This window comes from Lactiplantibacillus daoliensis (genome assembly GCF_005405005.1).
GTDB classification, from domain to species: Bacteria; Bacillota; Bacilli; order Lactobacillales; family Lactobacillaceae; genus Lactiplantibacillus; species Lactiplantibacillus daoliensis.
In genome coordinates this window covers 1-115,343 of record NZ_BJDH01000006.1, presented here as the reverse complement: position 1 = coordinate 115,343, position 115,343 = coordinate 1, and the positions used below count along the sequence as shown (strand labels likewise).

Annotated in this window: 104 protein-coding genes, 4 pseudogenes and 1 other annotated feature (1 of these 109 running past the window's edge); of the genes and pseudogenes, 32 read left to right on the top strand and 76 right to left on the bottom strand. The window is 43.1% G+C overall.

Annotated elements, in window-relative coordinates; genetic code table 11:
- On the top strand, nucleotides 1-139 hold the final stretch of the coding sequence (locus FFM64_RS09060) for a LysR family transcriptional regulator (protein ID WP_137607693.1). The gene continues 734 nt to the left of window position 1, outside the view; only the last 139 of its 873 coding nucleotides appear in the window; its start codon lies off the left edge, out of view; the stop codon is at nucleotides 137-139.
- Nucleotides 140-198: 59 nt separating this feature from the next.
- On the opposite strand, the gene FFM64_RS09055 is transcribed toward FFM64_RS09060, so the two are convergent.
- The 4 genes from FFM64_RS09055 to FFM64_RS09040 form a co-directional block, all read right to left on the bottom strand.
- Complete coding sequence (locus FFM64_RS09055) at nucleotides 199-1,659, bottom strand: NCS2 family permease (RefSeq protein ID WP_137607692.1); 1,461 nt, start codon at nucleotides 1,657-1,659, stop codon at nucleotides 199-201.
- A 687-nt stretch (nucleotides 1,660-2,346) separates the two neighbouring features.
- Complete coding sequence (locus FFM64_RS09050) at nucleotides 2,347-4,278, bottom strand: copper-translocating P-type ATPase (protein WP_137607691.1); 1,932 nt, start codon at nucleotides 4,276-4,278, stop codon at nucleotides 2,347-2,349.
- Nucleotides 4,278-4,550, bottom strand: coding sequence for a cupredoxin domain-containing protein (locus FFM64_RS09045; RefSeq protein ID WP_137607690.1), 273 nt, complete (start codon nucleotides 4,548-4,550; stop codon nucleotides 4,278-4,280). Before FFM64_RS09045 ends, FFM64_RS09050 begins: the two co-directional genes overlap by 1 nt.
- 13 nt (nucleotides 4,551-4,563) lie before the next feature.
- Nucleotides 4,564-4,935, bottom strand: a complete 372-nt coding sequence (locus FFM64_RS09040) for a cupredoxin domain-containing protein (protein ID WP_137607689.1) — start codon at nucleotides 4,933-4,935, stop codon at nucleotides 4,564-4,566.
- A gap of 737 nt (nucleotides 4,936-5,672) precedes the next feature.
- Here FFM64_RS09040 and FFM64_RS09035 point away from each other — a divergent pair.
- Nucleotides 5,673-6,713, top strand: coding sequence for a zinc-binding dehydrogenase (locus FFM64_RS09035; RefSeq protein WP_137607688.1), 1,041 nt, complete (start codon nucleotides 5,673-5,675; stop codon nucleotides 6,711-6,713).
- 111 nt (nucleotides 6,714-6,824) lie between these two features.
- A complete protein-coding gene (locus FFM64_RS09030; protein WP_137607687.1) occupies nucleotides 6,825-7,130 on the top strand; it encodes a hypothetical protein in 306 nt (101 codons plus the stop codon).
- A 50-nt stretch (nucleotides 7,131-7,180) separates the two neighbouring features.
- On the opposite strand, the gene FFM64_RS09025 is transcribed toward FFM64_RS09030, so the two are convergent.
- From FFM64_RS09025 to nagE, 3 genes and pseudogenes are all read right to left on the bottom strand, one after another.
- On the bottom strand, nucleotides 7,181-7,753 hold the full coding sequence (locus FFM64_RS09025; protein WP_137607686.1) for an NADPH-dependent F420 reductase: 573 nt from the start codon (nucleotides 7,751-7,753) through the stop codon (nucleotides 7,181-7,183).
- A 161-nt stretch (nucleotides 7,754-7,914) separates the two neighbouring features.
- Entirely contained in the window at nucleotides 7,915-10,905 is a 2,991-nt protein-coding gene (locus FFM64_RS09020) for a LamG domain-containing protein (protein WP_137607685.1), read from the bottom strand.
- A gap of 342 nt (nucleotides 10,906-11,247) precedes the next feature.
- Nucleotides 11,248-13,233 (bottom strand): annotated as a pseudogene (nagE, locus tag FFM64_RS09015) (N-acetylglucosamine-specific PTS transporter subunit IIBC).
- A gap of 1,017 nt (nucleotides 13,234-14,250) precedes the next feature.
- Between nagE and FFM64_RS09010 the strand changes: the two are divergent.
- Nucleotides 14,251-17,040 carry a MucBP domain-containing protein gene (locus tag FFM64_RS09010; protein ID WP_171000362.1) on the top strand — a complete coding sequence of 930 codons (2,790 nt, stop codon included), beginning with the start codon at nucleotides 14,251-14,253 and terminating at the stop codon, nucleotides 17,038-17,040.
- Nucleotides 17,041-17,140: 100 nt separating this feature from the next.
- Here FFM64_RS09010 and FFM64_RS09005 read toward each other — a convergent pair whose 3' ends face one another.
- The 3 genes from FFM64_RS09005 to FFM64_RS08995 all read right to left on the bottom strand — a co-directional run bounded on the left by FFM64_RS09005 (nucleotide 17,141) and on the right by FFM64_RS08995 (nucleotide 21,292).
- Nucleotides 17,141-17,536, bottom strand: a complete 396-nt coding sequence (locus FFM64_RS09005; RefSeq protein WP_137607683.1) for an iron-sulfur cluster biosynthesis family protein — start codon at nucleotides 17,534-17,536, stop codon at nucleotides 17,141-17,143.
- A gap of 112 nt (nucleotides 17,537-17,648) precedes the next feature.
- Nucleotides 17,649-18,800 carry an MFS transporter gene (locus FFM64_RS09000; protein WP_137607682.1) on the bottom strand — a complete coding sequence of 384 codons (1,152 nt, stop codon included), beginning with the start codon at nucleotides 18,798-18,800 and terminating at the stop codon, nucleotides 17,649-17,651.
- 134 nt (nucleotides 18,801-18,934) lie between these two features.
- The gene (locus FFM64_RS08995; RefSeq protein WP_137607681.1) at nucleotides 18,935-21,292 is read right to left on the bottom strand and encodes an FAD-binding protein; all 2,358 of its coding nucleotides are present in this window, start codon (nucleotides 21,290-21,292) and stop codon (nucleotides 18,935-18,937) included.
- A gap of 539 nt (nucleotides 21,293-21,831) precedes the next feature.
- On the opposite strand from FFM64_RS08995, the gene FFM64_RS08990 reads away from it, so the two are divergent.
- Nucleotides 21,832-23,247 carry a DASS family sodium-coupled anion symporter gene (locus FFM64_RS08990; protein ID WP_137607680.1) on the top strand — a complete coding sequence of 472 codons (1,416 nt, stop codon included), beginning with the start codon at nucleotides 21,832-21,834 and terminating at the stop codon, nucleotides 23,245-23,247.
- A gap of 76 nt (nucleotides 23,248-23,323) precedes the next feature.
- The gene (locus tag FFM64_RS08985; protein WP_137607679.1) at nucleotides 23,324-24,211 is read left to right on the top strand and encodes a LysR family transcriptional regulator; all 888 of its coding nucleotides are present in this window, start codon (nucleotides 23,324-23,326) and stop codon (nucleotides 24,209-24,211) included.
- A gap of 75 nt (nucleotides 24,212-24,286) precedes the next feature.
- Here the strand turns inward: FFM64_RS08985 and FFM64_RS08980 are convergent, their stop codons facing one another.
- The 4 genes from FFM64_RS08980 to FFM64_RS08965 all read right to left on the bottom strand — a co-directional run bounded on the left by FFM64_RS08980 (nucleotide 24,287) and on the right by FFM64_RS08965 (nucleotide 28,626).
- Nucleotides 24,287-24,646 carry a hypothetical protein gene (locus FFM64_RS08980; RefSeq protein ID WP_137607678.1) on the bottom strand — a complete coding sequence of 120 codons (360 nt, stop codon included), beginning with the start codon at nucleotides 24,644-24,646 and terminating at the stop codon, nucleotides 24,287-24,289.
- A gap of 161 nt (nucleotides 24,647-24,807) precedes the next feature.
- Nucleotides 24,808-25,143, bottom strand: coding sequence for a hypothetical protein (locus tag FFM64_RS08975; RefSeq protein WP_137607677.1), 336 nt, complete (start codon nucleotides 25,141-25,143; stop codon nucleotides 24,808-24,810).
- Between the two features lie 141 nt (nucleotides 25,144-25,284).
- Entirely contained in the window at nucleotides 25,285-27,687 is a 2,403-nt protein-coding gene (ppsA, locus tag FFM64_RS08970) for a phosphoenolpyruvate synthase (RefSeq protein ID WP_137607676.1), read from the bottom strand.
- Nucleotides 27,688-28,137: 450 nt separating this feature from the next.
- Entirely contained in the window at nucleotides 28,138-28,626 is a 489-nt protein-coding gene (locus tag FFM64_RS08965) for a hypothetical protein (protein WP_137607675.1), read from the bottom strand.
- A gap of 769 nt (nucleotides 28,627-29,395) precedes the next feature.
- On the opposite strand from FFM64_RS08965, the gene FFM64_RS08960 reads away from it, so the two are divergent.
- Nucleotides 29,396-32,089, top strand: coding sequence for a MucBP domain-containing protein (locus FFM64_RS08960; RefSeq protein ID WP_171000360.1), 2,694 nt, complete (start codon nucleotides 29,396-29,398; stop codon nucleotides 32,087-32,089).
- A gap of 217 nt (nucleotides 32,090-32,306) precedes the next feature.
- Here FFM64_RS08960 and FFM64_RS08955 read toward each other — a convergent pair whose 3' ends face one another.
- A complete protein-coding gene (locus FFM64_RS08955) occupies nucleotides 32,307-33,080 on the bottom strand; it encodes an ABC transporter permease (RefSeq protein ID WP_137607673.1) in 774 nt (257 codons plus the stop codon).
- A gap of 16 nt (nucleotides 33,081-33,096) precedes the next feature.
- Nucleotides 33,097-34,032: an ATP-binding cassette domain-containing protein gene (locus FFM64_RS08950; RefSeq protein ID WP_137607672.1), complete on the bottom strand. Its 936-nt coding sequence runs from the start codon at nucleotides 34,030-34,032 to the stop codon at nucleotides 33,097-33,099.
- 152 nt (nucleotides 34,033-34,184) lie between these two features.
- Between FFM64_RS08950 and FFM64_RS08945 the strand changes: the two genes are divergently transcribed.
- The gene (locus FFM64_RS08945) at nucleotides 34,185-34,703 is read left to right on the top strand and encodes a MarR family winged helix-turn-helix transcriptional regulator (protein ID WP_137607671.1); all 519 of its coding nucleotides are present in this window, start codon (nucleotides 34,185-34,187) and stop codon (nucleotides 34,701-34,703) included.
- A gap of 331 nt (nucleotides 34,704-35,034) precedes the next feature.
- Here FFM64_RS08945 and FFM64_RS08940 read toward each other — a convergent pair whose 3' ends face one another.
- Nucleotides 35,035-35,553: a hypothetical protein gene (locus FFM64_RS08940; protein WP_137607670.1), complete on the bottom strand. Its 519-nt coding sequence runs from the start codon at nucleotides 35,551-35,553 to the stop codon at nucleotides 35,035-35,037.
- A 208-nt stretch (nucleotides 35,554-35,761) separates the two neighbouring features.
- Nucleotides 35,762-36,415: an FMN-dependent NADH-azoreductase gene (locus FFM64_RS08935; RefSeq protein ID WP_137607669.1), complete on the bottom strand. Its 654-nt coding sequence runs from the start codon at nucleotides 36,413-36,415 to the stop codon at nucleotides 35,762-35,764.
- A 101-nt stretch (nucleotides 36,416-36,516) separates the two neighbouring features.
- Between FFM64_RS08935 and FFM64_RS08930 the strand changes: the two genes are divergently transcribed.
- On the top strand, nucleotides 36,517-37,446 hold the full coding sequence (locus FFM64_RS08930) for a helix-turn-helix transcriptional regulator (RefSeq protein ID WP_137607668.1): 930 nt from the start codon (nucleotides 36,517-36,519) through the stop codon (nucleotides 37,444-37,446).
- A 390-nt stretch (nucleotides 37,447-37,836) separates the two neighbouring features.
- Here the strand turns inward: FFM64_RS08930 and FFM64_RS08925 are convergent, their stop codons facing one another.
- The 12 genes and pseudogenes from FFM64_RS08925 to FFM64_RS08870 all read right to left on the bottom strand — a co-directional run bounded on the left by FFM64_RS08925 (nucleotide 37,837) and on the right by FFM64_RS08870 (nucleotide 48,056).
- Nucleotides 37,837-38,085, bottom strand: a complete 249-nt coding sequence (locus FFM64_RS08925; RefSeq protein WP_137607667.1) for a hypothetical protein — start codon at nucleotides 38,083-38,085, stop codon at nucleotides 37,837-37,839.
- Nucleotides 38,086-38,363: 278 nt separating this feature from the next.
- A pseudogene (locus tag FFM64_RS08920) lies at nucleotides 38,364-38,576 on the bottom strand (2,3-bisphosphoglycerate-dependent phosphoglycerate mutase); the annotation flags it as partial.
- Nucleotides 38,577-38,752: 176 nt separating this feature from the next.
- Nucleotides 38,753-40,447: an ATP-dependent nuclease gene (locus tag FFM64_RS08915; RefSeq protein ID WP_137607666.1), complete on the bottom strand. Its 1,695-nt coding sequence runs from the start codon at nucleotides 40,445-40,447 to the stop codon at nucleotides 38,753-38,755.
- Between the two features lie 95 nt (nucleotides 40,448-40,542).
- On the bottom strand, nucleotides 40,543-40,881 hold the full coding sequence (locus FFM64_RS12385) for a tyrosine-type recombinase/integrase (protein ID WP_223876939.1): 339 nt from the start codon (nucleotides 40,879-40,881) through the stop codon (nucleotides 40,543-40,545).
- Between the two features lie 724 nt (nucleotides 40,882-41,605).
- On the bottom strand, nucleotides 41,606-41,851 hold the full coding sequence (locus tag FFM64_RS08905; protein ID WP_137607665.1) for a hypothetical protein: 246 nt from the start codon (nucleotides 41,849-41,851) through the stop codon (nucleotides 41,606-41,608).
- Nucleotides 41,852-41,928: 77 nt separating this feature from the next.
- Nucleotides 41,929-42,669, bottom strand: coding sequence for a hypothetical protein (locus FFM64_RS08900; protein WP_137607664.1), 741 nt, complete (start codon nucleotides 42,667-42,669; stop codon nucleotides 41,929-41,931).
- A gap of 129 nt (nucleotides 42,670-42,798) precedes the next feature.
- Nucleotides 42,799-43,044, bottom strand: coding sequence for a hypothetical protein (locus FFM64_RS08895; protein WP_137607663.1), 246 nt, complete (start codon nucleotides 43,042-43,044; stop codon nucleotides 42,799-42,801).
- 132 nt (nucleotides 43,045-43,176) lie between these two features.
- The gene (locus FFM64_RS08890; protein ID WP_137607662.1) at nucleotides 43,177-43,392 is read right to left on the bottom strand and encodes a hypothetical protein; all 216 of its coding nucleotides are present in this window, start codon (nucleotides 43,390-43,392) and stop codon (nucleotides 43,177-43,179) included.
- A 192-nt stretch (nucleotides 43,393-43,584) separates the two neighbouring features.
- The gene (locus FFM64_RS08885) at nucleotides 43,585-44,277 is read right to left on the bottom strand and encodes a 2,3-diphosphoglycerate-dependent phosphoglycerate mutase (RefSeq protein ID WP_137607661.1); all 693 of its coding nucleotides are present in this window, start codon (nucleotides 44,275-44,277) and stop codon (nucleotides 43,585-43,587) included.
- Between the two features lie 72 nt (nucleotides 44,278-44,349).
- Entirely contained in the window at nucleotides 44,350-45,426 is a 1,077-nt protein-coding gene (locus FFM64_RS08880) for an AI-2E family transporter (RefSeq protein WP_137607660.1), read from the bottom strand.
- Nucleotides 45,427-45,559: 133 nt separating this feature from the next.
- Nucleotides 45,560-46,714, bottom strand: a complete 1,155-nt coding sequence (locus FFM64_RS08875; RefSeq protein WP_137607659.1) for an ROK family protein — start codon at nucleotides 46,712-46,714, stop codon at nucleotides 45,560-45,562.
- A gap of 397 nt (nucleotides 46,715-47,111) precedes the next feature.
- Entirely contained in the window at nucleotides 47,112-48,056 is a 945-nt protein-coding gene (locus tag FFM64_RS08870; protein WP_137607658.1) for a cell surface protein, read from the bottom strand.
- A gap of 134 nt (nucleotides 48,057-48,190) precedes the next feature.
- Here FFM64_RS08870 and FFM64_RS08865 point away from each other — a divergent pair, with 134 nt between their 5' ends.
- Nucleotides 48,191-49,384, top strand: a complete 1,194-nt coding sequence (locus FFM64_RS08865) for an SAM-dependent methyltransferase (RefSeq protein WP_137607657.1) — start codon at nucleotides 48,191-48,193, stop codon at nucleotides 49,382-49,384.
- A gap of 621 nt (nucleotides 49,385-50,005) precedes the next feature.
- On the opposite strand, the gene FFM64_RS08860 is transcribed toward FFM64_RS08865, so the two are convergent.
- The gene (locus tag FFM64_RS08860) at nucleotides 50,006-51,091 is read right to left on the bottom strand and encodes a serine/threonine protein kinase (RefSeq protein WP_223876938.1); all 1,086 of its coding nucleotides are present in this window, start codon (nucleotides 51,089-51,091) and stop codon (nucleotides 50,006-50,008) included.
- A 43-nt stretch (nucleotides 51,092-51,134) separates the two neighbouring features.
- Here FFM64_RS08860 and FFM64_RS08855 point away from each other — a divergent pair, with 43 nt between their 5' ends.
- A complete protein-coding gene (locus FFM64_RS08855; protein WP_137607656.1) occupies nucleotides 51,135-51,509 on the top strand; it encodes a DUF4064 domain-containing protein in 375 nt (124 codons plus the stop codon).
- An 82-nt stretch (nucleotides 51,510-51,591) separates the two neighbouring features.
- A complete protein-coding gene (locus FFM64_RS08850) occupies nucleotides 51,592-52,023 on the top strand; it encodes a hypothetical protein (RefSeq protein ID WP_137607655.1) in 432 nt (143 codons plus the stop codon).
- Nucleotides 52,024-52,064: 41 nt separating this feature from the next.
- Here FFM64_RS08850 and FFM64_RS08845 read toward each other — a convergent pair whose 3' ends face one another.
- The 18 genes from FFM64_RS08845 to FFM64_RS08760 form a co-directional block, all read right to left on the bottom strand.
- On the bottom strand, nucleotides 52,065-52,781 hold the full coding sequence (locus tag FFM64_RS08845) for a sulfite exporter TauE/SafE family protein (RefSeq protein ID WP_137607654.1): 717 nt from the start codon (nucleotides 52,779-52,781) through the stop codon (nucleotides 52,065-52,067).
- A gap of 108 nt (nucleotides 52,782-52,889) precedes the next feature.
- Nucleotides 52,890-53,240, bottom strand: coding sequence for an AzlD domain-containing protein (locus FFM64_RS08840; protein ID WP_137607653.1), 351 nt, complete (start codon nucleotides 53,238-53,240; stop codon nucleotides 52,890-52,892).
- A gap of 20 nt (nucleotides 53,241-53,260) precedes the next feature.
- Nucleotides 53,261-54,073: an AzlC family ABC transporter permease gene (locus FFM64_RS08835; protein WP_137607652.1), complete on the bottom strand. Its 813-nt coding sequence runs from the start codon at nucleotides 54,071-54,073 to the stop codon at nucleotides 53,261-53,263.
- A 123-nt stretch (nucleotides 54,074-54,196) separates the two neighbouring features.
- Nucleotides 54,197-54,694, bottom strand: coding sequence for a GNAT family N-acetyltransferase (locus FFM64_RS08830; protein WP_137607651.1), 498 nt, complete (start codon nucleotides 54,692-54,694; stop codon nucleotides 54,197-54,199).
- A 513-nt stretch (nucleotides 54,695-55,207) separates the two neighbouring features.
- Nucleotides 55,208-56,542 (bottom strand): D-alanyl-D-alanine carboxypeptidase family protein, encoded by a 1,335-nt coding sequence (locus tag FFM64_RS08825; RefSeq protein ID WP_137607650.1) that lies wholly within the window; start codon nucleotides 56,540-56,542, stop codon nucleotides 55,208-55,210.
- A gap of 70 nt (nucleotides 56,543-56,612) precedes the next feature.
- The gene (locus FFM64_RS08820; protein ID WP_137607649.1) at nucleotides 56,613-57,773 is read right to left on the bottom strand and encodes a sensor histidine kinase; all 1,161 of its coding nucleotides are present in this window, start codon (nucleotides 57,771-57,773) and stop codon (nucleotides 56,613-56,615) included.
- A 15-nt stretch (nucleotides 57,774-57,788) separates the two neighbouring features.
- Nucleotides 57,789-58,478 carry a response regulator transcription factor CroR gene (croR, locus tag FFM64_RS08815; RefSeq protein ID WP_137607648.1) on the bottom strand — a complete coding sequence of 230 codons (690 nt, stop codon included), beginning with the start codon at nucleotides 58,476-58,478 and terminating at the stop codon, nucleotides 57,789-57,791.
- Nucleotides 58,479-58,661: 183 nt separating this feature from the next.
- A complete protein-coding gene (gene guaB / locus FFM64_RS08810; RefSeq protein WP_137607647.1) occupies nucleotides 58,662-59,813 on the bottom strand; it encodes an IMP dehydrogenase in 1,152 nt (383 codons plus the stop codon).
- A 249-nt stretch (nucleotides 59,814-60,062) separates the two neighbouring features.
- Nucleotides 60,063-60,782, bottom strand: a complete 720-nt coding sequence (locus tag FFM64_RS08805) for a DUF1129 domain-containing protein (protein ID WP_223876937.1) — start codon at nucleotides 60,780-60,782, stop codon at nucleotides 60,063-60,065.
- 22 nt (nucleotides 60,783-60,804) lie between these two features.
- On the bottom strand, nucleotides 60,805-61,905 hold the full coding sequence (gene ychF / locus FFM64_RS08800; protein ID WP_137607645.1) for a redox-regulated ATPase YchF: 1,101 nt from the start codon (nucleotides 61,903-61,905) through the stop codon (nucleotides 60,805-60,807).
- A gap of 30 nt (nucleotides 61,906-61,935) precedes the next feature.
- On the bottom strand, nucleotides 61,936-62,127 hold the full coding sequence (locus tag FFM64_RS08795; RefSeq protein WP_137607644.1) for a DUF951 domain-containing protein: 192 nt from the start codon (nucleotides 62,125-62,127) through the stop codon (nucleotides 61,936-61,938).
- Between the two features lie 20 nt (nucleotides 62,128-62,147).
- Entirely contained in the window at nucleotides 62,148-63,035 is an 888-nt protein-coding gene (locus FFM64_RS08790) for a ParB/RepB/Spo0J family partition protein (RefSeq protein WP_137607643.1), read from the bottom strand.
- On the bottom strand, nucleotides 63,025-63,792 hold the full coding sequence (locus tag FFM64_RS08785) for a ParA family protein (RefSeq protein ID WP_137607642.1): 768 nt from the start codon (nucleotides 63,790-63,792) through the stop codon (nucleotides 63,025-63,027). Before FFM64_RS08785 ends, FFM64_RS08790 begins: the two co-directional genes overlap by 11 nt.
- A 2-nt stretch (nucleotides 63,793-63,794) precedes the next feature.
- On the bottom strand, nucleotides 63,795-64,649 hold the full coding sequence (noc, locus tag FFM64_RS08780; protein WP_137607641.1) for a nucleoid occlusion protein: 855 nt from the start codon (nucleotides 64,647-64,649) through the stop codon (nucleotides 63,795-63,797).
- A gap of 17 nt (nucleotides 64,650-64,666) precedes the next feature.
- Complete coding sequence (gene rsmG, locus FFM64_RS08775) at nucleotides 64,667-65,401, bottom strand: 16S rRNA (guanine(527)-N(7))-methyltransferase RsmG (RefSeq protein ID WP_137607640.1); 735 nt, start codon at nucleotides 65,399-65,401, stop codon at nucleotides 64,667-64,669.
- A 481-nt stretch (nucleotides 65,402-65,882) separates the two neighbouring features.
- Nucleotides 65,883-66,176 carry a HigA family addiction module antitoxin gene (locus FFM64_RS08770; protein ID WP_137607639.1) on the bottom strand — a complete coding sequence of 98 codons (294 nt, stop codon included), beginning with the start codon at nucleotides 66,174-66,176 and terminating at the stop codon, nucleotides 65,883-65,885.
- Nucleotides 66,177-66,196: 20 nt separating this feature from the next.
- Entirely contained in the window at nucleotides 66,197-66,484 is a 288-nt protein-coding gene (locus tag FFM64_RS08765) for a type II toxin-antitoxin system RelE/ParE family toxin (protein ID WP_137607781.1), read from the bottom strand.
- A gap of 209 nt (nucleotides 66,485-66,693) precedes the next feature.
- On the bottom strand, nucleotides 66,694-67,977 hold the full coding sequence (locus tag FFM64_RS08760) for a NupC/NupG family nucleoside CNT transporter (RefSeq protein WP_137607638.1): 1,284 nt from the start codon (nucleotides 67,975-67,977) through the stop codon (nucleotides 66,694-66,696).
- Between the two features lie 533 nt (nucleotides 67,978-68,510).
- Between FFM64_RS08760 and FFM64_RS08755 the strand changes: the two genes are divergently transcribed.
- On the top strand, nucleotides 68,511-69,359 hold the full coding sequence (locus tag FFM64_RS08755) for an alpha/beta hydrolase (protein ID WP_137607637.1): 849 nt from the start codon (nucleotides 68,511-68,513) through the stop codon (nucleotides 69,357-69,359).
- 44 nt (nucleotides 69,360-69,403) lie between these two features.
- On the opposite strand, the gene FFM64_RS08750 is transcribed toward FFM64_RS08755, so the two are convergent.
- A complete protein-coding gene (locus tag FFM64_RS08750; protein WP_137607636.1) occupies nucleotides 69,404-70,300 on the bottom strand; it encodes a LysR family transcriptional regulator in 897 nt (298 codons plus the stop codon).
- Nucleotides 70,301-70,439: 139 nt separating this feature from the next.
- On the opposite strand from FFM64_RS08750, the gene FFM64_RS08745 reads away from it, so the two are divergent.
- The 5 genes from FFM64_RS08745 (at nucleotide 70,440) to FFM64_RS08725 (ending at nucleotide 75,590) form a co-directional block, all read left to right on the top strand.
- Nucleotides 70,440-71,672 carry an aminotransferase-like domain-containing protein gene (locus FFM64_RS08745; RefSeq protein ID WP_137607635.1) on the top strand — a complete coding sequence of 411 codons (1,233 nt, stop codon included), beginning with the start codon at nucleotides 70,440-70,442 and terminating at the stop codon, nucleotides 71,670-71,672.
- A gap of 297 nt (nucleotides 71,673-71,969) precedes the next feature.
- Nucleotides 71,970-72,205, top strand: a binding site (T-box leader).
- Between the two features lie 60 nt (nucleotides 72,206-72,265).
- Entirely contained in the window at nucleotides 72,266-73,084 is an 819-nt protein-coding gene (locus FFM64_RS08740; protein ID WP_137607634.1) for a transporter substrate-binding domain-containing protein, read from the top strand.
- A gap of 136 nt (nucleotides 73,085-73,220) precedes the next feature.
- On the top strand, nucleotides 73,221-74,033 hold the full coding sequence (locus FFM64_RS08735; protein WP_137607633.1) for a transporter substrate-binding domain-containing protein: 813 nt from the start codon (nucleotides 73,221-73,223) through the stop codon (nucleotides 74,031-74,033).
- 76 nt (nucleotides 74,034-74,109) lie between these two features.
- Complete coding sequence (locus FFM64_RS08730) at nucleotides 74,110-74,817, top strand: amino acid ABC transporter permease (protein ID WP_137607632.1); 708 nt, start codon at nucleotides 74,110-74,112, stop codon at nucleotides 74,815-74,817.
- 11 nt (nucleotides 74,818-74,828) lie between these two features.
- Nucleotides 74,829-75,590, top strand: a complete 762-nt coding sequence (locus FFM64_RS08725; protein WP_137607631.1) for an amino acid ABC transporter ATP-binding protein — start codon at nucleotides 74,829-74,831, stop codon at nucleotides 75,588-75,590.
- An 82-nt stretch (nucleotides 75,591-75,672) separates the two neighbouring features.
- Here FFM64_RS08725 and FFM64_RS08720 read toward each other — a convergent pair whose 3' ends face one another.
- The 5 genes from FFM64_RS08720 to FFM64_RS08700 all read right to left on the bottom strand — a co-directional run bounded on the left by FFM64_RS08720 (nucleotide 75,673) and on the right by FFM64_RS08700 (nucleotide 79,420).
- Nucleotides 75,673-76,602, bottom strand: a complete 930-nt coding sequence (locus FFM64_RS08720; RefSeq protein WP_137607630.1) for a DUF4097 family beta strand repeat-containing protein — start codon at nucleotides 76,600-76,602, stop codon at nucleotides 75,673-75,675.
- Nucleotides 76,586-77,224, bottom strand: coding sequence for a DUF1700 domain-containing protein (locus FFM64_RS08715; protein ID WP_137607629.1), 639 nt, complete (start codon nucleotides 77,222-77,224; stop codon nucleotides 76,586-76,588). The genes FFM64_RS08720 and FFM64_RS08715 overlap by 17 nt, the downstream gene beginning before the upstream one ends.
- Nucleotides 77,221-77,538 carry a PadR family transcriptional regulator gene (locus tag FFM64_RS08710; protein ID WP_137607628.1) on the bottom strand — a complete coding sequence of 106 codons (318 nt, stop codon included), beginning with the start codon at nucleotides 77,536-77,538 and terminating at the stop codon, nucleotides 77,221-77,223. Before FFM64_RS08710 ends, FFM64_RS08715 begins: the two co-directional genes overlap by 4 nt.
- Before the next feature lie 202 nt (nucleotides 77,539-77,740).
- On the bottom strand, nucleotides 77,741-78,514 hold the full coding sequence (locus tag FFM64_RS08705; RefSeq protein ID WP_137607627.1) for an ABC transporter permease: 774 nt from the start codon (nucleotides 78,512-78,514) through the stop codon (nucleotides 77,741-77,743).
- 3 nt (nucleotides 78,515-78,517) lie between these two features.
- Nucleotides 78,518-79,420 (bottom strand): ABC transporter ATP-binding protein, encoded by a 903-nt coding sequence (locus tag FFM64_RS08700; RefSeq protein WP_137607626.1) that lies wholly within the window; start codon nucleotides 79,418-79,420, stop codon nucleotides 78,518-78,520.
- Between the two features lie 142 nt (nucleotides 79,421-79,562).
- On the opposite strand from FFM64_RS08700, the gene FFM64_RS08695 reads away from it, so the two are divergent.
- Complete coding sequence (locus tag FFM64_RS08695) at nucleotides 79,563-80,150, top strand: helix-turn-helix domain-containing protein (protein WP_137607625.1); 588 nt, start codon at nucleotides 79,563-79,565, stop codon at nucleotides 80,148-80,150.
- Here FFM64_RS08695 and FFM64_RS08690 read toward each other — a convergent pair.
- The 4 genes and pseudogenes from FFM64_RS08690 to FFM64_RS08675 all read right to left on the bottom strand — a co-directional run.
- Nucleotides 80,137-80,469 (bottom strand): annotated as a pseudogene (locus tag FFM64_RS08690) (transposase); the annotation flags it as partial. The gene FFM64_RS08695 and the pseudogene FFM64_RS08690 sit on opposite strands and share 14 nt — an antisense overlap.
- A gap of 525 nt (nucleotides 80,470-80,994) precedes the next feature.
- Nucleotides 80,995-82,047: a YdcF family protein gene (locus FFM64_RS08685; protein ID WP_379858989.1), complete on the bottom strand. Its 1,053-nt coding sequence runs from the start codon at nucleotides 82,045-82,047 to the stop codon at nucleotides 80,995-80,997.
- Nucleotides 82,048-82,132: 85 nt separating this feature from the next.
- Nucleotides 82,133-82,888 carry an ABC transporter permease gene (locus FFM64_RS08680; RefSeq protein WP_137607622.1) on the bottom strand — a complete coding sequence of 252 codons (756 nt, stop codon included), beginning with the start codon at nucleotides 82,886-82,888 and terminating at the stop codon, nucleotides 82,133-82,135.
- On the bottom strand, nucleotides 82,885-83,535 hold the full coding sequence (locus tag FFM64_RS08675) for an ABC transporter ATP-binding protein (RefSeq protein WP_137607621.1): 651 nt from the start codon (nucleotides 83,533-83,535) through the stop codon (nucleotides 82,885-82,887). The genes FFM64_RS08680 and FFM64_RS08675 overlap by 4 nt, the downstream gene beginning before the upstream one ends.
- 759 nt (nucleotides 83,536-84,294) lie before the next feature.
- On the opposite strand from FFM64_RS08675, the gene rlmD reads away from it, so the two are divergent.
- Together rlmD and FFM64_RS08665 are read left to right on the top strand one after the other, a co-directional pair.
- Nucleotides 84,295-85,740 carry a 23S rRNA (uracil(1939)-C(5))-methyltransferase RlmD gene (gene rlmD / locus FFM64_RS08670; protein ID WP_137607620.1) on the top strand — a complete coding sequence of 482 codons (1,446 nt, stop codon included), beginning with the start codon at nucleotides 84,295-84,297 and terminating at the stop codon, nucleotides 85,738-85,740.
- Between the two features lie 21 nt (nucleotides 85,741-85,761).
- Nucleotides 85,762-86,202: a hypothetical protein gene (locus FFM64_RS08665; RefSeq protein WP_137607619.1), complete on the top strand. Its 441-nt coding sequence runs from the start codon at nucleotides 85,762-85,764 to the stop codon at nucleotides 86,200-86,202.
- Nucleotides 86,203-86,259: 57 nt separating this feature from the next.
- On the opposite strand, the gene FFM64_RS08660 is transcribed toward FFM64_RS08665, so the two are convergent.
- The 8 genes and pseudogenes from FFM64_RS08660 to FFM64_RS08630 all read right to left on the bottom strand — a co-directional run bounded on the left by FFM64_RS08660 (nucleotide 86,260) and on the right by FFM64_RS08630 (nucleotide 92,474).
- Nucleotides 86,260-86,706, bottom strand: a complete 447-nt coding sequence (locus tag FFM64_RS08660; protein WP_137607618.1) for a MerR family transcriptional regulator — start codon at nucleotides 86,704-86,706, stop codon at nucleotides 86,260-86,262.
- Nucleotides 86,707-86,799: 93 nt separating this feature from the next.
- The gene (locus tag FFM64_RS08655; protein ID WP_137607617.1) at nucleotides 86,800-87,666 is read right to left on the bottom strand and encodes an SDR family oxidoreductase; all 867 of its coding nucleotides are present in this window, start codon (nucleotides 87,664-87,666) and stop codon (nucleotides 86,800-86,802) included.
- A gap of 261 nt (nucleotides 87,667-87,927) precedes the next feature.
- A complete protein-coding gene (locus FFM64_RS08650; protein WP_137607616.1) occupies nucleotides 87,928-89,928 on the bottom strand; it encodes a PTS sugar transporter subunit IIABC in 2,001 nt (666 codons plus the stop codon).
- 14 nt (nucleotides 89,929-89,942) lie between these two features.
- On the bottom strand, nucleotides 89,943-90,098 hold the full coding sequence (locus FFM64_RS12340) for a hypothetical protein (RefSeq protein WP_171000356.1): 156 nt from the start codon (nucleotides 90,096-90,098) through the stop codon (nucleotides 89,943-89,945).
- A gap of 182 nt (nucleotides 90,099-90,280) precedes the next feature.
- Nucleotides 90,281-90,688: pseudogene (locus FFM64_RS08645) on the bottom strand (alpha-amylase family glycosyl hydrolase); the annotation flags it as partial.
- Between the two features lie 169 nt (nucleotides 90,689-90,857).
- On the bottom strand, nucleotides 90,858-91,508 hold the full coding sequence (locus tag FFM64_RS08640) for an endonuclease III domain-containing protein (protein WP_137607614.1): 651 nt from the start codon (nucleotides 91,506-91,508) through the stop codon (nucleotides 90,858-90,860).
- Nucleotides 91,509-91,620: 112 nt separating this feature from the next.
- Nucleotides 91,621-91,878 (bottom strand): hypothetical protein, encoded by a 258-nt coding sequence (locus FFM64_RS08635; protein WP_137607613.1) that lies wholly within the window; start codon nucleotides 91,876-91,878, stop codon nucleotides 91,621-91,623.
- Between the two features lie 35 nt (nucleotides 91,879-91,913).
- Entirely contained in the window at nucleotides 91,914-92,474 is a 561-nt protein-coding gene (locus FFM64_RS08630) for an NADPH-dependent FMN reductase (protein WP_137607612.1), read from the bottom strand.
- A gap of 808 nt (nucleotides 92,475-93,282) precedes the next feature.
- Between FFM64_RS08630 and FFM64_RS08625 the strand changes: the two genes are divergently transcribed.
- The gene (locus tag FFM64_RS08625; RefSeq protein WP_137607611.1) at nucleotides 93,283-94,536 is read left to right on the top strand and encodes a hypothetical protein; all 1,254 of its coding nucleotides are present in this window, start codon (nucleotides 93,283-93,285) and stop codon (nucleotides 94,534-94,536) included.
- Between the two features lie 205 nt (nucleotides 94,537-94,741).
- A complete protein-coding gene (locus FFM64_RS08620; RefSeq protein ID WP_137607610.1) occupies nucleotides 94,742-95,224 on the top strand; it encodes a Fur family transcriptional regulator in 483 nt (160 codons plus the stop codon).
- Between the two features lie 48 nt (nucleotides 95,225-95,272).
- On the opposite strand, the gene FFM64_RS08615 is transcribed toward FFM64_RS08620, so the two are convergent.
- Together FFM64_RS08615 and FFM64_RS08610 are read right to left on the bottom strand one after the other, a co-directional pair.
- Nucleotides 95,273-95,506 carry a PLD nuclease N-terminal domain-containing protein gene (locus tag FFM64_RS08615; RefSeq protein ID WP_137607609.1) on the bottom strand — a complete coding sequence of 78 codons (234 nt, stop codon included), beginning with the start codon at nucleotides 95,504-95,506 and terminating at the stop codon, nucleotides 95,273-95,275.
- 63 nt (nucleotides 95,507-95,569) lie between these two features.
- On the bottom strand, nucleotides 95,570-96,415 hold the full coding sequence (locus FFM64_RS08610) for a metallophosphoesterase family protein (RefSeq protein ID WP_137607608.1): 846 nt from the start codon (nucleotides 96,413-96,415) through the stop codon (nucleotides 95,570-95,572).
- Nucleotides 96,416-96,586: 171 nt separating this feature from the next.
- Between FFM64_RS08610 and FFM64_RS08605 the strand changes: the two genes are divergently transcribed.
- Entirely contained in the window at nucleotides 96,587-97,138 is a 552-nt protein-coding gene (locus FFM64_RS08605) for a GNAT family N-acetyltransferase (RefSeq protein WP_137607607.1), read from the top strand.
- 480 nt (nucleotides 97,139-97,618) lie between these two features.
- Here FFM64_RS08605 and FFM64_RS08600 read toward each other — a convergent pair whose 3' ends face one another.
- From FFM64_RS08600 to FFM64_RS08590, 3 genes are all read right to left on the bottom strand, one after another.
- On the bottom strand, nucleotides 97,619-98,038 hold the full coding sequence (locus FFM64_RS08600; protein ID WP_137607606.1) for a CidA/LrgA family protein: 420 nt from the start codon (nucleotides 98,036-98,038) through the stop codon (nucleotides 97,619-97,621).
- A 9-nt stretch (nucleotides 98,039-98,047) separates the two neighbouring features.
- Nucleotides 98,048-98,776: an LrgB family protein gene (locus FFM64_RS08595; protein ID WP_137607605.1), complete on the bottom strand. Its 729-nt coding sequence runs from the start codon at nucleotides 98,774-98,776 to the stop codon at nucleotides 98,048-98,050.
- 180 nt (nucleotides 98,777-98,956) lie between these two features.
- The gene (locus FFM64_RS08590) at nucleotides 98,957-99,796 is read right to left on the bottom strand and encodes a DegV family protein (RefSeq protein ID WP_137607604.1); all 840 of its coding nucleotides are present in this window, start codon (nucleotides 99,794-99,796) and stop codon (nucleotides 98,957-98,959) included.
- Between the two features lie 1,345 nt (nucleotides 99,797-101,141).
- On the opposite strand from FFM64_RS08590, the gene FFM64_RS08585 reads away from it, so the two are divergent.
- Nucleotides 101,142-102,080 carry an alpha/beta hydrolase gene (locus FFM64_RS08585; RefSeq protein ID WP_137607603.1) on the top strand — a complete coding sequence of 313 codons (939 nt, stop codon included), beginning with the start codon at nucleotides 101,142-101,144 and terminating at the stop codon, nucleotides 102,078-102,080.
- A 57-nt stretch (nucleotides 102,081-102,137) separates the two neighbouring features.
- On the opposite strand, the gene FFM64_RS08580 is transcribed toward FFM64_RS08585, so the two are convergent.
- The 3 genes from FFM64_RS08580 to purB all read right to left on the bottom strand — a co-directional run bounded on the left by FFM64_RS08580 (nucleotide 102,138) and on the right by purB (nucleotide 105,145).
- Nucleotides 102,138-103,250 carry a glycerate kinase gene (locus FFM64_RS08580; protein WP_137607602.1) on the bottom strand — a complete coding sequence of 371 codons (1,113 nt, stop codon included), beginning with the start codon at nucleotides 103,248-103,250 and terminating at the stop codon, nucleotides 102,138-102,140.
- A 13-nt stretch (nucleotides 103,251-103,263) separates the two neighbouring features.
- Nucleotides 103,264-103,626, bottom strand: coding sequence for a hypothetical protein (locus FFM64_RS08575; RefSeq protein ID WP_137607601.1), 363 nt, complete (start codon nucleotides 103,624-103,626; stop codon nucleotides 103,264-103,266).
- A 220-nt stretch (nucleotides 103,627-103,846) separates the two neighbouring features.
- Nucleotides 103,847-105,145, bottom strand: a complete 1,299-nt coding sequence (gene purB, locus FFM64_RS08570; RefSeq protein WP_137607600.1) for an adenylosuccinate lyase — start codon at nucleotides 105,143-105,145, stop codon at nucleotides 103,847-103,849.
- Nucleotides 105,146-105,461: 316 nt separating this feature from the next.
- Between purB and FFM64_RS08565 the strand changes: the two genes are divergently transcribed.
- The 4 genes from FFM64_RS08565 (at nucleotide 105,462) to FFM64_RS08550 (ending at nucleotide 109,483) form a co-directional block, all read left to right on the top strand.
- Complete coding sequence (locus FFM64_RS08565; protein ID WP_137607599.1) at nucleotides 105,462-106,751, top strand: adenylosuccinate synthase; 1,290 nt, start codon at nucleotides 105,462-105,464, stop codon at nucleotides 106,749-106,751.
- 19 nt (nucleotides 106,752-106,770) lie between these two features.
- The gene (locus FFM64_RS08560; RefSeq protein WP_137607598.1) at nucleotides 106,771-107,742 is read left to right on the top strand and encodes a GMP reductase; all 972 of its coding nucleotides are present in this window, start codon (nucleotides 106,771-106,773) and stop codon (nucleotides 107,740-107,742) included.
- Nucleotides 107,743-107,844: 102 nt separating this feature from the next.
- Nucleotides 107,845-108,633 carry a tyrosine-protein phosphatase gene (locus FFM64_RS08555; RefSeq protein WP_137607597.1) on the top strand — a complete coding sequence of 263 codons (789 nt, stop codon included), beginning with the start codon at nucleotides 107,845-107,847 and terminating at the stop codon, nucleotides 108,631-108,633.
- 142 nt (nucleotides 108,634-108,775) lie between these two features.
- The gene (locus FFM64_RS08550; protein ID WP_223876936.1) at nucleotides 108,776-109,483 is read left to right on the top strand and encodes an SDR family oxidoreductase; all 708 of its coding nucleotides are present in this window, start codon (nucleotides 108,776-108,778) and stop codon (nucleotides 109,481-109,483) included.
- A 91-nt stretch (nucleotides 109,484-109,574) separates the two neighbouring features.
- On the opposite strand, the gene cls is transcribed toward FFM64_RS08550, so the two are convergent.
- A complete protein-coding gene (gene cls / locus FFM64_RS08545) occupies nucleotides 109,575-111,020 on the bottom strand; it encodes a cardiolipin synthase (RefSeq protein ID WP_171000354.1) in 1,446 nt (481 codons plus the stop codon).
- A 128-nt stretch (nucleotides 111,021-111,148) separates the two neighbouring features.
- Here cls and FFM64_RS12335 point away from each other — a divergent pair, with 128 nt between their 5' ends.
- The 3 genes from FFM64_RS12335 (at nucleotide 111,149) to FFM64_RS08535 (ending at nucleotide 115,273) form a co-directional block, all read left to right on the top strand.
- Nucleotides 111,149-111,301: a hypothetical protein gene (locus FFM64_RS12335; protein WP_171000352.1), complete on the top strand. Its 153-nt coding sequence runs from the start codon at nucleotides 111,149-111,151 to the stop codon at nucleotides 111,299-111,301.
- A gap of 320 nt (nucleotides 111,302-111,621) precedes the next feature.
- Nucleotides 111,622-113,055, top strand: coding sequence for a branched-chain amino acid transporter BcaP (locus FFM64_RS08540; protein ID WP_137607594.1), 1,434 nt, complete (start codon nucleotides 111,622-111,624; stop codon nucleotides 113,053-113,055).
- A gap of 184 nt (nucleotides 113,056-113,239) precedes the next feature.
- Nucleotides 113,240-115,273 (top strand): KUP/HAK/KT family potassium transporter, encoded by a 2,034-nt coding sequence (locus tag FFM64_RS08535; protein WP_137607593.1) that lies wholly within the window; start codon nucleotides 113,240-113,242, stop codon nucleotides 115,271-115,273.
- Nucleotides 115,274-115,343: the final 70 nt, after the last annotated feature.

Genomic DNA, 115,343 nt, shown 5'->3' with positions numbered 1-115,343 from the left:
AACTGACAACAACCGAGTTACGCTTCCCATCACCGACCCAAGTGCCACCATGACCATCTATGCGACCTACTTGACCAGTGAACAAGCGCAAGTTTCCCCACTCATTACCAAACTGATTGAAACCTTTCCAACCGCTTAAGTACTCAAAAAAAACAGGACCGGCGTATCGAAATGATACGCTGGTCCTGTTTTTTGGACTTATCTAACTAATGCTAAGACTAAGAAGTTAATGACGAACAAAGCGGAAACACCCCAAATGAGTGGGTGAACAGTCTTGGCTTTGCCATTGACGGTTCGAATAATGCAGTAGAAGATGAACCCAGCCGCAATCCCATAGGTGATGTTGAACGCGAATGCCATGATAAAGGCCGTCATAAATGCTGGAATGGCTTCATTCAAGTCAGACCATGGAATCTTGCTGAAGGAACTCATCATCATGATCCCGACTAAGATTAATGATGGCGCAATGGCTGCTGTCGGAATAATGGCTAACAGTGGCGATGCTAAGGAACTAAGTAAGAATAAAATTGCCACAACGACACTAGTTAAACCAGTTCGGCCACCAGCACCAATTCCGGCTGAACTCTCGACGTAAGTAGTGATGTTCGAGGTACCGAAGATGGAACCTACGCCGGTCGCAATTGAATCTGCAAATAGCGCCTTATCTAATTTTGACTTAAAACCTGGTGCCTGTTCGAGCGCCATTTCTTTTTCGCCTGAGAAAATCCCCGTTTGACGCCCAGTCCCAATGAAAGTTCCGAGCGAGTCGAACGTATCTGACAAACTAAATGACAAGATCGTCATCAACACCAAGATCAGTCGATTCTGTGATGCAAACAAAGATCCCATCCCTTTTGATGAAAAGGCCGCTAAGAAAGTTGTGCCTAATTGATGGAAAGAAGCGCCGATTGAATACTCACTTGCGACGTGTAAATTTGTCACGCCCATTGGAATCCCAATGACAGTCGTTGCTAAGATCCCAATCAGCAAGGCGCCGGGAACCTTTCTCACCTTAAGGATGACTGTTAAGATCAACCCAATTAAGGCTAATACCAGTGCCGGGGAATTGAACATTTGTAAGGCTGGCGTCACACTCCCGTTTGAAACAACCGTGCTAACGCCATGTTGAAATGTCGTTTGTGCCGCGTTATAAACTTTACTGTTGATTGACGTAATACTAGTGGCATCCGTCGTAAAATTAAGAAAGTTCGCATTTTTCAAACCAGCGTAGGCGATGAAGGCCCCAATCCCACCACTGATTGCGAGTTGTAAATTAATCGGAATGGCAGAAATTAGCATTTTCCGGATCTTGGTCGCAGTAATCACAATGTTGATAATGCCACAGAAGAACACTAAGGCTAATCCCTCTTGCCACGAAAAGCCTAAGCTCATGACTACGGTATAAGTGAAGAATGCGTTCAAACCCATCCCAGGAGCGAGGGCATAGGGCACATTAGCAAATAATCCCATGACTAATGTCCCTGCTACCGACGCAATAATTGTGGCTAAGAATACGGCCTGTTGCGGCATCCCCGTCTGACCTAGTATCTGTGGATTAACGAATAAAATGTACGACATGGCGAAGAAAGTCGTCACCCCCGCGCCAATTTCAGTGCCGACCGTAGTACCTGATTCCTTGAGCTTGAAAAACTTATCCAAAATCAATTCCTCCTTAGAATACGAACAATATAGTTCCTGAACACGCAAATGTTAACTATTTCATGAATACTATAACAGAACATTCGATGAAATAACAGGCGTTTTTATAAAATTCGTGAACTTTATTTCATCAATCAATATAATAATTCGGCATTTAAGGAAACTTCTTTAGTAATTATTGCCAACAAACTAATTCATTCGGAATTTAGTGATTTTTATCAAAGCATAACAAAAAGCCGTCTGCAAACCGGTCAATTGGTTTGGGGACGGCTTTTGACTTTCTCATCTACAGATTGGAAGACTCAAAAACATTAGAACTGCAGCAGTACCAGTAACCGTCACGTCTAAAGTAGACTTGCCAAAACTCAGCGTTCCATCAGTCAATAATGAATTTATCCAAAAAGAACTACTGACTTAGCTGGAGGTTGTTGCTGATAGCATCGGACGTACGGGTGGTGTAAGACCGGCGCTTTTTGCCGGTCTTACACCACGGACGGTTCGAGAGATTTGCGATTTAGGCGGAGCTTCCGGGCGAGGGTCAAGACGTTCCTGAGGCTTGACCTGGTTCCTCGGCCGCATGTTATCGGCAACAACCGGAAGCGGCAATTATCGACTAGTCTTCACCGCCTAATGATTGACATGGTGGTGAAGACAGGCAATTTTCACTTGCAGCCTCTATATCATTTACTAAACTTCGACTGCTCTAACCTTCGAGCTAATCTTAGCTTTATTCAACAACATTGAACTCGTGACAACTGACAGTGAACTGAAGGCCATTGCAAATCCAGCTAATTCTGGACTCAGAGTAAAGCCAATGGCGAAGAAGACACCAGCAGCGACCGGAATCCCGAGGACGTTGTAAATAAAGGCCCAGAACAAGTTGAGCTTAATCCGATTAAACGTCTTCCGACTCAATGCCAATGCTTTATCGACATCACGTAAGTCATTTTTGACTAACACAATCCCGCCGGCATCAATCGCAATATCTGTCCCAGAACCCATGGCAATCCCGACATCCGCAATGGTCAGAGCTGGGGCATCATTAATCCCATCGCCAACAAAAGCAACCTTACCATTTTTTTGAAAGGCTTGAACTTGTTCGGCCTTATCACCAGGTAAAACATCCGCGATAACTTCATCAATCCCGACTTGAGCCGCCACCGCTTGCGCAACCCGCTGGTTATCACCAGTCAACATGACTGTCTTCAACCCCCGGGCTTTCAAATTAGCAATCGCTTCGCTGGACGTTGCTTTCGGCACATCTTGAACCGCAATCATCCCGATAATCCGATCATCTAAGCCGACAAAGACCACCGTCTTAGCTTCATTTTGCAATTTAATTTCTTGTTGTACCAAGACATTATCAAACTTAAAATCAGTCAATAACTTATTGTTACCAACGAATCCTGTTTTACCATCAATAATCGCCGAAACACCTTTACCTTCAATAGCCTGAAAATTATCCACAGCCTTCGCCGTAATCTGGGCGGTTTTCGCACGGGTAAGAATCGCCGCTGCTAACGGATGTTCCGAAGATACCTCCAAACTCGCCGCAATTTGAAGAACTTGGGCTTCATCGCCAACAATATCAGTGACTTGTGGCTTGCCAACGGTGATTGTCCCCGTCTTATCGAAGACGACAGTTTTCACATCATTAACAGCTTCCAAAACTTCACCATTCTTGATCAAAATACCCATTTTGGCGCCACGACCTGTGCCGACCATTAAAGCGGTTGGTGTCGCTAGACCGAGTGCACAAGGACAAGCAATCACGACCACGGAAACGGCAAAAATCAACGCCCGGGCCACGCTCGCATCCAAGAAAATGTACCAAGTTAAGAACGTTAAAATAGCCAAAATTAAGACGACTGGCACAAAGATGTCCGAAACTTTATCAGTTAATTTTTGAATTGGCGCATGACTATTCTGGGCTTTCTTCACCAAGTCCACAATTTGTGACAACATGGTCTGATCGCCAACTTTATTCACTTTTAACAAGAATGTCCCCGTGCCATTCATGGTTGCCCCGATGACATTATCATCGACCTGCTTTGAAACCGGCATGCTTTCACCGGTAACCATTGATTCATCAACACTGGAACTGCCTTTGACAATGACACCATCAACGGGTACTTTTCCACCCGGCTTTACCCGAATCACATCGTTTAAAACCACCTCAGACAGTGGTAATTTGACGAACTGACCAGCACGCAAAACTTCCGCATCCTTAGCTTGCAGATTTGCTAACTTTTCAACGGCATCGGACGCATTATTGCGCATCCGCTCTTCGAAAACCTGCCCTAACAAGACAAATGCCGTGACAAACGCCGCACTTTCAAAGAAAACTGGTTGATGAGTCGTCATAGCATAAATACTATACAGATAGGCCGTCATCGTTCCGATCGCCACTAAAGTGTCCATATTGGAATGATGCTTCTTAAATGACGCCCACGCACTTTGGGCAAATGGTCCCGCCGAAGCCAGCATGATAATGGTCGTCAGTGCCAGCTGTGTCCAGTTACCACCAGGCAAAATCCAACCGAATGGCATCAAAATCATGTTCGCTAACATTGGCAATGACAACACTAATGAAAGCCAAAACCGCTTAGTCACACTCATCAGGAAATCACCACTCTTCCTGAAAACATGTCCATGCCACAACTAAACTCAAAGTCTCCCACCTGATCCGTAGGGACCGTAACTGTCTGTGGTTGATTCAAGGGCAGTGCTGTTTCAAAAGCTAACTCATTCGAATGAACGATATCTAAACAGCCTTGATCACTGGTCCGGACGAAAGTCACTTCAGCTGGAACCCCCTGTTTCAAATTAACGACCGCTGGTTGATAACTACCAGCAACAGTGACCGTAACACTCTGTTTATTTTCAATCATGATGTTTCCTCCGCTATTTAATGATTACTTTGCCATGGAACATATCCATTCCACAGGCCCAGTCATATTCGCCAGGCTTACTAGTATCAATTTCAATCGCTTCTAATTGATTTTTAGGTAATTCTTGATTAATGCCAAAATCGCTAAATACCACCCGATCTAAGCAAGTTGACGCATCTTTACGCGTAAAATTCAAAACGGCTGGCACGCCTTGCTTTAGAACGACCTGTTCAGGAGAATACCCGCCACTAACTGTAATATCAACGGATTGACGTTCAGCGGTCACCGCTGCTTCCGTACTTGTCACGTCATGTTTACCGAAAAACCACCAAAGAATAAAAGCAATAATGATTAGGCCAATTAGTAAAACAATTAATTTTGTCATCTGCTACTCCTCCATGTCTTAACCTTGTTGTGAACGATTACAATTGTAAACCACAAAAGCTATCTTACCGTCATCGTTTACGTTTGTCAACGGTAAGATTCAGCGCCTTACAACAGCCATACCTCGTCTGTATTGCTAAGCATTCAAAATAAGCACTGGTCATGCCTGACGATTATTTCTATAATTAAGCTAAACAACTAAAGGTTGAAAGTTAAAAGTTGTCGGTCTGCACCACTATGTCAATAATTAGGCGGTGAAAATTAGTTGGTTACTCCCGCTTCCGGCTGTTACTGATAACATACGGACGAGGGACCGGTTCAAGCCTTAGGAACGTCTTGACCCTCGCCCGGAAGCTTTGCCAAAACCGCAAATCTCCCGGACCGTCCGTGGTGTAAGGCCGGCAAGAAACGCCGGTCAAACACCGCTTGCACGTCCGATGCTATCAGCAACAACCTCCAGCTAAGTCTGTAAATCAGTTAATTACGCTTAGCGGAGTCAGTCAAAATCGGTGTGCAGTGTCGGCAAGATTAGTCGGCGTTCTTGGCTGACTAATCTTGCCGGGCAATTCAAAGACGGTTTTATCGGCTTGGAATTGAGGGGCTAGACCGTCCTTTGGCTAGCGCCGTCCCCCACCGCACACCGATTTTGACTGACGGAGTGATTACTAATACTACTATATTTGTGCTGCTTTTGATTCTTTCAACCTTAAGCTAAACAATAATAAAGGAGTCTCCATTATGAAAAGTGCTGTTTTTATGAAAGCCGGTCAAGTGACCGTTGAAGATATTGCTAAGCCAACCATCCAGGCTCCCGATGACGTCATTATTAACGTTGTTCGGACCTGTGTCTGTGGCTCAGATCTCTGGGCCTATCGTGGCTTAGAAGACAAAGCTGCGCATTCCGAAAATTCCGGCCACGAAGCCATTGGTATTGTCGAAAGTGTTGGGTCAGACATCACGACCGTCCAACCCGGCGACTTCGTGATTGCGCCATTTACACATGGTTGTGGTCACTGTGCCGCTTGTCTCGCTGGCTTTGATGGTGATTGCCAAAACCACAGTGATAACTTTAGTGATGGTGTTCAAGCCGAAACCATCCGTTTTCAACATGGTGACTGGGCCTTAGTTAAAATTCCTGGGCAACCCGCTGACTACAGTGATGCTATGCTAAATTCCTTGCTCAGTTTGGCCGATGTGATGGCAACCGGCTACCACGCCGCCCGGGTCGCCAATGTCAAAACTGGTGATACCGTTGTCGTGGTTGGTGACGGTGCAGTTGGTCTATGCGGGGTAATTGCTGCCAAAATGCGTGGTGCGAAACGGATTATTGCCATGAGTCGGCACGCCGACCGGCAACAATTGGCGCTCGAATTTGGTGCAACGGACATCGTCGCTGAACGTGGTGACGATGCTATTGCCAAGGTCATGACTCTGACCAACAACGCCGGTGCTGATGCCGTACTGGAATGTGTTGGGACTGAGTTATCTAACGAAACGGCCATGAAAGCAGCTCGTCCTGGTGCGATCGTTGGTCGAGTTGGATTACCACATGAACCTAAGATGGATATGGCCGCTTCCTTCTATCGCAATACAATTATTGCCGGTGGTCCTGCTTCAGTGACAACTTATGACAAACAAGTCTTGTTGAAAGCTGTTTTAGATGGCGACATTCATCCGGGTAAAGTCTTCACTAAGCGTTTCAAACTTGATGATATTGACGCGGCTTACCAAGCAATGACAAATCGTGAAGCGATTAAAGCACTAATCACAATTGACTGAACAACCTAAAACGTCATCAATAACAAATGCCTCGCATTTTGCTATTGGTGACGTTTTCACATTAGACTATGCTATACTTTAAAAAAGACTATACAAGGAGCCCTGCCCATCATGGCTAAACAAATTTTAGATGACAACACCAAGTACTACCGTCGACATTCTACGGCAGACTATATTTTTGTCATTGCATTTTTACTGTCAATTTTCATCATGCAAAAACTGTATGCACCGATTTTAGTCATTCTCGTTTATGTTCTCTATGCAGAATTCGCTGGTCAGGTTCTCGTATCCCCTGTTGATAATCGGATTGAAAAGGTCTGGGTGACTAAGGCCACTTGGAAAGCCTATAAAAAACGTCACCACATCTCGGCCTGGACCGAATATAACGCTGCAATGATTAACAACAAAAAATTTTAGATCAGAAGAAAACAGCCACCCAACTTGGATGACTGTTTTTTAAATCGGATTTACTTTTCGACAGCGAAGCCGCCATCCCAGCCAATCGTTTCCTTGGCTGCTAAAGTCATTTGCAAGAAACCGAAACGTTCTAATTCACGTGCACGTTTTAAGGCACCAGCATCAATATAAGCGACGCCACTATCCTTCAAAGCAGTAGCTAAAGTTTCTTTAGCTTCATCCGAATCACTCGCAGCCATCACCGTGGTCTGTTGCCCACCAACTTTACGACTCATAAGCGTTGCCGCAAAAGTCGTATTGAAAGCTTTGACAACCTTTGAATCTGGTAATAACTGCTTAATTTGTTCTGCAGCTGAGGTCCCTGCTGGAACCACTAAGTCGTCCCAAGAATCAAAGTTCAACGGATTGGTAATATCAATCACAATTTTACCAACTAATGCAGTTGGATTAGCTTTTGCGATACTAATTGCAGCTGAATATGGTACAGCTAAAACGACAATGTCGCCCAAATTCTTAATTGGATCGCCATTATCCAAGTAGCTGACCTCATTGCCGCCTTGCTTGAACACATCGCCGATTGCTTGACCCATGTTACCTTTACCAAAAATCGTAATTGCTGCCATAAAATATCAGCCTCCTGATTAGTTAAGTTTATTTGTTCACGCTTTCAAGTTACGATACTTCGGAAGGTCTGTCAATTTATTAGTTCACAACATTAAAAGCTGACCAGCACAATCAATCTGCTGGTCAGCTTTTACTTAATCATTTTAATTGCTAAAAAGGGCTAACGTTGGCGGCGCCACCAAATAAAGACACCACCACTAATCGCTAATAATACCCCACCAATCACGGATAATACGGTTTGAACCTGTTCACCAGTTTGCGGTAACCAGCTAGCAAATTTATTACTCATTGAACTAGCTGTCTTTTTGCTTTCTGAACTTGGTGTAACATTCGATCCTGACTTATCATCTGAACCCAACTTGCCATCTGTTCCCGGTTTACCGTCCGTACCTGACTTATCATCTGTTCCTGGCTTGCCTTCTGTACCTGGTTTACCGTCTGTTCCTGGCTTGCCTTCCATACCTGGTTTGCCTTCTGTTCCTGGTTTTGTTGTATCAGTCTGCCCTGGCTTTACTGCCACCAGATCTTTATCAGCCTCTAGCTTGGTATCATTATCAAGATCGACCAACACTTCTTCACCCTTAGACGTTCCCAACATTGATTGTTGAAGTGTGACTAATTTAGACGTTTTAACCTTGGCAGGTGTTAACTTAATGAGTGCTAAATCAGTAGTCGGTTGCTTATCAAAGCTCAGGACTAACTTCAACATACCTTCTGCCACCGTTTGTTGCACAATTTTAGTACCGGTTGGCACGTCAATCTTATCAATCGAACGACCAGCTAAATCCAGATGCATCTCAATGGCACGCGTCGTATGATTCTTTTGTGGATTGGTCAGCTTTATAGCCACTCGTTGATCAGAATGCGTTAGCTTAAGTCCTTCAACTTCGCGATGCTTCTTTTTCAAATCGGTTTGGGCTAGAAAAGCTGTCTTGTCAAAAACTTGACCTAACATATAATTGGGCTTGGGCACTTTTAGCGCATCTAAAACTAACGCACTAATATCAGCGTTACTACCACCTTGTAAGCGACGCCCACTATCGATGGTTTCGCCACCCATTGCTAAGAAAATATTTTCATTTGGTTCAGTTCTATCTTGACCGTGCCCTTGACCATGACCACCATGATCCGCATTCGCAATTACTAAAGTATCGTGGGCATGACCAGTAGCTTCCAATTTATCCATGACCTTTTTAAATAAATCATCATATTTAGCATACTGCTGCCAGTAATTATCATTGTACCAACCATGACCATGACCTTGACCATCCATATAATCGCTTTGCATGTATACTAATGACGTATTGGTAAATTCAGGCTTACCAATATAATCTGCAACATCGTCGAAGGATTTCAGCTTTGCGGACGGTTGTGTCATGACTGGGGCATCCGGTTCCGTAATCCCATTCAAGATTTGCTTCCATTCCGCAAAAGCAGCAGTGCCTTGGTGTGGATTGTGCTGTTGTAAAACTTTAAAAACTGACGCAAATTCGGGCTTAGTTTTGCTAAAGTCAGCAAAATAATGGTGCTCGGCACTTCCGTTCGTGACACGATATTCCTGTGGTAACGTTTCCCATGGTCGACCATGTAGCATCGAAGTATAATTTTGAGCCGAAACTGCCGGGTTAACAGAATGGGCCGTCGTACTCATCGCAAATTTTTTATTAAATAAGTCCAATGTGTACGTATTCTTCCGTTTGGCTAAAATAGCTGGATCTGTCGTCCATTGTGCCAATTCCCGGTTATCATGTGCATAGTACATTCCCTTCGGATCCCAAGGATTTCCACCACCATCAGTCGTCAAAACAACGACATGCTTGTAGGGCTTAATTTCAGATTTTGACGCAATTAACCCTTTCTCATCACCTGGTGCTAAAGCCAAGTCTCCGATTCCAATCACACCATCGCCATTATAGTCTTGCGCATCGCGCGCATGAATCGTGACAGCTTGTGAAGCAAAATCTGGCGTCTTACCATCAGCCTTTAACGTTCTTAGATATAACCAAGCCTTACCACTAGCCTTGGCCTTTAAATTAATATGAGCCAAACGAGTCTGATCGTAACGTTCGAATTGGGATGGGCTCAATTTGGCAGTCGTTGTAATTTTAATTTGACCAGGTGCAACCACTTCAACCTTAGTCACATCATTCCCACCCAATGTTTGATTAGCACTAACAAAATCAAACTTGCTAGCATCGTAGCGCATTTCGGTCGTAAAGGCGTCGGATCCGCCAAGTTGAGCTTCGCGCACGTGTACATTTAAACCGTAAGTGTGACCGATAGCAACATCATTGGCACCAAATAGACCTGGCTGACCAACTTGCTTTTTGGCAACAGATTCATGCTTACCCCGCTGAATAACCTGGTTCAAGCCACTAACTTCAGCATCTGTGAGAGCACGATCATATAATCGGGCCACTTGCACAGTACCCGTCAATGGGTATTGAAGTCGATTATTCTTACCACTATCCCCACCGATGACAAAATTAGCTGTTCCAGTGCCTTGCGGACCATTGAGTGTTCCTGGTGCGTCAACTGATGAGACTAATTTGCCGTCTAAATAGAGTTTAGCAGTATGTCCCTGTTGGTCATATACTCCAACAGCGTGGACCCACTTACCTGGACGTAACTTGGACTTCGGCTCTTTGTATCCTTTCCCAACGTGAGCATAAAAGATAACCTGACCATTGTGAACACCAAGGCCTAAGCCACCGCTTTCTTGATTAGAAAAAATTTCATGTTCACCAGCCTGAGCACCGTCATCCTTGAAATAGGCTTCAATTGTCGTTCCACTAGCAAGCTGGGCAAACCGATCATTGGTATATGGCAATAAATAGCCGGACTGACCATCAAATTTAGCGACTTTACCAGTTACCTCTGGATCAGTCGTTAACTGTGGCTGCCCAACAGCCGTTACAGCTGCTTTAGGATTTTTAGTGTCTTGCAAAATACCTTTTGAAAAATCAACATCAACTATCGTATTTTTTGACAAATCCAACGCTGGAATTGGTTGTGTTAGGGTTGTCATCGTCATATTATTAGGCGCCGTCGTCGTTGGCAGCTGTGGCGTTACCGCGGCAATTACCGGGGTAATAGTTGAGGCAAGAATTACTGAACAAGTCAGGGTCGTTATTAGGACTCGAGGCTTCATATAAAGTTATCACTCCACTTAAATTTATAGGCAATACTAAAAACATAAATTCAATCTTAATGAATAAATGTAAATATCTACCTCAGTGATTCGTAAAGACTTTGTATGCTTTTCATATAGTTATGTGATTGTTTTCAATCAATTACACTACTTGGTCAAAGTTTAGCTTTCCATTCTAAGCCAATTCAATTGGTGTGAAAGGTACAGGAACCTCATTCAAAATTGTATAAAATTCCAAAAATTTGAATTAGATTTCAAGAAGCCTAACAGTTAATCATTAGGTTTCATTTATAAAAAAAAGCCGAGCAACCGGATTGACCAGTTACTCAGCTTTCATAAACGCTATTTAGTTGTGGCAGTTAAAATTTTAGAGTTCGTGTCCACTTCATTCGACATGATCTTAAACTTCAATAACCCAACTGTGCCCATATTCGTAATAATCACAATCATTGGCGTCTGTTTGCCAGCAGCCTTGATCGCATCCAGGTCAACCTTGGCAACTACCTCACCATGTTTGACCGTTTGACCATCACTCACTTGGACATCGAAAGGTGCCCCTTTCAGTTCAACTGTGTCGATCCCCATATGCAACAACACTTCTAAACCAGATTCCGTCTTGAATCCAATCGCATGCTTAGTTGGGAAGACTGTCGTCACCGTTCCATCAACTGGTGCGGTAATGATGCCCGTCATTGGTTCAATGGCAAAGCCATCGCCCAACATCTTTTTGGCAAAGGTTTCATCTGGTACTTGTTCAATATCCAAATAGGTCCCATCCGCCACACTGTAGAAATCAGCGGTCAAACCAGACTTCGTGTTATCTACTGGGACAGCTTCTACGGAAGCCGCACTTTCAGTGGTCGTTGTTGTCATCGGTGCATTAGTTGCTTTCAATTGCGATAACGCATCTGCCACAAATTGAACTTCCGTCCCGACGATGATTTGCAAATTGTGTTTATCTAACTTATTGATGCCAGGGACACCCGTCCGCTTGATGGCAGCTTCATCAATCTGATCAGTATCTTTAAGTTGCAAACGTAGACGCGTCGTACAATTGTCGACAACTTCTAAGTTTTCAGAACCACCCAAGGCAGCATAGATTTTCTTCGCTTGAATCGTGTATTTATCATCCGTACTATCTGCAGACACATCAATTGCTTCTGCTTCATCCGCAGCCGTCAACGGTTCGCGACCAGGAGTCATTAAATGAAACTTCTTAATCGCAAAATCGAATCCGAAGTAGTAAATCGCCGCCATTACTAGACCTTGTAGTACTAACATTAACGGGTGGTTCGCAATTGGATTTTTCAAACTCAACACGAAGTCAACCAGGCCAGCACTGAAAGCAAAGCCGGCAGTCCAATGCATGAAGGCCGCAAAAGCTAATGAAAGCCCGGTAAAGATTGCGTGCAACACGTATAATGGCCAAGCCACAAACATGAACGAGAATTCCAAGGGTTCCGTAACTCCGGTAAAGAATGAGGCAAACGCCCCAGCCAACATTAGAGAAGCCGTTTCAACTTTACGTTCTGGTAAGGCATTGCGATAGATCGCATAGGCGCCAGCTGGTAACCCAAACATCATGACTGGGAAGAAACCAGCTTGATACATCCCGGTAACCCCTTTGACCCCTTTAGAAGCCAAAAACTTACCAATATCATTGATACCAGCAACATCAAACCAAAACACCGAATTTAAAGCTTGATGCAAGCCAGTTGGAATCAATAACCGGTTGAAGAAGCCGTATAATCCAGCCCCCACAGCGCCTAACCCTAAAATGAATTTACTAAAGGCAACCAAAACATTATAAACTGGCGGCCAAACTAATAGTAATACGACACTCACAACCAGCATCACTAGTGCCGCCAAAATTGGCACTAAGCGTTTCCCACTAAAGAATGATAGCGCCATTGGCAACTTAGTTTCATGGAAACGGTTATAAAGTGCCGCCGCAATTAACCCAGATAAAATCCCAATAAAAACATTCCCGATTTGGGCAAAGGAAGGATCAACCGCCGTCACTTTGAGATTTCACAAAGTGGCCACTGATTCTGGTTTCAAAACGTTGGTTGGCATTTCAAAGGCGACTAAACCAGCCAAAGCTGCCGCTCCGTCCTTATCCTTCGACATCCCCAATGCTAAACCGACTGCGAATAACAGTGGTAATTGTCCTAAAACAGCATTCCCACCAGCCTGTAAGAAATGAGCGACAACATCTGGACTGTACGACGCCCACCAATTACCAATCCCGACGAGCAACGCCGCAGCTGGTAAAACCGCAACGGGTAATTGTAATGACCGACCCATGCGTTGTAAATAAGCTTTCATGTGTTTTCCCCCTAGAAATAAATAAGTGCGATAATCTTAATTCAGAGCTAAGCTTACAGGAAAGAAAGCGCTTTTTCAATTGTCTTTCATTGGTCTAGACGGATTTTAAAACGAGGCTTATTCATAATCGCCTAGTGGTCTGGTCTCAATCGAACCGGTTTCAGTGATTGCTATGTAAGTATGAATGTAAGCGCTAAAATAATTGGTTCGTACTTTGAAGTAGGTGTAAAAATAAATAAAAAAATATTGGTTGTAAAATAACCTAGTCTCTAAAAAATGAAGCGACTAAAAATCAATCAGCATCAGATGTTAACTATCGCAAAACATATAGTAGCTACGCTTGGTGCTAGTTGAAATTGCCACCTGCCGGTTGGTTCCTAAAACGCTGGAACGCCGTGGGCCATTTTGAAGCCAAAAAGCGGTCTTCAAAACTGACCTTGGTCTAAGTCCGAGTAGACCACTCGCACTAAGGCCAACGACACGGCTGAGCATTTTAGGAACCAACCTTTCGGCTCAATTTATGGTCGACAATAGATAAGCGTTAATTTTCGTTAAATAACGCCGGGCGGGCCAGAATTGGCTCAGTGGTGTCGTTTATCTTGGTCGGTGATTTTCCGACTTAGATAAAGCCCGGCTTGGAAGACCGCACTTTGGCTTCCAAACGCGGCCACTACGTTCCAGCCGATTCTGGACCAACCAGAGTGGCAATTTAAGTCAACTAGCACCAAGTGTATAGTAGCTCAATAACATTAAATCAATTTATATGTTCATCAGAATTAACGAAATATATAAACAAATAGGCTGCATAAACATTGACATAGCGGCATTCATTTCAAAATTAGTTCACACCCCTGATACAGTACCGGTATACAGGGGTTTGGAACCATATTATAATAAAATTGAATAATGATAATTAAATATACTTACTAATTGTAAAGGAGTAAAATCATGTCTATTAAACCGTTGTTCAAGCACTCATGGCACCTCATTAGCCTAGTTCTGTTAGGATTCGGACTTATGACGACAAGCCAGTGCTTTCCAGTAAGTGCTGACACTTTGGATAACCAGCCGTTGACCAATACGTCTTTAACGACCTCGCCAACTGCACCATTAACATCGAATCTCAGTTTGATGGCTTTGGCCGAAGCACCAGCAGCTACTGCTGATCCTATTACAGGTAAATTTGGATCAAGTGAGTGGTCCTTACAAGATGGCACCCTAACCATTGGTCCTGGTGACTTTGCAAGCCATAGCGCCGAAACCTCTCCTTGGGCTGCCTACAGTGACCAAATCACCAAGATTGAAATTACTGGCCCAGTCACCTTTAACACATACGCCGCCGGACTATTCGCGGGGTTATCAAACCTCACTCAAATTGATGGTCTTGAAAAGGTCGATACCAGCCAAACAATTTCTATGGATGATCTCTTCTCAACGGATTCACAGCTAACAGATTTGACTGGAATCGAGGGCTGGCAAACCAGTAACCTCAGAACTCTTAACCGCACATTTTTTGCAACCGCTTTAATTGGTAAACTTGACTTGAGTGGCTGGGATGTCAGTTCGTTAACGAGCGCCTCGATGGCTTTTTCGCGCACAGGTGCCCTTGATGAGAACGGCAACCGCTTGTTCAACTTATTGGACTTATCTGGCTGGAACTTCAAAGCTGCCAAAGTTAATTTAGCAACTTTTGGCTATCAACTCCAGGCTAACGCAATCAATACAACTGGCTGGGAAAACACGAGCCATATTACCAGCATGGAAAGCATGTTCACTTTTTCCAGAATACAAAAAATCGACATGTCATCGTTTGACATGCGCCAATTAGGTAATTCATATGGTGGCACCCGGCAAATGTTCACTTACGCTAGTGTCCTAAAAGAACTAAAACTTGGCCCCTATTCTACTCTTGCTGGCACTGGCCTGCCGTCAATCACTGAAACCAACAAATACACCGGCTATTGGCAAAATATTGGCACAGGAACTGTCAGTCAGCCTAATGGCGACCAAGTACTCACAACCAGCCAATTGGTGGATGCTTATGATGGCACTAAAACCCAAGCAACCGACACTTTCGTTTGGCAACCCAAAGCTTCACAACCGGTAACCGTCAAATATGTCGATGCCGATACTGGCAAGGATATCAAGGACGCAACAACTATTACTGGTTCCATTGATGATCCCTTTACCATCACGCCACCAGCCATCGATAATTATTCTTACCAGGGAACCCAAGATGATACACCATTAACTGGCACGATTAGCGGAACTGCTCAAACGATCACCTTACGATACCAGTCACAGCCCACTGAGGGTAGCATCACCGTTAATTATTTAGATGCTGATAGGCAAAGTATCGCGGCACCACAAACTATGACCGGTAAGCTCGGTAGTGCTTATACCATCGAGCCAAAATCAATTGATGGCTACAGCTATCAATCCGGTGACTTAACCGGTACTTATACCACCACGAACCGCGCCGTTAATCTCATTTATCAAAAAGACGCCGCTAAAGGGACAGTAACGGTCAATTATGTCGATAACAACGGCAAAAAAACCGCCGACGCCACCACGCTAACTGGGCCGGTTGACAATTCCTATACCATTGAAAAGAAAGCCATTTCTGGCTATACTTTCAAGACTGGTGACTTAACCGGGACCTATACCACAACACCCAAAACTGTCACCCTCACTTATGAGGCAGCGACAACTCAAGGTACCGTCACAATCAACTACTTGGATGATCAAGGCAAAGCCTTAGCGCCTGCCAAAACACTCACTGGCGACGTGGCAACGCCATATACGATTAGCCAAATCAATATCGATGGCTATACGTTCCAACATGCTGATGGTGCCTTATCAGGCAGTTTCACGAAAGAACCCCAGACGGTTAATTTAACCTACAAAGCGACTACCGACAAACAAGGACAAGTTATCGTTAAATATCAGACAGCTGACGGTAAAACGCTCGCCCCAGATTCCCAATTATCCGGGACAATTGAAACACCTTATACCATTACACCACCAACCTTCACGAATTATCAATATCAGAAGGCCAATGGTGACTTAACCGGCAAATTTGGAGCGACTACACCAACAGTGACCTTAACGTACACTAAGCAGACAGCCAATCAGGGTCAGGTGATCGTTAATTATTTGGACTTATCCGGGCAGTCAATCGCTGCCAGCACAACATTAACTGGTGATCTGAATACTGCATACACGACAACTGCTAAAACAATTGCCGGCTACACTCATGTCAAAACGACCGGCCAGCCAACTGGTACCTTCGGCGCACAAGCTCAAACCGTTAGTTACTACTATCAAAAACAGTCGACCAGTCAAGATCAACGGCAGTTAACCGGGCAAGACTACACGATGACCGTCAACGGTGCAACTCCAACCGCCAGCGATTTCAAAGCCAGCGCCAAAGATAAAGACGGCCACGCAATTGACGTTAAAGTTGACCTTAGCCAAGCTAACCTCAAGCAAGTCGGCAGTTATCAAGTCACTTTGAGTACTAGCGATGGTCAAACCTTAATTGTGAAACTGCATGTCATTGCGGGCAATTCTGGCAGTAGCGAAACCGGTGATACCATTAATCCTGGTAAAACACCTCAACCCGCTAAGACCGTCGCATCTAGTTCACAACAACCAACAACACAGCCTCAACCGACTGTCAGCACAAGCCAACAACGTGCCGCTAAGAAATTACCGGCAACTGGTGAAAAAGCAAGTCAACTCGGATTAATTATGGGTCTACTTGGCCTAATTACCATTAGTTATCTCGCCCGTAAACGTTTCTAATTTTAGTCATAAAACAAGAAAAATAGCCGATTTCTGAAATCACATTTGACTTCAGAGGTCGACTATCTTTTTGATTACTAGTATAAAAAATACGTACCGATTAACATGACTCGCTATGAGCAATCACACCTTGCTTAAAGGCGGCAAGAACCGTTGCGCCATCGGCAATTTGAACTGCGCGATCCAAAATATGCGCATCATCTTTAATTGAAATACGACCTTGATCATAATCCAAAGCCACGCCAGTATTCAAAAACATTAAATCATAATTGGACGTCCATAACTGGATTCCCTGCGCATTATTGAGTCTAATTGAATAATCTGCATCCGGTTGATCCAGAACAATGATCGTGAATTTCGTACCAATCGAGCAAGCACCACCCTGTAAAGAGTACTTGCCACCACCGTCATCCGTTATTAAAACTAAATTTTTATCCGTCAACTGTTTACGTGCCAATAGTGCAACAAAAGCATCACTTAATTTAATAGTGGTCATTTTTCATTTCTCCTTCATCAAACAACTACCCGATTTAAGAATAACGCGTACTGACGCTAAAATCGATCATCCTGCCTACAGTGTGTCTCAACAATCATTGAACCAACTAATTTTACGCCAAGTCACGTCGGTTTAACCAATAAACTAGCACAACCGCTGGCAACGTGATCATCATCACTGGGTAGAACCATGTCCATGGTAAAAGTGTGCTAATCAAACCGCCAAACATTGGTCCGAGTGTCATGCCTAGGTCAATCCCAATATAAAAAGTACTGTTCGCTAGCCCACGATCACTGTCAGGAACTAAGGTCAGCGCCTTTGCTTGGCAAATCGAGTACATCAATCCATAGCCAGCAGCCAGCCCCAGTGCCGCAATAATTAACATTAGCCAATTGTTCAAATCAATGAGTGCCAATACCCCAACGAGATTACAGCCTAGGCAAATCCAGAAAAATTTACTGAATGGTACTCGATCAAATAAATCACGTAATCCCAATCTCAAGCCAAGTAAAATGATGGCATAGACGGGAAAGAATGCTCCAGCCGAGACTGAAAAATGCCGCTGAGCAATGTAGCTCACAATATAGGTTTGGGTCGCAAAATAAGGCAACGAAAACAGCATTAAAATTATGGCCACCGGAATCACTTTCGGTTGCACGATTCGAAACCGTTTGACCGCCTGAGTGGCCTTAACGGAGCGCGGAATTCCGCGATTACCCACAAACTGAATCAGGATCAACATGAGTAGACTACACCCCGCCGAGGTCCAAAAGACCAGCTGATAACTGAAATGGGCGTATAAATAAACCGCTAATGCTGGCCCAACCGCCATCCCCATGGCGTTAGCCAGGCCATAGATTCCCATCCCCGAACCGATACGATCCGCCGGCAACAGACTGGCCATCCAGGTTGCCATGCAAACCGAACAGAGCGTGTAACCAATCCCAGTAATAATCCGGCAAATAATAATTAACTGAATATTCGTCGTTAGACTATAACCCACGCTAGCAATTACAAACAGGCTGCCACCCACAAGCGTTAAATGATATTTGGAAACTCGATCCGTTAAATTACCCGCCACTGGTCGTAATAGTAATGACGTTAAATTAGTCGCTCCGGCAACGACACCAGCCAATAAACTGTTGGCCCCGACCGAAGTAGCGAAACCGGCAATAACCGGATTGATCAACATGGGATTCATTAAAAAGAAAAAACTAGCTGCCAAGACTAACTTGACATCTTTTGTATATAAACGCGTTTTCATTAACAATTGCACTTTCTAAAACTCAATTTACACTAACTACTTCGTACTGACTTAATTTCATTGTAGCCCAAACGTCAAAAAGTGTCCCGGACAACCTTGCCCAGCACACTTATGACGTTATTTATTTCAAACTGTTAGGCATGAACCTGTTTCAATGCATCTTGAACCGCTTCTTTAATTGCACGACTGGAAGCAGAAGCCCCAGAAATCGCATCAACATCAGCCGAGTTCGCCGCTACAATCGCTTTTGGCAACTGTTCAACGGCTACCAAGCCAACATCTTCACTTTCGTGGTGTTGCATTACCTCAACCTTTTCAATCTGTTTTTGACGATATGTGACCCGCACGGTAATTTTACCGCCAAGCCCACTATTTGAACTACCTAAATACTGGTCAGTGCCAAGTGTAACTTGTGCGGCCTTTTCCGCATCAGCAATATCATTGACACCGTTCGCATCAGAAGCATTAACCTCGTCTGCATCGGCTTTGACGGCTGCCGCATTTTCACCGGCCAACTTACCAAAGACTAAGCACTCAGTCAGATTACCACCGCCTTGGTAACAATTTGAGACAATCCCACCGAGTTCACCAGCCCCATAGAGATGCGGGATTGGTTGATTTTCGGTATTCAAGATTTGGGCATTTTCATTGCGTTGTGGTCCACCTTGCGTATTCAAAACATCATTCGCAACCGCAATCGCATAGTATGGGCCATTATCAAAACAACGCATGCTTTCGGGATGGCGTCCAAAGGCATAATCTTGACCTAATTTTTTGAATTGATTAAAACGGGAAACAGTCATTTTCAGGTTTTCAGCCGGGACCGACATTCGTACCGCTAAATCCGTAAGGGACGTTGCGGAAATCAGTTTTTTCATAAACTCTGGATAAGGTAGCCGACCATTTTCATTGAGTTCTCGTTTGAAATCATTATATTGTGTCTGGTCAAAGACCAAATATGGGTGTTGATTCTTCATTGGAATCAGCCATGACCCATGTGTTTGAATATGACCATGCCGGTGTGGTGAATCTTCTGGGAAATAACGAGTCCCATCATCGGCAGTTACCAAAATACTTCCTTGCTTCAATAATGGCCAATTGAGTTGACGACCACGTTTGTTGGGACCTTCCTTAAAAGTTAAACCCGGCAAAACGCCATGAGACTCGTAATTGGCCATGTGCCACATTTTTGCGCCAACGGCTTGCGCCATTTTGACCCCATCACCACGGTTATATAACGTTCCAAGTGGCGTTAAATGTTCACTGTGCAAGTATGTTTGCACAAGTTCAGGGTTATTCTCAAAACCGCCCGTCGCCAAAACGACCCCATTGTTGGCATGAATATTTAAGACTTGATCATGACGTTTGATTTGCACCCCACGAACAACGCCAGTACCGGGTTCTTGAATCAATTTTTGTGCCCGTGAGTCGAGCCAAATATCGATTTTATCTGTGCGTTCCATGACTTTTTGCCGTAAAACTTTCCATAATCCAGCATCCATATCGCGCTTATGAACTAACGCAAAATCAACCGTTTCGCTTCCTTTGAATTCAGGATATTCAGCCATAGTCTTTTTGACCGCAACCGCATCACCAGGTTTAATATCACGCTTCCAACTAACTGCCTTAATCCCAAGATACTTTTTAAAATAAGTTGGGATTTGACTCATCCCGCGTAAATATGCCTGCAAAGTCTTTTCAGGCGTTGTAAATGGTGCACCTAAAGCATGATAATAGTCCGTTAATTGATCTAAGTCGTTGCCCATAACGACATGTTGTGCAGAATAACGAGTATTACCACCTTCACGGCCATAAGGTGCGGCTTCGACGACTAACACATGCGCACCTTGATCAGCCGCAAAACGAGCTGCTGAAGCGCCTGCACCACCAAAGCCGAGCACGATAACATCATAACTTCCTTGCCAGTTAACTTTCAACGTGGCAGCGCCGTTTTGCATTTTCACTAACTGTGTGAAATGGGCAAAACAACTTTCCAAGAAACTCACTGTGCGTTGATCGACCAAATTGCCATCAGCATCAAAGGCCTTGGGCGCAAAACTCAACATAAATTCATTACCAGGTAACACATCGGCATCAACGCCTGGCGCATTTAAAATTAAGCGTAATTCATCTTGTGCGCGAGAAGTTCCTTGAATTCCCAATGATGTCCCGACAATCATTAATGGTTTACCAGTTAGTGGATGAATCGTGCAAGATAACCATTCAATCACACTTTTAAGTGCAGCTGGAACTGCATGATCATATTCAGGCACCCCAATAATGACGCCATCCGCAGCTTCAATCTGTGCTGCTAACGTTTGAACAGTTGTTGGCAACACATCATCCGCCTGTGGTTCTTTGAACAGTGGCACTTGATCAATTTCAGCCACCGTTATCGTGACATTTGAGCTAAAGTGCTGTTGTATGTAATGTAGTAATTCACGATTATAAGATTTCTCAGCATTTGTACCAACGATTGCGACTAACTTCATAGTTAACAGTCCTTTTATTTTTAAACGTAAAATTCAAAAAGTAGCGTGTGGTTGTTCACAAAGTCAATATAACCACTATTCAGAAAAAAACAATGTGAAATTTTAGCTATCCTGTCAAAAAGATTGTCATGACGGTCAAAATTCATCTTTTTTTAAAGTGCAATTGTCAATACTAAGTGCATAAAGCGCTTACTCAAGCGAAATAATAGTTTGATAATCATCAATAATATTTATAATTATCATAGTGATTATCCCTTAACTATGTGGCGTCCTCTCATCAAGCCAAATGCCTAGTATGCTAGATTTAGACATATTTAACAGTATTTTCAACTGATTTCGTCCTAATTATCCGCTCTATTTTTTAGATTAGTCATTGACAGAAACAAAATAAAAGTTATGATACAACGTGAAAGTTCAAAAAGCCGTGTGCATATGTCCATTCATGTGAATTTATTATCAAGCTTGATGGCGACGGTTGCGCCATCTGTAGGTATTCCATTTCTTCACTATTTGAATCGTCACACAGAGGGGTCCACATTATGCTTAATAAAATTAATTGGAAAGCTTTCATCCTGCCATTGATTCTCGGAATTGTCATTTGGCTATTGACACCATTCAAGCCAGCCGAAATCAGTCCGACTGCTTGGCACTTATTCGCCATCTTCATCGCAACCATCATTGCTTGTGTCACAAAACCACTCCCAATGATGGGCACAACTTTGATTGGGATCACCATTGCAACATTAACTGGAATTTTTTCTATGGATGAAGTCGCCGCCGGTTTTGGGAATTCTACTGCGTGGCTAATTGCCATGTGCATGTTCATGGCCGCTGGTTTCATCAAGTCCGGACTAGGCAAACGGATTGCCTACGTATTCGTTAAACTCTTCGGAAAGCACACTTTAGGATTAGCCTATGCCTTGTCAGCGGTCGACACCGTACTGGCTATTGGTATTCCTAGTAACAATGCCCGTGCAAACGGCATTATGTATCCCATCATTGATAACCTATCTCACGAGATGGGGTCCGATCCTAAAGACGGGACTCAACGCAAACTCGGCTCATTTTTAGTTTTTAATGAATACGAGATTGATAACGTGACTTCCGGCTTGTTTTTAACTGGATTAGCTGGCAACATGATTGCCCTAGGATTTGCTAAGACCCAAGGAATCACCATTTCTTGGCTTCAATGGTTTGCGGCTGCAAGTGTCCCCGGCTTGCTTTCGCTACTAATTATTCCATTTGTGCTATACAAAGTTTATCCACCAGAAATCAAATCAACGCCCAATGCGCATGCATGGGCAGATGCACGTCTTCAAGAAATTGGCAAAATGACTATGAGTGAAAAGATCATGGGTTCGACTTTTATCCTTGCCATTTTCTTATGGCTTGCTGGTGCCCACTTCGGCATCGACGCAACGGAAGTCAGTTTCATTGCCGTTGCAATTCTCTTAATCACCGGGGTCATTACGACTAAAGATATGCTGAATGAAAGCTTTGCCTGGAATATTTTAACTTGGTTATCCATTATCATGTTAATGTCCAAAAAATTGATGGTACTAGGATTTTTCCCATGGTTCTCCAAAGTCTTGGGTCATGCGCTACATGGGATGCCTTGGATTTTTGTCATCATTATCCTCTTTCTTGCTTATTTCTATCTACATTACATGTTCCCAAGTATCGCTACTCAGATTTCCGCTTTATACGCAGGTTTCTTATCGGTTGCCATTGGAACAGGCGTGCCACCAACGTTGGCTGCTTTATTGCTGGCATTTTGTGGCTCAATCTACCTGTCAACCACCCCCTATTCCGCCGGCACGGCAGCCTTCTTCTCCAGCACCGGTTATGTGACCAATAAAGAATGGTGGCAATTAAGTGCTTTAATTGGAGTTATCTTCAATATCATCTGGCTTGGCGGTGGTCTCTTATGGACCAAAGTCATTGGAATTTGGTAGTTATAATTAACGAAATAAAAACCGCTTCTAAACTAATTTAGGCTATACTTAACTTAGTTTAGAGGAGGTTTTTTTGATGAATGAGCGTGATTTAAAATACTTTTGTCATCTTGTTGAAAGCGGCAATTACACGGCAACTGCCAAACATTTTAAGGTAACCCAACCAGCAATTTCCGCGGCTTTAAAACGATTAGAAAAGAAATACGCTACCCAACTTATGACCCATCAAGATCACCGTTCACGTCTAATCACAACCGCAGCTGGTCAGGTTTTATATATCAAGGCTCGCAAACTCATTCAAGAATTCGCCCAAGTCGACCTAGAAGTCAAACATGCAGAAGACCAAAAGGTACGCTTGGGATTTTCACATGTGGCTGGTGGGCTGTGGCTTCCAAGAGTCATCGAAACTTTTGCCCACCATAACCTGTTGCAGGCAGTGACAACCGAAGTGTCCATCTCCGAACAATTACTCACAAAATTGCGTCATCACAAGCTTGATGCAGCAATTTTTTCTTCACTGCAGCCACTACAATCTGACGATTTACAAGTCTTTCCACTCGAAATACACCCACTGTGTGTTCTTGCAAACACACAACATCCCCTCAGTCACTTAGACCTGATACAAGCCACTGATTTACAGGGAGTGTCAGTAATTGCCCGTGAACCACATTCACTACCAAACTCCGCCTTGGAACGTTACTGTCTACAAAGCAACGTTAGATCAAAAATCATTTACGAGGCTCCCAGCAGCCAGCTCGTGGAAAAACTAGTTGCACGTAATCTCGGCATCGGTTTTGTCATTGACGGTTCCGTTTCAATTAGTTCCAATGTGGTTAAAATACCACTTCAACCCAGTCAAGCCATCAATTGCTATATGCAAATGGCAGTCCGTAAATCCTTTATCCCAAACGAACAGCAACTACAGTGTATTGAGCTTCTTAAAAAAGTTAAAGGCCAAGATTAGATTCAAATTCTATTATCTTGACTTATTTTTATGATCAGAACAGACAACCCAATCTATAATTACAAGCATGCTAAGCTAAACATTGCTTGATATTATATATATTCTCGGAAATGTACTCACAAACGGATCGACATCTGCATAATAGATTGAGTATGGACCGTGAAGTGCTATTTCGTTGTTACCAATTGTCATTTTATTTAGCGAGTCAAACTGATTTAGTCTTTTCGGATGATGAAAACCGCTCTTTACATACTCATTAATCAGGCGCACATCAACGACTACTTTAACAATAGTTGGTATATCATCACTTAGCGAATATATTTTGACAGCAGTTTCATTTGTATAAACTTCAATGTAACCATTGGGATCCAGTATGAATTCGAAGCCCATTTTAAAATTATTATCAGTATTCCTCACAATATTTTTCTGTAACATAATCTCCCCCAAAACATATTTGTTAAAGCTTCTATGAGGCAAGTTAGCAGTTCTCAAACAACCGAAATTAATTACTCAGCTGCTCCAGCAAACCAACTTAACGAAAAAAGCCGCCGAAGTGTTAAAAATCACTTTCCAACGACAATCTTAATGGTGCCTAACTACTTTTCAACAATTTCAAGTAAGGCTTTTAAGTCCGCTTGCTTATTCAAAACCGTGACCAATTGTTGGCCAGTTTTCTCATAAGTCATTGAATCAAAAACTTTCACTGCCAACTTGGGACCATTAGCCGCTGACATTTGAAGCGCTTCTAATTTCGCAAAAACCGTCACCGTCGGGTTAACATCGAAGATTGCCGCCACATCCGGTAGCATTTCGCCTAAAGGTAGTTCATTTTGATAATTACCACTCTTAAAATAAGCACGCAGGCAGAACATGAGAATTGCGCGTTCATACATTGATAGTGTTGATAACTGCTTTTTTAAGTCCGAATCCATTTTTAACACCCATCCTAATTTTTGACTTCCTAATCATCATAGCACATTACAGAACACGCACAGTCTTCCAAAATCACCAAAAAATCGCAACCACCAGTTGGCAGATGCGATTCAAATTATGATTTATCTAATTTTTAAAGCTTATTCCCAATCATAGTCCGTTGGATCTTGTAGCCCACGTCCCGTAGCTTTGTCCAACATAATCCGTTGTTCAAAGTGAGCCACGTTGCGCTTCGTTTCCTTGACCATATCTGGGTTAACGGAAACGTAGTCAATGCCACTCTGAATCAAGAAGTTTGTGAAGTCAGGGAATTCAGACGGTGCTTGCCCACAAATTGAAACCGTCTTACCATCCTTATGCGCCGTCTTAATCAAGTGGCGAATCGCACGTTTAACCGCGAGATTCCGTTCGTCAAAGAGACTAGCAACCGTGTCATTATTCCGATCACAGCCCAAGAGCAACATCGTTAAGTCGTTCGAGCCAATCGAGTAACCATCAATGAACTGATTGAATTTGTCCGCTAAAATAATGTTTGATGGAATTTCAGCCATCATATAAACCTTGAAGTCCGCATTCCGAACCAGGCCTTCACCCTTCATGATATCAGTCACTTTTTGGGCTTCATCAACGGTCCGGACAAATGGAATCATGACGTTCAGATTCTTCAAACCAAATTCATTCCGAACTTTCTTGACGGCTGCTAATTCAAGTTTGAAGGCATTGATGTACTTCGGATCGTAATACCGTGAAGCACCCCGCCAGCCTAACAAATCAGCTGGTTCGTGCGGTTCAAACTTTTCGCCACCTTTGAGTTTCCGGTATTCACTCGACTTGAAGTCGGAGAGCCGTAACACAACTGGCCGTGGTGACATGGCCCGAGCAACCTTAGAGATGCCGTCCGCCAACATGTCGACCACCTTTTCTGGGTGACCTTCTTCAATCAAGTAGAGCGGATGCTCATGGATATAAGTGGTCCAGAGGAATTCCTCACGCATGAGCCCAATCCCGTCAGCTGGTAATGATGAATACTTTTCAGCTAAGTCTGGGTCGCCCAAATTCATCATGACACCAGTTGCAGTTGGTGCAAAGGTTTCAGCCGCAACGACTTGTCCACCAGCTGGCGTTGCTGGAGCGGCTTTTTTGAGCATACTTTCGATTTTACCTTGATAAACAACCCCATTTTTAGCATCAACCGTGACGATATCGCCGGTCTTTAAGACACTAGTTGCCGCAACATGCTTGCTTTCTGTCCCAACGATACATGGAATTTCCATTTCCCGTGAAACAATCGCCGCGTGACAGGTCATTCCACCATTATTCGTGACAATCGCAGCCGCTTTCTTCATTGCAGGAACCCAGTCAGGCGAGGTCATCAAGGTAACCAAGATTTCGCCTTGCTTGAACTTGTCGATATCTTTTGGACTATCGATAACATGCACAACCCCTGTTGCTAAACCGGGACTCGCTGGCAAGCCACGTACAACAACTTTTGCATCCGCTTCTGCAACCACGTTATCATCTCCAGTATCACTAGCTTTGCCTTTATTGCGTTGTGACCAAACGGTTTCTGGACGAGCTTGAACAATCCAAAGCCGATCAGTATTCACATCTAAAGCGTACTCCATATCCATGTAACAACCGTAGTGCTTTTCAATTTCCTTCGCATACCCAGCTAACTCAATGACCTGACTGTCCGTCAAAACTTGTTTATCTTGTAGTTCAGCGGGGACTGGTTGTTCTTTCGTCCCACCATTGGCTACCCGCATCAACTCAACTGGTTGTTTAACCACATTTCTTTCAACAATTTTAAGTGAAGCTTTGTCCACAACAAAGTGGTTAGGCGTCACTTTACCTAAAACGATGTATTCGCCTAAGCCACGAATCCCATCGATCACAATTTTAGAATCATCACCATTAGCAACATTAACAGAGAACATAATCCCTGAAGCCTTTGAGAAGACCATCATTTGAACGGCAGCTGACAAGGCAACTTTTTCATATGGGAACTGTTGCTTATGACGATAATAAGTCGCCCGATCTGTAAACAGTGACGAATAACATTGTTGAACTCGATTAACTACGTCAGCAGCACCTTTAATGTTTAAATAAGATTCCTGTTGACCAGCAAACGAGGCATTCGGTAAATCTTCGGCCGTTGCGGAGGAACGGATGGCGACAAAGGGATCGGATTGACCCATTTTATCGGCCAAATCAACGTAAGCTTTTTGAATATCGTTTGCTAAATCGGTTGGCATTGTGGCACCAACGATTAAGTTACGGATTTGTTCACAAGTTTTATGCAATTCGTCCGAATCTTCGTAGTCCACAATACCATTAAGTAACGCGTTAACTTTATCGTTTAACCCCGTCTTATCCATAAAATAACGATAAGCCCGGGCAGTGGTGGCGAAACCGTATGGTACCGGCACATCCATTGAAGAGGTCATTTCTCCCAACGAAGAAGACTTCCCACCAACTAAGCTAACATCCTCACGATGTAATTCATTAAACCATAAAACATTTGCTGTATCGCGACTACTCATGATATTACCTCCTTGAAACTCTCAACATCAAAATCAGCCAAACAAACCAAGCAATGGATCACTTTTGTTTACGCTTTTATTGTAGTTCAATCTTGCACAAAGTTCAAAGGCGTTTTTGAATTAAATCTTTACAAAATTAGTAAAATGTCTATATTTTCAGTACGTTAGCTAACTTTAAAATCGAATTTCGCTAAAAATAATATAGTTCACAAATGAACAATATCCTTATTGTTCTACCGAGTAACGATCACTACCTTCAGTAACAAAAAGAGAGTGGGACAAAAATCGGTCTGCTACCGAGCATAGCCTAGGAAGTCGAATGATTGGCATTTTCAATCGTTTGACTTTCGTAGCTCTGTTGCATTCGTGATCTTCTGTTCCACGTTTCGACTATAAATATTAGGAATGACAAAAATGAGCCTGGGGTATTGTCCCAGACTCTTGAATTTCTTATGAATTTAATTTGCTAGTTTGCTTCAACTGCTTATACGTTTCACGTGCTTGCTTAGTATCCTGTTTCATGGTTGGATAAGCTTTTTTGAGATCATGCGCACTAATGAAGAAGAAAATAATCGTGATGATTTCAATTGGAACAACAATTAGTCCAATCAGCGCAAAATAGCTATCCCCATTGCCGCCAGCCGACATATCGCTGAATAATACTGGCATTAGCACCAATGCAATGACATTTGCAATATACATTAGAATTGGCGCCACGTACTTCCGTTTTGACGCGAGTTTTAATTTGCTAGCGCCTACATGTGCAAAAATCGTTAAAACCAGTATCACCACGCCGATACTATTATTACTGTAACCAAAATAAGTCACAATCATAGTTCCAATAAAAAGAATAGGGATCGCTAGATAGTAACTATAAACCTGATAAGCCCTACTCTCAGCCTTCAACGTTTGTCGTGCAGTCTTCAAATCGGTTTTCATAGTCGTTCTCCTGAAAGAATTTTTTGTTAATTTTATAATATCATAACTAAAAACACTTTTGTAATGACATTAGCGTACTACGGTCACCTTTACAAAATACAGGTAAAAAAAGACATCAGACTACTCTTTATCAGACTTAATGATGCTGGCGTGGCACAAGTGCGCGCCTAGCATTACAACTATCGAAAACCCCGTTCTTAACTTTCCAACCAGTATATCAGGTTTTACTAATCAAATTAGTAATACCCAAGTGCTTTGTATTAAATATTTTGGAATTTCAATATCATTAAAACAAACATTTTAGGATGATTCCTTGCCAGTTTATACGCTTACCCAAAACAGGTTTATCATCACTTTTGACACTCTAATAATTAACTACCTAATCACAGATAAAAAATGGAACTTCAGGTACTCTGAAATTTTTTTGTTGACTCCGTCACTTAAGTCGTTCAATTGGACCCAAAATTCTGATCTAAGTAGTTTGCGACTGTTACTCTTTTGATTATTTTAAATTTTCAAACATAAATTTAAACATATTAACTATTAAATGGTGAATACGTCAAACGTTTATGATAATATAAAAAGTGAATGGAGTTCACTATTAATCGGTTCATCTTTAAACAAGTGATAAAGTCGACCCGGTTAATTTTATGCCGACCTAATTAAGTTAATCGCCAGTCAACAATATACGTGAATCCTAATTTAATCAAGTAACCCATTCTAATCATGTATTTGAGCAATCGTTTATTAATCCATGGGGGAAATAATTATGTCTACTCAAAAAGAGCATTTTCACATGTATAAGAAAGGTAAGTTGTGGCTTGTTGCCGGAATCACCACTTCAGTTCTGGCATTCGGCGCTTGGCACGATCAATTAGCCCAGGCCGCAACGACAACGTCAACTGATGAAAATCAGCCACAAACTAGCACCGTCACTGTCTCCACAACTGAAAAGGCCGTGACGCTTCGTCAGGAAGCCGCTCCCAATAAAGTAGTGACACCTGAGAGTCCCGCTGAACCCACAATCAACACACCGAAAACTGACACAAACACTATCACAGTCAGTGGTTCTAACAATCAGGGCTCACAATCAGCTTCAAAAAACGAGACAACTGTGCCAACTGGCAACGCTGTCGACAAGAAGGCTGTCACAACACCAAAACCCACTGAAGTGCCAACCACTGATACCACTAATGCAACAACTACCGCCGCAACTCCACAGCCAGTCAACGATACCCCGACAGCACCACAAAATACGGTCATCCGTCCGGCGGCGGTTCAATCTCGAGCAACCGTTCGAGTTGACGAGAATATTAATGACTGGATGCCCAATCAGACCTTACAGCAAATGGTATTAAGTAACTTAAACCGAAGTGACGCTGGTAAAACTTGGGCGAGTGTCAATGACATTACCAAGCAGGACTTATTATTCCTCAAGAAATTAGATGCTTCTGGTTTTTCTACTTATATTGATGGCAAAACCTCATTTTCACTAACTGGACTGGAATATGCGACTAATATCACCGATTTAAATTTATTGAACGATCTCAATACACCAAATGTACACTGGCAAGCTGATATTACCGACATCACGCCGTTGGCAGCATTAACAAACTTAACCAGACTACAATTAATTGGCCAACGGGTCTCAGATATTACGCCACTCGCTAACTTAAAACAGCTAGTTGATTTGAACTTAGCCAATAACCAAATTTCTGATTTTTCTTCTTTAAACGCGGCACAGTATACTAAATATTTCTACTACAGTGGCCAACTCATCTACCAAGATGTCGTTCGAGTGCCAACAACTGGTCAGTACAGCTTAACGAACCCAGTCAAGCCGCCAAAAGGTGTCACACTTAACTTACAGACTACTGGCAGTTTAAGCCGCATTGTCTTTGACGTTCCAGGCAACGATAAAAATCCAACTGCCCGACTTTATTACAGTGGTGCGTCCAATACGTTAACTGGCGATCAAATCAATTATCAAGTTACTTACAATCAAATTATGCCTGGCCCAACTGTTAGTCCATATCCTAACATGTTTTCAGTGATCCAAAATCCGTATACCTATTACTTAGTTTCCGCGCTTAAAGACAGCGCCGGTAATGAAATTGCGGATATTTTCACGCCCTACATTATTGTCAATTATGCTAAAGATGTGACCGTCAAGTATGTTGATACTGATAACAAACCTTTAGCTGAAGACACGATTCTATCTGGTCTTGAGGGTGACGCTTATCAAGCACCAGTCAAATCTATCGCTGGGTATCATTTACGAAACACCCCAGAAAACGCAACTGGAACCTTTTCGGATACAGCACAAACCGTCACTTTTGTTTATGATATGACAACTTCAACCGTCACGGTGCATTATCAAGATAAGGCTGGCAATACGATTCAAGCGGATACACAAACCACGGCACAAGTTGGTACGGACTATCAATTTGAGGCGCCAACCTTGCTTGGTTATAAGTACAGTTCAACAACTGGTAACGCTACTGGAACGTACACTGAAGATCCAATTGAGATCACCTTTATTTATGACGAAGTGAACTCAACCGTCACCACACATTATCAAGATACGACGGGTAAAACAATTCAGGCAGACACGCAAACAACTGGTCGAGTCGGCACGAACTATCAAACCAAAGCACCAACAATCTTGGGTTATAACTATCATTCAACGACCAGTAATGCCACCGGGACCTATACCGAGGACCCTATTGACGTAACCTTTATTTACGATATTGCTACAGCCAATGTCACAGTTCAATATCAAGATGAAAACGGCCAAACATTACAGCCCAACGATGTTCATACTGGTCAAGTCGGCACAGACTACACGCTAACTGCGCCGAAAATTGCGGGTCACACTTATCAATCCACAGTCGGTTCAGCTAGTGGTCAATATGCTGAAAACAATGCCACAGTCATCTTCATCTATCGTAAAGATGCTGTGACCCCACCAGTAACGCCAGCAACTACGGGACGAGTCATCGTCACTCACGTTGATGAAGACGGGATTCAAATCGCCCCTGCAACTGTTCTCACAGGACAAGTCGGGACCGCCTATCGCACACAAGCCTTGAACGACTCCGACACTTATCGGCTGAAAAAGGCACCGACTAATGCCAGTGGGACTTTTGATAAAGATGACGTCCAAGTCATTTATGTTTACGAGACCATCACTACGGACGATGACAAGATTAACCCTGGACAGCCTGATCCAGAAACACCAACTAAACCAACGACGACAGTTCCAGGAACCGATAACCAGTCCCAAGGTGACCTGATTCATTTAACGGCACCGCAACCGGTCGAAAAATTAGTCCCAGTTTCAACTTCAAAGAGCGCAACTTTACCAAAGACCAATGAACGCCGTGGTAGCTCACTACTTGGATTTGCCCTATTCGGCAGTCTAATCGCTTGGGCCGGCGCAATTCATCGGCGAAAGAACTAATCATCATTCGGAACAAACTAAAAGAAACAGCCATCGAAAAAATGATGGCTGTTTCTTTTAGTTTAAATTCAACTTTGCGTACGTTGTTTTAAATACACTTGCTTCATAAAGTAAAACTAAGTCAGAAAACTGTACTGCTTAGGCTCGTCATTTAAGCTTCTATGAGACCGATGCACTTTTTTAGCTCGACCGTCTGTCACTCTAACCAACACTCACGCTAATTACGGTCGTACGCCCAAACCGTAAGTGGCGCAAAGATTGCTACAATCAAAATATCAAAACCTAAAACCAACAAGGCTTCGTGAGTCCAACTCCCCGTTGCCAAGATTTGACGAATCGCGGTAATCACATAAGTCACGGGATTCAAGTGGGCAATGACCTGTAACGGTTTCGTCAGTGACTTTAACGGTACAAAAGCATTCGACATGAACGACAAAACAAGCATTGTAATCAATGAAAAGCTCTGAACGGCGCCGGCACTCTTAGCTAATAACCCCACTAACGCAAACAGCCATGACAAGGCCCATCCCGTTAAAATGGCTAACAACCCGATGACAATGATCCAACCAAAGCCAACCGTCGGACGCCAACCCATGAGATAACCCGTCGTCAACGACGTGATTGTCGCGATGATCAAGCGTAAAATATCGCCAAAGAGCTGGCCAGCAAGTGGGGCAATGTGCGCCATCGGTAAAGATTTGAACCGGTCGAAAACCCCTGAATCAAGATCCTCTCTAATTTGTGACCCGGAACCAGAGGACGCTGACAACATCGTTTGAATCAAAATTCCGGGAACAATCGTCGGTAGATACGCGTGTACCCCGCCAGCAATCGCGCCGCCAAATAAGTAGCCAAACATTAGCATAAACATCACCGGTTGCACAATCACGTCCATAAATTGATCAGGATTGTGCACGGTTTTCAATAAGTTGCGATAAGCCATCGTTGCGGTATTCATTAAAACATTACCTCTGTGTGTTTGTACTTCCATCTTGCAGACCCCTTTCTTAATTCTTGCCGACAGTCAACGCCATAAAGACATCATCTAGCGACGGTTCTTGCACCGATAGTTGACTGATTGTAATCTTAGCTTGAGTTAGTGCCGTCAAAATTGGCGTCAGTTGCGCGAGCTGTTTCAAACTAACGCGCAATTGCTGACCAGTTTGCTGAACGGCCCCAGACACTTGCGCGGCCAATAGTTTCACTGCGGCAGCCACTTCTGTCTGCTCATTGACCGTAAAGGCTAACTTTGTCCCACCAACTTGTTGCTTTAATTCCGCTGGTGTCCCCATTTTCACTACTTTACCGTGATCGATGACGGCGAGTCGATCTGCTAAGGCATCCGCCTCGTCAAGATATTGCGTGGTCAGCACAACCGTTGACCCTTGCTGGACTAACTGGCGAATCGTGGTCCACATCTGCGTGCGCGTCCGTGGATCTAGGCCAGTCGTTGGTTCATCTAGGAAAATAAGTGCTGGCCGAGTAATCAAGCTAACGGCTAAGTCCAGCCGACGCCGCATTCCACCTGAGAAATTCTTCAACGCTTTATCCGCCGAATGTTCTAATGAAAATTCTGTCAGTAATTCGGTTGTTCGTTGCTTAGCGGCCTGACGTGAAAGCCCATTTAAACGGGCGAAAATCATCAAATTCTGCCGCGCCGAAAGTCCTTCATCTACGGAAGCATATTGGCCCGTCAACCCGAACATCGACCGCGCCAATCGTCCTTCTTTGACCGTATCGTGACCGAAGATTTTAACTTGGCCCGCATCGGCCTTCAGTAACGTCGTTATCATCCGTAGCGTCGTCGTTTTACCCGCACCGTTGGGACCCAAGAGACCGAAAACTTCACCCGGTTGTACCTCAAACGAAATATCATCAACGACCGTCTTATTGCCAAATTTTTTAGTTAAATGACTCACTTCAATTGCTTTCACTGTTGTCATAGCAATGCCCTCTTGCGCTTTATTTTTAATCAGGTCCCCCTGAACAAAATATATCATAAGGCCCCCTGATTAATTTGTCAACAACTTCGGCAAAATTCTGGATGCCATTTCAAAACATTGTCAGGTATAATGGCTGTATGGAGGCGATTCTGATGCCTAATTTAGTTAAACAAAAAAACGCGGCTGGTAAATTGATCGAATTCAATATGGTCAAGCACACCGCCGATGAAATCTATCACCGCACGCACGCGGACAAGGGTGAACACCAATCACTATTTCAAGGCCAAGGTAAAATTCTGTTGGCGCTCTCCCAAACCGACGGGCTCTCACAAAAAGATCTCGCGACTAGCTTGAACCTAACGGCGCAGTCCACCGCCGAATTTGTGAATAAACTGGTCAAAAAGCATTTAGTGACTAAAGAAAAGTCGACAACTGATCGCCGCAAGACAATCATTCGCCTGACCGACGCCGGCCGAAAAAGTGCCGGCAAAGAATCGGCAAAAGTCCCAGCCTACTTAAAAGGCTTGAGCGACACCGAGCTAGACCAGTTAGCCACTATTTTGACAAAAATGAATGACAGCCTATATGACGAAATCAGTACCGCCAATCCAACCTGGTACAGCAATTTTCGTAACAGCATTACAGACCGGTTGCGCGACTGGTTTCTTTGAAACGATTGTCGCCAAAAACACGGTTCATCCTGATAAGGGACGGACCGTGTTTTTTAGCATCTATGTAGTACGATGTATTTATTTTATTTTGAAAGACATTCCAATTCATTGATTCAGCTCTACAATACTAGCTCACACTGAATAAGTCTTGTTACCTCGCAAAAAAGCTCTCGAATTTTACAATCCGAGAGCTAATCACCTCACAACGCAATTGTCAGGATTTTCGAACATACCCGACCATGGGTAACGTCTACCTGTTAATAATAACATGGTTGGTCCTCGTTTGAAAGCTGAATCTCGTTACTGCCACACTAATAATGACAAAGTCCGGTTACCGCGAACGTCGAGAGGCCTGAGTGTACCCAGCCGCTTGGGCTGCCGCCTCATTTTCAAAAGGAACCGCATTATGTGGCCGGAAGCCACGGTAATTTTGTGCAGGGGTATAGTATCGCTTAGTCCGCCGGCTTCCCCAAACCCGCTGATCACCAGCAGTCGACGCCCCTGACCGACTCGGGATTTGAATGGGTGCGGGCTGCGACTGACTAGATGCCATGCTAGCTGACTCCTGCGTGCTTGATGCGGTCGCACTAGAAGCAGCACTTGCTGAACTAGCACTCGAACTACTAGCCTGACTCTTAGCTGACTGACTACTCTCACTGCTGGATTCTCGCTTGGATGATTCTGTTTCTGCTTTACTAGATGCTGATGATGAACTAGTAGCAGACTCTGCCACGGAACTGCTCGTTGCATAGTCAGCGCTTGACGACTTGTTTTCAATACTACATCCCACTAAAACAGTCCCCATTGTGACTAACAATAATCCCAAACTAATCAACTTTACGCTTTTCAAATCAGATCTCCCCCAATAATTATCTTTTCATGATTTTTACCACGATAATTATTAGTTACGCATTTTATCCGGATTTCATTTTTAATCTCAAAAATTTTTCTGATAAGACTGACTTTTCTTTCATACTTTTACTATCGAGTAAAACTTCCGACTCCACATAAATCTTATGCCACACTATAAATGTCAGCACCGTCCAGAATAAAACCAATTAAAGCTGTTGATAAAATTCAAGAAACGCCGCCGTCAACTCAGCATGCCCAGCTTTAACCGCCTGGCTAATATCGACGCCTTGTGTCTGGGTACCTTGAATCCGAACCATGTAAAAGGCATCAAAGCCCATAATTTCAGTAAACATTTTATCCAAATACAGCCGTGAAAATTCCATCGGCGTGTAGCGGTCATTCCGAGTATAAATAGCGCCGCTAGCCTGTAACAACATTACTTTGTAATTGTCCGTCATTAAACCAATTGAGCCAGCTTCCGTGTACCGAAATGTTTCGCGTGCGACTAAAATATTATCCATATAATCCTTTAACTTCGACGTCACGTTAAAGTTATGCAGCGGCGTTGCAATGACAATACGGTGATGTGCTTTAAACTGGGCCAGTAACCGCTGATTAACCTCATAAATATGTTGTTCTGCAGCACTCAAGCTAACATGCACTGTTTGCTTTTCCCACACACCCAGCAATTCTGCAGTCGTGACTTGCGGAATTTCAGTATCGTATAGGTTCAAAACGTCGACGGTCTCGTTCGGAAAAGCGGTCCGAAACTGGGCCAAAAAGTCTTGTGCCATTTGAACAGAATAGTGGGCGGCGTTACGAAAATCAGGGTGCGCATTAATCAATAAAGTTTTCATCATTAGTTAGTCCTCATTTCTTTTATCTTTCAACAAGGTCTATACTAAGCGTCAAAGGTGCCAATCATCGTCACCATTGAAAACTTTTTGTGGAGGAATTTCAAATGGACCGTTCTGAACGTTTAAACCAAGAGTTAATTTTCTTGAGCTACAAAAATGAGTTCCACGTCAACGACTTAATGACCGCTTTTAACATTTCAAAACGTACTGCCCTGCGTGATATTCAATCCTTAGAACAGTTAGGACTTACCTTTTACGTTGAACCCGGCCGTTACGGCGGCTATAAGCTGACCAAACGCCAACTGTGGGTTCCCGTATTATTAAATATTCAAGAAATCAACGCCCTCTTTTTTGCCATCAAAGCGCTAAGTCTACTATCAGCGATCCCCTTCGAAAAATCCTACACCACGATTTATCAAAAGCTCATGGCCACCTTACCTCTGGCTGAGCAACAAAAAGTGACCCGATTGCAAGAAGTCGTCAATTACTATACAATTCCTAATCTCGATGGGCCCAAACTTTTGCGGCCACTGTTAAACGCCATTTTGAATGAAACGGTAGTCGCGCTACAGCTGAAAGCCACCAAAACGCCACAACGATTTCAGCTATTCGATCTGCTTTTCCGTAACGGTGTCTGGTTCGTCAGTGGCGTGAATCTCACGACGCAACACTGGGAAATCATTCGTTGCGATACGGTGACTGCGCTCACCGATACTGAGCAACCGGCCCAGCTTAGTTATGAGGATCTTAAACAACGCCAAATAGCCTATGACCAACAACATCATAATATTGCATATCGGTGCAAGCTCACCCCGCGTGGTCGTGAAATCGTGCAGCGTAACCACTATACGAACATGCAGCTTGAATGCATTGATGGTCAGGACTATTTGTTCGGTGGCTACAACCAAGATGAGTACGACTATATGATTCAATATTTATTGTCCCTCGGAACCAATGTCCAAATTTTAGCGCCTAAAGCTTTGCAAACCGGGTATTTAGCGGCAATTGATACGATCAGGGGCATGTACCACTGAAAAGGTGCAACCCATAATTACATTTGGCTCAGTAAGCATCCCATTTAGGACTACAATACGAATCGCTAATCCTAGCTTGAGGGAACTTTCTGCTTCATTTAATTAATGTTGCGCTTCAATTGTAAATTCGTCGTACTAAAAAAGAAATGGTGTTACCCATCCCTTCCAAATTAATCTGTTTACTTAGCAACTTCATGATTTTCATTCAGCATATATTAGAATTCAATCGTCTTTACTGGTTTCTCGGCTTATTCAAGCTTATCTCGACAGTCATAGATTCTACACTTTATAAAGTCATTGCAAAGTATACCAGCTTTCAAATTAATATTGATAGTCTTCATATGCATCAAAAAAAGAGATAGCAACAGCCATCCCTTCAACTCGTTCTATTTACTTAGCAACTTCATGATTTTCATCCAACATATACTGGAATTCAATCGTCCCAGCTAACAAGTCTGCTTTAAACAAGCCTTGTGTTCCGTTATTCTCATCTGACATCACGACGAAGTAACTAGCCCCTTCGTCAACGACATGTTGGAAACTGACGTATTCGCCCTTAAAACCGTTCTTGCGAAACAAGCCAATAATCCGGATCATTTCGCGTTGTGTAACTTCGTTTGCATTTGTTGCTTCACTCATGTATTCAAATACCCCTATCAATTCTTGTCTTCTTATTCAATCGCTTACGCTTCGCATTCCCGCGGATGCTACGGGGGCTCACGGGTACCTATTTCAGTCAACTCCATGCGTCCCTAAATCTTAATTGCTAGTGCCCATTTAGCGTCCACTAGCGTCCGAATTTGTCATTAATTGCCAAACTTATCCTAAGTTATCTCAACTTAGCCGAATTTTGGGCCATAAAAAAGCGCCCCCCACTAAGCGGGCGCTTCTTATAAAATCAGTAAATAATCGGCTGATTATTTGCCTAACTTCTCTTTGCCTAAGACGTTCAATTTTTCATCGAAGTCATAAACAACTGGTTCACCAGTAGCCATTTCCAAGTTCATGATATCATCATCAGAGATGTTTTCAATGTACTTGCTTAAGGCACGTAATGAGTTACCATGGGCTGCGATGATGACGTTCTTACCATCAAGCAACTTAGGAGCAATTTGGTCTTCCCAGAAAGGAGAGCCTTAATATACCTCTAACCATTGCTACTACAGCATATCCAAGCATTAGTCAGAAATTAGTAGTGTCCATTATTAGTCAAGCTCATCATACAAAACCTTAAGTTAACGGGATTTATAACATAAATATTAGAATTTGGTTTTTTAATTTTTATTCAGGAAACAGCAAATATCCACTAAATTTTATTCCAAATAGTAATAGTATCCAATAATTTTTGCATTTGTCGACGCAAATCTAAAACATCTAAATCCGCATCACTAAATAGTGACACAATCTTACGCGAGTTTCCGACTTTATTACTTGTATATTGTTTTCCTTGAAAGGCAGACTGCCGTTGTTTATATTTTTCATCTAGATATTCGTTAATCTTAGCGTATTGTTCTAACTCTAAATTTGAATTATTTTTCCCAAAATATTGTGAAAGAACACGTGGTGACAAATAGTTTTCAATTTCTTTACCCATTGTAATCCAAACAAATTTGCCAGCATCTTCGAATTCCCTTTTCACCCTATTCTTGGTTACATTTATTCTTTTACCTTTACTCGTTCTATCACTATCCATAATAATAGCAGAGTTATGATTAGCCAATAATAACGAAATCAGCTCATTTTTAGGAGTTCCTGACAGGTGTGCAAGGAGCCTTCCACCATAAAACATTATTTGATAATGCTTATTTTCAATAATTTTTCCACCAGATAACAACTTTAGCCATGCATTCAAATAAACTCGATCTGAAGGGCCCTCAACCCAAATAATGCCATTTGATTGTAGCAAGTCACTACCGTGAACACCTAGATCCTGCAAAATATCATCGTTTTGTCTAAAACTAACTGCAGGTGTTGCTACAACTCCCCCGTTAGCCTTATGAACATGTATAATTTGTGCTTTATCATCTGAGATACACATATCGATAGGAATATTAGAATGTGAAGTTAAGAATAGATATACATTATTGTCTTTGATCCATTTAAAAATAAATCTAAACAAACTTCGCTGTATGGCAGGATGTAAATTATTTTCTAACTCCTCAAAAACATACACCGATCCCTTTTTGACCAAAAATAGCTTTACTAATACCAATAAGATTGTTCGTAATCCACTACCAGAATCAGATAATGCTATTTGTCCCTTATCCTTCTCAGTCAAGAACGTTTCCCAATGCGGATTATCTTCTTCATCTATTTCCTGAGAAACGATATCTGAGAAAAAATCTTCACCCTGCATTATCGTATTTAAAGCATTTAGCAAATCTTTTTGAACACGATTACTATCTAACTTAGACTTATTTAAATAGGCTCTTATTACATTAGTCGCGCCACTTCCATCTGACAATACACTCATTTCATTTTGTGCAACTTCAGGAATCATGTTCCTATCAGCAGACAACCTTACGATAGTCTGATTCACTTCATCCATAACAGAACCACTAATTAGATAGGTCCATTCATCAATCCCTTGCTCTGGAGTTTTAAAATCATTCAAATTATCCCGTGACTCGCTCACCTGCACATTTTTTACAGACACACCGCGTGACTGATTAAAAATCAACTCTCCTCTTACCATATATCCTACAAATTGTTTACCATACCTCCAGTGATTACCATATATATCACCACCACCAGTTCTACTGCTAAAAAATTTTTCAATTCTCTTTTTACTTGCAGTACATGTTATCCGCACAACATCAGCTTGTTTTCCCCATTTATTGAATAAATCTCTAGTCGATAGACTTGTAATCATTTGTAATAAGCTAGATTTACCAATGTTATTTTTCCCAATTATTAAATTAATCGGATAAATTTCTTCAAATCCACTCATCGATTCCTTTGAAAAATTTTTATAGCCATTAAAGGTCAATGATTCAATCATTCAAATGCCCCCTGATCACTGTTATATACAGTAATCATACAATATTAACAAAAAAAAGATAGGTCACTGGCCAATAATGGCCTATCTTTCAATAATTACTCTGCTATCACCTTTGCAACTTTACCAGCTTCCACCTCTACCTGTTCGGGCAACAGCCCAATATAGTATTTCTGCGTCATCAAAACACTAGCATGCCCAAGATACTTTGAAACATAACTCAACGAGATATCCTTGCTTCCGACCATCAAGCTTGCTAACATATGCCTAAGCGTATGCATACTGAACTTTGGTTCCACTCCTAACTTTTTTTGAACTTGATGATATGCTGTATTGATTGAACTAGAACGGGGCAATCGGCCTTCTTTATTCCACAATAGAAAATGGTCCGGGTTGCTTACACCATTTCTAAATAGAGCTTGCCGATGATACCTCACCCACTAATCTAATATGCTAACTACTCGAGGAGGTAGCGTCTTATGAAGAAAATCGATGTCATCATACTTAAGTGCTAAACATTCACCGACACGCAGTCCAGATTGCGATATTATCAGTAATGCCAACCGATCTACATCCGTCAATTTATAATGATAGCTTAGCAAAAAGTTCCTAATCTTCTTGAAATCAGCAATCGCCATAAATTTCTTATCATCTGATTTAGTCCTCATAGGGTCTGAAAATATTTGTAATGTTTCAACTGCTGGATTATGTGCCTATGAGGCTGAACATTTTAGAGGAAAAGATCAATTTATGCTAGATATCTTTTATCAACAACCATCGATCTGGTCAACATAATTGGGGAATATTTTTTGAAAGCCTAAAACATTTTATGCGCGTGTTTAAATAACATACTGGAACTGTGCTGAGCAAATATCGAAAATATACTCTCTAGTGCAAGGCTGAGCTTGGTACAAATACACTACGTTGAATCTTAAGCGAGATTCTGGAAAAATTTTAAATTGGCGATTGACTTCCAGCTTGAGCTACCAGCGTTATTTGGCAATCACCAATATTCGGAGTCGCAATGCTAACTTCAACCTCAATTTAAGTATAGTAAAAGAGGCATCAAAATTGTAACGACAATCTTGATACCTCTGACTTTAGGTTGTTTGACAGAGAACCAGAAGAGGTGACGTTAACCACCTTTTCAACTAGTTCTATTTACTTAGCAACTTCATGATTTTCATCCAACATATATTGGAATTCAATCGTCCCAGCTAACAAGTCGGCTTTAAATAAGCCTTGAGTTCCATTGTTTTCATCTGACATCACAACGAAGTAACTAGCCCCTTCGTCAACGACGTGCTGGAAACCCACGTATTCGCCTTTAAACCCATTCTTACGGAACAACCCAATGATCCGGATCATTTCGCGTTGTGTGACTTCATTTGCTACTGTTTCACTCATGTACTCAAATACCCCTATACATCTGAATCCTATTACAAAAAAATTTAATCATTCTGCATTTTACCAATAATATACTCTTAAATTAAAAGTAGTAGAACTATCGTTGGCACCCATGCCAATACATGAGTCCATATGTTACTTTTTTTGAAAAAATAATAAGTATTAAGAATTGAAATATTATAAAAAAGCTTAAGATACCAAAACAGTGATATTACATAAGCAATTAAAATAAATGTTGGAACATTCTCGCTACTCAACCTCATGCTTAACCATGCAATACCAAATGGGACCAGAGTCCACAAAATAGCGGCAACTATTCTTAGTGGAATAAGTATAGAAATTTCATGCTCTTGCTTTTGAATCCACGGCTTTCTAAAAAACCAATAATTGATTAGTAAAACAAAAGAGAAAATCGATACACATCTTATAAACAATATTAATGACTTCCGTGCAATATATTCTTTGTGCATTAGATCAAGGCCAGTTATTGTAAATTTTCCGGACTGATAAAAGAGCGGCATAAATGTAACTATCAGGAACACTATAAAAATAACAATAAAAAAATAGCCATGTTGTTCTTTATTTCTCCGCCATTCTTTATCATTAGATTCACTACTACCCGTTGAAATGATAGTTTGTGCAATACTCATATTACCGGTGTTATTGTTTCCATTAACATTATTAGTATTGAAGTTGTTACTTCTTATTTCATTTTGAATTACTCTATCATTTTTCCTTGCATGTGTAACTTGAAGAAAACCAATAATAGCTGTTAATAATTCTAATATCCCTGAAAAATGAGTCATTATAAAATTCATACTATCCCCCCAAAACCAAATATAGATAATACCATATCTTCAACTACAAATATTACTTTAGAATTATCCCGAAAAATCAGGGTTTCCTTCCTAACTACATTACTGTTTTTTTAAACTGTTCAATTCCATTTACTTAGCTACTGCGTGATTCTCATCCAACATATATTGGAATTCAATCGTCCCAGCTAACAAATCAGCTTTAAATAAGCCCTGCGTCCCATTATTTTCATCAGACATGACAACGAAGTAACTAGCCCCTTCATCAACAACATGTTGGAAACTCACGTATTCACCTTTAAAACCATTCTTACGGAACAGCCCAATAATCCGGATCATTTCGCGTTGTGTGACTTCGTTTGCTGCTGTTTCACTCATGTATTCAAATACCCCTTATCAATTCTCTTTGTCTTAATCTTATGCCAACTCTCGTAGGAGATGTGGGAGGTCCCGGAGAGTCATTTTCAACTCATGCTCGAGTATCTCTAAATCTTAATGGCTAGTGCCCATTTAGCGTCCACTAGCTGCTTTCAACTCCGCTAACTTATCTTCAATCAACTGATTAGCAATCCCAAAAGCTTTCAATCGACGTTTAGCCAGTGTCAATTGAGACTTATACCGTGATGGATCATCCTTAGCTTCAAAAGTCTTCACAACTTCACGAATCTTATGCAAGGTTGAATCAATTTGCCGTTTGGCTTCTAATAATTCTGCTTCATCATACATGTAAAGTCCTCCTTGATTTTCAGAAAGTTAACAAACTAAATTGAAAGTAGTAGTGTCCATTTAGCGTCCGTTTGTTGTCACAAATTGCCAAACTCACCCTAAGTTATCGCAACTTAGCCGAATTTAGAGCCATAAAAAAGCGCCCCCCACAAGTGCGGGCGCTTCTTCTAAAATCAGTAAATAATTAGCTAATTATTTGCCTAACTTTTCTTTGCCTAAGACATTCAACTTTTCGTCGAAATCATAGACAACTGGTTCACCAGTAGCCATTTCAAGATTCATAATATCATCGTCAGAAATCTGTTCGATGTATTTTGAAAGGGCACGTAATGAGTTACCATGGGCTGCGATGATGACGTTCTTACCATCGAGCAACTTTGGAGCAATTTGGTCTTCCCAGAAAGGCATAACCCGTTCCAAAGTAACCTTCAAGTTTTCGCCACCAGGGACGATGTTAGGGTCTAAGTCAGCATAACGACGATCGTTAACAGCTGAACCTTCATCATCAGCACTCAATAATGGAGGTAAAACGTCATATGAACGACGCCAGATATGAACTTGGTCGTCACCGTATTTTTCAGCGGTTTCCTTCTTGTTCAAACCTTGTAATGCGCCATAATGACGTTCGTTTAAGCGCCAAGTCTTGGTTTCAGGAATCCAAAGTTGGTCAGATTCTTCCAAAACGTAGTGCAATGTCTTGATGGCACGAGTCAAAACTGAAGTAAAGGCATAATCAAACTTCAAGCCAGCTTCGGCAACTTTCTTACCAGCAGCTTTAGCTTCTTCAACACCCTTTTCACTTAAATCAACGTCAACCCAACCCGTAAATTGGTTTGACAGGTTCCATTCACTTTGACCGTGACGAATCAATACTAATTTTGCCATAGCAGTTAATGACCTCTTTCATTTATTATTTACTTCACTTATTTTACACTGAAACGCCGAAAAATCAAAATATTATCCGGGGTTATTTCCCGAATCATGGTCAGAATTTAAACTTTTTTTCAAATGAATTTTCGGTTTCAGCCCGTGAACCGGTTTCACGCCGATAATATCCAAAATAAAGTTAAAAATTGGGACACCGACGATCAAGCCCCAGACGCCAAATAGACGTTCACTGACCAGTAAGACAACAAAAGTGTAAAAGACTGGCAGTTCCGTCCGACTTGCCATAAATTTTGGATTTAACACGTACGCTTCCAGCGTGTGCACGATAGCAATCATGATCACCATGTAGACAACATAGCGAAAACCACCGACTGAGTACGCAATCAAACAGAGCGGGATCAGCGAAATGATAACGCCAGCCACCGGGATCAAGCTTAACAGGAAGATCATCAAGCCCAAACTGATCAGCTGTGGCATGTGCAAAAAGGCCATAAAAATAACTGTAATGACCGTATTCACAATCGCAATCAGAAATTGGGCTTCCAACACGACCCCAAAGCTATTGACGAACTTCTTAGCAAAGAAGTACACGTCTTGGAAAAACCAGCCAAAGGTACTGGTTAAAAAACGCTTGGAAAACCGACGCATCTGCTGATCCTCAACCGTAAAGAAGAAACTCAAGATAAACGACAAGAAGAACGTCAGCCCCATATTTCCGATATTCGTAATATATTTAAAAACAACCGAAATACCAGTTTTAGCTTGCTTTAAAATCTCAGATTCTTGGAAATAATTCGTGACCCACGACAAGAATTCATTCGTGTCGTGCGATGGATCCTGATAGAATCGGTAAACCGATTCAAACGTTGAAAGAGTTTGTTTGATTAATTGAGGCAGATAAGTCGTCACCGCAAAATACAATCCCAAAACGACTAATGCATAAACGGTGATCACAATCAGCATACTTGGAATCTTTACCCAGCGCTGAATGAATCGAACCAACCGTGTCACCAAAAACGTGAAAATAAACGTTAACAAAATAATACTCAACATGCTGGACGCTAAATAGAGCCCCAGACAAATTAACACTAACACGCAAGCCCGCCGTAGCCGCACGTTGTGGACAAACCGTGACCATAATTCCAAGTAACATCCACTCCTCTACTTACCCTTACCTCTATTCTAACTGAAAAGGATTCAATAAACATGAAAAGTCCGTCATTATTACGCAAAAAACGTGTAAAGCTATCGCTAGCCTTACACGTTTTTTCTGAAACAATTATGAAAAATGCATCTTTAAGCTTTCAAGTCCAAGTGCCTGATGAATGATTTCGGAAGCCCCACCAAGTAAGGCGGCCGATTGAACATTCTTCGTTGCAATAATTGGGACTTGACGGGTTGGTGACGACATCTTCGCGGTAGTATCGCGTAGATCCGTCAACAATTGTGGCAAGATTTCCAAAACGCTAGTATTCAAAACAACCACATCTGGTGCAAAGGCCGTGGAAACATTGGAAACGACCTTCGACAGGTAGTAAACAAAATCATCAAATACTTTGGTCACTTCTGGATCATGATTAATATAATCATGTTTAACCGCGGTTAAATCCAACCGATCCACGTGTTTAATCGCTTTCAATTTTGCCCATAAGGACTTTTCGGAAGCATATTCATTAGCAGATTCCATGTGATTTTCAACCGTACGATCTTCGAGTAACGCCGTGCCCACTTCACCAGCTTCACCTTCATGACCAGAATATAACCGTGAATCCGCAACAATTCCGGCATGGATCTCATCCCGAACAACGACCGATACAACATTATTAAAGATTTCATTGTCATGAAAATCTCGTTCAAATACGGCCGTTAAGTTTGCTTTCTTTTCAAGCATAACTGGGATACGCAGTTTGTCGCGTAAATATTTCGCCAAATCAAAATGTGCTAAACATTTGATTGGTGTCTTTAAAATCTTGTTTTCGTAAATAATGCCGTCTAGTGCAATTGCGACCCCCATCAAGCCATGGACGGTACCATAATCATCAACATTTCGTAGCTGATCTTCAATCAAATCAATGACATCCGTTAACGTCATATCGGTTGTCTTGAAACTTTGGAAATGTAGAATCTTACCATTGAGCCGTGAATACATTAACTTCACCGCGTCTACGGATAAATCGATACTGGCAACAAAGCCATAGTTGACATTGAGTTCCGCCATCACTGGTTTACGACCACCATTTTTAGTGCTGACGCCGCAACCAATTTCCTTGATGAATTGTGCCCGGAGTAACTGGTTGTAAATATCAGAAACCGTCACCTTGTTTAGACTTAAGTTACGGGAAATTTGACTACGACTGATCGGTCCTTCATTGATAACTTGCTGCAGGACTTGCTTCTCGTTCGTACTACGCATGACATGTTTATTAATAATCATACTAAATTTCGGTGTGCACACCACCTGACCGAACAACCTTAATTGACCAAACTTGACAAACAATCTTGTCTATTGGTGCTGCCATGTATTCGGTCAATCGGTATCACACCTTAACCCCCTAATCTTGTTAATATTCTAAAGCATCAAACAGAAATAGTACACAAAATAGTCATTTTTATACCTATTTTGACATTAAAGTTGTAAAAAAATGCCCCAAAGTGATATAAATCTGACTGCCCCCACGGTTCAACTAACAAATAAGCATAGAAATTAATCTGTCCTTACTCCTATATTTATAACAGTTTTTATAAAAAAATCACCGATTCACACTTAATTTCAAGTGTTTTCTCGGTGATTGTAAAGTATGCTTCCATACCGATATTAAAATCTTAATAAATTATGGTTGTGACAGTCCTTGGCGCACTGCCTCGACTGGCGAAATGTGCGCCGCGGCGGCCTGCTGCATGATCGCCTGAATCTGTGCATCCGTGAAGTGATTACCATCTAGGCCAGCAGCATTTAATTCATCCCGTGTTGCCTGGATACCTGCAGCATCTACCGTCGTACTCGAGCTGGTTGTGGCCGATGAGCTCTCTGTCGTCACCGCACTACTTTGTGCAGAACTGGTTGTCGCTGATGATGATTGACTCGTCGATGAACTTTGTGCTTGTTTAGCAGGTTGCGATTCAGCAGATTTTGCCGGTTGCTCACTCGTCTTATTAGCATTCGACGTGACCGTCTGCGTTTCATTATTAGTGATTGGGGTTGAACCGGTCAATGACTTCAATGCGGCATTGTTTTCGTGGCGTAATCCCTTTGCTTTGCGATAGATATCCTGATAATAGTCTTTGGTAAACTGCTTATTTTGGAAAAGTACCATTAAGACACCATTTGAATCTGTAAATTCATTCGCCTGATTCAAATCCAGTGCCTTCTGATACAGCTTGTTGTCTTGTTTACGTTGGCTGATGATCGTATCCAATAGCGCCAGCGCCGTCTGGGAACGTGCCACCAAAACACTAGAACCTTTTTTCAGCGTTTTAACAGTTGTAAATTCTGTCTGGGCAGCTTCAAATCGACGTTCGGTGATGGCTTGCTGACCAGCAACAAAGGTTTGGGTCTGTGACAAGTAACGTTGTGCCACAGTATCATTGATGATTGTGCGTGATGCCCGGGTAAAAGCCGCCTCAGCGTCTGAATACCGCTTCGCTTTGATTGCTTGCTTCCCACTCTGCATGTCGGCCGCATAACCTTGCTCTTGTAATTGATGATGTGAATATGTATAGCCGCCGACAACCAACGCAATCACAATCGTCACAACTGCCCAAAGCCATTTCTTCATGATGACACCCCCATTCGTTGATGTCCTATTATACCATTTTAGCAAATCCATCGCGGTGCATTGTGCTTACAAAACTGTTTTCATAGGCGTATAATAACAGTTGTATTTTTTATCGAGAAAGGATCCTTATTCTAATGCTAGAAAAGACTTTTTATCACACCTTTTTAAGCCGCTCTTTCAATATTCCAGTTAAGGTTAATTACTGGGACGGTAGCAGCGAAACTTATGGTGGTGACGGTACCCCAGAAGTAACTGTGACTTTTAAAAAGGCGATTCCAGTTCGCGAAATCACTAAAAATGCCTCAATTGCGTTAGGCGAGGCTTACATGGACGGTGTCATCGAAATCGATGGCAGTATTCAAAAGCTCATTGAATCAGCTTACGAATCAGCAAATAGCTTTTTCAATGATTCTAAGCTCAAAAAATTCATGCCTAAACAATCTCACTCTGAAAAGAAGAGTCAAGAAGACATCCAGAGCCATTATGATGTCGGTAATGACTTTTATGAAATGTGGCTAGATTCCACGTTGACGTATTCATGTGCTTATTTCCAGAATGAAGACGACAGCCTGGAAACTGCCCAAATCAACAAAGTTCATCACATCATTCAAAAACTCAATCCACAACCTGGCAAAACTTTGCTCGACATTGGTTGTGGCTGGGGAACGTTAATGTTAACGGCCGCTAAGGAATACAACTTAAAAGTCGTTGGAATTACGTTATCTAAAGAACAATACAACCTCGTTGCTAAACGCATCGAAGACGAAGGTTTGAGTGATGTCGCTGAAGTCCGGTTGGAAGATTACCGTGAATTAGGCAACGAACAATATGATTACATTACCAGTGTTGGGATGTTTGAACACGTCGGTAAAGATAACTTGGAAATGTACTTTAAAGACGTTAAAAAGCATCTTAAAGACGATGGTGTGGCCTTATTGCACGGGATTACCCGTCAACAAGGTGGCGCAACTAACGGCTGGTTAGACAAATACATCTTCCCAGGTGGCTATGTTCCTGGTATGACCGAAAACCTACAACACATCGTGGACTGTGGCTTACAAGTCGATGACGTGGAAACGTTACGTCGTCATTACCAACGGACCACTGAACTATGGGACGAAAATTTCAATGCCAAACGCGCTGAAATCGAAGCCAAGATGGGTACCCGCTTCACGCGGATGTGGGATCTTTATCTCCAAGCCTGTGCCGCTTCCTTCCAATCAGGGAACATTGACGTCATGCAATATCTCGTTTCTAAAGGACCTTCTTCACAGAACCTCCCAATGACTCGCGAATACATGTACGAAGACAATACCGTTAACGCATAGCTTAAATTTAAAATAGCGCTGAAATCAGGATTAATCTGGTTTCAGCGCTATTTTTATAAATTACTAACGGTTGAAAGTTAAAAATTGCCGGTCTTCTCGAGGGCATCAACAATTGGGTCATGAAAACTAGTCGATTACTGCCGCTTCCGGTTGTTGCCGATAATATGCGGACGAGGGACCGGTTCAAGCCATAGAAACGTCTTGAACCTCGCCCGGAAACTTTGCCAAAACCGCAAATCTCCCGGACCATCCGATGCTATCAGCAACAACCTCCAGCTAATCAGTAGTTTTGAGAGGATAAATCAGTTATTTATGTTTAGTGGAGTCAGTCAAAATCGGTGTGCAGTGTCGGCGAGATTAGTCAGTCAAGAACGCCGACTAATCTCGCAGGGCAATTCAAAGACGTGTTTTATCGGCTTTGAATTGAGGCGGCAGACCGCACCTTGGCTGGCGCCGTCCCCCACAGCACACCGGTTTTGACTGACGGAGCGCTAGGTAAATCGTTTCTGGTACTGCGACATTTGTGATGCTTTTGAGTCTTTCAACTTTTAGATAAATTATGCAACTTGCATAAGCCTTTTGCACAGCTTCCGGCTATGCTAGGAGTTGTGTTCAGGTGAGTTATGACATGTACTGACCAATCCAACTGATCAACAATAGGACTATGATGGCCTCGGCAGCGCGCAGCCACCATCGATAATGGAACCTACCGAGTTGGTTAACGCGGTCATAAATCCAACGATTGACAAGATGCAAGACTACTGGCAAGCCAATCATAATAAAAATAGCACTCAGCGTAACGATTTGATCTAGTGGCTGTGAATCAGTAAAACTCGCCAGCACAATGATGAGCCAAAACACGGCATACGACCACCATAGTATTTTCCTGACCCGTGGCCACATACGCAACAGCCACTGTTTACCTGGTACTAGCGTGGGCTTTGACCGTTGTTGCGGTGTAATGGCTGTCAGAAAAGCTGTTGCAGTTTGATAACGTTGTTGCGGATCAATCGCCGTCGCTCGTTCAATGATTGGACGCCAATACTCGTCCGTCGTTAACTGCGTCATGGTAGCTTGCCGGGTCGTTGGAACCTTACCAGTCAGCAAACAGTTCAACACAATTCCAAGTGAATAAATATCACTACGACCATCCGTTTGGGCAAAGCCATAATTTTCTGGTGCCGCAAAACCACTCGTCCCAAGGAGTCGGGTATCACTGCTCTTATTACGTTGATATTCACGGGCGGCACTAATATCAATCAGGTAATAATGTCGGTGACTCACCATAATGTTACTTAGCTTGATATCCCGATGCACAACACCTAACTGTGCTAGCTGGCGCAAACTTTGGCCGATATCTAAAGCCACTTGTTTTACTTCAGCTGAGTTAAACGTCCCTTGGCAAGCTAATTCATCTGCCAAAGAATGACCATTGATCAACGTTTCGATACTCAGTCGGCAATCTGGGGCTTGTAAAACAGCTTGAACACGTGGCATTAGAGGGATTGGTTGTGCTTTTAACTTTTCAGCAATTGGTAGTTCGGCCGCTGTGATTAGCTTAGCAACAAACACGACTTGTTGCTGCTGGACTAACAGTGGAAACTCGCGTCCCGTAATTAATGGCCCTAATGGGGTGTAATCATGAGCTGCTAGCAGTTGCATCGCTTGAACAATCGGTAACATCTCGCCAGCTCCTTTCTTAATCATTTTCAATACTTATAGTCACACTTAAAAATTTGGAGGAATTACCATGTCAAAAGAAACTCTCGTTAATGAAACTAATCAAAAATCAGTCCCAGTAAATCGCTCTCGCACAGCCGAGTTAGTCCTCGGAATTGTCGGCGGTATCTTTGGAATGATTGCTGGAATTATCGCCATTGCCATTGGTGGCCTCGGCAGTGCTTTTGGCGCCAGCGGCAGTGGCAGTATCGGTGGCTTGGGCGGTGCTTGTATTGCTGTTTCAGCACTTGCAATTGTTTTGACTGCTTTAATCAATAAGAATCACAAATTAATGGGTTGGCTCATTATTGCTTGCGGCGTGTTAAATATTGTGTTTGTCAGTTACTTTGGTATTTTGAGTGGACTCTTAATTATCATTGCTGGTGGTTTAGCCTTAAGAAAGTAAGTGTCTAACCGACATTTAACCATTTAATGAAGCTAATTCTGGTACACTTGAATCATTAATGAACATTTGAGGTAATCCAGTTATGGAACAAAAAACATCAGAATTGCTCAACGAAATCATGCACGCTAAAGGGGCCGACCAATTTATGACAAATGTCGAAGCCAACTTTGCGCATTTCGAGCCTGCCGAATATTTAGCCGAATTATTGCACATTAAGGGAAAAACTAAAAGTGTGGTGATCCGCCAGGCTAACCTCACACCGACAACCGGCTATCAATATTTTGATGGTAAACGCCGTCCGAGTCGGTCACGCATGCTGGCACTCGGATTTGGGTTTAAATTATCTTTAGATGAGACCAATACGATGCTAAAACGCACAGGTTATGCGCCACTCTATGCAAAAGACGAGTGGGATGCCTTAATCATTTTTGCCCTCGTACAACATTTCGAACTCAATCAAACCGATGAACTCTTATTTCAATACGGTTTAGGCACGATTACTGCCGCAAACTAGACACATCGACAACCCTTAACTGGGCTGTCGATGCTTTTTTGTTAAAAGATCAAATAATAACAACCACTCAGCCCGATAAAAGCGTAAATCGCGCGTCGAACCATGCGCATATTCATATGTGGTAAAATGCGACTCGCTAAAACAGTTCCTGAAATCGCCCCAACCATCCCGATTAACACAATCGGAATCTCAGCAGGTCTCAAAATACCATTAGCGACTCGAATACTCGTAATCGTGATCACATCCATCAAGAAAAACGTCTGCAAATTAGCAATATAATCTTCAGTTTCTTTGGCTAAAGAAAGAAAATACAGTGCCATCAGTGGGCCACCGATACCAAACAGGCCATTAAAAAAGCCTGAGATAATCATAAATGCCCCCGCAATATAGAATGGATAAGGTTGCGTTCCGGCTTGTTTCGAAAGCGTGAAATAAACCGCCAGCCCAACCAACAGTCCCCCCAAAAGTGTTCGTAATAGTTGAACGTCCAACACCTTACTCAAATGCACCGACCAGGTAGCGACACTGGCATACATCACAAATGGCACAATAATCCGTTTAAGCTGAATATGTTGACGATAGCGGATGACCATCGTAATCACGCTGGCCGCCATAATTAAGCCGGCCACCCCAGCGCTTTGATTGATTGGCAACAGTTGTGGTAAGAAAATCATCATAATAATTGCAGCGCCAAACCCTGTTAGTCCTTGAACCAAGCCGGCTAAAAAGCCAGGAATAAGCACTAATAGCCAAGTCATCTTAAACCTCCTTTTAGGACGCTCAATTCCGTCCATTGTGTTGTGTGAACCTCGTTCCGTTCTAAAAAAAAGAACCAGCCTATGCTAGTCCCATCGTTAAAGTCATTTTCAAATATGCAGTACTAATACAAATATCATCACCGACACTAAGCCAATCACCACGGATAAAGTCATTGACCGGGTTCTAAAGGCAATGAAGCCGACAATAATAGCCGAAATAATCATCCCTAGATTCCCCGACGTCATGATTTGATATTTGCTATCGATAAAGACACTCTTCACAACTAGCGCCGTAAATAACGACACGGGTACGAACCGCATCCATTCGTTAAACCATTCTGGAATTTTACGTTTCGTGAAGAATAATAATGGAAAAAAACGTGGAATAAACGCCACGATGGCACAAAAGATGACCAACCAAAAGTGGTCCAAACTACTCATTGAACTGACTGATTGCATAATTAAAACCCCTCTGTGCCTTACTTGTCAGAGTCTTCTTCCATGGCCGATTGACCAGTGGGATCGTGGACTTTATATAACAAATGACTTTCTGGCTTATGTGTGATTAAGTGGCGTTCAATAAAGTAGCCGGTCAGCGATGCTAACAGCGTCGCGACAACTAATCCTAACGTACTCTTCATCAAAACTAAGAAGAAGATCGTTAGTACCCCAGATAACGCACAAACTAAAATAGTTAAGCGACTCTTTGTTTGCATAATTGCCATATAAATGAATAAAGCAGTCAATGCAAAATCAACGACGCTTAAATTAATGGTTAACGCACTCCCAATCAGACTGCCGACAATATTGCTGACGGTCCAAAAGAGCAGTGAATAGTGTTCAACCAATATCGCTTGACTCGGTTTCCAATGTTTATCCGTCGCAAATTTTAAGTAGTTCACGGCATAATTTTCATCATTCATTGAGAACGCGAAAAAGAAGATAAACGGTAACTTTTGTCCCTTCAAATAACGAGACAAACTAGAGCCTAGCAGTGCGTAACGTAATTCCAAGAAAAACATCATCAAAATAATTGTTGTCATTGGTGCATTGATGGTCAACATCGATGCAATTAAAAATTGGGCACCACCGGAAAAGACCAATACTGAAATTAACGCCGTCAGTAAATGGTTGAACCCGGCCGCATGCAATAAAACCCCACAAGCGAGACCAATGGGAATATAGCTCAGCCCAAGTGGCATTACGGTCCGTAATACCATTAACCAATTTGGCTCGTTCTTTTTCACCAAGAATGCCTCCAGTACCTTACCAGTAAAGAATTCTAGCAACATTGTCTGATGTCTATTTGATTAGACATTCGGGTCTAATTTTAACATGTTTCACTCGGCAATCCTACCTCTAACGTTAGATTGTTCGGCTATTCACGAAAAGCAAACGGTTACATTAACTATTTTCTAATCAAAATGCTTGCCCATAATCACCAAGTCATTCGGACGCTGATCCAATTCAGCCACCGCAGGTAAAAATCCCCATTGCTCATAACCAAATTTTTTAAACAATTTAATACTAGGTAAATTACTTGAAAAAATATAGGCCAATAAGACCTTAAGCCCCGTCAATGTTACTTGAGCGGGTACCATTTCCAAGACTTGGCTACCAATACCTTGCCCCTGAACGCTGCGATCAAGATAAATCGAAATTTCAGCCGTTTTCGCATAAGCTGCCCGGCCATAAAACGCCGAAAAACTTAGCCAACCAACCATCAAATCATCCTTGATAATTACCCACAATGGATAGTGATCGGCTGAATGTGTTAAAAACCACTCCCGCCGCTGATCAACGGTCACTGGTTTCAAATCAGCGGTGACCTGATGCCCTGGTATCACCTGGTTATAAATATCCACAATTAGTGGTAAATCTGACATAGTTGCAATGCGTAAGGTTATCCCCATGGCATTCAATCCTCCATTCGTACTCACCTATTTTATAAAGCCCTTTCTTTATTATACAGTTATTCACAAAATGCTGACATTTCTTTTGTATGTCAGTTTTTCTAACAAGCAATTATTTCAATTGATCCAACTGTTAAACCGGGCACGTTGCCTTGTAATCAAGAACGTCGGCTAATCTTACATACACGCACACCGATTCTGACTGACTCCGCTAAGCATAAATAACGGATTTATCCAAAAAAGAACGACTGACTTAGCTGGCGGTTGTTGCTGATAGCATCGGACGTGCAGGTGGTGTAAGGTCGGTCCGGGAGATTTGCGGTTCTTGCAAAGCTTTCAGGCGAGGTTCAAAACGTTTCTAAAGCTTGAACCGGTCCCACGACCGTATGTTATCAGTAACAACCGGAAGTGGCAGTAACCAACTAGTCTTCACCTCCTGATTATTGACGTAGTGGCGCAATTCATGGCATAAAAAAACACCTAGAACCAAAGTCCCAGGTGTTGAACTATCATTTAGTTAAACCAGCTGCGAATACCACGCCACATACGGACGAAGATGTTGGCCTTTTCGATCGATTGTTTTGGTGTAACATTAACCGTCATCGACTTGCTCTTGGTTCCGTTAACAACGCTGATAGCTTTCTTATTCAAAGCTAAATTAGCGGTCCCAACGGTCTTTCCATTTTTAACAGGTGCTTGCAACTTGCCGGCAGTTGTCGCTGTCTTGTTCAAGCTAACCGTACCTTTGAGTTGTGAGGCATCCGTTCCAGTTGGCAAGTAAACCTTAGTATCATTACTGTTTGTCACTAAAGTTGAAGTTAAAGCCTTCCCATCCTGAACGTCAACGGCTTTCAAACCATTAATGGCTTTGTTTTTCGCCAACGTCGTCGTGGTGTAATTATGGAAGACATATGACATGATTTGGGCCGTTTGCGTGAAACGTTCCGTCCCACTGTCATTGGCGGAACCAGCATGCATCACAACAGTGATAATCCGGTTGCCATTACTGAGCTTGACTGTCCCGGTAAAGGCATTCCCGGCCTTAGTTGATGTCCCAGTCTTCAACCCATCGACAGGCAAGGCATCATAATGCTTGACCAATCCTTTTAACATAAAGTTCCGGTTGTCCATCTTAGTCTCTGAGCTGGTCCCTTTTCCGAACCAAGCATGGGCAATACTAGATGTCTTCAAAACTTCCGGATAATCAGCCAATAACTTTTGGGCAACGGTTGCGACGTCTTGCGCGGACATTTCATTTTCAGCATCCGAAGCAACGCCACTGTAACCAATCGCACTACCAACTTCTTTATTCGTCAACCCGGAAGCGTTGATAATTGTCGCATCCGTAATTCCAAAGGACTTAGCCGTTTTACGCATCATAGCCACAAACTTGTGTGGTGTCCCAGCGACAGCGTCACCTAACGCTGTAATAGCGGCATTGGCCGAATAAATTTCAGTCGCATTATACAATTCTCGAACAGAATAAGTCTTAGTTGCCAATAATGGCACATTAGCGTATTCCGTATTTTGACTCATCTTAGCAACATCTTTGCTAACACTGATTTTTTGGTTCCAAGACAATTTTCCTTGCTTAATTGCCTGTAACACTAAGTACGTACTCAACATCTTAGTCATTGACGCAATCGCCATTGGCTGAGTACTATTCTTATCATATAAAATCTGGCCAGTGCCAGCGTCAACCGCAATCGCAGCCTTAGCTGAAATTGATGGTGTCGTGGCTGCTTGAGCGGTAATGCCAGCCCCCGCAATCCCCAAACCAGCTGTCGTAAACGTCACCGCAGCGACGAGGCTGATCATGATTTTCTTTAACTTTCCCGCAACTCTCATTTCTCAATTATCCCTTTCCTGAATGCCGAATCTAAGTCTAAGTTTAATTAATTCTATGCCCTGACACAAGCTAATTTGAAACTTTTTGAGCAGTTTTCGTTAACGGATGATCATGCTCAACTGGCAAGTGAATCACAAAGCTAGTCAGCGCATCATCACTTTGCGCATAAATGTAGCCACCGTGATGTTGCACGATACTCTGCGCAATCGCTAAACCTAAGCCTGAGCCCCCCGTCGCCTTAGAACGAGACTCTTCCACGCGATAGAAACGTTCAAACAGCATCCCTAAGGAGTCTGCCGGAATACGTTGGCCATCGTTCGTCACATGAATGATGACTTCAGGGCCTTGCTGCTCCGCTTGTAAAATCACTTTATGCGCACCCGTTCCATATTTGAACGCGTTCGTAATCAAGTTATTAAACACCCGACCCAACTTCTCGGCGTCGGCCTCTAGATAAATTGGTTTACTGCCGCTTTCAACTTCGATGGTTAATTGCTTTTTATTAGCTTCCAGTTCAAAACTTGCGGCTAATTGCTCTAACATCGCAGTCAAATTAAGTCGACTAATATTCAATGGCGTCTCGGTCTGCCGCACCTTCGTATATTCAAATAGATCCTCCACCAACGACTTCATTTGTGTTGATTTTAGATAAGCAATATGCGCATATTTGACCAAATCTGCTTCCGACTGATATTGCTGATTTTCAATCAAGCCGAGATAGCCAATAATCGACGTCAGTGGCGTCCGAATATCATGACTGACATTGGTAATCAGGGCATCCTTAGAACGCTCAATTTCACGTTCCTCGTCCATAGAATGGATTGCCGAATCGACTAACGCGTTGACACTTTCAACAACCCGTTGCGTGTCACCTGTCAAATTAAAATTAATACGATGGTCAAAATGACCAGCCGCAATATAATGTAACTCACTAATAATATGTCGTAATTGCATCTGCTTATATCGACGAATCAATCGCCAATATAAAACGAAGCCATCGGCCACAATCATCAGCGCAATGAACAGATTTTCATAACTCCACAACTGATAATTTGTCGGGCCAATTTTAATCGACCGCTTGATTTGAAAAATCCCACTTTGCAATCCGGGATTATGCGCAATCGCGCTATTGATCAAAACAACTACCGACAAGTTTAAAAGGAGTAGTAGAATAACCGTCACTACTCCTTCAAAAAACAATTCACTTTTTTCGCGTCCTGTTAATTTCAAAAGCTAACCTCGCTACTAGCGTGATTCAATCTTATAGCCGACGCCCCACACCGTTTGGATGACCTTTTCGCCATCAGTGGCTTCTTCAATCTTATCCCGTAAATGGCTGACATGGACCATGACCGTTTTGGCAGAAACGATACTTTCCTGTTGCCAAACCCGTTCAAAAATATCATCCGCTGAGAAAACCCGATTGGGATGACTTGCCAATAAGTACAAAATGCCAAATTCCAAAGCCGTCAATTGAATATCTTTCCCCGTTAACGTTTTAACTTCGTGAGAATCTTTGTTGATAGTCAAGGGACCGATATCCAAGACGTCTGGCTCAGTCGTCGTCACATTGTTCTCGGAACGCCGCAATAAAGATTTAACTCGCGCCATAATTTCCAATGGATTAAAGGGTTTCGTCACATAGTCATCGGCCCCAGTAATCAAGCCTTGAATCTTATCCATATCACCAGTCTTCGCCGATAACACTAAGATTGGTAATTGAGAATCCTTACGAACTTCCTTAATCACTTCGATCCCGTCCATTTCAGGCATCATGATATCTAGGATCATCAAAGCAATATCTGGGTTGGTATTTAATTTAGTTAAGGCCTCTTTACCATTATAAGCACTAATTGGCTCGTAGCCTTCATTTTTGATGTAAATTTCTAATAATTGTGCAATTTCTTTGTCGTCATCGACTACCAAAATTTTCATATTAAATTTCTCCTTAAGTAATTCTGATTACATTCTACCAAACCAGACTGATTTGAGGGTGATTGCTGGTCTTTTTTAGAGAAAACGCAAAGAATTCACTTTTCAAACACTGCGAGCACAAAAAAGGCCACGAAACGCATTCGTTTCGTGACCTCTTTTTTGTCATCATAACGGCTAACTTAATTACCCGTTAACAGAATAATTAGGCGCATTCTTTGTAATTTGAATTTCATGTGGATGTGATTCTTTCAAACCAGCACCAGAAATTTCAACGAATTGGGCATTTTCAATCAGGGCATCAATGTCTTTAGCACCAACATAACCCATCCCTGAGCGTAAGCCACCAAGCATTTGGAAGATAATGTCATCGACACTCCCCTTGAATGGGACCCGGCCTTCAACACCTTCTGGCACTAACTTGTTAGCTTCATTAACGCCACCTTGGAAGTAACGATCAGATGACCCATGAGCTTGTGACATCGCGCCAACTGAACCCATTCCACGGTAGAACTTGTATTGACGACCATCATCAAAGACTGTTTCGCCAGGAGCTTCAGTCGTCCCAGCTAACATACTTCCAAGCATGACCGCATTACCACCGGCAGCTAAAGCTTTAACGATATCACCAGAATACTTAATCCCACCATCGGCAATAATGGCCTTGCCATATTCACGAGCCACTTCGGCAGAATCATAAACTGCCGTCAATTGTGGCACTCCAACACCGGCAACAATCCGAGTGGTGCAAATTGAACCAGGGCCAATGCCGACTTTAACTACGTCAACACCGGCATCAAATAATGCACGAGTCCCTGCAGCGGTCGCAACATTCCCAGCAATCAAGGTCTGCTTAGGGAAATGTTCGCGAATTTCTTTAACTTTCCGCAAAACACCAGCGGAATGACCATGAGCCGTATCAATGACGATGGCATCTGCACCAGCGGCAAATAATGCTTCGGCCCGGTCAAAGGTATCACTTGTCACACCCACAGCAGCGACCGCTAACAAATGATTGTTGGCGTCGACAGCTGCATGTGGATGGTCAGCGTCTTTTTCAACAGCTTTGACCTTGCTGATTTCTTCAGCTTGGGCTTCGATGCTAAGGTTCTTATGAATAACTGCTAACCCACCTTGGTTCGCCATTGCGATCCCCATGGCAGATTCGGAAACAGTGTCCATTCCGGCACTAATAATCGGAATGTTCAACTTCAAATTATCGGCGAGTTGTACACCTAGATCAACTTCATTCGGTAATACATGACTTTCAGCTGGAATTAATAGGACATCGTCAAACGTGTAACCTTTTTTTCCAAACTTTGATTCCCAATTAGACATAGAACGTTAGCTCCTTATGATTTTATTTTATCTGTAAAGGTAACAAAACATTGTGATAAATGCAAGGGTTCAGTCAGATTTTCAGCGACTTTTCATTAAACTAACTGTCGTAAAGGCAAAAACCATTGTAAACATTCTGAAATGAGTAACGGTGATTACTAAATCGGGTGCAACCGAAAGCGAGCAATGATCACTTTTTAACTTTGAAAAAAGAAACCTAAGCCCTAGCCTAGATTTCTTAGTTTCTGTCTAAAATATACTTGATGTAATCTTAAAGCGTCGCTTAAGCCACATCCGTGCAAAGAAGACAATTGCCGCAATGACTAAATAAACGATTGATGGCAAGGCTGGATTTAATGAAGCTGGTAGCATGGCTGCCGTTGTAAAGATCAACATCCAGACCATAATTGCCAAGATTGACCACAAGATTTTACGCCACATTGGCACTTGAGGCTTACTTTTATCTGGCGCCAAAAATTCAAACAACTTCGCAACCCCAAGGCCCCCGATCACGGAAGTCAATAAAATGGCCGTGATCCCGTTGGCACCTTGTGAGCCTTGTGAACTCTTGGAAATTAAGCCCATGATCCCATACATTAAGCAGAAGATCATGAATAACATCAACCCGTTATCTAATGACGTGACCCAGTAGTTAGCTTTCGCTTGTTCACGTGGTGTCTTTTTAGGACCAGCAATGATTGCTTGGGTCCGTTCTTGGACAGTCCCATACAATTGACGCGCAGTTGTTCCTTTGTGTTGTTCCGCTAACAACGTCGCTGTCATTTCATCGAGAGCTGCTTTTTTCTTTTCACCAGATAATTCAGTCGCATTAAGTGACTTACGCATTTGGCGCATATATTCATCATTTCGTTTTGTTAATTCGGAATCATCCCGTAAAGGCTGTTCCGCTGCTTGAATCTGCTTAGCACCCGCCTGCGCATTTCTCGGTTTGTTTGAAGATTCACTCATGAGCAGTTCCCCCTTTTCTTAATTAGACGTTGAACCGGAATTCAACGATGTCGCCATCTTGCATGACGTAGTCTTTACCTTCAAGCCGCAACTTACCATTTTCCTTAACTTTAGCTTCACTGCCGGCTTCATCCAACGCATCATAGGACATTACTTCGGCCCGAATAAACCCGCGTTCAAAGTCAGAATGAATAATTCCGGCTGCTTGAGGTGCCTTTGTACCACTCTTGAACGTCCAGGCACGAGTTTCCTTGCCACCAGCCGTGAAGAAGGTTTCAAGGCCTAAGAGCTTGTAAGAAGCCCGAATTAACTTATTCAAGCCGGGTTCTTCAACCCCTTCGGCGGCCAAAAAGTCAGCTTTGTCCGCATCATCAAGTTCGGCAATTTCTTCTTCCGTTTCAGCTGCAACCCCAATAGCTTGTGCGCCTTCTTTTTTAGCGTAGTCAGCAACAACTTGATAATACTTCGAATTTTCAGGATCAGCCATATCATCTTCGGCAATATTAGCCACATACAAAACTGGTTTAGAAGTTAGTAAGAAGAGACCCCGAACAATCGCTTGGTCATCCTCGTTGAATTCTAAGGAACGAACGGGCTTACCTGCTTCCAAAGCTGGCTTAATCTTTTCCAAGACTGCCAATTCAGCTTTAGCTTCTTTGTCGCTACCTTTTGCCGCCCGTTGAACCTTTGCCAACCGCTTGTCAACGGCTTCCAAATCGGCCAAGCTCAGTTCCAGGTTAATTGTTTCAATATCATCTTGTGGATCGACTTTACCAGTCACATGGGTGATATTATCATCATCAAATGCACGCACAACATGAACAATGGCGTCCACCTGGCGAATATTTTCCAAGAATTTGTTACCTAAACCTTCACCCTTGCTGGCACCCTTAACGATTCCGGCAATATCAGTAAATTCAAATGTTGTGGGAACAACTTTTTTAGCGGGAATTAAGGCCTGAATTCGGTCTAAACGCTTGTCTGGGACTTCGACCATTCCGACGTTTGGATCAATCGTCGCAAATGGATAGTTCGCCATTTCAGCGCCTGCCTTTGTAATTGCGTTAAACAATGTGGATTTACCAACGTTTGGTAACCCAACGATACCTGCTGTAAGTGCCATATCGGTTATTCACTCTTCCTTTTAAAATAATTAAGCTTGATCGGCTTTCTTTTCAAGAATCTTCTTCATCTTTTTATCAAATTCGCGACGCGGCAGCATAACAATATGGTTACAGCCGGTACACTTGATTTTGATATCCGCACCCATCCGGGTAATTTCCCAACGGTTCACCCCACAGGGATGCGCTTTCTTCATTTCGACAATATCACCTAAATCATACATGCGCAACGCTCCTTCTTAAATTAGTCTAAATTAATGTTCAAAATTTCTAGGATACGGCTAAGATCATCATTCGATAAATATGGAATTTCAATCTTACCTTCATCTTTTTTACTCGTCTTAGCTGAAATCGAGACCTTCGTGCCGAATTTCTCTTGAAGTTGTTCTTCACTGGCCCGAATATACGGTGATTTTTTGACTGCTTTTTTGGCTGGCTTTTTCGCATCACCATTAACTCGCGCGACGATTTGTTCTAACTGACGTACAGTTAAGTTATCCTTAATCGCACGTTTCGCTAATGGTGCCAACTTAGTCTTATCTTTCAATGATAGTAATGTCCGGGCTTGCCCCATTGAGAGTTGCCCTTTTTGAATCATGGTTTTGACAACGGTTGGTAAGCCCAATAACCGTAAATAGTTCGCAATATATGGTCGACTCTTGCCAAGCCGCTTAGAAACTTCAGCTTGCGTTAACTTTAATTTTTTCATCAAAGAATCGTAAGCCTCGGCCTCTTCCAATGCCGTTAAGTCTTCGCGTTGTAGGTTTTCCAACACAGCGACTTCCATCATCTGCTCTTCAGTCACTTCACGTACTATTGCTGGAATCGTCGCTTGCTTAGCTAATTTTGAAGCCCGAAAGCGCCGTTCACCGGCAATGATTTCATACTTTTTAACTTCTGCATCCGGTTGACGGACGATGATTGGCTGAAAAACACCTGATTTTTCAATGGAACTTGCTAACTCTTTTAACGCATTCTGGTCAAACTTACGCCGTGGTTGATAAGGATTAGCGTGAATATCAGTTAACGCTAACTCAACCACAGCTTCTTCACTAGCTGGTTCATCTACATCGGCAAATAAAGCCCCAATGCCACGCCCCAACGCTTTATTTTGATCTTTTTTACTTGCCATGAGCAGCTAACACTTCCTTTGCTAATGCTAAGTAGACTTGGGCACCCTTAGAACGGGCGTCATAATCGATAATTGACAGGCCGTGACTAGGCGCTTCGGATAGTCGGACATTTCGAGGAATAATCGTCGTATATACTGCTTCTTTGAAATACTTCCGCACTTCTTCATTGACTTGTTGGCCCAAATTCGTCCGAGCATCATACATCGTCAACAAGACGCCTTCAATTTTCAATTCTTTGTTAAAGTGTTTTTGAACTAACTTGATCGTATTTAATAATTGGCTTAACCCTTCCAACGCATAATATTCACTCTGCACTGGAATCAGAATCGAATCACAGGCTGTGAACGCGTTGATGGTTAAAAGTCCTAACGAAGGCGGACAATCAATTAAAATAAAATCGTAGTCATCGCGGACGTCATCGATGGCATCCCGTAAACGGGTTTCCCGTGCCATCATCGGGGTTAATTCAATCTCAGCCCCAGAGAGTTGAATCGTGGCTGGCACGATATCTAACCCCTTGTGACTGGTTGGAATAATCGTTTCTTTAATCGGGGTATCATTGATTAAAACATCATAAATTTCATTTTCAATCGCTGATTTTTGAATCCCCAACCCGCTCGTGGCGTTACCTTGAGCGTCCGTATCAATTAATAGTACTTTTTGACCTTGAGCGACGAGACTGGCACCTAAATTAATACTAGTCGTCGTCTTGCCAACGCCACCTTTTTGGTTAGCGAGTGCAATTACGGATCCCATAATTATTGACCACTCCTTGGTTGATTTTTTGGAATTTCAATGGTGATACGATAGCCGTCTGCCGTTTCTTCCTCGTGGGTTTTAACCGGCATGCCAGCATCCGTCACCATTTTAATCGATTGTTTAATCGTATTGACCGCGATGCGACTATCACCAGATAGACCACGCGGCCGTTTTTTCTTCGGCTTCGGTGGCAGGTTCAATTGTTGCACCAGCCGTTCCGTCTCTTTGACCGTTAATTGTTGCTCAAGAATCTTCGCTAAGAGCGGTGCTTGTTGGTCAGTCGGCACATTCAATAAAGCCCGTCCATGGCGCTCGCTAATTTGTCTTTGTAACAGAGCCTGTTGAACAGGCTGAGCTAGCTTCAACAAGCGCAACTTATTGGCCACAAATGATTGGCTCTTGCCAAGTTCTTTCGCCAGCGCAGCTTGGGTCAATGAATTAAGTTTCATCAACTCTTGATAAGCCGTGGCTTCTTCGATAACCGTCAAATCTTGCCGTTGCAAATTTTCAATCAAAGCCATTGAAGCCGTTTCGCCATCATCCATCTTCTGGATAATTGCTAGTGCATCCGCCCAGTGGAGCGACGTAATCGCACGAAAACGGCGTTCACCGGCAATAATTTCATATTTTTTAGGCTCATATTCGCGTAACACAATTGGTTGTAGCAACCCGTGTTCCGCAATCGTTGCTGCCAATTCAGCAATTCCAGCTTCATCGAAGACCTGCCGCGGTTGAAAACGGTTCGGAATAATTGCGGTCACTGGAATGCGCACAATTTGTTGATTGTGGTTTACGACCGGGGTCTCTTTATTTTTATCTTTATCACGATTAGAACCAAACAAAGAAAATGCCATCTAATTACCTCCCAACCCTATTCCGGTGCCGTTAATGGCTGTTTAGCCGGTGTACCCGGCTTCCGAGGATAACGTTTTGGTGTCGGTCGTTTTTTATCGATTACAATGATATGACGAGGGTCACCCGTTTCAGGCAACGTAAAGGCCTCATCCGTCACCAATTGACCACCGAGTTGCTTAACGGCATAGTCGCCTTCGGCAGTTTCAGTCCGTGCATTTGACGCTTTCAGAGCCACCATCTGCCCACCAAGCTTAACTAGTGGCAAACAGAATTCACTCAATACGGAAAGTCGGGCCACCGCACGGGCGGTAACTAAATCATAGCTCTCACGATGAGGCGACTTCTTACCAGCGAAGGTTTCTGCCCGGTCATGAAATGTCTGTACACCGGTTAGTTCCAGTGCCGAAATTAATTGTTGTAAGAAATTAATCCGTTTGTTAAGTGAATCCACAATCGTCACCTGTAGCTGTGGGAACGCAATCTTAAGTGGGATTGATGGGAACCCGGCACCAGCGCCCACATCACAAAGTGTTAACGGCTGGTCTCGCAATGCCGCCACATAAAAAGCCGGGGTCAATGAATCATAGAAATGCTTCAAATACACTTCCGGCTCGTCAGTAATCGTTGTTAAATTAAATTGACGATTCGTCTCAACCAGCAACTGGTAATACGTTGCGAATTGGGCCATCTGATGATCATCTAACACGATGTCATGGCTCGCCAAAGCTTGTTTAAATTCGGTTGGATTCATGAATAAAGCTCCTTAATTAAGGTCGCATTTGCCTTACAGTTGTGAAACAACTTGAATGTTTCACGTCACCTCATAACTTTAACTTAAATTCTTGTTAAAATCAATGCTCCAGCTTGGATTATTACCCTATTGGAAACCTTGTTAATAAGCTGTTTTGTCTCGTTTAGCCGTAATCGGATTTTCAGCAAATTGGTAATGAATTTTCAACGAATTTGCGTTGACATCGTCATAAAAGCTATCAGTACTTTAAACATCGTCCTTAACTGCCATTGAATCATGTTAGCCACTTTTGCAAACCATGATGTCTTTTTGCTTTTCACCACTAGCAATCACTCAATCGACTGCCTTTGCTTTGACATCAATGATTGAAATCTGCTGAATTGTTAACTAAATAATCTGCCTGTATAAAGTGAAAAAAAAAGTAACCCTTCCAGAAAGAATTACTTTGCATTCAGATCAAATCGCTCACCTATCATACAAGTTATATGACCTGATAGCGCTGAATTTGGCCGTACTCCTTCCCCTTGCTTTCTTCCGCATTACGAAACTCAATGTCGAGTTGTAGATTTAGAAAATACCGGTCAGATACACCCAAGAAACGTCCCAACCTCACAGATGTATCCACCGTAATCTGACGGCGATCATGCAAAATATCTTGAATTCTAGAAGTTGGAACATTGATACTCTTGGCCAAGGCATATGCTGAAAGATTCAAAGGATCCATAAACTCTTTTTTTAAAATTTCACTAATCCTTGGTGCTGGGATTTTGGACATGTTTTTCACTCCTTAATTTATCAATGATGATAGTCTACAATTTCAACTGCAAAAAATTCATTTCGATTTTGAACAAAAAAACAGATTCTATATTGTGTGTTGATCCTAATGCTATATTGCCCTTGGCGATTGCCCAACAGCTGCTCTAAATGATTTCCAGGTGGTGCCCTCAAATCACTGATATCAAACGCATTATCTAACATAATCAGTTTACGTAAAGCTATTTTTTGAATAGTTTGTGGCAATTTTTTAGAAAATTGTTGATTGAATATCTTTTCCGTTTCACTATCAACGAAGGTTTTTATCATTATTTTCCCTTTCATTATGACTGGCACTCGTGTACATGTCAATCAGTATAATGATTTTAAATATTCTGAGTAGTTAACTTCTATCATTGATGGCGCTTCACAGAAGACTTAATCAATTAGCAGCAACTGGACAAAAATAAGATACGAAAAAACGACCCTCAGCCGTTACAGCCGAAAGATCGTTTCAAAATTTATGATTTAAGTCATGTTTACCAAACAAATAAGCCGACGACCCCAGCTGATAAGAGGGAAACTAAAATCCCAGATAACAGCATATAGCCGACATTCCGTGAAATAACATCGTTCTTTTCACGGTTAACAATCCCTTTGAACGCCCCAATGATCATACCGACCGTTGAGAAGTTGGCGAAGGAAGTTAAGAAGACCGTCAACACGGCTTTAAAGTGAGGCGCAAAGTCATTTACTTTGCTAGTCACTTCACCCATGACAACAAATTCGTTAGTGACTAACTTGGTCCCCATGTATGAGGCCATTTGGAAGGCATCGTGTGGGTTGAAACCAAGCAACCAAGCAAATGGGAACATGATAATCCCAAAGATATTTTCAAGTGATAAGTTAGAATTGATCAAGCCTAAGAGCTTATCAATCAATTTAGCTAAGGCCACAAAGGCAATGACGTTGGCAGCAATGATCAAGATCAACTTACCAGCACCTAAGATTGAATCGCCCAAGAATGAGAAGAATGGTTCGCGAGCTGGTTTAGCAGCTTTAACTTGTGCATCTGCTAAATCTTCTGAGCCACTAGTTTCAGTCGTTTCAGTGGTTTCTTCAACCGCTGCACTACTGCCAACTTTGGCAATCGTATCTTCTTCTGGTGAAACTTCAACGGGGTTCAAGATAGCCGCGATGATCGCCGCGTTTAAGACGTTCATCGGTACCGCCGTCAAAATAAATTGACCAGGCATCATCTGAATATAAGCCCCTAGAATGGAAGCCGTGACACAACTCATCGACATCATCGCGATGGTCAAGTTACGCCGGGCATTCATTTGTTTTAATTGTAATTGTGAAACGGCTAGCGCTTCGGTATTACCTAAAAACATCATTTCAACAACGAAGAATGATTCGAACTTTGGTTGACCGGTAATATAAGCTAAGCCCCGGCCGACCCATTTGATAATCCATGGTAAAACGCCGATATATGTCAAAATATCAAATAATGGCACAATCAATAAAATTGGTAATAATGAACTCGTAACGAAGTCCATTTGTTTAACATTGACCCAGCTGGCTAAAGCGAAGGCAATCCCATCATATGAGACATCAACGAGCCAAGTGAATCCATCGGCAGCAGCCTTAACTGCGTCGACACCGACTTGTGAACCTGTCAAGAACCATGCTAACAAGATTTCTAAGACCAGCATGATACCAACTGAACGCCAATGAATGGCGTGCTTTTGCTTGGAGAATAAGTAGGCGATTGCGATGAACACCACAATCCCAATAATATTAACCACCAAGTTAAAGACCATGTGAATAATCCCTCTTCCCTATAAATGTTGACAATCCAATAAGTGACCAAAAAAAGTTCCTTTATTAATTTACCATTTTCATAACATTTATGATAGGCATTTTTTAAGGAATTCTTAAGTCAATTAATGACTATTTAACGATAAAAAGACGACTTAACGGATTAAAGTTAAGTCGCCAGAAAAACTCAAGCATGAAGTTCTAAAACTTCTGCCCCTGCCAAGGAACCTTATTATACCCTGTTTGGATTCTGAGCGAACTAATTATTTGACCCACCTTGCCAATCAGCGTAAGCTACAAACAATAAATCGAAAGGGGGTGATGCTTTTTGAGTACCAATCGAAATCTTAAAGCATCAGTCTCTGCACTAAAGGGTGCACTGAACTGATTGCATTTAAGGAGACCCAGCCAAATCATTGGCTGGGTCTTTTGCTATCTTAAATCTACTTATCAACGGATAGATGAAAGCCAGTTGCAACTCACAACCATTTAAGCTAAGTTTAGTAACGAACTAATAAGGATGGCGGAAAATTCGATGAAGACAACAACTAAACAAGTTCTCGTAGCCGCGGCTTGGCTACTCACATTATTTGGCGTAATTGGCGGGACACTGCTGTGGCAACGACAGGTTCGTCAACCAAAGCACCCGGTTGCCGCCATCACCGTTGGCTCAACTACCCGGACACCAACCGTCATTTTGTTAGATGCCAAGACCACAGTCGAGCAACGTCATCAATTCGCTGCTGGAATCCAACGCAATAATGGCAATCAATCAATTATTAGTGCTCACATCAGCACCACTGGGCAGGTCAAATTCAGTGGAACCTTTAAAACTTATGACACCCGCCCTTGCCTACAATTACAACTACCGACTAAAACCGCCAGTATTTCGCAACAAGCAAGCTGGCTTAAAATTGCACTAAAACGTGCCCAACAACAATTAAAATTCCGCCAGTTTAATTTAGTCACTTATGGGTCCGGCGGTTTAGTGGCAACAACTTACCTGCAACAAACTAGCAAGGTGCCAGTGCCAACCCACTTAGTCGTGATCGCAACACCCTTTAACGGCACCAGCCTCAAACAAAATTCCAATCAACCGACAGCGGTTAATCCCAATAATCAAACAACTGGTTTGAAAGAACTAATTGCCAAACAAGCCGCCATCAGTCCTAAAATCCGGGTTTTACTCATTGCTGGAAAAACAAAAGGCGACATCAACGGTGACGGCGTCATTCCAGTACAAAGTGCTTTAGCCGGACAGGCAATTTACCGGCCAATCGTCAAGCACTACGAACAGCACATTATCCACAGCTGGTATGCTAGTCATACTAGCTTATATAGTAGCTGGAAATTAGCTAATTATATTCAAGAATTCATCAACTAAACGTAAACGCTCTGAGCAATCCGTAAATTGGTCAGAGCGTTTTATTATTTCCAGAGCATCTGCTCCGCGTATTCATCAGTCAAAAACTGCTTGATGGCACGTATCATCATGACTGTCGACGGCGCAGTGGCCTGAGTTTTATTCGCCACCAACGCAATTTCACGGTTATAGGGTTCTGCAAAGGGATACGTATTAACGTCCCCAGTTAACTTCTTCAAAGCCAGTTGTGGTAAAATTCCCATCCCTAAACCAGACTCAACCATTGAAATAATCGATTGGTCATCAATTGAGAATCGTAAGAAGTTATTCGTGACATGGTAATGATCCAGCGCCAACTTTGTATCACGATCATAGTCACTCTGTTGGAGAATAAAGTTCTGGTCGGCCACATCATCCGTCGTCATGTATTTCCCATTTTCCGGCACAAAGCCAGCCGGCGTCACACAATAAATCGGATCATTGACGAGCGCATGAACTAACAAATTATCATTGACTGGCATGGACGTGAAACCAATATCGATTGTCCCAATCTTGGCCCATTTCGTAATTTCATTGAAATCCCCCTGCACGACCGAGATTTCAATATCTGGATAAGCGTGATTAAAACGTCGAATAATCCGTGGCAGCCAGTTGATACAGACGCTACTAAAGCCGCCAATCCGCACCGAGCCAGAATGTAAGCCTTGAATATTGTCCGCAACTTGTCGTAAGTTACTCTCAGTATTCAAGATTTCTTGCACGTATGGCAACACTTGCCGCCCATCACTGGTAAGTTCAACACCCGAACGGTTCCGGATGAACAACGGAAAACCAAGTTCTTTTTCCAACTGATTAACCGAATGGCTGACGGCACTCGGAGTCACATTCAGAGTCGCAGCCGCTTGGTAAAAGGTTTTCTGGGCCACCACCGTGGCAAAAACTTCATAGGAAAAATTAGCCATCGTTTATTTTGCTCCTTAGATGAATGAATTTCATTTATAATTGAAAAAGTTGAGCTTTACTAAATCTCTCACCCATTTTATCATACTAACAATCAATAAAATAATAATGAATTAGAAAAATTTAAGTGGGGGAATCATCATGAAAAATCTATTTGCGAACCGCGTATTAAACAACGAGTCTTCTGATCTTGACGATATTTTCAAAAATAGTGCCAACCCAGCCAACATCTCTTTTGCTGGTGGCTTTCCAGATGCAACTTTATTCCCAGAAAACGACTTAAAACAAGCTTATCAAACCGCCATTGACACGACTGGTCCAGCCATTTTTCAATATCAGTCCACGCAAGGCTTACCAGCGCTACGTCAAAAGTTGGCACAACGGATGGCCAGTCACGCCAGCGTGATGACCACCGCTGACAATGTGATGTTAACGCAAGGCGGCCAACAAGCCATCGACTTAGTGGCAAAACTACTATTGAATCGGGGGGATTCAATGGTCGTTGAAGGCCCAACTTATATGGGCGCGTTAGCTGCATTTGACACATACGAGCCAACTTATTACGAAGTACCCGTTGATAATCATGGCATGAATATTCATCAACTTCGGCAAACGCTACAAGCTCATCCTGAAATCAAATTAATCTACACTATTCCTGATTTTCATAACCCTACTGGAACCACGCTGTCAGCTAAACGTCGGCAAGCAATGGTCGCATTAGCCAACCAATATGACGTCATGATTTTGGAAGACAGCCCTTACCGTGATCTCCGTTATAGCGGTAAGTCCGTTCCTGCAATCAAACACTATGATACTGAAGGTCGCGTAATCTTTATTTCAAGTTTTTCAAAGATTTTGTCGCCCGCTTTGCGGACCGGTTGGATTGTCGCCGATGACGAAGTAATGCATGCCTTAATTAACTTAAAATCGGCAATTGACGTGCAATCGCCCAACATTACCTTAGCCGCCATCAATGCTTATCTAGAGACCCATGACATTGATGACCATGTTGCGACCATCAACCAAGCTTATCGGATCAAACGCGATGCGATGTTGAAAGCTCTCGACCGCTATATGCCAACTAACGTGCAGTATACTCGCCCAGCTGGTGGTTTCTTCATCTGGGTCACTTTACCAACTGATATCGATGCTACAAAGCTTTTAAACGACGTGGTCTTACCACAAGCACACGTGGCATACGTCCCGGCAGCTTGTCAATTTGCCAGTCGCCAGGTTGAAAATGCCTTCCGCTTAAACTTCACCAGTTTGACACCTGAAACCATTACAACTGGTATCAAGCGTTTAGGCGAGCTACTACAAAAGAGTACCGCCGTTGTGCCAGCGCCTAATTTAATCCCAGCTAACCAATTCTAAATTGCAGACGAGAGTGGGACAAAAGGCGGTTTGCTACCGAGCATAGCCTAGAAAGTCGAATGATTGGCATTTTCAATCGTTTGACTTTCGTAGCTAAGCGGAGGTCGCAGCCTTTTGTTCCACGTTTCGGCTATAAATATTAGGAATAACAAAATGAGCCTGGGGTTTTGACCAGACTCTTTTGTTCCCACGTCAATAAAATTAATTGAAAATGATAAAAATAACAATATAATTAGTGAATTATGATAAATTGATTTGACAATCACATTTTACCGCGCTAAACTAGCTCTAAATAAACGAAACGTCCGGATGAGATGAGTAAGTTACGTTTTCTGCTAAGAGAGTTGCCAGTACGGGTGCAAGGCAATCTGAAAACAAAACTGAAGATGGTCTCTAAATGGTTACGGCGAACATCAGGCAAACCGTAAACGCTCAGTACCCGTTACCGTACTCGAGTTAACTTAACTCATGGAGCTGGATTATGTGAATAATTCAGAAACAAAGGTGGTACCGCGATTGCATTCGTCCTTTTTACTAAAGGATAAATGCAATTTTTTTGTTGGCAAAAATTTAGACATAGGAGTGAATTGGATATGAAAAAATGGGTAAAACAATTAGGAGTCGTCTTTTTAGGCATCGCACTGGCAGTCAGTTTATCCGCGTGTGGCAAGTCTTCAAGTAAAACTAGTAGCGCTTCAAGTGCTGCGAGCTCAAACTTAGGGCTACAAAAATCAGGGACGTTAACGATTGGCCTCGAAGGAACTTTTAAACCTTACAGTTATCGTGAAAATGGTAAATTAACCGGATTTGAAGTCGACCTCGGCAAGGCTGTCGCTAAGAAATTGGGTGTCAAAGCTAAATTCGTCCCCACAAAGTTTGATTCTTTGATTGCTGGCTTGGACGTCAACAAATATGACGTTGTGATTAACGACATTGCCGAAACCCCGGCGCGAGAAAACAAGTACTTATTCTCAACCCCTTACATTTATTCGAAATCACAATTGGCTGTTAAGAAGTCATCAGATATTAAAAAGATTACCGAAATCAAGGGCACGAAGATCGCCCAAACGACGACTAGTAACAATGCCGCCGATGCCAAACGTTTAGGCGCGACAGTCACCCCAACCGATGGCTTCCAACAATCCATTGATCTCGTTTCTCAAGGCCGAGTCGCTGGGACCATTAATTCTCGTGAAGCATTCTATGCTTACTTCAAACAAAATAAGCACAGCGATATTCGTTTAATTGATGCCGGTAGTTCAATTGACACGTCCAAGATTGGCGCCATCTTTACGAAAAAGCATGCTAAATTACAAAAACAAGTTTCAAAAGCCATTCAAGAACTTCGGCAAGACGGCACTTTAACAAAACTTTCTAAGAAGTACTTCGGTGGCGATGTCACTAAAAAGTAACGTATAACCCCTTTTTAACTACCATGAATCAGTGACCTTCGTTATAATAAAAACACGGTACTTATTTTTTGTCAGTTGTTTCACTTTCAACTATGATGAAATAGTGTCAAAAAAATTAGGGAGTGTTTTAAAAACGATGAAACGATTCATTAAAAAGTTCGGTCTCGCTGTTTTCGGGGTTGCTTTAGCAGTCACTTTGACCGCTTGTGGTAACAACAGCTCGAGTAAGTCCAGCGCCGCGGGGTCAGATTTAGGGTTGCAACAGTCGGGAACGTTAACAGTCGGCCTAGAAGGGACTTTCAAGCCATACAGCTATCGGAAAGATGGCAAGTTGACTGGCTTCGAAGTTGAACTAGCACGTGACGTCGCCAAAAAGATGGGTGTCAAGGTTAAGTTCGTGCCAACAAAATTCAATTCATTGGTCGCTGGTCTGGATACTAACAAATTCGACGTTGTCATTAACAACATGGCCGAAAATAAAGAACGGAAACAGAAGTATCTCTTCTCAACACCGTACATTTATTCCAAATCGAAGCTAGCCGTAAAAAAGAACAACAAATCGATCAAGACGATTACCGATATCAAGGGTAAAAAAGTCGCTGAAACGACGACGAGTAATAACGCGGCCGATGCTAAACGATTGGGCGCAACGATTACTCCCGTTGACGGTTTCCAACAATCGATTGACCTCGTTTCCCAAGGTCGGGTTGATGGGACCATCAACTCTGGTGAATCCTTCTACTCTTACCTGAAGCAAAAGCCTGACGCCAATATTCGGTTAATCGATGCTGGCGATTCAATCGCTTCACAAAAGATCGGCGCGATCTTTACCAAGAAACATTCAAAATTACAAAAGCAAGTTTCTAAGGCTATTCAAGAATTACGCCAAGACGGCACTTTAACCAAGTTATCTAAGAAATACTTTGGTGCGGATGTCACTAACAAATAATTTACATCTTGAGTCACCAGTAAACTGGTGACTCAACTACATAGGTCAATAATTTTAGTTTCACAGGAGGATCTTCATGGCAGCCATTTGGCACATTATCGTGACCGCGACCCCACAAATTGTGGCGGCCGGGCTCAAATATACAATTCCAATTGCAATTATTTCATTTATCATCGGCTTAATCTTAGCTGTTCTAACGGCGCTCACTAAGTTATCCCCACGGCGTGGTTGGTTCTCAATCGTAAAAGCGATCGCCTATTTTTACGTCTGGCTGTTCCGCAGTACCCCGTTGTTGGTCCAATTATTTATCGTTTATTTTGGCTTACCCTACCTCAAGGTTAAAGGCATCTGGCCCAACGGGATTCAACTCGATCCTTGGACTGCTGGGATTGCGACCTTCTCGTTAAATACCGGTGCCTACTGTGCCGAAACTATTCGAGCATCGATCCTATCAATTCCAGAAGGCCAATGGGAAGCAGCCTATTCCATTGGAATGACCAAACCACAAGTCTTACGACGGATCATCTTGCCTCAAGCAGCGCGGGTTTCGTTACCACCACTGTCAAACAGCTTCATTAGCTTAGTCAAAGATACTTCCCTGGCCGCTTCAATTACCATCATTGAAATGTTTGAAGTCAGCCAGCAAATTGCCGCTGAAAACTATCAGCCACTGGTAATGTACTCGTTGGTCGCCGCATTGTATGCTGTCTTATGCTCGATTCTAAGTTGGTTACAAGGCTACCTCGAAAAACGCACTTCGCGTTACATCAGCCCAATTAATTAGGAGGCGCCACTTTGATAAAATTTGAACACGTCAATAAAACGTTTGGTGACCATCCAGCCTTGATTGACATTAATACTGAATTTAAAGAACACCAAACGACCGTCATTGTTGGACCTTCTGGTTCCGGAAAATCAACGCTCTTACGTTCATTAAACTTGTTAGAACGTCCTGAAAATGGGCAATATCATTTTAACGATTTGACGATTGATTTTGCCAAACCCTTATCCAATAAAACCATCTTAACGTTGCGGCGTAAGACCGGGATGGTTTTTCAAGGCTACAATCTCTTCCCACATCTAACCGTTGTCAAAAATGTGATGGAAGGCCCAATCCAAGTCTTGAAGCAATCCACTGCGGACGCTAAAAAGAACGCTCTCAACTTACTTGATAAAGTCGGCTTAGCGGATAAAGCAGATGCTTATCCAAGTCAACTTTCAGGTGGACAACAACAACGAGTCGCGATTGCACGGTCACTTGCGATGAATCCCGAATATATCCTACTTGATGAACCAACCAGTGCCCTCGATCCTGAGCTTGAAGCCGGGGTCCTGCGCGTCCTATTGGAACTCGCACAAGAAAAAGATTCGATGATCATCGTGACGCATAATTTGGAATTTGCGCGTGCGGTCGCCGATAAAATCTTATTCGTGGAAAACGGCAAGATTTTATTCGATGGTACCCCCGCTGAATTCTTCAAGCAACCGACTCAACGAATTGCGGATTTCTTAGCCGCCATGACATTTACAGCAATTTCTGATAAAGCCAATCAATAACATTTTAAAAATCAGCTAAAAAGGTCATCAAATTCGAAAATTTGATGACCTTTTTTGAAAAATTAATTTAAGTGAAACCGCCCTATGACACTGCTTGGACTGTAATATCACCATCCGTGGTTGATAATTGATATTGCTGTTTAGCTTGTGGTTGAACTTGATAACTTTTAGCGTCGTCCTGATGCCAGTCAAAAACATGCAAGGTTCCGTCCGTTGTACTGGCGTTAATGCCGGCAGCTTTGTCAGCCGTAACATGAATATCACCATCTGTCGTCTTAACCACTAGTTGTTCGGCCAACTGATTATTAAGTAGAGACACATCGCTGTCACTCGTCGTTAGCTGGCCACCTTTTAAACTCGTTTGGCGCAATGTCACTTCATCGTTGCTGGTGACTGAAGAGGTGGCTTGGTCAAAGTGACTCCGGTCAACGTGCACCTCACCATCACTATTCAGCGCCAAGCTGGGCGCGGTAACCTTAGTCAACGTCGCGTCAGAAGCACTAATGTCTGTCAAGGGTTGTTCAATCGCAACCGCAGTCAAATTCAGGTCACCACGCATTTTTAGCGCTAGCTGCTTAATCGTTAGATTGTTAATACTAACGTCGCCGACTTGACCCTGTTCAGCGGTAATCTTGTCCAACTTAGTCCCCTTGGCAACAGTGATCACCGTGGTATCTTGGATAGACTTAGTTAACTGAAAATTAAAGGTCGCATAGTTGCCAGCAGCCGATTTAACGGTCAAATGGCCTGCATCATCTTCAACCGTGGGCTTTTGCATATTACTAACTACTTTCACGCTGTTCTTTGCGCCCGAGCGAATCACCACATCCGAGCCAGTCTTGAGTGTAATCGACTTGAGCTGGCTTGGTTGATACGTTTGTACATAGCGATGCTGAATATGGAAGCCGTTACGCCAATAAACCGTTTGAATCCCATTATTTGCGATACCGAAAATTGCCAAAATAATTCCTAAAATTAACAACAAAAAACCAATTTTAACGGTTTTCTTCATGATGGCGGCCTCCTCTCTCTGCACGATTACGTTTCACAAACCGATGGTATAAGCGTTGAACCACGGTGGAAACACCCTGAATAATGAGTCCAACAAACCAGACAACCAACGGTAAAAATAATAATTCGATCCCAATGATTGCTAGGCCACTTCCAATATAAAACAGTGAGACCCATATTGATTGCGTAAAGACACCGATCCCCGCAGTAACTGCGGATAACGCCAACATTGTCACTGCGGCAACCAACGCAACGACTGTTACCGCAATAGCAAACACTACTGCAGCGACCGCCACCAACACCGCAAAAATCACGATTAATGCCGGAATCGTAATTGGCGTCGACAGTAGCGCTAAGACTACCAGCCAAATGGCACGTACCCCCGCGCGTGATTTCTGCCGTTTCGTCGTTTCTGCTGTTAAATTCTCGTTAAAACGAATTGAATAATCCGCTAAAACTTTGCGTGCCAATTGCTTAGGTGTCCCCAGTTCCGCCACGCAATCATCATAATCTTGAATCCCCGCATCCAATAAGTATTCCCGATAAAAATTGATGACTTCATCGCGTTCGTCAACTGCTAACTGGATTAGTAACGCCGCAAATTGGTCTAAATAGGCTGTCATGATGTGGCCTCCCCCTTTAATAATTGATTGATTGCTTGAGAATACTGCTCCCAGTCTCCCTGAATTAGGGTTAATTGTGCTTGTCCTGCCGCAGTTAATTGGTAATATCGGCGATTACGCCCTTGAAAAGGCTGGTCATACGTTGTGACCCAATCATTCTTCTTTAATCGCCGTAAAACGGGATATAACGTTGATTCTGAAACCGGGACAGATGCCTGCAGCCGCTGTGTCAGTGAATAGCCATAAAAGTCTTCAGTGCTCAGCAGTGCTAGAACACAACCATCAAGCAGTTCTGAACTGATTTGAATTGCCATCATTATTCCCCCTGTTATATTATACGTCGTATAGTATTGCTCGATTAATAGTATATTAGTACTTGTTATTTAGGTCAATAATAATTTTTATATTTCGGTCAAAAAAATGAGTTTAGGACAAAAATCATCATATCGCGAATTTGCCGCCAATCATAGACGGTCAGTTATTAGGTGCTTACTTTCCGGCCAGCCCCCCCTCAACTTAAATCCGCCGTCGCGAAAAGATCATCGCCCCCACCCCAACAAAGAACAACGCCCACACAAGGCTTCCGACACTTAACTGCTGAATCGTCAAATGAGTCACGTTCTGCTGATAACTGGGATTGGCATACTCCTCCTGTAGAAAGAACATGTTAAACGGATTCCATTTCATCAGGGGCAACAACGGCTTAAAAGACTGCAATAACAAACTGGATACCCCTTCTCCCATGAAACAGGCTCCTATCCCAATAGCAATTGCCGCCGCACTATTACGACTACAGCTTGCCAACAAGAAGACCAGCCCAATAATCATGACGCCACCATACATGTCCAGCAGCGCATTAGTTACTAGATTAGCCAATAGCGATTGGTGATAGAGGTAAATGTACTGCCAGTGAAGGCCCCGACCAACACTAGTCTTGAGCAATAGTGTCACGAGAATAGCTACCCCATGAAGTAACACGCTATAGCCGAGAACTAATACATATTTCCCCACGAAGATCGTCCAGCGATGATTCACCTGCGTCGCCAACTGCTTGATCGTCCCGTATTCGAATTCCATGGTCACACAGCTGGCACCAATCACAATGATGAGTATCGTCAACCATTGAAATCCACCATACGCCGACGAAATATAAAATTTCTGATCACTGGTCGCTGCCCCATGGGTCGTCATTGCCAGTCCCGCCATTAAGAGGACCAAGATGGCGGGGGTGAGCCACGCCAATTGCTGATGTCTGAATTTAAAAATCTCCTGCTGCAATACTTGTCCCATGACCTATACCTTCCTCTCCGTTAATAAGCGTAACAAGACCGTCTCTAGATCTTCCTGATACTGATTTATCTTTAAAATTTGGATGTGCGCGTCAAGCAGGGTGCGCAGTAAGGGCGTCAGCGCAACTGGCTTCGTCACGATCAAATTTCTCACCCGCTGTGTCACCGGATAATCGGCCTGTAAAAGCACTCGCAATGCCCAGGCATTCTCCGTCGTCTGCACTACTAAGGATTGCCGCGCCGATTCCCGCAACTGAGTCATTGTCCGTTGTAGCAGCACTTCTCCTTGGTCAATTAGGATCACCGTATCAACGATCTTTTCCAGCTCGCTCAAAATATGACTGGAGATTAAAAAGGTGGTCCCTTTCCCTGCCATTTGAACAATTAAATGACGTAGTCGCTTAACCGATTGCGGGTCCAACCCATTCATCGGTTCGTCCAATATGACTAACCGTGGTCGATTCACCAATGCCATGGCGATCCCCAGCTTTTGTTTCATACCTAGTGAATACCGTTTGGCCGCCCGGTGGATATAAGCATCCATTTGGAGAACCTGCACCACCCACGTTATTTGTTTCTCAGAAGTCGTCATCAATTGCAACTGTTGCCAGCCGCTCAGAAAGGGATAAATCGCCGGGCGTTCGATGAGCGCACCTACCTGTTGGGTCACAACTGAATGGGTATTGACCGAAACGGGTTGTCCCAAAATCCGAACGTTTCCCGCATCCGTTGGTAACAATCCCAGTAAGGCCTTCATAACGGTCGTCTTGCCCGCACCGTTGGGACCGACTAATCCGACGATTTTGCCGGCTGAAAATTCAAAGTTCACATCACGTAAGACGATTCGGTGACCAAAGGTTTGCCGTAACCCGACTACCCGAACCATTTTCTCTTGTACTCGTTGCACTAGACATCGTCTCCTCTATTCCCTTTCAGCGTACCCGTTCAACCCGCCAGATGATACGGATGCTAGCGAAAATAGCTTGCTATTTCCCGCAGATTCCCTATGCTAGAGTTAATAGCAATTATCAAGGAAGTGAGGGGCCCCCATGGCATCGACAGAACTAGGCGCGCGTTTGAAAAAGTTCCGCCAAACGCAACAGCTGACCCAAACGGCGCTGGCGAATCAACTCCACGTCTCGCGCCAAACCATTTCCAGCTGGGAGACTGGCCGGAATCAACCAGACATCGCCACCATTACCCAATTAGCCACGCTATATGCCGTCCCAGTAGATGAGCTCTTACAGGACACAGCAGCCGTACCCGTAGCAAAACCAGTTGCCCACCCAGGCCCCAACCTATTAGTGGTTCTGTTCGGAGTTCTCCTAGTGGAACGTATCACTCAAATATCAACTTTCCCAGGTTTCTACTGGATAGACTTTCTCATCCTCTTACTAATTGGTCTTATGATCAATTTGGGTATTGGCCGTCGCCACCCGAACGTTTGGACAAATCGAGTCCATTGGATTGGCCTGACGGTGTTTGCCGTGCTCAGTCTCGTTAGCGGGAGTATTAATGCCTTCAACATGGGTTTTGGCCTAATGACGACCTGCCAATTCAGTGGCCTAGTGGTTGTTATCGCGCTGGTCAGAAAGTACTGGAAGGAATCGCATAATATACTTGGAAATCATCAGTAAGTTTTTGATAATTGGTTTCACTTCCATAACCAGCGTCAGCAACTATCCAGTGGACGGCATTAGGTGTTTGTTTAAAGATATGAGTTACAAATGGAATCAAGGTCCGGGTATCTGTCGGCCGTTGATACAGTTCATAATAAAGCGCAAATTGATTTTGACTGGCGACCTGTAAGTTATAACCTGGTTTTAATTGTCCATTCCGCATCGGATCTTCTTTCATACGCATAAAAGTGGCGTCCAAGTCAGTCGTTGAGAAACTATTGCGGCCACCGAAAGTTGCTTTATCGAACTCATATATTTGTTTGCGCGGCAAATAATCAGTCGTTAATAGGTTTAAAAAAAGTAGTTCTGAGAAATCAAATGATTTCTCAGAACTACTTTTTTGATGCGAACTGGGAATTTTGTCCCAGACTCCCTAAAAATCATGAGTTTGTTTTACTACAGGTCGAAAGTGCTACAACTGTAGTAGTGCCAATAACCATTACGTCTAAAGTAACCCCCACCAACATTCAGCGCTCCGTCAGTCGGAATCATTGATTAGTCCTTAATTGCTCCAAACAGCTGATTAGCTAGAGGTTGTTGCTGATTGCATCGGACGTGCAAGTGGCGTTTGACCGGCATTTCTTGCCGGCCTTACGCCACGGACGGTCCGGGAGATTTGCGTTTTTTGCAAAGCTTCCGGGCGAGGTTCAAGACGTTTCTGAGGCTTGAACCGGTCCCACGTCCGCATGCTATCAGCAACAACTGGAAGCAGCAAATAATCGCCAAGTTTTCATTGCCTGATTATTGACGCAACATTGCAGGACACAACTTGCAACCGGTAGTTGCTTTAATTCAAACTTACTTAAAGTTGCCCGTTATACCAATCCAACCAAATCATGGCCAAGGATAAAATTAACATGCCAACAGTTGCAGCGGCGTGCCACCACTTATGACGTGCAAAAATCGCAATGTATTCACGGATAATCGCATCTGGTAAGAAGAACCGTGCCGTGCGCGCCCCAATGCCATCCGCTTTTAATCCGGCTTGTTTGGCAAACATCCCAGCCCGAAAAGTGTGATAATTATTTGTTACAAAAATCGTGTGTGGCACTTTAACTGAGCCTTGATCAATCAGCTCTTTGCTAAATCGCATATTCTCTAAAGTTGTCGTCGATTGTGTTTCAGCCCAGCCAGCTTCGGCGGGTAGGCCTCGAGCAACGGCATAGTCCAGCATTGCTTGCCCTTCCGGTACCGTTTCATCACTACCCTGACCGCCAGAAAAGATCATCACGGCCGGATGCTTGGTCCGCCGTTGTTGCTTCTGATAAAATTTCAGACCACACATAATCCGTTGTGCCAATAATGGTGAGACCTCATCGCCATTTAACAAACCAGCACCCAGGATAATGATGTAATCCTGCCGTAACCGTGGGTGATTAAACTGATAGATGACCAACATAGTCAAATAATTGTAGAACCAAAAAGCCACATAAAAAATTACTAAATTTGGAAAGATCGTCATAAACATATTCACGGTCGGTGGCACCCGATTACCAATAGCACTGCCCACAAATGGCAAGATCAAAATCGCTAAACCTAGAATCAACGTCAACATATTCGGCAACGTATGACTTTCATGCCGCCACATAATCCAAGCATTCCACAATAATAAGAATGCTTGGAGGAAGAACAGCACCCCTAATAGGAGAATAAATCCAATAAAAATTGCACCACAAACAATGATTAACGGGTGATTGTTCGTCCCTAAAATGGTAATCGCCAGCATCGTTAAAAATGAATAGAAAAATAGCGAAAACCACAGGCCGTTACTCAGACGAACTTTATCACGCCAATACCGCCAGCTAAAAATCACCCCAAAGCTCGCCGGTACCAACCAAAACCAATAAACATACATTGGCACCGGCAACCAAACATCAGTATTACTCAACCACTTACACCCCCTACAAAATCCAATCTATCATAGCATATACCAGCAGACACTATTTTAATTGTTTTTGTTCATTATAAAAGTTTCGATAGGCCAAGTAACACGCAATAATTGAGCCTAAGCTAGTGGCTGACAATAACATGAAAGTGACCATAATTTGGTATTTAATCGCCCGAACTGGATCGACCCCCGCAAAAATCAAACCAGACATCATGCCAGGCAAACTAACTAAGCCAACTGTTTTAGCCGAATCAATCGTTGGTGACATCCCTGTTCGAATCGCTTCGCGGACAATTGCAATCGAGGCATCCATCAAGCCGGCCCCTAAAGCTAAACGTTCCAAGACCCCTTGTCGCTGGTCATGAAATTGGCTGTTTAGACTTCGATAGGCCAAACCAATCGCAACCATTGAATTAGACGCGATCATACCAGAGATTGGAATCATCTGGGATGGTATAAACTTGATGGCACCGGCTAGGACCAAGACCCCTAATGTCACAGCGGTGCTCACAAAAATTGCCAAAAAGGAGATGGGTAGTGCATGAGCAATCCCCGCACCACGTTTCTGAGCGTTCCACGCGGCATTGAAAATAATAAATAGAATCATCGCCGTTGTCAGCCAAAAATTATTCACGCGGAAAATATATTTCAATAAATAACCCACGATAAATAGTTGAATTACGGCACGCACGACACCAATGATAATATCTTTATCTAGGCCTAGTTTTTGCCACAGACTAATCGCCAGAGCCACTAGTACCAGCATTGCCGCCAAGAACAATGAGGTATTATTTACAACTAAATTCATGCGCCCACCTCCAAATGGCCCTCAACAACACGTAATAATTGATCTGCAGCGTCAATCTCGGTCGTATCATGAGTAATCATAATGGTTGTGACGTGGCGATCCTGATTCAGATGTCGTAACCACTGATGAATGATGTCTTTATTAGCCGTGTCCAAGCCAGCAGTGACTTCATCCAACAACAGTATTTTAGGTAAAAATAAAATATTGCGAATCAAAGCGACCCGCTGACGTTCGCCACCGGATAGGTCTTCTATTTTTTGTGTCAGCATTTTAGCAGATAACCCAACATATTCTAAGGCCGCCGTCACGTGCTCGGTGTCCATTGCTTGTTTGCGAATTTGATAAGGAAACGCCAAGTTGTCAGCGACTGTTGCCCCAAACAAGGTTGGCTGTTGGAAACAATATGAAACTGCTCGTCGATACATGATTGGGTCATAGCTCTCAATCGGTTGACCATCAAAAACCAAGTCCCCACTCGTCTTCGAAATCATGGCGGCCATTAAGCGCAAAAGCGTACTTTTTCCACTCCCAGACGGACCGGTAATCGTATAGTGCGCCCCAGCCGGAACTCCTAAATTGATGTCCTTTAAAATCAAGTTATCTCCAACCTGATAATTCACATTTGCTAGCGTCATTAAAGCACTCATCAAACACCCCTCCACTCCACTTTTAGTTGACCAAAGCTTGAAAGACTCAAAAACATTATAAATGTTGTGGTACCAGTAACCTTTACGTCTAAATTCAGCGCTCCGTCAGTCAAAATCGGTGTGCTGTGAGGGGGACGGCGCCAGCCAAGGTACGGTCTGACGCCTCAATTCCAAGCCGACAAAACACGTCTTTGAATTGCCCCGCAAGAATAGTCAGCCAAGAACGCCGACTATTCTTGCCGACACTGCACACCGATTTCGACTGACTCCGCTAAGCGTAATTAACTAGAGGTTGTTGCTGATAGCATCGGACGTGCAGGTGGTGTTTGACCGGCGTTCTTTGCCGGCCTTACACCACGGACGGTCCGGGAGATTTGCGGTTTTGGCAAAGCTTCCGGGCAAGGTTCAAGACGTTTCTAAGGCTTGAACTGGTCCCTCGTCCGCATGTTATCCGCAACAACCGGAAGCGTAGTAATCGACTAGTTTTCACCGCCTGATTGTTGATATCCTCGTGCAGACGGCAATTTTTAACTTTCTAGTTGACCTAATTTTAGCATAAATCGCTTACATTATCGGGTCCCAACTATCGCCTCATTGCCACCCTGAACGGCGTTACATGATCCCATTTTTTGACAACACGTTGTCTGTTCTTATCTTCACACACAGTTCAGCAAACTGCGCTTTTCCCCTTTACCATCAGTCGACATGCTATAATGACTTGAACGCAGTTAACAGAAAACGAGGTTAGTTAAAGCTAATATGACAGAATCGAATCATTATCCAAATCGTCGGCCAGCACGGCCATCCCAAGCGCGCCGTCAGCCGGTTGAAAAAGTCCAATCCGATATCACTTTGGGACAACGTTTCCCATTAACCATTAAGCGACTCGGCATCAATGGCGAAGGAATCGGCTACTATAAGCACGTGATCACCTTCGTGAAAGGTGCTTTACCCAGTGAAGTCATCGTCGCAGAAGTCACCACCGTCCATCCGCGTTACTTGGAAGCTAAAATTCGGAAAATCCGGAAATTTAGTCCTGATCGCGTTGATCCTCGTGATGAATATGCCGGTGAAGTCGGTGGTTTTGAACTAGAACATTTAGACTACCCAGCTCAACTAAAGTTCAAGCAAGACTTAATTCGGCAAGCACTCGAAAAATACCAACCAGCTGGTTTCCGACAGTATGACATCCGCCCAACTATTGGCATGGACGACCCCTATGAATACCGAAATAAGGCTCAATTCCAAGTTCGGATGATCGATGGTCACGTTGCCGCCGGACTCTATAAGGAAAACAGTCATGACTTAGTTGATTTACCCACTTGTTCCGTACAAATGCCGGTAACGATGACCGTTATGCGGGCCGTTGTTAAATGGCTGGAAGAATCAGCCGTTCCTATCTATGATGAGGAACACAATTCTGGTATTGTCAAAACCGTCGTTGTTAGAGCAGCCGCAGCAACTGGGGAAGTTCAACTCGTCTTTGTCACAAATACGCCTAAATTCCCAAAAAAGCATCAACTACTCATGAAGATTGCCGATAAATTACCAATGGTCGTCTCTGTGATGCAAAATGTGAATATTGGCAAAACTTCTTTAATCTGGGGTGACCAGACCACTTTATTGGCTGGTAAACCAACGATTACCGAAGAATTAGATGGGCTTGCCTTCGATTTATCAGCGCGAGCTTTCTTCCAATTGAACCCTGAACAAACCAAGAAACTCTATCAACTGGCTCGCACCGCGTTAAACCTAGCCCCACACGAAACCTTAGTTGATGCCTATTCCGGTGTTGGGACGATTGGTTTGTCATTGGCCGATGTGGCTCAAGAAGTTCGTGGCATGGATACGATTCCCGCAGCTGTGGCGGACGCCAACGAAAATGCTAAGCGCAACCAGATCACCAATGCCAAATACGAAGTTGGTGAAGCCGAAACGTTGTTACCACAATGGTTAGCTAGTGGTTTTGCGCCAAATGCAATTGTGGTTGATCCACCTCGAACTGGTTTAGACGACGTGCTTATCGACGCTATTTTACAAAGTGCCCCAGAAAAGCTCGTTTATATTTCTTGTAATCCCTCAACGTTAGCCCAAGATCTGCGTCAATTGACCCGCGGCTACCAGGTCGATTACATTCAATCAATTGATATGTTTCCACAAACCGCACGCTGTGAAGCGGTCGTCCGTTTCACCAAGCGGCATTAATCAGCAAGGGAGTTTTTGCTTATGGCAGATAATGACAGTCAAATTGCCTTGACGATGACCTTTAGCTTACGACCACCGTTCAAGACGCATTTCTTATTGTTGAAAGATTACGTTGCCGATGTTCGGATTCCGGAACGAGAAGGCATGTTAACAACGCTGATTGCTAAAAACATTCCGTTGTCACCCACATTAGAAAAACTGAAGACTATTTTTGATGACGTCAAAAACCCAGTCTACTGGCAACTTCATGATCAAGCGGTTCAAGAATTCTTCGACAATCATCCTGAAAAACGACCAATTTTACCGCTAGATTTATTGCAGGTCGTGATCAATACGCTCGCCGCACAGGGCTTAACTGACAAGCAATTGACCGCTATTATGAAAGACATTTTTGACCAGCTACAAACTAATCAGTTTAGTGCACGGGCTTCGCAACGCATTTTGACAGAATTTACAAAATAACTGACCAAACTAAAATACTCACCAAATTGCAGTCTAACCGCAACTTGGTGAGTATTTTTAGTCCCTAGCCTTCAAAATAAACTTCGGCTGATCATCCACCAGCTTCACAAAAATTTCTTGTGTGGGATCTGGATCAAATTGTCCTAAATCCACTAATAGCTGGCCATCTGTCGCCACTTCATAGCCTTGGTACCGACCAAATAAAAGACGATACATCGTTTGTGCCGGCCGCATGCGTTCATCCACTTGTGCGGCAGCCGCTTTTAACGTATAACCGGTCTGCAACAAATTGCTCATGGCGGCCGCTTTAATCACCATTTTCATGGTGTAAATCCGCGCGCGCCCCGGTTCGTCTTCATTTTTAGGAATAATATATCCCTTTTTTTGCCAATAACGCAGCTGGCGTGGCGAGACACCAGTCATTCTGCTTAACTCACTGATACCAATTGTCAGTTGTCCCCGATGAAACAAGTCGCGAAAATCTGGACTCATTTGTTCAGACATGCTAGCGTCCCCCTTTCCAAATGCTCTTGTCAGTTTAAATTATAGCATGGAATGGGGACCGCCCAGTGCCTTGACCATGAATTTTAGGTGACTTTAGGCCTTTTTAGGGTAATTCGTTTGTAAAAAATCGACCAATGATTGGGCAGGATGTCCCATAATCGTCTCGTAATCATCACTCACGTCACTCAACAGGCCTAAGGCACCACCAGCATACATCGAAGCCAACATATGACCTTCGTTGCCTGCATTATATAACGCTTCAAACTCTGCCAAGGTCACTGGTTCATACCCGATCGGCTGGTTTGAAACTTGACTCAAGACATTTGCCAAAGCAGGCATCGTATAAGATTGCGACTGCGTCAACGTATAGATTCGTCCATTTCCTAACAATCGTGGCGTGGTTGCAACTTTGGCAAAAGCGGCTGCGCTATCCGCCTGACTGATAAAACTCAACGCTTGATCCGCCATCGGATAAATCACATTCTGTCGTTCAATCAATTCTGGCAAATAAGGCACCAACGGATCAGCATACAGCGCATTACGGATAATCGTGTAGTGTAGACTAGAAGCTGCTAACCGGCGCGGAACGTAGCCGTAGAAAGCTGACAACGCAAAGGGATTATTTATTTGATCCGCGATAAAACCCATGACTAAAATATGCTTGACTCGACTTGTTTCCGCTGCCTGAATGACATTTTCAAATTCACTCACCCGCGAATAGCTATCATGACTCTTACTTGGTACATAAATAAAAACATCACTATCCGCCAACACCGGCTTCAAACTAGCCACATCGTGATAATCCATTGCCATCACAGTCATGCCCGCTGCGGCAAAAGCCGCCGCTTTACTGACTGTATGGACGCCTAAATTGAGTTGCGTTGCCGGCACTAGCTGACTTAACGCCTTCACAATTTGAGTCCCTAAATGACCAGTTGCACCAGTTATCGTTATTTTCATTTTTAGTTCCCACTTTCCTGTAACTTTATAAGTTACATTAAAACAGCTATTATTTGAAATGTCAACTAGTTGCGCTGATTTCGTCAACTTCGCCGCTGCTTGACCGGCCGATTATGTCTCATCGCCGCCTGTCATCAGTGATAACCGGAGGCGTTTTCCATAATCCATGTTCAACTTTTCGCGAAATAAAAAGTCCGCTGCAATCATCTGCAACGAACTTTTAAGGCGTGATCAAATTCTAAGACTTATATTGAAGTTAGATTATGCAGCTTGTTGGCCTAAATGTTTCTTCTTTGGCGCAGTCTTAACATTTTTAACATCCGCGTCTGAGAAACCAAACATGTAAGTCAACGTAAAGGCGACAATAATATCAGCGATTGAAGCAATCCAGAAACCCCAGAAACTGAAGTCCAAACCTTTCGGGTTAACGAAGGACGTGAAGCCGATTAAGGAACCAGCGAAGCCCCACATATTAACATGCATCAAGCCGGTTAAGAAACCACCGACGGCCCCACCAATGCTGGCAGTGACGAAGGCCCGACCGTATTTCAAGTTAATCCCGTACATGGCAGGTTCTGTCACACCAGAGAAGGCTGAAATCGTTGCTGGCCAAGCTAATTCTTTAATATTGGCAACCTTTGATTTCATGGCAATCGCTAAGACAGCCCCACCTTGGGCAACCATCGTTGCTGAAACAATCGCATTCAAGTAGCTGTGACCAGTCGTGGCAATATCGTTGGCTACAATTGGAATAATCGCCCAGTGCAAGCCGAAGATAACCAAGACCTGATAGAAACCACCAATGATCAACCCAGAAATTGCTGGACTGAGTTCGTAGATTTTTACAATCCCGGCCGCTAAAGCACCAGAGAAGGCGGTGATAATTGGTCCGAGGAATAAGATAATCGCACCAGAAATAATAATAACTTCGAGTAATGGGACAAAGATCATTCGTAAGACGGTTGGAATCACACGTTTCAGCCATGGTTCCAACTTGCTAGCTAACCAAGCACCAGCAATCATTGGGAAGATAGAATAGCTGTATGAAGCCACGTGAACTGGTAATCCAAAGAAATTAGCGTTAATTCCCATACCTAGTAAATGACTGGTAACTTTACCAGTGCTGGCAATCGCCACAATCGTTGGATACGTCAGCACCCCACCAATGATTCCCATAATGACTGGATCAGAGCCTAGTTTCTTGGCAGCAGTGAACCCGACGAAGATTGGTAAGAAGTAGAAGACTGAATCCCCCATCGCATTGATAATCACATAAGTTGTCGTCGTTGCAGAAACGAGTTTGAAGGAGGTCAGTAGGGCTAAGACCCCTTTTAAAATACCTGAAGCAGCCAACAAGCCGATGACCGGAATCATGGACCCGGTGATCACCCCAATTAAGGCACTAAAACCATGCTTAACCTTTTGCCAAGGGGTCATCTTTTTCCACGCGGCCTTATTGGCTTCTTTTTCACTAGCAATAGCGGAAGCATCATCGTCACCGAACCCTGGGCCAAGCTGGGAAACAACCGCGTCATAAACGTCTGTGACTGCTGGGCCAATAACAACTTGATATTGACCACCAGCCTTGGCAACGTCGATAACACCTTTCAGATTGCGAATCACATCATCCTTCGCAATGCTCTCATCCTTTAAATAGAACCGAACTCTGGTGATACAATGAATAACGCTCTTCACGTTCCCAGCACCACCAATGTTCGTGATGATTTGACTCGCTAAAGCATCATACTTACCGCCGTTGCCTTTATCCGGCGTTGGCGTGGTGGTCGCCGCAGTTTCAGCCTGCAAGTCTACTTGTGCAGCCACTGACCCTGCAGCAACATTTCCTAGGTTTGGTGTCAATTCAGCCACCTTGTCCGCGGTATTTGTGACTGCCAAAATGACCGTCGTTTCCTTACCAGCAGCCTTGACCGCTGCTAAATCCATCGTCCCGATTTTGTCGCCGGCTTTAACTTCATCCGCAACCTGAATATTGAGCTTAAACGGTGGGTTGTCTTTTAATTCAACGGTATCAATTCCTAAATGAACCAAGACCTCCAAACCATCAGTGGTTGCAAAACCAATCGCATGTAAAGTCGATGCCACCATCGTAATACGCCCACTAACTGGCGCGACGATTTGACCACTGGTTGGTTCAACTCCAAAGCCTTTACCCATCATACCTTGTGAAAACACTGGATCTTTAACGTCACTTAAGGGTATTAGCTGCCCTTTAATTGGTGATAATAATTGCACTTGTTTCATCGCGAAGTCCCCCTTTACTTTAAATCGCGTAATAAGGCAATTGCTTCATACGGCTGTAAAATCACGGCATTACCAACCATCGTGGCGGCATAATTAGAAATTAAGACCTGCGCACCAACAAATTCTGGTGGTAACTCCACCGTGGTTTTTCGCCCAAAGAAATTAGTCAAAACGGCTACCTGCTAATCTGTACTCGTTCGCGGATAGGCCAACACTTGGGGATGATCCAGCAATAGCGGCTGATAATCCCCATCTGAAATGGCTACGACTTGTTTTCTTAACTGAATTAACCGTTGATAGTAGTTAAATTTTCCCCATGTTCAAGTTCATTTTCCACATTAATCGTGGCTTGATTCGTCGGTGGCGTGCCATCTGTTTTAGCGGAGCGGATATAATAGTATTGCTGAAACTCAGGGTCACCCGCCAAAGCTTTTTGAAACCATTCATGCTGAATCGAGGTATGGTTAAACACCATATCCAGCATGACGTCGATACCAACGGCTTTCAAAGCCTGCACCAAGTCATCAAAATCCACCATCGTCCCAAATAACGGGTCAATTTGATAATAGTCTTCGATATCGTAGCCATTATCGCGTTGTGGCGAGACAAGGAACGGATTAAACCAAATCATATCAACATTCAGGCGTGACAAATATGGAACCTTTGCAATGATTCCCCGTAAATCACCAATGCCATCGCCGTCACTGTCATAAAACGACTTAGGATAGATTTGATAGATCACTTTTTGTGAAAAGTGCACCAATATCCCCTCCTAACCTAACTCAGATTTAAGTAAATCGGATTAAAGGAAACGCTTTCATTTACTTGTGACAATCATATCGACCTCGGCGGTAACGGTCAAATATAACCAAGCGATTTGTTCGCTTATATGGTAATTTAAAGAACGGCTTTATTAGTTAACTTACTTTCTATTGTAAGTGCAATTGCTGGTCAGCTAGAAAAGACTGTTGAAAGTCCGCGGTTGTTTTAACTTGCTTACCAAATTCAACAATCAAGGCATGGTATTCACGGGCCGAGGTAAAATCATAATGCCAATTATCGGCAATCAAGGCTTGGGCCTTCACGTAAGCGCTCGGTAATTGTACGCCTAGCCACGTGAATAAACGCCGTAAATAAGTATCAACAATAATCGTTGGTTTATCAAAAACATACATCGAAAAATAGTCAGCCGTCTCATCACCGATTCCCTTGAGTGCCTTTAACTCCCGTCGAATCTGTGCGGCTGGTAAAGCTCTGATCTGAGTCAAATCAAACCCATACTGACCGCTCCAAGCCGCTAATGCTTGCAGTGTCGGAACCTTGCGCGTATAGAATCCTGCTGGCTTGACTATCGCAGTCAGTTCAGCCGAAGTTAGTGCTAATAAGCGCTGCGGTTCAAATTGGGTAGCAGTCTTCAAATTAGCCAACGCATAATCAACATTCCGCCAATTCGTATTTTGAACGAGAACGCCACCCCACAAGATTTCCCAAGGCGTTTCTGCTGGCGGAACACCGGGCTCCAACCAATGCTGCGGTCCCATGGTGGTTAACATTAAGTGATACAATTCATCAATCGTCATGACTTTTCCTCCAAAAGAAAAAGCGCCGGAAAATGATTTCCAGCGCTCAATTTATACTTTATCATAATGGAAATAGTGCCTAAATAACAGTCAGCGGTTCGGACCGACTTAATTAGTCATCAGTAACACTTGTCCGCTTAACAGTTAAAACAATATCAGCTTTTCTGTTAGTTGGTTTGACCTTTTCAGCAAAGTCCAAGCCGGCATCCTTAAATAAGTTCTGAACTTCAGTATTTACTAACGGTAAGTCGCGTGGATCTCCGGCTTGCTGGCGAATATAAACAACATATTCATCTGGCAATTCTTCCAAATCATATTCAACATCTTCATCATTTAGAATGACATAAATCAACTTACGTTCTCTGTTCATCTGAAATTACCCCTCAACGCTTATTTTTTTAATTCTTATTCACTGACCGTGTTCTTGGCCACTTGCTGTACAAACTTAAGGTAGTCTTGCGTACAATGATCGAGCCAATCGACTGTTGGTTGATCCGTAATATTCCCCGCAGCATCAATCTTATTTTGAACTAAGCCCATCAAGAATTCATCACCAGGCATCGCTAATGCGGCTACCCCAGGTGAATCCAAGATTTGACGTAAATGACCTTGTGCACGGACAGTTCCAAGTGGTCCCATCGTGGCACCTAAGATCATCACCGGTTTGCCTTTTAACGGATGTTCAACCCGAGAAAGCCAATCGATCGCATTTTCAAGTACGCCTGAAATACTATGATTGTATTCAGGTGTGACAAAAATAACGCCATCTGCGTCGAGTACTAACTGTTTGAAAGCCTTAACATTATCAGGTGCAGTTAGTTCAATATCTTGGTCATAATATGGTAACTCACGTAATGACGGGATGGTCACATCCATCTGGTCCGCGTAACGGTTCTTCACATATTCGGCTAATTTTTGATTGTACGAGGCATGTCGAATGCTACCAACAAGTGCAACAATTTTCATGTACTGGACACTCCTTTAAGCTGTATTTATCTTAAGTATACCCCTTTTTTGAAATACTTGCGGAACCGGTTTCAAGTATTTTCAGAAATATTGTAAAATATTGAGCTAATTATTGAATCGCTAACTAAAAGTGAAAAGTTAAAAATTGCCGATCTGTGCCGCCATGTCAATAATCAGGCGGTAAAGTCGATCATTGCCGTTTCCGGTTGTTGCTGATAACATGCGAACGAGGGACCGGGTCAAGCCTAAGAAACGTCTCGACCCTCGCCGGAAACTTTGTCAAAACCGCAAATCTCCCGGACCGTCCGTGGTGTAAGGCCGGCAAACAACGCCGGGCAAACGTCACCTGCACGTTCGATACTATCAGCAACAACTTCCAACTAATCAGTGGTTTTAAGGAGATAAATCAGTTATTTATACTCAGCAGCGTTAATCAGAACCGTTGTGCTGTGTTGACAAGATTGAACGACGTGCTTGATCGTCTAATCTTGTAGGGCACGCGGTTGACCGGCTTTGAATTGAAGTCGCAGACCGTACTTTGGCTACGGCTGTCCCTCATAGCACAAGGATTCTGACTGACAAAGCGCTCACCGTAATACTAATTCAGGTACGGTAGCGGTTGACATCACAGTACTTCCAATATATTTTGACCTTTAAACAACTGACCCATCTGTCCCTCAAACGATAAACAACAAATCCCTCCAAAAATTCTTTTATTAACTTTTTTCAAAACAACGCTTCCCACCCATCTCACACATACCTAGTCTGTTATACTGTTTATTAGAGAATTTGATCGGGGGTTGTTACTGTGTATTATCGTGGTGAAGCGCTAGATTTTTTAAATATGTTACTAACAGATACCACCGCGCCATTGATGCGTTCACGGTTGGTTTTTTCTAGTAAAATCGATGTAGAACGGCTTAAAGCCGCGGTCCTATCTACTGCGCAAATCGTCCCCGAGATTTTTGCGCACTACCAAGCGGATCACAATCGCTTCGAAGTCGTTAACCAACAAGTTGATGATGTCGTCATTGAGGCACAGAGTCCGTACAGCCCTGAAAATTTTGACTTTAACTTTAAAACTGGTCCACAATTACGCTTGTTTGTGATTCATCATGACCAATATGATGTCCTACAAGCTTTCATGAGCCACCTATTAACTGATAGCGTTGGCTTTAAAGAATACCTTTACTTACTATCCCAAGCTTATAACCTTGATGACTTGACTGGTTTCACGAATGAACGGCGACTACGTTCGGTTATGCCGCAACTCCAACGCCAGTTCCAACGCCCTAATCGGCATCCGGAGCTACCACTCAACAACGTCAAATTGCCACATTATCAAGGCATGAATTTGCGCCATGTTGGTCACATTATGCTAACGAGCAAACAATTTATGCGAGTGCGTAAGGTTGCTAAAGCGCAAAATGTTGGTATTAGTGAGGCAATTTTGGCCGCATACGCAAAGGCTTTGCAGGTTTTAACTGGGCACACTACGATTACACTGCCGTGTCCAATCAACTTCCGACACTTTGCCGAAGAACAACCGAAGACAACCCGGGTTGCCAATCTAACCGGTGCGGTTTATCTCAACGTTAAGGTTGATGTCGACGCGCCGTTCTCTGCGCTTGTCCAACATGTGCACGATTTACTAACCACGGAACGCACGCGAGCAGCCTTTCTATATCGACTCACCAACTTACAAAAAATGAACCATACGATGCCTGTCAGCCTCATGCGAAAATTAACAAAGCGTTGGCTTGCCCAGCAGCCGCTAACGTATACTAATTTTGGGGTCATTGACCAGCAGCGCTTACAATTTCATGGCTTAACTGTGGTTAATTGCGTCTTTTCTGGCGCCTTTCGGACCGCTCCGACTATGGAAATCGCCGCAAGCACTTTTGCTGGCACCTGCACCTTAAGTTTCAACAGTATTAGCTCTGAACGTGATTATCAGCTTGGCATGAAAATTCTGGAAAATGTGCAAGCACAACTACTCGTTTGGTCACAAACTGCAGTTGTCGGTGAAACGCTTAAATCAGTTACCACTGATGAACCTTAAAAAGGTGTGATCAAAGAGTGCCTTTGGTCACACCTTTTCTATGCTTAGCTGAAAAGTACCTAGGATGTGTTCATCCAAGGCACTTTATTTTTTCTCTGGATCATTAAATTTGTCAAAAATTTCTATTAATAACGTTTCTAAATTGGAATCCTTCTAATAAGTGTGGTTTAATAGGGGTGAATCTTAGCAAAGGGGGAACCGCGTCGTGGCAGAAGATATGTTAACGCAAGCTTTACAACAATTAAAGGATCACAAAATTCGAGTAACCCCGCAGCGTCAGATTATTCTGACTTACCTCGTTACTCACCATAATCATCCTTCCGTGGAGACCATCTATCAGGCTCTGGAATCTCAACTCCCGAACTTAAGCCTGGCGACGGTTTACAACACCTTAAAGCTGTTTGTTGATTTGGGCATTGTGATTGAATTACAAAACGGCGATGCCGGCACTCATTATGATTTCTTTGGGCGGCCTCACTATCATGTCGTTTGTGAAAATTGCGGTAAAATTACCGACGTTTTTGAACCCGATTTAAGTGGCATTGATGAAACTGCCGCCAAACTTTCAGGTTACTTAGTCACTGGACACAATATGGAAGTGTATGGACTCTGCCCAGAATGCCAAGCCAAGCTTGGGATTACCCATACAAGTGAGTTACAACGATTAAATTTAAGTCATGCAGAATAGTAAAAAGGTCGACCATCGCTGGTCGACCTTTTAGTTTGCTCAAATTTTTTAGTCTCGGGATTGGCCAAACATAAAGTATAGCCATGGCCCAATTGGTTGAACGAAAGCCAGTAATAACCAGCCGATTTTGTGACCACGACGAAATGACTTTGCACGGATAATATCCGTAATCGCAATGCTGGACGCAACAAGTTCAAACGCCGCTACCGGTGCAATCTGTTGGCGACCCCGCCGTGATAATTTTGGACGCCGTTCATGGTGCAAGTGACAATGTTTTAACATTTCAAAAGCCCCCTTATTGTTTATCCTCATTATACGCGGTTCATAATGTAAACGCTAACAGCACTATAAATTAGCCGGTCGTTTGGTCAAAAAACGCGTTGACGGAATCGGTAAAGTGTCCAAGACAGCCGATTGTTGTAACAACTGGCGCACCGTGACGCCCACTTGACCACGATCAACCGTAATAATTTGATAACTACTACTCTCGCGAATTTCGTGTAACTGCGGATCGGTACAATCAATATCAAATGAGGCCGAGCCAGCGACCACGTTCAAGATGCTATCGCCATTTAAATAACTGGTTGGAAAATGAACGTGTCCAGAAAAGACCCCACCGATATTATGGCCGCGAAGGACCGATAATAATTCTGGTGTATTTTGTAAAATTGCATAGTGCATATTTTCCATTGGTGCCCCGTCTAACGGATGGTGTAAAAATATAAAGGCCCGTTTGGTCGGTGCCTGACGGAGGTGCTTTCCAAGCCACTGTAGCTGGGCCGAGGGCAACCAACCTGCTTGAAAGCCGTCAATTTTTGAGTCTAAAAAATAAAAATCATTATTGCCAATACGCATCCGATTGGCATAATATGGCCCTGGATTAGCGGGCAAATAACCTTCATAGAACGCTTCACGCGTGTCATGATTTCCCAAGATCACCCGAACGTGACAATTAAATTCATCTTTCATCATATGGACAACGCCATGTAATCGTTGGTAATCGTCCGCACTACCGCTATGAACTAAGTCGCCGGTAAACACGATCAAATCTGGCTGATAAGGTAAAGTCCGAATATCCTGAATGATGGCCGTCAGTTTCATCCAGGGATCAATATTTTGATGATGAGCTGGCACTTGACCGTGGGGCGTCAAATGCGTATCCGAAATCTGAATTATATGCAACCGTTGCATCCTATCACTTCTTTACACTAATATTCACCAAATGGTTAACCCTAGCATACTGATTAGACGTAAATTTTAACCAAGTTAATCTGTAAAATAAATGTAAATATTTCGTTAGTAGTGCTTTTTGACTCAGTGAGCTATGATAGGGATATTAGTTTAACAGGAGAGGATTTCATTTTGAAAAATATTTTAGCTGGCCCCCGACTCACCCTATCAGTACCACAACCCGAGGATTTTGATGAAATTAGTGATTGGTATACTACGGGTGATTTTTTACGGAATTTAGACACAGCACCTGCACGACCACTTTCTGGCGAAGCATTGGAGCAAACCTATCGTAATTTAGACCGAAACACAGAATTTTACTTTCATGTTCGTAGTCAGGAAGATAACCGTTTACTTGGTTTCGTGACCCTTTATAATATTGAATGGACCAACCAGATTGCCCAGCTAGCCATCGCGATTGGTGATCCTGCTGACCGTGGCAAAGGTTACGGTACGGAAGCTTTAAATCTCATGCTTAATTACGGTTTCAACGAGTTAAATCTGTTTAAAGTTTGTTTGGACGTCATCGCAACTAACCACGCCGCGATTGCCGTTTACCAAAATAGTGGCTTTGAATTTGAAGGCACGAACACGCTTGCCGTCAAGCGTGACGGGGAACGGTTCGACCTTTATAGTATGGGCTTATTTGCAACGGATTTTCAGCCGCGAATTAAATTAGACTAATCTACCAGCGCAATTAGTTGCAGCCGGTAGCGTTTGCAATTATAATAGTCGCAGATTGATAGAAAGTGATCAACTGACTATCGATCATTAATATTCTTTAGTTTTAAGATTGTAATCGGTGTTGCTGCCATAATGCCGATTAATAATCACTTTCATTCATAGACTCCCCCAAGTCTTATGAATGGGGTTCATCAAAGCCCCCACTTTGATGTTTCCTACTCCTTGACCACTGCATCCATGATGTAGTGGCTTTTTTTGTGCAGAGTGCGAGGTCAACCAGGTTGAGAGTGAGCATTGCCTAGCACAGTCAATTACTCGACGATTTTCCGAGTGGTTGACTGTGCGTAGCAAGCCGAACTCTCAGGTTGGCCGAACACGTTTCGACTATCAAAATAACAACCCCAAAAACAATTAAATCCGACTGGTGCTTGATCTACCAAAACGGTAAATCCAACACCACCCGGACCTAATAACAGGTTATTAATCCTCCTCGACTTCGATTGAACTTTGTTGACGACGCGCGACGACATATTCCTTAACTTTAATGAGAAGCCAAGAAATACCTGCAGTGAAAAGTAACAACATCAGCGTTGATACAACGACCACGATAATAATCTGTACCCCTTCTGCTTTTAACACATCTAACTTCGTTACCAATGCCACACCAGATGGAATAAAAATCAGGCTAATAATTTGAACAAAGAAGTTGCTGACGCCTTCAACTTGTTCCAACTTCACAATTTTCAACGTTAGCAAAAGATATAGCATAATCATCCCAATCAAGGCTGGTGGCATCGGAAAGCCCGGCCAAATTTGATTAACCAACTCAGAGATCAAACTACTGACCAGCAGAATCACGCCATAGATCATAATTTGCTTAATAAACTTTGTTTTTTTCATACGCGCCTCCTAACCTAAACCAACTAGATGTGCGAAACTTGGAACCATGAAATTCACCAAGATTCCCGCAATCACGAAAGAAATTGCACCGGTCGCACCGGCCGCTTCACTCACCTCAATTGCCTTGGTCGCACCCACAGCATTCCCGGCAATTCCGAAGCCTAGTCCCGCACCTAACGGATTTTTGTGCAACTTGAACCAGCGAATAAAATGGTCGCCAAGTGCATAAATCAAGACTGAATTTAAAATTACCGCAAAGGCCGCAATCGCTTGATCACCACCAACTGACTCTGCGACTGGTAACGCAATCGCCGTTGTCGCCGCTTGGACTAGCATGGCGCCCAAAGCAGCATCCGTAAGCCCCATCAAGCGGGAGACACCGTAAATTCCAAACAGTGATAATAATAGTCCTAGGAACAACGCCACCAAAATGACATCCCAGTGTTTTCTAAAAATATCATTTCGTTTGTACAGTGGGACTGCAAAAGAAACGGTCGCCGGAGCAACGAACCAGAATAACCAGTCGCCACCAATCTGATAGGCTTGATAAACTTTGTGCAACGGTGCTTTGAGGGCCGACGCAATCAATACCAGTAAACCAATCCCAAGCAACATTCCAAAAAACAGCGGTTGGAATAATACAAAACGATTCGTCTTATGATAAAAATACTCGCCAATCCCATAAACCAGCACGGTTAGCCCGATACCAAAAAATGGATTATTGAGAAGATATGCCAAAAAATTTCCTACTTTCTTTTGAGGGAAAAAGTGTCAAAAAAATAGCGCACCCATCCGGGTCTAGTCATCATTAAAATGGTGGTTAGGCTCAGAACAGTGCACCAACACGGCTCTAAATATATGTTGTTTTAATTATAGCAAGCTAAAGGACAAAATGATAGTATTTTGTTCAATAAGTTTTCAATCTACGACATAAAGCATTAAAGCGTATGCTCCGATACCAGTATGTGTCGCAATAATTGGACTCGTGCGGTCAACCAACAAATCTGTCTCGGGGGCGACTTTCATCATTAAATCACGAGGAGCAGCCGCAACCGCATCCTCACCAACATACGAGATACCAGCAGCTTCAACCCGGGTCACATCTGCCAAGTCATCCAGAATTTGAGTCTGTGCTTTAATCAAAGCTTTTTTTCCGCGACCACGCGTATACAATTTGAGCTTGCCATCCATAAGCTCAAAAACAAACTTCAATTTTATTAAATTAGTCACCACACCGGCAATTTTAGGCACCCGGCCACCTTTAACCAAGTTGTCGAGAGTATCCACAAACAAATAAACATGGGTTTGACGCCGAATAACCGCGATCTTTGCTAAAATCGTCGCCAAATCAGCCCCAGCATGAGCCATCCGGGCAGCCGTCAGGACTTGAAAAGCCATCCCACGATCCGCCGACTGCGAGTCTACCACTGTCACATCGCCTGTCGCCAGTTGTGCTGCCTGGCGAGCCGCATTAACAGTCCCACTCAAAGTTTCCGTAATATGTAGTGATAAAACCTGACTACCATCTGCCGTCAACTCGTCGTAAAGTGTTACGAACGATCCAATTGGCGGCTGACTCGTCGTCGGTAATAGGTCGCTGGCCGCCATTTGACGATTAAAGTCTTCACGTGAAATGGTATTATCTTGGACCAATTCGCCACCAAAACCGACTAGCAGGGGCACGATTTGAATATCATATTGTTCAATTTCGGCAGCAGTTAACTGGACCGAAGAATCTGTTACGATTTTGATGCTCATTTTTAGTCACACTTTCAAGTTGTTTTGCCAGCAATTATAGCATGTCGCCACTTTCAATCCAGCCAAAAGCCCGTTATCACAATGTTTAGGAGTTATCATAACAAAACATCTGACCTCAATTAGTTATAAACTTTGTAAAAACAGTCAATTTTTCAATGCAAAGTCACGACTTTAGTACGTTGACATCACAAATTCTTCATCACCCGCCGTTATACTATGTTCATAGTCAATTAAGAGATTCCCCGTTTCTTAACGACCGACTAAACTTAAAATTCAATTACTTCCCCGAGTGATGAATTCATATGTATACAACCTACTTTTCTTCCCTTTTCCACCGTATTCCCCGATACGGTGGTTTTTTATTGCCAGTCTGTAAGAACGTGCTGAGTGACTGCGCACGGTTTGCTTATTAAAATTGTGCCTTCTCATCCTACTCCTGCCCCCAAGCCTAATTTCTTTCAATCAAGGATCACAGTTTCAGCTTTCTGGTGTCATACTTTCTTCAAGACTCCCCGTTATACTGTGTTCATAGTCATTAAGGAACTCCCCATTCCTTAACGACAACTAACTTAATTCAATTACCACTCCAAGTAATGAATTTATGTCAAGACAACCTAACTTAATTTACTTCCTTTTTTACCACCGTATTTCCCCGATACGATGGTTTTTTTATTGAACAAAATCATATCTCAATAGCCGTCATAACAATGATTAAGGCCTTAATAAAGGCTTAGTGAATTTTTCACAACATTGAACGGATTCAGTCACATATTCTTCACACGGTCCGGCTATGATTACATCATAGCAATTGAGGAACACCTCAATGAGCTATAAAACAACCTAAAATTTTTCATTTACTCCTCCAAAGTAATGAAATTCATAATGACATGCGACTCCCCATCGCATGTCTGCCCTACTCCTTTTTCCACCGTATTCCCCGATACGGTGGTTTTTATTACCAGCTTACGAGGGCCTGGGGTGAACATGCACATTGCCTAAGCATGCAAGGTTTATGAACGCTCACTAAACTAAGCAGTCACGACGCTTACCTTTTAACTATCAAACGGGTATACTATTGTTATGGTGATTGAACTTGTCACTCAGTCACCATATCTTTTTCATTTACTCCTCCAAAGTTAATGAAAAAAGTCTCGCTGGGCATTCAAACCTAACGAAACGAACTACTCCTTTTGCCGTCGCGTAAAGCGATGGTTTTTTATTTCCCACACCATTTTACTCAGTGACTTCGTTGCAGCGATTTCAGCCCCAATCGTTTTCAGAAAAGTTGCAATCACAAATCATCAGGTAGTATCATTACCAAGTAAGAAGTTAAGGAGTTGATTAGATGAAAAAACGGAGTTGGATTGCCGCTTTAGGGACCCCCATCGCCTTATTTTCAGCAACATTAATTGCAAGTGAAAAGTTATATAACTTTGCTTTCAAACGTGTCGATTACGTTCCAGAAACCTCGGCAGACAAACAAAAATACGCCGATGCCTATTGGTCATACGTCAATTGGTTACATCGCCAGCCCACTCAAGACTGGCAGTTAAATATTAACGACGAAGCCAACCACCTCGTGGCAAAATACGTGCCAGCTAAGAATACCAGTCGCCGCACTGTCATCATTTCTCATGGTTATAAAGGTGACGGTGAAACAATGGCTAACTATGCTTATATGTTCCATAACATGGGTTATAACGTCCTCCTGCCCGATGATCGCGGACATGGTCAAAGTGCTGGGAAATACATCAGCTTTGGGTGGCAAGATCGGCGCGACTATCTCGGCTGGGTCGATGAAGTCATTGATCAAACTGGGGTACAAGCAGAAATCGTCTTATTTGGCGTAAGCATGGGTGGTGCCACGGTTGAAATGATGAGTGGTGAAGTCCTGCCACCGCAAGTTAAGGCCATTATTGCCGACTGCGGTTACACGAGTGTCGAAGAAGAACTGGCTTACTTGCTCAAACGCCAATTCCATTTGCCAAAATTCCCATTTGTGCCAATCGTAAGCTTTATTAATCGGCATCGCATGGGCTATTTTTTGAGTGACGTCAGTTCCGTTGAACAGTTACGACACAACAAACTGCCGATTTTCTTTATCCACGGCGAGAAGGACGTCTACGTTCCCAGCTGGATGCTCAAAAAGAACTATCAAGCAGCTGGCGGACAAAAATCCATGTGGCAGGTACCGAATGCAACTCACGCCGAAAGCTTTTGGATTGGCCCAGCAGAATACGAAAAACACGTTTCGGCCTTTTTAGACCATTATTTAACTGATTAAAAAAATCGTTATTTTCATGTCAATTTGACTGAAAATAACGGTTTTTTAGATTGATTTTTAATTTGCAGCTAAGAGCCGTCCCAGCCGATCAGCCATTCGCTCAAGATTAGCCGGTCCTTGTTGCATGGCCTCCGCCAAAGTTGAAACATGATCTACGATTGGCAAAACTGTCGTGACACCGTGGTCAGCGAATGCCTGATTTGCCCCCTTTTGATTACCAACCAATAAATAACAATTTTTACCGGCTTGTTGAGCTAGTTCACTTATCTGAATTGGCACTTTACCCATAAAACTCTGGTCATCAACCTGGCCTTCACCAGAGATGACTATGTCGACTCGCTGAACACGAGCCGCTAACTGGCTCAACTCTGCAATCAGTTTAAAGCCAGATTTTACCTGAGCACCTAAGAAATAACGTAAGGCAAACCCAATCCCACCGGCAGCACCATCGCCAAGATGAGCACTGACTTTTCCAGTGGCAACTGTCAGATAATGCTGCATTGCACAATCATATTGCGCCACCTTTTCTACAGCCAACCCTTTTTGTGGACCAAAAATAGCAGCCGCACCTTGTTCGCCAGTCAATGGATTCGTCACATCTGAGGCATTGATAAATTGAACATGTTTTAACTTAGTATTTGCCTGCGTCGCGTCTATCTCAGCAACCCGTCCCAAATCCGCGCCAACCATCTCGAGCTCATGATGGGCTGCGTCAAAGAATCGATAACCAAGGGCTCGCAAGATTCCAGCGCCACCATCAACCGTGCCACTACCACCTAGTCCAATGATAATTTTTTTCGCGCCGTGCTCAAGCGCTGCCTTAATCAGCAACCCCGTCCCATAGCTGTTAGTGTTGGCTGGATTTAAGCCACCACTTAAAAACTGAATTCCGGATGCCGCTGCGACTTCAATCACCGCTAACTGCTCGGCCGCAAAATAACCGTAAGTGGCTTTGATTGGTCGTTGCGCTACATCAACGGTCGCAACCGTTAGCCGCTCACCGCCAGGCTGATTGGCTAAAAAAGCCGCAACTGTGCCCTCACCGCCATCCGCAATCGCTATCTGCTGTGACATAATTCCGTGTGCAGCTAACGCGGTTGCGACCAGTTGGTTGGCCTGGATACTGGTCATAGAATTTTTAAATGAATCAATTGCAATTAATGCTTGCATTGAAGATCCCTTCTTACTTTTTTAGTCGTTGAATTTCCAATGTTTGCGTGGCGTCTTTAATTGGCACCAATTGAAAATCACGCGCATTATTTTTGAGCACATAAGTCCCCGCGTAACGTCCCGTCTGAATCACTAAGTCATCATCCGAATTGAAATAGTACATCCAGCTGATTCTTGAACCAGTGGTCGACTGGATTTTAATCTGATTAGTCGTAAAACTAGTCCGGCCTAGTAGCCGTTTTTGGGGTGTGATCACCGTTAACGTCCACTTTTCATTTTTTAAAACCGCTGGATTTCGTGGCTCGCAAGCCGTCACACTGCTCAACAGCAGTAATAAGCCTAAGCACATCCCAAATTTTTTAAACCATCGTTGCATGTGTTTACTCCCCCTGTAACCACAAGTATATGATAATTGATATTTCAATAAATTAATATGACAAAAAGGCCCTAATTCACGGGTTTACCGTTAAATTAAGGCTTTCTTCAACTGGCAAAGAACTATGTTGGTCAACACACTACTCCAACCTCAAAATTTGAATTTCAATAAAAAAATACGCCACCCAGTAGTTAACTAGGTAGCGCACAATTAAATCATTTTAATCATCTAACCCTAAACGCTTAAAAATATCGTCCACATGACGTAAGTGATAGTGATAATCAAACGCATCATCAATCGCTGCTTGATCCAAATGTTGACGAATCTCAGCATTGCCTTCAATCAACGGCTTGAATTGTAATTGTTCATCCCAAGACTTGGCTGTTAATGGTTGCACCAAATCATAGGCATTTTCACGTGACATCCCAGTATCAATCAGTTTCAACAAGACGCGTTGGCTGTAAATCAACCCGTAAGTATCACCCATATTTTCCTTCATCCGTTCTGGGAAAACAGTCAGCGTTCCGATAATTTTATTAATTCGAGTAAGGATATAATCCGTTAAGATGGTTGTATCTGGCAAGATGATTCGTTCCGCAGAAGAATGCGAAATATCACGTTCATGCCATAGTGGCACATCTTCGTAGGCCGTCATCATATGACCACGAATGACCCGGGCCAGCCCAGTCACATTTTCAGAACCAATTGGATTCCGCTTATGTGGCATCGCTGATGAACCTTTTTGACCTTTATTGAAAAATTCTTCTACTTCATGCGTTTCTGATTTTTGTAGGCCACGAATTTCAGTGGCGAAGACTTCCACGCTCGTCGCAATCAAAGCCATAGTGGCAATGTATTCGGCGTGTAGATCACGTGGCAAGACTTGCGTTGAAATTTCTTGGGCACGAATACCTAACTTATCGCAGACAAATTGTTCAACAAATGGTGGAATGTTGGCGAACGTCCCAACTGCTCCGCTGATTTTGCCTGCTTCCACACCGGCTGCAGCATGTTCAAAGCGTTCGATATCCCGATTAATTTCAGAATACCAACGCGCCAACTTCAACCCAAAGGTCGTTGGTTCGGCATGCACACCATGTGTCCGGCCCATTTCAACGGTATATTTATATTTTTTAGCTTGTTGCGCCAATGTTGCACGTAAATCTTGTAAATCTTGGCGAATAATCGCATTGGCTTGTTTTAAACGATAGCCTTGCGCAGTATCAACCACATCAGTACTGGTTAACCCATAATGGACCCATTTACGTTCATCCCCCAATGATTCGGAAACGTCGCGCGTAAAAGCAACCACATCATGATGAGTTACGGCTTCAATTTCCGCAATCCGGTCAACATCAAACTTAGCATTTTCACGAATCTTAGCGACATCACTTGCTGGAATCTTACCTAACTCAGCCCAGGCTTCATCGGCAGCGATTTCAACTTCCAACCAAGCTTGATACTGGTTTTCCAGGGACCACACTTTGGCCATCTCAGGCCGCGTATAACGATCAATCATTGCTAATCCTCATTTCTATTTACTGATTTACCATCAAAACACGAACATTATTATATCATACCTCACTTTCAAATCATAGGAACGAACAATGAAAAACTCGACTGTTTTTTCATCCATTTTCATTGTAATAACCCATTATGAGGATATTTATTGAATAACTATGAACGATTAGACACTTGCAAATCAAGAACATTCGGTTTTAAGCTTGCGTTCAGTCACTAAAATTGCTATACTCATTCCTGTTGGAGTGGTGAACGTTCTGCCACTCACTGCTATTAATCATTCATAATTAAAATAATTTAATGAGGTGGAAAACATGGCATCAGTCGTAGTAGTAGGTAGCCAATGGGGCGATGAAGGTAAAGGAAAGATCACTGACTTTTTAAGTCAGGAAGCAGATGTGGTATCACGTTACCAAGGCGGCGACAATGCCGGCCACACCATCGTATTTAATGGTAAAACTTTCAAATTACGCTTGGTGCCATCTGGTATTTTCTTCCATGACAAGCTTAGCATCATCGGTAACGGGGTTGTTTTAAATCCGAAGTCTTTAGTAGAAGAATTACAATATCTACGCGACAACGGCGTTCAACCGGATAACTTACGTATCTCCAATCGGGCCCATGTCATTCTTCCTTACCATATTGTTTTAGACGGTGCCCAAGAAAAGTCTAAAGCTGGTGGCAAGATTGGGACGACCAATAAAGGCATCGGTCCAGCTTACATGGATAAGGCCGAACGTATCGGGATTCGGGTCGCTGATTTACTTGATAAAGATACCTTTGCTGAATTATTAAAACGTAACTTAAAAGAAAAAAATCAAATTATCACGAAGTTATATGATTTGGAACCACTTAAATTCGACGATATTTTCGAAGACTACTATAACTATAGTCAACAATTAAAACCATTTGTCACCGACACCTCAGTTGTCATCAATGATGCCTTAGATGCTGGTAAACGTGTTTTATTTGAAGGCGCGCAAGGTGTCATGCTCGATATTGACCAAGGAACCTACCCTTACGTAACGTCTTCTAACCCAGTTGCCGGTGGGGTCACTATTGGTAGCGGTGTTGGCCCTTCTAAGATTGACAATTGTGTCGGCGTCTTAAAAGCCTACACGTCACGCGTTGGTGATGGTCCTTTCCCAACCGAACTCTTTGACGAAGTTGGCAATTTCATCCGCGAAACCGCCCATGAATACGGGACTGTTACCAAGCGTCCCCGTCGAATTGGCTGGTTTGACAGTGTTGTTTTACGGCATGCCAAACGAGTTTCCGGTTTAACACACTTAAGCTTAAACTGTTTAGACGTTTTGACTGGTTTAAAGACCATCAAGATCTGTACTGCTTATGATTTAAATGGCGAAACGATTTATCACTACCCTGCCAGCTTGAAAGAACTCGAAGCTTGCAAACCAATCTATGATGAATTGCCAGGTTGGGACGAAGATATTACCGGTGTGAAGAATTGGGAAGAGCTACCCGTTAACGCACAGAACTATTTGAAGCGTATTGAAGAATTGGTTGGCGTGAAACTGGCGACTTTCTCTGTCGGTCCAGACCGTGATCAAACTAACGTCATCAACCACAACATCTGGGCATAAGTTAAAGGAGTGCTGACTCATGGAGATTTTTGATTACGAAGATATTCAATTAATTCCGAACAAATGTGTCATTAATAGCCGCTCGGAAGCAGATACAACCGTTGAACTCGGTGGTCGGCGTTTCAAGATTCCCGTCGTCCCTGCCAATATGGCAACCGTCATTAACGACGATTTAGCTAAATGGTTGGCCGATAATGATTATTTCTACATCATGCACCGGTTTGCGCCAGAAACACGGCGAGCTTTTATTGAAACCATGCATGCTGAGAAACTTTTTGCCTCGATTTCTGTTGGCGTCAAACCAAGTGAGCACGATTTTATTGATGAACTCGCCGCAGCCAAAATTGTGCCTGAATACATCACGATCGATATCGCCCACGGTCACGCTGACAGTGTGATTGAAATGATCAAGCATATCAAACAGGCCTTGCCTGCTAGCTTCGTGATTGCCGGTAACGTCGCAACTCCTGCAGCCGTCCGTGATTTGGAAAATGCCGGCGCTGATGCGACTAAAGTCGGTGTCGGCCCAGGTAAAGCCTGCATCACGAAAGTCAAAACTGGCTTTGGGACTGGTGGCTGGCAATTAGCCGCGGTTCGTTGGTGTGCAAAAGCCGCTCGTAAACCAATCATCGCTGATGGTGGCGTTCGGACCAACGGTGACATTGCCAAATCAATCCGTTTTGGAGCTACCATGGTCATGATTGGCTCAATGCTTGCCGGACATCAAGAATCACCTGGCAACATTCTTAAAATTGACGGTAAAACATACAAACAGTATTATGGTTCAGCCAGTGAAACACAAAAAGGCGAACATAAAAATGTCGAAGGCAAGCAAATGCTCGTTCCTTATCGTGGGCACTTAGCGGACACCTTAAATGAAATGCAAGAAGATCTCCAGTCATCAATTTCTTATGCTGGTGGTCGTGATCTTAAAGCCATTACTAAGTGTGACTATGTAGTCGTTAAAAATTCTATTTACAACGGTGATTAAAATGAACGACTTGAGTTGTAACTGACTCAAGTCGTTTTCTTTTTGTCACAAGGCTGATGAAAGCGGTTATAATTAAGAAAACGATTAATCGAGGTAATTTAAATGGAACATAATCGTGTTTTACGTTTAGAACACGGCATCAACTTCCGTGAACTGGGTGGTTACGAAACTACCGGCGGTCAAACCATTAAATGGCAAAAGTTACTACGCTGCGGTGGGATGTCCTTGCTCAGTCGACATGACCTCGCCTATTTAAAAGACTACGGCTTGCGTTACGACATTGATCTCCGACAAGCTAGCGAGGCACAGATGGCCCCTGACCACTATCCCAAATCAACCAAATATATGAACACGTCAGTCTATCCATTTACCGATAACCGGCGCTTTGACCATCGCTTAAAACGCCTAATTAAACGGATCATGGTCGATGATAGCTTCGATGCCCAGACATACGCCCAAATGATTACCGACAGTCATCCGGTCAAAGTGTGGCAAAATCTCTTCGCCACACTCTTAGCGAATGATCAGCCAGAGCAATCCGTTTTATTTCACTGTGCAGCCGGAAAAGACCGGACCGGCGTGGCTGCGACATTGATTATGACAGCGCTCGACATTCCCCGTGAGACCATTATCAAAGACTACTTGCTGACAAATGCCGTTTTCATGGCTGCGGATCAGCTCGATAATAACAGTATTATCACCGAAGCCAATAACGGCGATCTTGCCAGCCATTTTAATTCAGCACTAGATGTCGAAGCTGACAATTTAAAGATGGTCTTTCATGTTTTTGACGACCTTTATGGTGGCGGCATCGGCTATTTACGGGAAGTTATTGGCCTAAGTGTCGCCGATATCAATACGCTCAAACAACTCTATTTAGAGAATACCTAGCAAATCACTAGTGCCTTCCAATTCTAATGCAGGTTATGTCGAACAAGTAATTTGTAGATTCGGCTAACTATGGTATTCTCAGTCTTGAATAAAATTAATCATTATGATTAATAAACTTATAGAATAAATGAGGCAAACACACTTGCCACAACTAAAAACGATCATTATCACTGGCGCAACCAGTGGCATCGGTAAAGCAACGGCATTATTAGCAGCCAGTCATGGTCATCAAATTGTCCTAGCTGCTCGCAAAGAAGCTGACCTGCAAGCCACTGCTGAAATGATTCAACAAGCGGGTGGTCAGGCAATTTTCAAACTAACCGATGTCAGTAAAAAAGCCGATGTTCAAGCTTTAATCGATTTTACCTTAGCTAAGTATGGCCGAATTGATGTTTTGGACTTAAATGCTGGCGTGATGAGCTTTGCACCGATGAATGAGATCAGAGTTGATGAATGGGAAAAAATGATTGACATCAACGTTAAGGGCGTCTTATACGGTTTAGCCGCTGCAATTCCAGTGATGGAGAAACAAAAAGGTGGCCAAATTATTGCAACTGATTCGACTGCTGGTCACCAAGTTGGCCAAAACAATACCGTTTATGCCAGCACCAAGTTTAGTGTTCGGGCAATTATGGCTGGTGTCCGCGCAGAAGAAGCCAGCTCACATATTAGAACCATGATGGTTTCACCAGCATTTGTTAACACTGGTTTCTTCGAAGACCAGAGAAATGCCAACTTGGAACAAGTCCCAAAATTGCGTCCCGAGGATATTGCTGCTTCCATCGTTTTTGCCATTGAACAGCCGGATAATGTCGATATTAACGAAATTGTTTTACGACCGACGCTATAATATTTATAAACAACTTAGAAATTGCCACTAATATATAAATCAAAAAAATCACTAATTTAGCTATTTTGAAAACTAAATTAGTGATTTTTTCTTATAGAATTGGCGATAATAATCGTGAAAAGGTTTGTTTGAACTTCAACCAATTAGATTGGTCTTTGAAATCTTGCACTGTAATCAAGCTACTTAATGCTTGGTCTTCCAGAAAGGCCGCTTCAAGCTCTTCCGCCAACACTGTGTCATACAAGAATGCATTGACTTCAAAGTTTAATTTAAAGCTCCGAAAGTCCATATTGGCCGAACCGACTGAAGCAACTTGACCATCGACGACCATGGTCTTAGCATGAATAAATCCATTATTATAATAATAAATTTTCACGCCGGCTTCCGCTAATTCACGGGCATAATATTGCGTTGCCCGATAAACAAAAGCGTGATCCGGTTTATCAGGAACCATAATCCGTACATCAACGCCTGACATGGCCGCAATACGAATCGCGTCTAAAACCGAATCATCTGGAATCAAGTAAGGCGATTGAATCCAAAGATGGTCTTGAGCCGTCATAATCATTTTGATATAACCCATCTTGATTTGCTGACCATCATTGTCAGGGCCACTGGAAACAATCTGCAATGACGTATGGCCCTTCACCTTGATTACTGGGAACATTTCTGCAGTTGGCATGATGCGGTGTTCGGTATCGGTGGCATTCCAGTCTCGAATAAAGCGTTCTTGTAATTCAAACACCCCAGACCCAACGATCCGCAAATGCGTATCACGCCAATAACCGAACTTTTTATCACGACCTAAGTATTGATCACCAACGTTAAACCCACCAACGTACCCCACGCGACCATCCGTGACAACAATTTTTCTATGATCTCGGAAGTTTAGTCGGAAGTCTAAAACTGCTGAACGTGCGCCCAAGAACGGCCGCGCATGACCACCAAGTTCTTCTAAATGTTTGAAGAAACTCCGAAAGGTTCCCATAGACCCCCATGGATCATAAAGGACCCGCACATCCACCCCTTGAGCAGCTTTACGTTCCAATAAATGTAACAATTCGTTACCAATCTTATCGTTATAGAATGTGTAATATTCAATATGAACATGTTGTTTGGCTGCTTCAATGTCTTGAAACATATCATGAAATTTTTTATGACCATCCGTGTAAATCTTCACGCGGTTCTTACGGCTCAGTAATGCGCCATCCGAATTCAAAAAGAGACTAACCATGCCACGTACAGAGCTAGTAACCGCGTCGGCTGGCATTAAATCAGAGCCTAACTCATCTCTTTGACGCTGAATCATTTGTTCCAAACGAATTTGGGTTTCTTTTTTCAAACGGAACAAACGATTCTTCGGTAATTTACGGCCAATGAACGCGTACGCAATAAAGCCGACAACCGGGATCATGATTAGAACTAACAACCATGCCCAAGTCGCCGCAATATCACGCCGATCACGAAAGACCGTCACAACCGCTGCCACCGCATTTAGGACAATGATGACATTGATGATTGGCAAAATATATTGCAATTGAGGCACCCACCTATTTTAATGATATTTTTATTTTACCGCAGATAGTGATTTGTTAATAATCATTACGATTATAATTGTTGCTTTTTTTCAATAAAAAAGTAATAATCTCGTCAGGAGGGTTCATTATGCTCGCAATGTTAGGAATTCATGGGCTCGGACCAATTCGGATGTTTCATTTAACAGAACGGATTGCCGGACCAAAAGGTGCCATTGGGATCTTACTGATTATTATTTTATTAATCGTCGCCTATCGTTACTATCGGCGACACCAATCTTAGCAATGCTTAATCGGCATTGCTTTTTTTTTGACATTATCATTAAAATTTTAGTGCCATGCTTCAAAGTTAAGCTAACAAAGCGGCTCGCTTACCAATAGGCATCAAAAGCAGCATAAGCCTTAGTTTTCTAACCCTTTTTATTTAGTCAGAAATGGTTAACAATTAATAAGTTAATATCGAATTGCCACACATTTTTGGGGAAAATCATCAATTTTAGTTATTATAGCTAATCAAAATAAAATCATCAGTTAAAACAACTACATCAATTTTCTAAAATCCGACTAGAATGAGCACCACTAAATCGAAATGGGGCGGTTTTTATGGATTTAACACACACGCATTTGCTTCGTAAAAAAGATATTGGGGATATGTTAGCCAATTATCACAGTCCATTGAAAAAGGAACTCAAAACTTTCGATCTAACTATGCTGGGGATTGGCGCCATCATTGGGACCGGGATTTTCGTTTTAACCGGGACTGGTGCCCTGACTGCTGGCCCAGGATTAATGATCTCATTCGTACTAGCAGCAATCGCCTGCTTATTCGCCTCACTCTGCTACGCCGAATTTGCCGCGATGGTTCCTGAAAGTGGCTCGGCCTACACCTACTCTTACACGACACTTGGGGAAATCGTCGCCTTCATCATTGGCTGGGATTTAATGTTGGAGTACTTGTTCGCCGTTTCAACCGTCTCTGCTGGCTGGTCAGGCTATTTTCAATCTTTCCTAGCTGGCTTCGGTTTAAAACTACCAACAATTTTAACGGCTGCTCCCGGATCAACGCCAGGGGTGACCACTTTCTTCAATTTGCCGGCCTTCGCCATTATTCTATTGATCACTGCGCTACTCTCATTTGGTGTGAAAGAAACGAAACGCGTCAACAATATTATGGTTGTCATTAAAATCGCGGTCGTGCTATTGTTCATCTTTACCGCAATCCGCTTCGTCAAACCAGCCAACTGGACGCCACTATTACCTTATGGCATGAAAGGCGTTTTTGGCGCCGCTTCAAGCGTATTCTTCGCCTTCATCGGATTCGATGCCATTTCTTCTAGTGTTGAAGAAACGCTGGAACCTTCTAAGACGTTGCCGCGTTCAATGCTCCTCTCACTCGGGATCTGTACAGTCCTCTATGTGGCCGTTTCCGCGATTATGACCGGCGTGGTTCCATTCCGGATGTTCGCGAAATATATCGACCATCCTATTTCAGCCGTTTTAGTGCTATCTGGTCAAAACTGGATGGCCGGCGTAGTTGATCTTGGCGCGATTCTTGGGATGACCACCGTTATGCTGGTCTGCTTATATGGACAAACTCGGATTTCCTTCTCAATGTCGCGTGACGGCTTAATTTCACCATTATTCAGCCGCATCAGCAAAAAGAGTGGCGCCCCCGTTGCCTCGACTGTGTTATTCGGCGCGATTGCCGCAGTCATCGGTGGCTTCATTCCGTTAGCAGACTTAGCCGAATTGGTTAACATCGGAACCTTGACCGCTTTCTTATTGGTCTCCTTCTCAATTCTCCGGCTTCGAAAAACGCAACCCAACTTACGGCGGCCATTCCGCACGCCCTGGGTCCCATTTGTCCCAATCATGTCCATTATCAGCTGTATCTTTCTACTCATTAATTTGAAACCAGTGACCTGGTTACGATTTGTCATTTGGTTGGCAATCGGCATGGTGGTCTACTTTACCTACTCCGTCAAACATTCAAAGCTGAGTCCAACGCAATTGGCAAAAGCAAAAGTTGAAAAATAGTTCCTATGTAAACGGCCGCCAGTGATGGTGGCCGTTTTTTACTGAGAATCTTCACTCACTTAACACAATGACCCGCTGAAAAGTGATAATTTATTTTATTTCAGTCGATAAATTTATCCCTGTTGTTTGAAAACTAGTATAGTATGAGGCACCAATTAGATTGGGTCGTTGGAGGGCTGTCACCATGGAGAAACAACAGGTTCAATCACGAACATTATTTGGAATGTTAATCACGCTGGGAGTCGTTTATGGTGACATTGGGACTTCACCGCTATACGTCATGAACGCCATCATTAATGATGCTGGACCATTAAAACGGGCGACGCCTAACTATGTGATTGGCGCCGTTTCACTGATTTTTTGGACGCTAATGCTCATCACCACGATTAAATACGTCTTGATTGCCTTACGAGCGGATAACCACCATGAAGGCGGCATTTTTGCGTTGTACGCGCTTGTTCGTCATCGTGCCAAATGGTTGATTCTCGTGGCACTGATTGGTGGTGCCGCATTGCTGGCCGATGGTACCTTAACGCCAGCGGTTACTGTTACTTCAGCCGTTGAAGGCTTGCGTGGGCTCCCCGGCATGACTAGTTTTAGTCAGCATCCGTGGTTAATTCCGCTAACCGTTACCGGAATCTTGTTATTCTTATTCATGATCCAAGGTTTCGGCACCGCCACGATTGGAAAATCTTTTGGTCCAATGATGTTCCTCTGGTTCACTGGAATCGGTGTGATGGGTGCCATTAATATCACGCGCGCGCCTGTGATTCTCAAAGCTTTCTCCCCAGTCTATGCCATTCAAGTGTTGTTCAGTCCAACCAATAAAATGGGTATTTTTATTCTAGGAAGCGTCTTCCTAGCAACGACTGGCGCCGAAGCCTTATATTCGGACATGGGACACGTCGGGAAAGCTAATATTGACGCCACTTGGCCATTCGTCTTCCTAACACTCATTTTAAATTATCTCGGTCAAGGGGCCTGGATTATGCAACATTATCAGGTCAGTGCATATCGCAACGCGACCAACCTCAACCCCTTCTATGAAATGATTCCGGGAGAACTGCGAGTCGCAGCCATCATTCTCGCCACGATCGCCGCAATTATCGCATCGCAGGCCTTGATTACCGGTTCCTATACGTTAGTGGATGAAGCAATTGGGCTAAAATTTCTCCCCCGAATGATCATCAAGCACCCCAGCCAGATCCGTAGCCAAATTTATATTGGCGCCATCAACTGGCTATTATGCGGCGTCACCCTCACCATCGTGTGGCTATTTCAAACTTCAGCGCACATGGAAGCCGCCTATGGTCTAGCCATTACCATTACAATGTTAATGACCACGATTCTGCTTACCCAGTGGGTCTTAACCAAGGGACACCGCGGTCTGGCAATCACACTTGGTCTCGGCTTTGGTTGCCTGGAGACGATTTTTCTAACGGCCAGTCTCACCAAATTCAGTCATGGCGGTTATTTGACGTTAGGGCTGACACTGATTATTTTCCTCGTCATGGTGGCTTGGTACTTCGGTAATCGGCGCCGGCTTCACTATAATCAAGATGCCGAACTGGTCAGTCTATTAGACTATCGCCAACAACTCACCCAACTGAGTCACGACGATCGAATCCCATTATTTGCCACTAATCTGGTTTATTTAGCCAAAGTCGATGCCCATTATCGACTCAAACGAACGATCCTGTACTCAATCTTGGATAAGCGACCTAAACGCGCAAAAGTTTACTGGTTCATTACGATTAACGAAACCAACCAACCTTATGACTGTAATTACAGTGTCGATATGCTAGGTACTCGCAACATTGTCGAAGTTCAACTCAATCTCGGATTCAAAAAGTCACAACACGTCACCATCTATCTCCGCGAAATTGTGACCAATCTGATTGCCAATCGTATTATTGATCCGCAACATCCGCATTTTGGAACTGAGAAACACCGGCAAGTTGGCGACTTCAAATTCGTGGTCCAAAACCAACAAATCATGGACTTAGCGAGTTATCCCACTATGCGCCAGCTCGATCGGTTATTAATTGGTGGCCGTGTCTTATTGCAGAACATCACGCCCTCACCCGCAATTTGGTACGGTTTAGAGTTTAGCGATGTTTTGGAGGAAACGACGCCACTGTTTACAACACCTGCAACGGATGTCACCCTGACTAACAGTGCAATTCGCCATCAGATGCAACCACCACGCGAAAAATAAAAAAATACTAAGCTTAGAGGCATAGAAGTTACCCGACGGGGTGCTCCTATGCCTCTATTACTTTATAGTG

What these genes read in the sequence shown, in the direction of transcription:
- FFM64_RS09050 (WP_137607691.1), bottom strand. Translation starts at nt 4,278, where the DNA reads ATGAGTGTGACTAAGCGGTTTTGGCTTTCATTAGTGTTGTCATTGCCA.
- FFM64_RS09045 (WP_137607690.1), bottom strand. Translation starts at nt 4,550, where the DNA reads ATGATTGAAAATAAACAGAGTGTTACGGTCACTGTTGCTGGTAGTTAT.
- FFM64_RS09040 (WP_137607689.1), bottom strand. Translation starts at nt 4,935, where the DNA reads ATGACAAAATTAATTGTTTTACTAATTGGCCTAATCATTATTGCTTTT.
- FFM64_RS09035 (WP_137607688.1), top strand. Translation starts at nt 5,673, where the DNA reads ATGAAAAGTGCTGTTTTTATGAAAGCCGGTCAAGTGACCGTTGAAGAT.
- FFM64_RS09030 (WP_137607687.1), top strand. Translation starts at nt 6,825, where the DNA reads ATGGCTAAACAAATTTTAGATGACAACACCAAGTACTACCGTCGACAT.
- FFM64_RS09025 (WP_137607686.1), bottom strand. Translation starts at nt 7,753, where the DNA reads ATGGCAGCAATTACGATTTTTGGTAAAGGTAACATGGGTCAAGCAATC.
- FFM64_RS09020 (WP_137607685.1), bottom strand. Translation starts at nt 10,905, where the DNA reads ATGAAGCCTCGAGTCCTAATAACGACCCTGACTTGTTCAGTAATTCTT.
- FFM64_RS09010 (WP_171000362.1), top strand. Translation starts at nt 14,251, where the DNA reads ATGACGACAAGCCAGTGCTTTCCAGTAAGTGCTGACACTTTGGATAAC.
- FFM64_RS09005 (WP_137607683.1), bottom strand. Translation starts at nt 17,536, where the DNA reads ATGACCACTATTAAATTAAGTGATGCTTTTGTTGCACTATTGGCACGT.
- FFM64_RS09000 (WP_137607682.1), bottom strand. Translation starts at nt 18,800, where the DNA reads ATGAAAACGCGTTTATATACAAAAGATGTCAAGTTAGTCTTGGCAGCT.
- FFM64_RS08995 (WP_137607681.1), bottom strand. Translation starts at nt 21,292, where the DNA reads ATGAAGTTAGTCGCAATCGTTGGTACAAATGCTGAGAAATCTTATAAT.
- FFM64_RS08990 (WP_137607680.1), top strand. Translation starts at nt 21,832, where the DNA reads ATGCTTAATAAAATTAATTGGAAAGCTTTCATCCTGCCATTGATTCTC.
- FFM64_RS08985 (WP_137607679.1), top strand. Translation starts at nt 23,324, where the DNA reads ATGAATGAGCGTGATTTAAAATACTTTTGTCATCTTGTTGAAAGCGGC.
- FFM64_RS08980 (WP_137607678.1), bottom strand. Translation starts at nt 24,646, where the DNA reads ATGTTACAGAAAAATATTGTGAGGAATACTGATAATAATTTTAAAATG.
- FFM64_RS08975 (WP_137607677.1), bottom strand. Translation starts at nt 25,143, where the DNA reads ATGGATTCGGACTTAAAAAAGCAGTTATCAACACTATCAATGTATGAA.
- ppsA (WP_137607676.1), bottom strand. Translation starts at nt 27,687, where the DNA reads ATGAGTAGTCGCGATACAGCAAATGTTTTATGGTTTAATGAATTACAT.
- FFM64_RS08965 (WP_137607675.1), bottom strand. Translation starts at nt 28,626, where the DNA reads ATGAAAACCGATTTGAAGACTGCACGACAAACGTTGAAGGCTGAGAGT.
- FFM64_RS08960 (WP_171000360.1), top strand. Translation starts at nt 29,396, where the DNA reads ATGTCTACTCAAAAAGAGCATTTTCACATGTATAAGAAAGGTAAGTTG.
- FFM64_RS08955 (WP_137607673.1), bottom strand. Translation starts at nt 33,080, where the DNA reads ATGGAAGTACAAACACACAGAGGTAATGTTTTAATGAATACCGCAACG.
- FFM64_RS08950 (WP_137607672.1), bottom strand. Translation starts at nt 34,032, where the DNA reads ATGACAACAGTGAAAGCAATTGAAGTGAGTCATTTAACTAAAAAATTT.
- FFM64_RS08945 (WP_137607671.1), top strand. Translation starts at nt 34,185, where the DNA reads ATGCCTAATTTAGTTAAACAAAAAAACGCGGCTGGTAAATTGATCGAA.
- FFM64_RS08935 (WP_137607669.1), bottom strand. Translation starts at nt 36,415, where the DNA reads ATGATGAAAACTTTATTGATTAATGCGCACCCTGATTTTCGTAACGCC.
- FFM64_RS08930 (WP_137607668.1), top strand. Translation starts at nt 36,517, where the DNA reads ATGGACCGTTCTGAACGTTTAAACCAAGAGTTAATTTTCTTGAGCTAC.
- FFM64_RS08925 (WP_137607667.1), bottom strand. Translation starts at nt 38,085, where the DNA reads ATGAGTGAAGCAACAAATGCAAACGAAGTTACACAACGCGAAATGATC.
- FFM64_RS08915 (WP_137607666.1), bottom strand. Translation starts at nt 40,447, where the DNA reads ATGATTGAATCATTGACCTTTAATGGCTATAAAAATTTTTCAAAGGAA.
- FFM64_RS08905 (WP_137607665.1), bottom strand. Translation starts at nt 41,851, where the DNA reads ATGAGTGAAACAGTAGCAAATGAAGTCACACAACGCGAAATGATCCGG.
- FFM64_RS08900 (WP_137607664.1), bottom strand. Translation starts at nt 42,669, where the DNA reads ATGAATTTTATAATGACTCATTTTTCAGGGATATTAGAATTATTAACA.
- FFM64_RS08895 (WP_137607663.1), bottom strand. Translation starts at nt 43,044, where the DNA reads ATGAGTGAAACAGCAGCAAACGAAGTCACACAACGCGAAATGATCCGG.
- FFM64_RS08890 (WP_137607662.1), bottom strand. Translation starts at nt 43,392, where the DNA reads ATGTATGATGAAGCAGAATTATTAGAAGCCAAACGGCAAATTGATTCA.
- FFM64_RS08885 (WP_137607661.1), bottom strand. Translation starts at nt 44,277, where the DNA reads ATGGCAAAATTAGTATTGATTCGTCACGGTCAAAGTGAATGGAACCTG.
- FFM64_RS08875 (WP_137607659.1), bottom strand. Translation starts at nt 46,714, where the DNA reads ATGATTATTAATAAACATGTCATGCGTAGTACGAACGAGAAGCAAGTC.
- FFM64_RS08870 (WP_137607658.1), bottom strand. Translation starts at nt 48,056, where the DNA reads ATGAAGAAATGGCTTTGGGCAGTTGTGACGATTGTGATTGCGTTGGTT.
- FFM64_RS08865 (WP_137607657.1), top strand. Translation starts at nt 48,191, where the DNA reads ATGCTAGAAAAGACTTTTTATCACACCTTTTTAAGCCGCTCTTTCAAT.
- FFM64_RS08860 (WP_223876938.1), bottom strand. Translation starts at nt 51,091, where the DNA reads ATGATTAAGAAAGGAGCTGGCGAGATGTTACCGATTGTTCAAGCGATG.
- FFM64_RS08855 (WP_137607656.1), top strand. Translation starts at nt 51,135, where the DNA reads ATGTCAAAAGAAACTCTCGTTAATGAAACTAATCAAAAATCAGTCCCA.
- FFM64_RS08850 (WP_137607655.1), top strand. Translation starts at nt 51,592, where the DNA reads ATGGAACAAAAAACATCAGAATTGCTCAACGAAATCATGCACGCTAAA.
- FFM64_RS08845 (WP_137607654.1), bottom strand. Translation starts at nt 52,781, where the DNA reads ATGACTTGGCTATTAGTGCTTATTCCTGGCTTTTTAGCCGGCTTGGTT.
- FFM64_RS08840 (WP_137607653.1), bottom strand. Translation starts at nt 53,240, where the DNA reads ATGCAATCAGTCAGTTCAATGAGTAGTTTGGACCACTTTTGGTTGGTC.
- FFM64_RS08835 (WP_137607652.1), bottom strand. Translation starts at nt 54,073, where the DNA reads ATGTTGCTAGAATTCTTTACTGGTAAGGTACTGGAGGCATTCTTGGTG.
- FFM64_RS08830 (WP_137607651.1), bottom strand. Translation starts at nt 54,694, where the DNA reads ATGGGGATAACCTTACGCATTGCAACTATGTCAGATTTACCACTAATT.
- FFM64_RS08825 (WP_137607650.1), bottom strand. Translation starts at nt 56,542, where the DNA reads ATGAGAGTTGCGGGAAAGTTAAAGAAAATCATGATCAGCCTCGTCGCT.
- croR (WP_137607648.1), bottom strand. Translation starts at nt 58,478, where the DNA reads ATGAAAATTTTGGTAGTCGATGACGACAAAGAAATTGCACAATTATTA.
- guaB (WP_137607647.1), bottom strand. Translation starts at nt 59,813, where the DNA reads ATGTCTAATTGGGAATCAAAGTTTGGAAAAAAAGGTTACACGTTTGAC.
- FFM64_RS08805 (WP_223876937.1), bottom strand. Translation starts at nt 60,782, where the DNA reads ATGAGTGAATCTTCAAACAAACCGAGAAATGCGCAGGCGGGTGCTAAG.
- ychF (WP_137607645.1), bottom strand. Translation starts at nt 61,905, where the DNA reads ATGGCACTTACAGCAGGTATCGTTGGGTTACCAAACGTTGGTAAATCC.
- FFM64_RS08795 (WP_137607644.1), bottom strand. Translation starts at nt 62,127, where the DNA reads ATGTATGATTTAGGTGATATTGTCGAAATGAAGAAAGCGCATCCCTGT.
- FFM64_RS08790 (WP_137607643.1), bottom strand. Translation starts at nt 63,035, where the DNA reads ATGGCAAGTAAAAAAGATCAAAATAAAGCGTTGGGGCGTGGCATTGGG.
- FFM64_RS08785 (WP_137607642.1), bottom strand. Translation starts at nt 63,792, where the DNA reads ATGGGATCCGTAATTGCACTCGCTAACCAAAAAGGTGGCGTTGGCAAG.
- noc (WP_137607641.1), bottom strand. Translation starts at nt 64,649, where the DNA reads ATGGCATTTTCTTTGTTTGGTTCTAATCGTGATAAAGATAAAAATAAA.
- rsmG (WP_137607640.1), bottom strand. Translation starts at nt 65,401, where the DNA reads ATGAATCCAACCGAATTTAAACAAGCTTTGGCGAGCCATGACATCGTG.
- FFM64_RS08770 (WP_137607639.1), bottom strand. Translation starts at nt 66,176, where the DNA reads ATGTCCAAAATCCCAGCACCAAGGATTAGTGAAATTTTAAAAAAAGAG.
- FFM64_RS08765 (WP_137607781.1), bottom strand. Translation starts at nt 66,484, where the DNA reads ATGATAAAAACCTTCGTTGATAGTGAAACGGAAAAGATATTCAATCAA.
- FFM64_RS08760 (WP_137607638.1), bottom strand. Translation starts at nt 67,977, where the DNA reads ATGGTCTTTAACTTGGTGGTTAATATTATTGGGATTGTGGTGTTCATC.
- FFM64_RS08755 (WP_137607637.1), top strand. Translation starts at nt 68,511, where the DNA reads ATGAAGACAACAACTAAACAAGTTCTCGTAGCCGCGGCTTGGCTACTC.
- FFM64_RS08750 (WP_137607636.1), bottom strand. Translation starts at nt 70,300, where the DNA reads ATGGCTAATTTTTCCTATGAAGTTTTTGCCACGGTGGTGGCCCAGAAA.
- FFM64_RS08745 (WP_137607635.1), top strand. Translation starts at nt 70,440, where the DNA reads ATGAAAAATCTATTTGCGAACCGCGTATTAAACAACGAGTCTTCTGAT.
- FFM64_RS08740 (WP_137607634.1), top strand. Translation starts at nt 72,266, where the DNA reads ATGAAAAAATGGGTAAAACAATTAGGAGTCGTCTTTTTAGGCATCGCA.
- FFM64_RS08735 (WP_137607633.1), top strand. Translation starts at nt 73,221, where the DNA reads ATGAAACGATTCATTAAAAAGTTCGGTCTCGCTGTTTTCGGGGTTGCT.
- FFM64_RS08730 (WP_137607632.1), top strand. Translation starts at nt 74,110, where the DNA reads ATGGCAGCCATTTGGCACATTATCGTGACCGCGACCCCACAAATTGTG.
- FFM64_RS08720 (WP_137607630.1), bottom strand. Translation starts at nt 76,602, where the DNA reads ATGAAGAAAACCGTTAAAATTGGTTTTTTGTTGTTAATTTTAGGAATT.
- FFM64_RS08715 (WP_137607629.1), bottom strand. Translation starts at nt 77,224, where the DNA reads ATGACAGCCTATTTAGACCAATTTGCGGCGTTACTAATCCAGTTAGCA.
- FFM64_RS08710 (WP_137607628.1), bottom strand. Translation starts at nt 77,538, where the DNA reads ATGGCAATTCAAATCAGTTCAGAACTGCTTGATGGTTGTGTTCTAGCA.
- FFM64_RS08705 (WP_137607627.1), bottom strand. Translation starts at nt 78,514, where the DNA reads ATGGGACAAGTATTGCAGCAGGAGATTTTTAAATTCAGACATCAGCAA.
- FFM64_RS08695 (WP_137607625.1), top strand. Translation starts at nt 79,563, where the DNA reads ATGGCATCGACAGAACTAGGCGCGCGTTTGAAAAAGTTCCGCCAAACG.
- FFM64_RS08685 (WP_379858989.1), bottom strand. Translation starts at nt 82,047, where the DNA reads ATGTATGTTTATTGGTTTTGGTTGGTACCGGCGAGCTTTGGGGTGATT.
- FFM64_RS08680 (WP_137607622.1), bottom strand. Translation starts at nt 82,888, where the DNA reads ATGAATTTAGTTGTAAATAATACCTCATTGTTCTTGGCGGCAATGCTG.
- FFM64_RS08675 (WP_137607621.1), bottom strand. Translation starts at nt 83,535, where the DNA reads ATGAGTGCTTTAATGACGCTAGCAAATGTGAATTATCAGGTTGGAGAT.
- rlmD (WP_137607620.1), top strand. Translation starts at nt 84,295, where the DNA reads ATGACAGAATCGAATCATTATCCAAATCGTCGGCCAGCACGGCCATCC.
- FFM64_RS08665 (WP_137607619.1), top strand. Translation starts at nt 85,762, where the DNA reads ATGGCAGATAATGACAGTCAAATTGCCTTGACGATGACCTTTAGCTTA.
- FFM64_RS08660 (WP_137607618.1), bottom strand. Translation starts at nt 86,706, where the DNA reads ATGTCTGAACAAATGAGTCCAGATTTTCGCGACTTGTTTCATCGGGGA.
- FFM64_RS08655 (WP_137607617.1), bottom strand. Translation starts at nt 87,666, where the DNA reads ATGAAAATAACGATAACTGGTGCAACTGGTCATTTAGGGACTCAAATT.
- FFM64_RS08650 (WP_137607616.1), bottom strand. Translation starts at nt 89,928, where the DNA reads ATGAAACAAGTGCAATTATTATCACCAATTAAAGGGCAGCTAATACCC.
- FFM64_RS08640 (WP_137607614.1), bottom strand. Translation starts at nt 91,508, where the DNA reads ATGACGATTGATGAATTGTATCACTTAATGTTAACCACCATGGGACCG.
- FFM64_RS08635 (WP_137607613.1), bottom strand. Translation starts at nt 91,878, where the DNA reads ATGAACAGAGAACGTAAGTTGATTTATGTCATTCTAAATGATGAAGAT.
- FFM64_RS08630 (WP_137607612.1), bottom strand. Translation starts at nt 92,474, where the DNA reads ATGAAAATTGTTGCACTTGTTGGTAGCATTCGACATGCCTCGTACAAT.
- FFM64_RS08615 (WP_137607609.1), bottom strand. Translation starts at nt 95,506, where the DNA reads ATGTTAAAACATTGTCACTTGCACCATGAACGGCGTCCAAAATTATCA.
- FFM64_RS08610 (WP_137607608.1), bottom strand. Translation starts at nt 96,415, where the DNA reads ATGCAACGGTTGCATATAATTCAGATTTCGGATACGCATTTGACGCCC.
- FFM64_RS08600 (WP_137607606.1), bottom strand. Translation starts at nt 98,038, where the DNA reads ATGAAAAAAACAAAGTTTATTAAGCAAATTATGATCTATGGCGTGATT.
- FFM64_RS08590 (WP_137607604.1), bottom strand. Translation starts at nt 99,796, where the DNA reads ATGAGCATCAAAATCGTAACAGATTCTTCGGTCCAGTTAACTGCTGCC.
- FFM64_RS08585 (WP_137607603.1), top strand. Translation starts at nt 101,142, where the DNA reads ATGAAAAAACGGAGTTGGATTGCCGCTTTAGGGACCCCCATCGCCTTA.
- FFM64_RS08580 (WP_137607602.1), bottom strand. Translation starts at nt 103,250, where the DNA reads ATGCAAGCATTAATTGCAATTGATTCATTTAAAAATTCTATGACCAGT.
- FFM64_RS08575 (WP_137607601.1), bottom strand. Translation starts at nt 103,626, where the DNA reads ATGCAACGATGGTTTAAAAAATTTGGGATGTGCTTAGGCTTATTACTG.
- purB (WP_137607600.1), bottom strand. Translation starts at nt 105,145, where the DNA reads ATGATTGATCGTTATACGCGGCCTGAGATGGCCAAAGTGTGGTCCCTG.
- FFM64_RS08565 (WP_137607599.1), top strand. Translation starts at nt 105,462, where the DNA reads ATGGCATCAGTCGTAGTAGTAGGTAGCCAATGGGGCGATGAAGGTAAA.
- FFM64_RS08560 (WP_137607598.1), top strand. Translation starts at nt 106,771, where the DNA reads ATGGAGATTTTTGATTACGAAGATATTCAATTAATTCCGAACAAATGT.
- FFM64_RS08555 (WP_137607597.1), top strand. Translation starts at nt 107,845, where the DNA reads ATGGAACATAATCGTGTTTTACGTTTAGAACACGGCATCAACTTCCGT.
- FFM64_RS12335 (WP_171000352.1), top strand. Translation starts at nt 111,149, where the DNA reads ATGCTCGCAATGTTAGGAATTCATGGGCTCGGACCAATTCGGATGTTT.
- FFM64_RS08540 (WP_137607594.1), top strand. Translation starts at nt 111,622, where the DNA reads ATGGATTTAACACACACGCATTTGCTTCGTAAAAAAGATATTGGGGAT.
- FFM64_RS08535 (WP_137607593.1), top strand. Translation starts at nt 113,240, where the DNA reads ATGGAGAAACAACAGGTTCAATCACGAACATTATTTGGAATGTTAATC.